The following is a 115343-nucleotide window of genomic DNA, read 5'->3' on the forward strand; positions in this document are numbered from 1 at the left end:
CAGATACCTTGACAGTTACCGGCGGCATGCTATTATCGATGCAGGCAAGCAACGTTCAATTCCATCACGGTTAGATTTGGAAGAATCATGTTAACCATTGGTAGGATTGTTTATTGTTCATTTTTTTCCCACGTCTATAGTGGAAAGTGTTCGTTTAAACATATATCTGTATCACTTGGAGTGGAAAATGACGACGGAAAAACAACCAACTGAAGCACAATTTGAAGTTATTAAAGCAGTCGCTAACTTTTCGGCAAAACCAATGCGAACCCCTGTATTACGCAACCCAGATGAATATGGCATGGATTATGAGGACTTGTTCTTTCCATCTTTAGACGGCGTCCCTCTTGAGGCTTGGTACATCCCCGCAGCAAAAAAATCTGACCTTTTAATTATTGCAAACCACCCACTGCCAATGAATCGCTATGGTTTAGCAGGACACCTTGATCCTTGGACAGTCATGGATCCAACAGAAATTAATTTTTTATATGAAATAAAACACCTGCACGATGCCGGATACAATATCCTAACGTATGATTTACGTAACCTAGGCCGCAGTGGTACCGGCAACAATGGTGCTTGTGGTGTTGGTCGTTATGAATGGCGAGATTGTATAGGTGCAAAACAATACGTTGATAATCACCCCGAGCTATCAAAAATGAAAGTCGGATTACTAAGCCGTTGCACCGGTGGTAACGCTCAGTATGAAGCGATTTCACGCCATCCAGAATTGTTTGAAAATGTGTCTTGTATGGTGAGTCCACTAGTAGTCTCAATGGAAGCCTTTACTAAAAACTACGCGAACTCTGTTCTTGACGGGGCTGGTGACTTCCCAGAAATACTGGATTTTGAGCAAATCAAAGCTGGCGGTTTAAAAAATGCAGAAATGACACCACACTTATTTGCAAAAGATGTCAAAATGCCAACACTGGTTGTGCAAGTTCGTGGAGACAAGTGGACTGAAGATTCTGATGGTCAGAAAACCTATGAGCTATTGGGCTCTGAAGAGAAAGAATTGTTCTGGATTGAAGGCACAACGAGACGCTGGGTTGGCTACAATTACTTTGGTCAGAATCCAGAAAAATTACTTGGCTGGTTTGATAAGTACATGAAGTAATCTGCTAATTTATGACGTTAACCTGTCAAAGCATGGGTTTGATACTATCTATCAAACCCTTTTCTTTAAGGGAAAATCTATGTCAGTGGCAAGTCTCAATGAAAAGATTAATGATCTTGATGTTGTGGAAATTAAACCCTTAGATTTTGATTTTTTTTGAAAAGTAAGGGAGGTCAATGTCGATTATCGCCCGTTTGCTCGCTCACGCAGTAAAAGTTTTCAAAGTTAGTATTGGACGTTCAAGGACGCTGGCGACGCCATAATGTTCATTAATATAACGTACAAGCCAGATTACTTAGTCATGGTACGAATCTACATTTAGTCAAAAGTCACTCATAACAAAGACGGTATGGCTCGAGATAGGCTGCAATCATTGCGAAAGCGATGCAAGACCGTTCTCGCGAGCAGATGACCAATGATGGTCTGAACTAAGGCCGCCAAATATCAATAACAGAATAGCCTGAATCTTTAGCATCCGTTGGTGTTACGTTGTAGTATCGTTTAAACTCACGGGTGAATTGCGAAGCGTTGTTGTAACCAACCTCCAAAGCTGCTGTACTCACACTGGCACTTTCATGAACAATTAAAGCCCTCGCTTTTGATAGCTTAACTTTCTTGGCGTACTGCATCGGCGACTCCCCCGTTATCTGTTTGAAGCTTCTATGTAGAGATGTTGCACTCATATTAGCCAACTCAGAAAGCTGCTCAATAGTCATCTGCATGTGTGTATTTTTCTTGATAAACTCGATAACTCGGTAAATCCGAAATTGGGGTGAATGATCTTGCGTTAGGGAGAACAATGAGTAGCCATGCACACTTTGAAGCGCTCTAAACAGTAACTCTTTCTTCAACCCTTCGCCAAGAACATTGCACTCAGTTGGATTAAGTAGCACCTCGGCTAACCTACCAATAACTGACTTAATTTGAGGGGTTACTTCCGCTGGCTCTACGCCTGACAGATGAGAAGTTAACGGTCGCGAATGAAAGTCCATATTCTTTGACACCTCCTGTAAGAGGGATATTTCACTTTCAACAAAGAAACCAAATGCAGGCTCTTCCTTACTAGCCACAGTTTTACAAGTAAGTGGGGTTGAGACTGATACGATTAAGAACTGGTCGCGGTTGTAGTAAAATTGCCTGCCTCCAAACAGCCCCCGCTTTTCTCCTTGGCAGATTATAGCTAACCCAGCTCCATAGAGCATAGGATTCAGAGCAATAGATTTCTCAATGTAGAACAGTTTGATACCTGATATATGCGTATCAATAAATGACAACTCCTCGTTAATCGAATATATCTTTTTCAATTTTTCAATTGTGTTTATCTTAAGCATTTGGGGGCCTTAACAGGTAAATATGAAAAAATTATGTCATTTACTGCCCTAATTTTCTATTTTTTCATCAAGTGTTGGTAGCTTTATGTTATAGGCTAGGGGATGTGAACAATTTTTATCATTAGAAGCCTAACCTCTGAAGTTCTATTGTTTAGCAAGCCAGTCGTAAAAATGCGCCACGCCCGCTTCTAAAAACGGTTCTATGGGGCCGTGTTCTTCTTCGCCTGATAAATAAAGTGCACGTCGACCTTTCTCTAACAATAGGCAGGCTTCTTCATCTTCTACGGCTGTTTCCATATAGGCCGCTTTTTCCGCTGCAAAGTAGTCTGGCATATCTTTATAAAGCGCTTTTGGATAATAAAATTCAACGTGGTTTACACATTCGCCGGCACCCTTGGGATAAATCGTGCTGACGACAATAATATCTGGGTACCGAGTATAAGAAATATTAACGCTATGTACTACCCACTGTGTCAGCTGTATTTAAGGCCAGTTGCACGTGTGTCAAATGGGTACTTTTCAGGAATCAGTGAAGTAGTTGTCATCAAGATAGACGCAATATAACTGGTCTTGGGTACTGAAATCCGCAATGAGATATGTGAAAGCCCTTACCTCAACATGTTGCATGTTCAAGTGATGGTCTGTTTTTTGTGCTTCATGCGCCAAAATCGAAGTCGCGTTGAATGATGTAGTCACTGAATGAGGCTGTGGCTGGTGGAGCTCGAAGTGGCGGCATTAGAGAATCGTTTTTTGCTTCAAGAAGAGTCTGCTTGTCAAGGTGCGCCAAAATCTTATGGATAACAGCCGGATCCGTAATACAAGTAATAATTTTGACGTTGGTTTTTTCACAAGCCTCACAGACTGTGATGTCAATATTGAATACTCTTTTTAACCTTTGTGCCCACGACATGCTTCGCGCATGGTATGGTTTATCTGAATCTTTCAGATGCTCTGCTAAGCGAGGGCTATTCTTACCGCGTTGTGAAGCCGTTACCTCGGCACGCACCTTAGCATTGGGAGCAAACACGCCATAAAACCTCGTAAGGTTTAGCCTCGGCACTGGCACCAGTGCCGCGAGCTTGCCTATGAAATCCAAGGGAGTAAAAAAGACATGTGTGGTACCGTCTTGATAGGGAGTTTTCAGTTGATATCTTACTTTTCCTGAATCGGTTAGACTCAATCGTTGCTCGCTTAACGCTGGCCTTGAGATATATCTGCATAGCCTTTCCAGTTTGTCAGTTTGATGGCTGTCTGCAAACACCCCAGCGTGTAAGCTAAAACCGTTTATTTGAGCTAATTGACCGTAATGTTGTTCGTCTTTGGCAGGTAAGGTTTGCAAGGCAAAGACTTTTTTGCCTGTATCTGGTCCTACAGCAATGCGGTAATTGACAGAGGCTGCTTGCAAGGGCAGTAAACTATCTTCGTCATCCATGGGTAAATCGAGAAATGTGTTGTCCATATCCCGTTGAACGAGCCCGGCCTTCTCCAAGTAGGTCGCGATGCGATGGCTAATGACATTCACGAGGGTTTCCATATCATTGTGGTTTGGTGCTTTAACGCACTTGAATTTGGACTGTCCACACTCCTGAGTGATAACGCCTTCCAAAAAGAGCATGTGAAAGTGAATATTGAGATTCAGTGCACTACCAAATCGCTGAATGTAAGTCACCGCTCCTGTGTTTGCTTGCTTCTTAAGATACCCAGCCCGATGCACAATATCGCAAGAAATAGCACGATGAATGATTTGCATGATTTTACTTAAGTGTGAGTTATGGTGATTTCTGGTGTACGGGGAGATAGAAGGATGGCGTATCCTGTTGATTGATTCCGGCAAGAATCACAACCCACAGAGAATGATACGCCATGACCCAGTCTACCCTGAGAGCGCTTTCACAACCAGAAGAACAGGTAACAGATCCGCTGACCGAGTTGTTACGCAGCGGTGCCCGCGAGTTGATCGCACAAGCCGTTGAGGCCGAGCTCCAAGTGCTACTGGAGCAGCATGCTGAGCATCGGCTGCCGGATGGTCGCAAGGCCGTGGTGCGCAATGGCTATTTGCCCGAGCGTACCGTCCAGACCGGCATCGGCAATGTCGAGATCAAGGTCCCCAAGGTCAGGGATCGCAGCGGCTCCGGAGTCCGCTTCAACAGTGCTTTGTTGCCGCCATACCTGAAGCGAGCTCGAAGTGTCGAGGAGCTGCTGCCCTGGCTGTATCTGAAGGGTGTGAGTACCGGCGATTACCAGGATGCACTGGCTGCATTGCTGGGCGATCAGGCCAAGGGGCTGTCCGCCAACACCATCAGCCGGTTGAAGCAGCATTGGATTGACGATCACCGGGAGTGGTGTCAGCGAGATCTGAGCCAAAGCCGCTACGTGTACTGGTGGGCCGACGGCGTATACAGCAACGTGCGCATGGATGACCGCCTCTGCCTGCTGGTGATCATCGGCGTGACGGAGCATGGGCGCAAGGAGCTGGTTGCGGTTGAGGACGGCTACCGCGAGTCGGAGGCCAGTTGGTCAGAACTGCTGTCGGGACTGCGGGCCCGAGGCCTGACGACCAGCCCGAAGCTGGCCATCGGCGACGGCGCTTTGGGCTTCTGGAAAGCACTGGCCAAGTGCTATCCGGACACCCGCCATCAGCGCTGCTGGGTGCACAAGAGCGCGAACATCCTGTCCGCGCTGCCAAAGTCGGTGCAACCGAAAGTCAAGGCGGCGCTGCATGAGATCTGGATGGCGGAGACGCAGGACGAGGCGCACAAGGCATTTGACCGGGCGCTGGTACGCTTTGAGTCGAAGTATCCCGGCGCCATGGAACGGCTGCGCAAGGATCGTGAGGAGCTGCTGGCGTTCTACGACTTCCCGGCAGAACACTGGGTCCATATCCGGACGACCAATCCGATCGAATCGACGTTTTCGACGGTGCGCCTGAGAAGCAAGAGAGCGCGGAACTGCGGCTCCCGAGAGACCACGCTGGCGATGGTCTACAAGCTACTGGAAACCGCGCAGAAGCGCTGGAAACGGATCAAGGGATTTGATCTGCTGGCCCTCGTGGTCAACAACGTGAAATTCAAGGATGGGGAACAAGTACAGGATCAGTCAGGCAGGAACGCCGCCTGAGCCCGTACACCAGATTTGACAATAACTCGCCTATTTATGGTGACCGTTGTTAGGCGATATGCTAGAGATTAAGGCCAGGCAGTATGGCCTTAATGCAAAATGTCTAGACCCTGAATGGGTTTTCGATGTAGAGCTTTGTAAATCTTAATTCAAGGAGTTTCCTGGAATAATCTCTTAAGGTCTAATAAAGTTTTAGTGTGGCCAATTTTGTGTAGTCCGCTTTCAATGAGAGATCGTATAATGTCTTGGATGTCATTATTAAGTTCCTGTTCGGCGCAGAATTGTTTGAGTAAAGCTTCATAAGTTTTTTCATGGTTGCCGAAAAGGACATCTCTGTTAATGACGTGCGTTGATTCAGGTTTAGATGTGTTGATTGATGCCGTTTGGGTATCGCGTAGCGCGAGAACAATGGCGATTCGAGCGAGGACGTTCGGAGTGATCCGTGTTTTTGTTTGCAAGAACTGCAGCCTGTCCCAGGTCTTTTTACTCAACTGAATGCGGGTGGGAAACATTTCAGCTCGCCTCCTTTTGGTGCCAAAAATAACCTTCACGGACGCGAGTCGCTCCGGCTTTTGAATTATATTCGAGCTTATAGGCCCGGGATATGTCGGGTGCGAGATCAGCATAGAATGATTCATCCACCTCAGTGTCTGTAGAGAGCACAATCATCTGGTGGCTTGCGATAGGGAAATAGCCTTCTATCAGCTTGGTTCTGTGCTCGGAGTCTAGCCTCCCTAATGGAGTATCGACGATCATAGGCAGCTGACGTCCGGAGGTTTTTGCAAGCGCCTCAAGAACAGCAATTGCAAATATCTGTTTTTCACCAGCTGAAAGCTCGTCTTTCGCTATCGTCCGCCCGTTACCGGTCAATAGTTCTACGTGGAAGGTCTTTGGGTTGATCCGAATTTGTAGATCCATGTCCTCTTTCCGAGCAAGTTTGGCAAAGCACTCGGTGAACTGGACTTCAAGGTCTCGAACCTTGGCGGTCGCTGTCTGATCGACATAGTCCGTGAGCAAGCCATTGGCGTTGTTGACGTAGTCGATAACTCTCTTTTGGTCGCTCAGCTTCGCAGCAGTTTCGTACAGTCGGTCAAGCCGGCGGGCTATTTCGACGGCTTCATTAGCTGCGTCTTTTCCTTTCGCCCGCGCTGACTCGATTTCAGCATCTAACCTGCCAAGTTTTTGCTGTAGCTGCTGCAAGTTTTCGAAATCAGAGGCAATCAAAGAATCGTCCGGAGCGCGGGCCAGAGATGCGCCAATTTCATCGAGTTCCGCTTCGATGCACTCCAGAGCATCAAACAACTTAATCACGTCCTGCCGTTGTTTACTGGCGTCCTCGAATGCTGAGTATATTTTCCCTGCTTGAGAGGGCGTTAAGTCGTGAACCAAAGTCTGGGATTCGAGGTCTTGATGGGAGTTGCCCAGTTTATCCATCTCAGCGAGCACGATAGCCAAAGAATCGGGTGCCAGCTTTGAATCGAGAGCGTCTTCCAGGTGTGTTCGGTATTCGTTGTGGATTCTGTGTTCCTGCAAAAGCCCCTGAAGCTGGAGGTCTTGCTCAATCTGCTCTTTAGTTCTTCGGCAAAAGTCCTCTGCCAAGGCAATGGGTGCGGCGTCGGATATAAGGCCATTGATGTCGGATATTAAGTTATCTCGCTCGCTTTGGAGCTGACTCAACCTGGCTTCTAGCTGAGCCCGAGATGTGGAGAAATGTCCCCCCCGATCATCGATGTCTTTTTGGAGTCTGTTTGCGCGGTCTTGTAACTCAGCGCGCTGAGCGAGGATGGTTGAGATCTCTTGACGGACGATCTCAACTTGCTTCCGACAGTGCGTCAGTTTGGACTGTTCAGCATCGATTTGTGACTGCATTTCCTGAGCTGACGATCGTTTAGCCAGGTTTCGATTAAGAACAGTGAGATCGCCGGAGAGCCGTTCCACGACGTCAAGCCCGAGTAATTTCTTGATAGACTGTTCGAGGGCTATTCCTCCGGAATCATCAGCTAGTTGGGCGATTTTCTCACCATCAAAAAAGAATAAGTCGGATACACCTGCAGGTATCAGTTCATTCAGAAAATTCTGAGCTTGCTCGTAGCTCAGACCTTTAATAGGCGTATCATTCTCCAAGACAGTGAGTGTTTCCTTAACGCCTTTGCCCTTTCGTTCCCATTCACGCTTAACGTGGTACTGGCTTTCCGTTCCGAGCTTTGCGTAAGTGAATTTGAGCTCAACAGACGAAGAGTTGGCAGAGCGACCAGTCTCTCTTGAGTGATGGATGGCGTCGAGCAGAAACTCATCATAGCGCTTTTGGGAAACTGCACTGCCCAGACACAAACGTCCATAGAGCGCCAACCTTACGCCCAAAAGGATGCTTGTTTTACCCGCGCCATTTAAACCGCCAAAAAGAATGATGGGCCGTGTTTTGGCCGCACGCTTTTCGGGCGTGAGGTTGAAGGAGTTTTTCCCTTCGTAGACTCGAAAGTCGGTAAGCGTAAGCTCTTTAATCAGCATTAGTTCAAAAACTCTGAAAATTCGTCTTTCACTTCCTCAACGTACGATTTGCCACGCTTACGAAAGGAATGGTTGCGCTCATTGATTGCGTCGAGATCCTCCCAATCTCTTTGGAGGATACTCTCCAGGCTGTTCAGTATGCCCCTTCGATTGCCTAGACCCGATACTTGAAGTTCTGCTTCCAGCATCTTGCGAACAAGCGCTGATGGAACACCGTATTTTTCTGCGAGCCTCTCAAGTGTTTCGGAATCTGCTCGTGTAAATGCGCCAGCATCGTCCTCTACCCAGTCAAGGTCCTCTCCATAGACCTCGCGATAAATCCGCGGCAGGGAGTCTTCCCAGTCCGGTTCATTTGGGTCGCGTAGCCATTCTCTTCTTATCATGTGTAACTCGGGGCGAGTAATCAGTTCGATAGACTCACCACTCTCGTTAATCCCCTTCTCAATAGTGAGCAATTCACGGAGGAATTCTTGGCGCTTGGACAGCCAATAGGGGCCCGGAATATGGCGTACTTCTCGCACACTGTCATCACTGATGTCGCCCGAGTTGTAAGAGACCCTTCCTGTTCTTCGCCGAAAGTTGCGATACTCCTCAGAGTTTTCTGGTTGGCGGGACATGTATAGTTTGTTTCTGAACGCCAACAAAGGCTTCATCCAATTGGCACCCGACTCGATAAGGCCATGCAGCGCTTTATCGTCAGTCACAACGGTGCACGTCCAGCACCCGAAACGGCTGTTCCCACACGAGGGCGTACTTTTATCGATTACCAGCGGGCACTCGCCTTGGTTCGACCCTTTGTACAATTCGAGCAACTCTTGGTTTGATCCTCCCCATGGGCATGGGGCACTCATTAGGTACATCCACACTTCGTCTGCGGACCAGCTTTCGATGGGCATATACGTGTAGGCGTTTGGAAGAGAGCTGTGGCGGCTAAGGGCAGAACCATCGATTTTATGTTTCGCGATAACCTGGGCGCGAGACGCACTCTCTTGGCTGCGAGAGCCCAACACTACAACGGCCTCACCAAATTTGGCGACCTTATCGAGAATAAACTCACTCACAGGGTCTATTTTCATTCGCTCTGTACACCAGCGGAACGTCTGATTTGGCGCAGGATAACCACGACCGAGCAAATTCACCCAAAAGGTTTGATCTGTCTTTGGCACAACACTGTGTGCACTGATAGGTAGGCCCTCTTTCGGCGCTGCCTCATTAATCAGCTTTATTACTCTCTTGATCATGTCGACCACGACAGGGGTCTCAACCAAGGTGTCAGACGAGACCACATAAACATGTTTGGTTCGCTTTTCGGCAGGAAGCTGCAGTAGTGCCATGTAGATCAAGGAAAGAACGCAAGTAGAGTCTTTTCCTCCACTGAAGCCAATAATCCAGGGCCGGTCGTCAGAGCAATATATGTTCTGAATTTCGCGCACTAGGTCCACTAGAGGGCGATTGCCAAGAGAAAACTCCTGAATCATGGATAGATGATCCGGGAAAACGAACTGTTCCTGCGCAGTCATGTCTTAAGCGACTCCTCGTATTCCTGCTCGGAAGGGGTGAGAGGAACACTTAATTGCTGTTTGATGTAGTTGCCCGTGAGGACGACGCTACTGCGAGCCTTGCTAATGCGACCGTGATGCATTGCTCGACCTTCCCACTCATTGTTAGCTCGTGCCCAATCAATGTCTTGAAGACCTTGCAGTATCCGGCTCCACTGAGATTTTGGCTTGAACAAAAGGTCGGCGCCTATTTGGCCCATGGCCTGCAGCATGACGCCATGGGCATGAACGTATTGCTCACGGAGCTCGCAGGTCGCTACTTTCTTTTCCAGAGCGAGTTGCCAGTCTCTCATGTTAGCCGCGACTTCATTCCAGTATTCAATTGCCAACTGCTGCTCGTCCTCGCTAACCAGGTCACTCTTCCCTTTCATCAGCAGAGCCTTTGAGGCGTTCTTGATAGCCGACAACGTAAAAAGTTTGCTGCTTCGGTTGGATATGCTGGACCTCTCCATTTCCGTCAGCCGGGAGAATACCTTCACCTCACGAGCAACAACTCGGGCTAGTTCGGATAAGTGATCCCGGTGGTCATAGAGCGTGCTGATAGAGTCGCTTGGCCGGACAGCGTGCTTGTTGAGATCCGCGAACATTTGCTGGCTGCGCTTCAGACCTTCGTCAATAAAGAACAACACAGGGACGTTGTCGTAACCGAGTTCTGGATTTTGTTCAATTGCCTGAACGATGGCCTCACGGCGGTGTTGGCCGTCGTTGATCAGGATTTTTGCATCCATGGGGATCGACAGTAGCCCCAGGTTTTGAGCGATACCTGTGTCGGTACTGGGTTCAAACGAGACCTGACCATCTACAGACGCTGTGATTCCCGAAAGCGTATAGTCCGTTGGGTTGTCGACCAAATAGCTGACAATGTCTGGTATTCGGGTTCGATTCAATACTCGTTGAGCTCTCAGTTCTGGAGGAACCTCCTGCCCATCGAAGATGAAAATTTTTGGTATTAGTCGTAACGGGCACATGGCCACGTAGCAAGGCCGTCCGGACTGAACGCCTCTCGCTGCCGGGAAGGTGTGGGAGAACTCGGCCATGAGGGTCTCCGGGAATGGAAGTTAAAAGTTGGAGTGGAAGTTAATTTACCTAAAACAAACTTCCGGGTCAACGTGGCCAGGGCGAGGTTTCAGATTGGAGAGTTGTCTAAGTTAATGAAATCGTTGAGAGAGTAAGATCTTGGGATTAGTCGTTCGTTAGCAGAGCTTCGCTTCATCACCGTTACCTGCTTGGCCGGTGTCTCGCTGAAACTTACGTGAATTGGCCGGTCTTGGCCATAGAAATACATCCTATCGAATTCGAGGTTTTCCGCGATCCATTGACTGACCTCGAACATGTCCTCATCTTCGACGATAAAGTCCACTGCGGCGCCCCCGCGCATGCAGATGGGGTTGCCTAACCTGTTCAGTTCATGGGATGCGTGCTGATCTAGTTTCGGAGCGATCCTACGCCGTATATTTTTGCTCAGTTCTGACGAGCAAAAGCCATAAGTGAGCTTGATCATGCCGAAATAGTCCACGATAGGATCGATAAGATTATTGGCTAGGTCGAGGAGGGCGGTGTAAGTCTCTGGTTGGAGCGGGTGATTCTCGATTTTAAGCGACTTCTGCGTCTCGCCGCATTCAATCAGGTCGCGATATTTGAAGTATTGGCCGCAGGGATGATCGAGGCTCGGAATTTCAGTACTCCTTGTCAGGCTGTGTCCTTCTATTGCCCATCTCTTGTCGCGCAGCGCGTTCTGGAAATCTCTGTCAGGAGGTCCGAAGCCGCTAAAATCGCCAACTCCCAGTTGTTCAAGCGCTTCATCAAAACGCAATTGTTCGGCATAGTTTTCCTGATCCTCATGCATATACCTGCTCTTCAGGTAGAGGTTGGGAGGGGCAAACTCATCACCGTATTGGTAAACATCGATCCGCTGATTTCTCAAATTAATCTTGGTGCGAACGAGCATTTTCGGAATGGCCTTTCCGAAGAAGTCGTCGTAACTCATGAGGGAAAGCTTCCCGGAACGGATGTGGATTTTGACTAGATCGGCAGAACTTGGGTCTCCGAATAGGCTAGATGCACATGTGATGTAAATTCGGAGGACTGGGGGCAATCTTGGTATTAACTCAGTGTGTAGTTGCAGTGAGTGATCGTCATGCAGCCACCCCAAGCCCTGTTCAGAGGCTTCGATACAAGCAGACAGGATCGCACTCTTATCTAATACTTGAACGAGATGATCTTCTCCGATTGTTTGGGCATTCGCTAGGGTCCCAAAAAAATGTCTGACATCTTCCTTGAGCTTGTCAGGCATAGGGCGTGGGGGAGCGCTCCGGAAGAATCGTAGTTCGGCAAACTGAACAATCAGATCGTGTTTGCGAGCCTGTTCAGCCCTCGCTAATGCTACCGCTCCCTCCTCATTCTTGACGGTCTCAAGAATTCTCAATGCGGCGGGATAGGAGTCCAGAAATCTCCGAATGTCATTGAGGTTTTCGATCTCGCTCGGCCTGGGTTTTCTGCCAAAATCTAGCCAGGTGCTCCACAACTTTTCGAAAATATCCTTGTTGTTTTCATACTTCCGTAGACTAGCCGGTGCCCGGGGCTCAGGTTTCTGGCTGTTTAGCGGTCTCTTCGCTCGAAGTAGTCGAGGGCGGCTTCGTTTAACGCTTTTTCTAGCCAGGAAGTCAGCCTTCGCTGCATCCGTCTTGAAAGCGTAAAAAATCCCCGGAGCTATTGGAACAGGCTCTGTTCTGAGCACTGATTCAATGTAAGTTGCCAGCTCGCCTTGTGAAAAATACTTTTGGAAGGTGTTTCGTGAGGTGCGCACACCATCCCTGAAAGGCAGGCCACCCCGAGCATTTGCGTTCTCTAGCATCGCAGATACGATTAAGATCTCTGACGCAAGTTCATAGGCACTGGTCAGGACGAGGTGACGTTCCTCCGGCACCTCGATGACATTAATTACGAACCCTAGATTGACGATGTCTGCTGTTTTCTTTTCTGCATTGGGAGAATAATAAGGATCCCATCCGGCTACGTTAATATTGCTATCTTTTAGGAGCTGAACATCGTTGCCCTTGCCGCACCCGTAGTCAAAGACTGACCTCGTCTGATCAAGGTACCCATATCGCGCAAGGCTTTGCATCGGTGCCGATAGTTGCGTTCGAGTGAGGGCAGTTAAATGTCGGTGAATTTCTGACCCGCTTTCGATGGCTGACAGGTTCTCTGTAGTTTCATTGGCTAGAGGCACCAGGGCGTGCTCGGAAACCTCATAGCCTTTTAGCTCCAAGAGGCGGTTCCAATCCTGTAGAAAACCTATTCTGGTTGTATCGTCGAATAAACCGATACTCTCAGCCTCTTTGGTCAGCTCCAAAAACCGTTGAGAATCTGGGTGAGAGGATGGCAGCAGAAGTTCTTTGCGGTGAAGGATGGGGGGATTATTTGACTCTGAATAAACTCTGTATCGGCACTGCCCTGTATTGAGGTTAACCTTCCATGATTGTTCGAGAATCGGGAAAGCTTCCTCAAAAAAAGTTGGATAGTTCAGGAAAGATATTTCGGGAGCACTTTCTCGGATCTTAATGACGTTGTACTGGGCTCCTGGAGTAATCCTGGCCTCGGCTTTGCGCACAGCTCTGCGGCTTTCGTCGTCAAGTTCAGAAAGCGCGGAGGTATGTAGATACCTGTAATCAGCGATCTTCTTGCCAATAAACCTGTTTGATTTTTCCACGGGGGCTGAACCGAATGTGCCGACACCTATTCTATTAATGGACTAGCGTACACCAGAGGGTGATGAATCTGGAGCCAAGTCGGTCGGAAGAATTGCTGGTATTGGTCCGGGTGATGAATTATGTCATTAGTACTCCATCGTCCGAGCCAGTGATATTAGAGGCTTGATTTTGTTCGAAAGAGCAAGCCCCACGATTTCCGGAGTTCCAACCTCCTCTTCGGTCAAGGTCAGGCCTTCGACGTATGGCTGTATAGTCTGTTCCCAGGACTTGTTGCTTCTATCTCGGTGCACCCTGAGAGCATTCACTTGCTGTTCAATGAATGGATCAATGAACTTATCTTTGGGCAGAAATCGCCTGGCTGCGAAACTTTTGAAGATTCGAAACTAAACAGAAGCGAACATTCGATGCATCCCCAATTACCGGTCTTCTCACTCCCCGAAACGGGCAAAAATCGCCTTTCAAGACCCCGGCAATGGAACGGGCGGACACACGGTTCTGGCACGTCGATCGCCAGTGTAATGGGTGCATGTCCGGTTGTTCGGGTGAGGCACCACAGGAATACACCAATCGCATGTCCAGATAATTCCTGATTTGATGCACAGACAGGGTGCAGCGACGGAACGCTTTGGAAATGACATGGCCTAGCTCCTGGGTGCTGACCTACGTTCAAGATTGGTATCGAACATTCAGGTATTAAAGGTCATGTTGGTAACGCCTTGCTCTGTCGAGCATAAGGTGCGCAATCCGCTGTCCCAGTTCGAAACCTTCCTGCACAGTCACCAGCTGCGCGCTTGGTTTATCTCGCCCCCAGGCCTCCCCGGCCTGTCGAGAGGCAAAGAAAAGGACATCGCAACAAAACGCACTTCGAATGTCTCCCGATGCGGCCACCGACACTAAAGAGACGACCGCGTCCTCCGGCTCAAGCGAAACCACTCTCTGTGGCGTAATCGTCATGTTGATCGGGTTGTTCGTCTGCGGGCAACGCGATTGCACCTGCGCCCGTTCGCCAATAACGGTTGGAAACATCAAGGCATCCAGTGCACACCAGGTGTAAAGGGGCCGATCGTTGATGACAAATGCATGCGGGGTTTCTCGCAGTGTGATGCCGGAGCCGATCAGCCGTCCCTGGCCGTCGTACTCGATGGTCCCGCAGGGCAGTTTTTCCAGCACCAACTCTGCCTCATCAGTCGTCCAGTTGAGCGACTTCGCGAGCCGCTCAACAGTGACCGGTTGTCCCAGGGCAAGCTCGCGCAACAGCGTCACATGAAGCGCGGCTTCCCTTTCGCCGGTCAGACCCAGCCGTTCCACGATCTCATCCATGTTATACATTGGCGGCACCGTCTTATCCCGCACAGCACGACAATTGCTTCACGTCCTTGGTGAAGGTTTGGGCACAGAGCTTGAGCCCCTCCACCATGGTCAGGTACGGGAACAGCTCATCGGCAATGTCGTTCACGGTCATACGCGCACGCAGCGCCATGACGGCCGTCTGGATCAGCTCACCGGCTTCGCCCGCGACGGACTGGACACCCAGCAATCGTCCGCTGCCACGCTCAGCGACCATCTTGATGAAGCCCCCGGTATCGAAGTTAACCAGGGCCCGGGGCACGTTATCGAGGGTCAGGGTGCGGCTGTCGGTGTCGTATCCCTGAGCCTGGGCCTCCGCCTCGGACAGACCGACGGTGGCCACTTGTGGATCGGTAAAGATCACCTCGGGCATGGCGCTGAGGTCGAGGCTGGCGTCACCGCCGGTCATGTTAATGGCGGCCCGACTACCACCGGCGGCAGCCACGTAGACGAACTGGGGTTGATCGGTGCAGTCCCCGGCTGCATAAATGCCGGACGCGGTCGTTTGCAGGTGGTTGTCGATCCGGATCGCGCCGCGCTCGGTAGCCACGCCGACGGCCTCCAGGTTCAGGTTCTCGGTATTGGGTGTGCGGCCACTGGCCACCAGCAGTTGCTCCGCCTCCAGGGTGCCGGCGTTGGTTTGGAGGGTGAACACCCGGCCATTGTGGGTAATCTCACTGGCCTGGGTCTGCTTGAGCACCTCGATGCCCTCGCGACGGAAGGCCGCTTCCACGGCTTCACCCACCGCCGGGTCTTCCTGAGACAGCACCCGGCTGCGGGCCAGAATGGTGACCCGACTGCCAAGGCGGGCAAAGGCCTGAGCCAGCTCGATGGCCACCACCGAGGCACCAATCACAACGAGGCGCTCGGGAATGTGATCCAGCTCCAGCGCACTGGTGGACGTGAGATAGGGCGTCTCGGATAGCCCCGGAACAGGCGGTTCGGCGGGCCGGGCACCGGTGCCGATAAAGGCCCGGTCGAAGTGCACCGTCTGCTCGCCGCCGTCGTTGAGCGTAACCGTCAGTGTGCGCTCGTCCACGAACCGCGCCTCGCCCTTGAGGACGGTAATCGCGGCATTGTCATTGAGAATGCTCTGGTACTTGGACTCGCGCAGCTCCTCCACCCGGGCCTGTTGCTGAGCCAGAAGGGCTGAACGATCCACCACCGGTGCCTGGGCACTCAGTCCGTCGTCAAACGGGCTTTCCCGGCGAAGGTGGGCGATATGCGCCGACCGGATCATGATTTTGGACGGTACGCAACCAATGTTGACGCAGGTTCCGCCGATGGTGCCGCGCTCAATCAGCGTCACCCGGGCACCGCGCTCCGTCGCTTTCAGGGCCGCAGCCATGGCACTGCCACCGCTGCCAATCACCGCAATGTGCAGGTTGTTGTCACTCATAAACGTTACTCCTTGGTTGAAGGGCTATCGCAGCAGGCGTCGTGTTTCTTTTTACGCCAGACGGCATAGCAGGTCAGGCCAATAAAAAAGACCAGTGCGGGCAAAAGCACGTAGTCGAGATAGCCGGTGAGGGCTGCCAGGCCTAAGGTTCCCAGCAAAACCACCAGTATTGGGGTAAAGCAGCACAGGGCGACCAGCACCGTGCCGATGACGCTCACCCGCAACAGGGTTTTGGGGTTTGCCATGGTTACTCCTGTTTTGCCTGAGATTGTTTCAGCGTGGACGGATAGCCGGCGTTGGTGGTGGCTTGCGTCAGTGCCTCAACGGTCGTTTTCTCGTCGTCGAAGGTGACCGTCGCATCGCGTTCTTCATAACGAACATCCACAGAGGTCACGCCCTCCACCCGGTTGAGAGCGGCCTTGACGGTGATCGGGCAGGCCGAACAGGTCATGCCAGGGACTGACAGGGTGACGGTTTGTGGTGCTGCCAGGGCCGGCAGGCTAACGAACAGGAATAACGCTGTGGCGATCAGTGATTTTTTCATGGTGCTATGCCTCTCAGTAAAATAGGGGTAAAACATAAGGGAACGCCAGCGCAGTCAGAATGAGCAGCGCGACAATCCAGAAAACAACCTTGTAGGTTGTGCGTACTTGCGGCACCGCGCAAACATCGCCCGGCTGGCAATCCTGTGCAGGCCGGTATATCCGGCGCCAGGCAAACACCATGGCCACCAGTGCCGCACCGATGAACCAGGGCCGATAGGGTTCCAGGGCGGCCAGATTGCCGATCCAGGCGCCTGAAACTCCTAACGCGATTAAAACCAGGGGACCAAGACAGCAGGCGGATGCCAGGACGGCGGCAACGCCCCCTGCGATCAGCGAACCGCGACCGGATTTGGGCTCAGACATTACGTTGGCTCCTTTCATGAGATGGATGACTGAGATAAGGTTACTCCCGTAGTCAGCTACGGAATCAACCCCCTATGTCCAAGAAACCACGTTCAATGACCATTGGCGCCCTGGCCAAGGCCGCCAATATCGGAGTGGAAACCATCCGCTATTACCAGCGCCGGGGACTGGTGGCAGAGCCTGACAAACCCTATGGAAGCATCCGCCATTACGACGATCAGGCGTTGGCGCGTCTTCAGTTCATTCGAACGGCCCAATGGTTGGGCTTCAGCCTGGATGAAATCGGAGGACTGCTAACACTGCAAGACGGCACCCATTGCGATGAAGCACGGGTACTGGGCGGACAGAAGCTCGCCAAGGTGCGTGAGAAAATTTCAAGTCTGCGGCGTATCGAGCGAACGCTGGAGGGGCTGGTGCAGGCATGTTGCACTGAGCAGGGTGACGTGAAGTGCCCGCTCATTACGTCTCTTTATAAGGGCGTAGAGGAAAACACGTCGTGAGCTTATCTACGAGAGCCAACTTCTCTGCCGGGGTCGGTTATGGCAACCAGCAAGGGGGCCGATCCGGTCGGCATCATACGTCGCCGCTTATCCCCGAGCCTACGCCAAATCTAAACGTTCGCTTTGCGACCAAGGCATCCTCTGAACTCTGCTAAACAAAAGCGAACATTTGCCTCTAGTAAGTCATCCGTGGAAACGGGGTAGAACCCGGGTGTAACGAAGAGCCAGGAGTAGACACTGAAATCCTTAACTTCTCTATGAAACATGTCACCGCGACAGGCTACCTCACTCCAAATGGGATGGTCGTTGTTGCTGGATCTGAAGCAGTATTGAAAAAGCGAGTGTCGACGAGGCAACGGCGATCATTGCGGATCTGAACGAACGCTTTCAGAGTATCGAAAAAATGGTCGGCACCATCGCCGGCGTGGCTGACCAGACCAATCTTATGTCGTTGAATGCAGCCGTAGAAGCAGCCCGGGCTGGTGAGCATGGGCGAGGATTGGACGTGGTTGCTGATAAAGTTCGCACGCTGGCGTCAAATACAGGCGTCTCTATCAAAGAAATTGCGGACGTAATTCATGCCATTCTGGAGCTTTCAAGGGGCGTCGAGCGTCAGGTACGTGAGTTGCTTGGCAAGGCCGTTGAAGGCAGAAAGCAGGTAACAGATGCTGAGTCGATCGTTGCTGAAATCCAGGGTGGCGCCAGCGATGTGCAGAATGCGATCGATGAAATTGGCCGGTGATACTGTCGTGACGCCGCCCCAGGAGGGCGACGTCACGACGAACTCGACTTTTACAGTTCTTGGGCGGTGGGCCGCAAGATAATCTCGTTAATATCGACATCGGCCGGTTGCTCGATGGCATAAACGATGGCCCGCGCCACGGCATCGGCATCAATCGCAACGCTGTACAGATCTTCTGCCGCTTTCTTGGCATTTGGATCGGTAATGGTGCTGGTGAGTTCGGTCGCTACGGCACCCGGTGAGATGTTGGTGCTGCGAATCTCATCACCGGCTTCCATCCGCAAGCCTTCCGAGAGGGCTTTGACTGCGAATTTCGTTGCGCAGTAAACAGCGGCACCGGGGAAGAGCTTGTGACCGGCGACAGAGGACAGGTTTATCACGTGGCCGCTGTGCTGTTCCCGCATGGTGGGCAACACCGCCGCAATGCCGTACATCACACCTTTGATGTTTACATCCACCATCTGGTCCCACTCGTCTACCTTGAGCGCATCCAGCGGTGCCAATGGCATCAAGCCGGCATTATTGACCAGCACATCGATCCTGCCAAAAGCTTCTTTTGCCGAGGCGGCCAGGGCTTCCACCTGTTTGCGGTCGGTTACATCGGTGACCTGCCAGATGACTTCGGCGCCCTTGGCACTCAGGTCCTCAGACAGGGCTTTCAGGCGGTCTTCTCGGCGTGCTGCTAGCACCAGTTTTGCGCCGCGGTCGGCCAGGCGGCGGGCCGTAGCTTCACCGAGGCCACTGCTGGCGCCGGTGATAATCACAACTTTGCTATTGATCAGATCGTTGGTGTTGCTCATGGTTTGTTTCCTTTTGGTGATAAAAGTTTTCTTCAGGCGCTGACTTCGAGTTCTTCCAGCGTTGGGTAATCGGTATAGCCGCGCTCATCGCCGCCATAAAATGTGCTGTCGTCCCACTTGTTCAACTCGGCGTGCTCGCGGAAACGCGCCGGCAGGTCGGGATTGGCAATAAACGGACGGCCAAAGGTGACCAGGTCACAACGGCCAGCGCTGATGCGCTTGCGCGCTTCCTCTGCGGTATAGGCACCGTTGGCAATATAAGTGCCCTTGAATCCGGCCTTGATAACGTCGATCACTTCTTCCGGGCGGCCATTGGCATGGTTGCCCTGGAAGGAATCTTCAACCACTTCCAGATAGGCAATGCCCAGATCATTGAGGCGACTGGCAAAAGCACCGAAGGTTTCCACTGGATCTTCGTCATACATGGCATTGAAGCTGCCGGTCGGGCTGATACGCACACCGACGTTTTCTTTACCCCAGACGTCGATGACCGCTTTCACCACCATCAGCGGCAGGCGCATGCGGTTTTCCACCGCACCGCCAAATTCGTCGGTGCGCTGATTGCTGCCGCTTTTGAGGAACTGGTCCAGCAGGTAGCCATTGGCAGCGTGTACCTGAACACCGTCGAACCCTGCGGACTTGGCGTTGATGGCGCCCTGACGAAACTGCTCTACGATAGCCGACATCTCACCTGCGTCCAGAGCTTTTGGTTCCGGCACATCCACCATTCCTGAATCGGCACTGATGAAGGTTTTCGCACCCTCAGGCTGGATGGCAGACGGAGCCACTGGCTTATTGCCATCTGGCTGCAGGGCGGTGTGGGAAATCCGGCCTACGTGCCATAGCTGAGCGTGTATGCGTCCACCGGCCATGTGCACGGCAGTTGTTACCTTCTTCCAGCCCACAACCTGTTCCGGGGAATGAATGCCTGGGGTAAACGCATAGCCTTTGCCCTGGGGCGATACCTGAGTGGCCTCGCTCAAAATCAGGCCCGCATCGGCGCGCTGCTGGTAGTACCGGGCATTCATCTCATTCGGGATATCGCCGGGCTGAGTGGAACGGGCCCGGGTGAGGGGCGACATCAGTACCCGGTTGGGAAGGGCAAGATCGCCCAGAAGATATGGCTGAAACAGTGGATCGTTTGGATTGCTCATTAAGTATCCTTCCTGAGGATGAAATGATTTTAATTAGACCAGTCTACTAGTCGAATGGCGAAAAAAAAGGAAGTGTCAGGCAATGCCAAGACACTGACGGAAAAAGACGGAAACAAAACGCTCCATCGGCTCGGTGCTCTTCAGGACTTTGGCTCTCAGGATGGCGCCCTCCCAGCCTGAAAGCAGAAAGCTGGCTACATCGGCGGGAACGATGGATTCATCCACTTCTCCAGCCAGTCTGGCTTCTTCAATGCAGCGCTCGAAACGCTTTTCCCAGCCTTGAAATACAGTATCCAGACGTTTGCGGAAAACTTCATCTTGGCCGGCCAGTTCCTGGCCAAGATTGCCAATGAGGCAACCGCGGGTGAACTCGCAACTGGTCATGGTTTCCTGGCCGGTGTCGAAGTAGGCGCGAAGACAATCAAGGCAGGAACGACTGGTGTCGTTGAAAATCCGATCCAACTTTGCGTCATATTCCTCGGCGAAGAAATCAATGATGGCGAGTCCGAAATCGTTTTTACTCTTGAAATAATGGTAGAACGACCCTTTGGGCACGCCGGCCGATGTTAGTACGCCGTTGATGCCTGTCGCGCCAAACCCTTTCTGGCCGATCAGGTCGGCGCCGGTCTGGATGATGTGGTAACGCGTGTCAGTGGATGTCATGGTTGCTATATATAGACCGGTCGTCTACAATGAGTCAAATTCGTATAACCCGAGACATGTTGTCCGGAATAGCCGAATTACCCCTGAACTGTATTGAAGGAGTCTGCCAGTGATCAAATCCCGTGCCGCCGTGGCATTCGCGCCTAACAAGCCGCTGGAAATCGTAGAAGTTGACGTTGAAGCGCCAAAAAAAGGCGAAGTCCTGGTTCGCATCGTTGCGACCGGTGTTTGCCACACCGATGCCTATACCTTGTCCGGCGCCGATTCGGAGGGCATTTTCCCAGCCATTCTGGGCCATGAGGGCGGCGGTATTGTCGAAGCGGTTGGCGAGGGCGTGACGTCTGTAGAAGTCGGTGATCATGTTATTCCGCTGTATACGGCCGAGTGTGGGCAGTGCAAGTTCTGCACGTCCGGGAAAACCAACCTCTGTGGCTCCGTGCGTGAGACCCAGGGTAAAGGTGTGATGCCCGACGGCACCTCCCGCTTCAGCTACAAGGGTGAGCCGGTATATCACTATATGGGCTGCTCCACCTTCTCCGAGTATACGGTGCTGCCGGAAGTCTCGCTGGCAAAAATTCCCAAGGAAGCGCCGCTGGAAAAAGTCTGCTTGCTGGGCTGTGGCGTCACCACCGGTATCGGTGCCGTGCTCAATACTGCCAAGGTGGAAGAAGGCGCCACTGTAGCCATCTTCGGCCTGGGCGGTATCGGCCTGGCGGCGATTATTGGCGCCAAAATGGCCAAGGCCAGCCGCATCATCGCCATTGACATCAACCCGGGTAAATTCGACATCGCCAAGGACCTGGGCGCCACCGATGTGGTCAACCCCAAGGATTACGACAAGCCGATCCAGGAAGTCATTGTGGAAATGACCGACGGCGGGGTGGATTATTCCTTCGAGTGCGTCGGCAACGTCCAGCTGATGCGCTCGGCCCTGGAGTGCTGTCACAAGGGCTGGGGCGAATCCATCATTATCGGGGTGGCCGGTGCCGGTGAGGAAATCAGCACCCGTCCGTTCCAGCTGGTCACGGGCCGAGTCTGGAAAGGCTCTGCGTTCGGCGGGGTGAAAGGCCGCACCGAGCTGCCGGGCTACGTGGAAAAGGCCAAGACCGGAGAGATTCCGCTGGATGTCTTTATCACTCATGACATGAAGCTTGAACAGATCAATGACGCCTTTGACCTGATGCACGAAGGCAAAAGCATCCGTTCGGTGATTCACTTCTGATGTTCCGCTTTCGCTTCCGTATGCGTTATGGTGAATGCGACGCCCAGAGCGTCGTGTTCAACGCCCGGTATGCGACCCTAGCGGGCACCGGTCATAAGTTATCTGGTGCTAAGTTCCCGCAAAGAAACGAAGAAGATCCCTGGCGACGACCGGCCACTCCCGCTCCGCCTGAAATGTGTGACTCATCCCTTCGTAGGATTTGAAATGACCACCCTCGCGTTTCGATTGGGCTCCTCCAGTCGCAAACAAAAGTAAACATTTGAAACCGATTACACCTTTATCTTTTTCGCAACGGCGTCAGTCAATGTTTCCGCCAGAGCGCGCACGCGCCGAGACTGTGATCGCCCCGGAGGAAACATCATCTGAAGAGGGGTCGGCAGCGGGCTGTACTCCTGCAACAGAGGCACCAGCCTCCCGGATTCAATGTCGGGCCCAACTTCCAGTTCTGACTTGAGGGCAATGCCAAGGCCATCAAGCGCCCATCGTCGCACTAAAGAGCCATCATTAACTGTCTTATTGCCGCGCACCGTCACACTCATTGGGCTTTTCTCGGTACCAAAGCGCCACACATTGTCAGGGATCGCTCCGAACCGCATGACCAAGCAGTTATGTCGAATCAGGTCGGCAGGCTCTTGCGGTGCGCCATGTGCAGCAATGTATGCAGGAGATGCGCAGACAATCCGGCGATGGTGTCCAAGGTTTCGGGCCCTCAAGGTGCTGTCTGTCAACGTGCCAAAGCGCAACGCAAGATCGAAACCTTGGCCAACGATGTCCACATATCCGTCGGACAGGTGCAAGTCGACTGAGATCGCGGGATGCTCAGTTGTGAAGGTCGAGATCACATCCGAAACGAAACTGCGGCCCAGACCGATCGGTGCACTGATGCGGATCGGCCCCGACAGTGTCTCGGCCCCGTGGCGGATTCGAGTGTCGAGGTCATCGATCTCGGCCAGCACCTCTTTGGCACCACTCAGCAACGTCCGGCCTTCTTCGGTCAGGCTTAGCGACCGTGTGGTGCGGTTGAAAAGAACAACGCCGTAATGTGCTTCCAGAGCGGCAAGCCGCTCGGAAACCGTGCTTGCAGAAAGGCCCACCTCACGGCCGGCAGCGACAAGACTGCCTTTCTCGGCGATGGTTAGAAAAAGGCGGATGTTATCAATCAACATTAAAAGGAAGTTCCGAATTATCTCTTTTGATCTTATCGATTTATCCGACCATGGCAAACAGTTAAATGACTCGGCCTCTGTCAGGAAATTCCGAAAACCGAAGGCGATCGGGTTACTGGAACAGGGTATCTCCGTAAAAAATAATGTCCGGATTTTCCGGATTATTATTTCGTGTTTCGATCGTTTATCCGGCAATGGAAGGCTTGTACATTTGGTCCATCGAAACCGTCGTCACAAACAGTGGCGTGCCGTGCATCCCAAGCCACTTCTGGAGAACGAAAATGAAAGCTATCGGCTATACCATTAATGGCGCAATTGACCGCGCCAACGCCTTGATCGACCTTGAGATCGAAAAACCCACCGCGACCGGCCATGACATCCTCGTCAAGGTCGAGGCCGTGTCGGTTAACCCGATCGACACGAAAATCCGCCAAAGCCGCGCTGCCGAGGGCGGTACGCCAGTGATCCTCGGTTGGGACGCCGTGGGCGAGGTTGTAGAAATTGGCGACAAGGTTAGCCAGTTCAAAACCGGCGACAAGGTCTGGTATGCGGGTGCGATCAACCGCCCCGGCACCAATGCCGAATACCACCTCGTTGATGCCCGCATCGTCGGCCACGCGCCGAAAAGCATCGAAACGTCCGCAGCTGCCGCCTTGCCCCTGACGACACTGACAGCCCAGGAGATGATCTTTGACCGCCTGAAGGTCACCGATTCCGTGCCGGGTGCCGCGAATGCCATCGTGATCATTGGCGGCGCGGGCGGCGTTGGCTCTATTGCGATACAGCTTCTGCGCGAGCAGACCGATCTGACCATCATTGCAACGGCCTCGCGCCCCGAAACGCAAGAATGGGTCAAGGAGCTGGGCGCGCATTATGTCGTGGACCATTCCAAATCCTTGTCGGAACAGATTGCAGCCCTGAACATCGGCGCGCCAGGGTTCGTATTTTCGACCAACTATTCCGAAACCTACGTGCCGCAGATCGTCGAATTCATTGCGCCTCAGGGTCGGTTTGGCCTGATTGACGATCCTGAAGTGTTTGACATCATGCCATTCAAGGCTAAGGCCGTGTCGATTCATTGGGAGCTGATGTTCACGCGTTCGCTGTTCACCACCGACGACATCGCGCGTCAGGGTGAAATCCTGGATGCCGTCGCTGCTTTGATCGACGCCGCGAAGATTCGTTCGACCGCGACCGAGAGTTTCGGGACGATCAATGCCGAAAACCTCAAGCGCGCCCATGCCCTGATTGAAAGCGGAAAAGCGAAGGGCAAGATCGTTTTAGAGGGTTTCTGAAAGGCAGGTGAGCAGGCTTGATCAGGTCATAAAATTACCTGTGAAAAGCTCAACGGATAACTTGCTGACCAAAGTGGTGAGAGATCAAGGCGCTTGGAGCGTTTGCGTTTTTGGGGTTGGCGGTGACTGCATTGATACTTGCCGCCACGGCAATGCAAAACAGGATGAGCGTATGGCACTGAACGATCTTCTCTGGCGGCGACCGCGCCATTACATGGATGTGGATGATGCACACGACCATGTTCACTGGGTCGAACTGTTCTTCGATCTGATCCATGTTGTCACGATCTTCATTCTGGGGAACTAACTTTCCCACCATCTGGACTGGCCGGGCTTCTGGATTTTCACCGGTCTGTTCCTGGCGATTTTCTACGCCTGGGCAGACAGTTCGGTCTACAACTCGCTGTATATCTCCACGGACATGCCGCATCGCGTGGCGATGGCACTGCAGATCGTGACGATGATGGTGATTGCGGCGGCGATTACAGACGTGGGCGGTAAAGGCTGGGTGTATTTCGCGCTGGGCTACGCGCTGAATCGGGCACTGACGGCCTATTTGTATTGGCGTGCGCGTTGTGTCGACAGCGCGGGTAACGAGTTGGCGCAGGAGCAGGGGCGGAATTTCTTCGTATTGGCCGGGTTGTTCGCGGTGTCGGCTTTTCTACCAAAACCACATGCTTACTGGGTTTTCGGTGCCGGCGTGGTAGCCATTCAGCTGCAGTACATGCTGCCGCGCGTCGGTACTCTGCGTTTCGAGCGCTTCGTGCCGAGTCTTGGCCATATCTCGAAGCGTTTCGGCCTGCTGATGTTGATTCTGCTGGGAGAGGGCTTCTTCAAGCTGGTGCTAACGCTGGCGGATAAGGGCATCTATAAGGTTGGCGCGGGGACGCTTTTCAATGTGACCATGGGCGGTTTGTCTCTCTTCGCGCTGGCCTGGATCTATTTCGACAGCGTCGGCAATGCGAAGCCGAAGAGCCGCCATGTCGATGTACTGGTGGGATACTGGCTGGGACACATCGCGATCCTTTGGAGCGCGGTGGCGATTAGCGTCGCGCTAGCCGGTGAAGTTTATGTCGGTCTGCAGGAGCCTTATCCTGAAGGCTATGGTGCGCTCGGTTCGGTCGGCCTCGCCGTTTTTCTTGCGGCGCTCTGGACGCTGCAGCGGATGGTGGCCAATGACGATGCCAACTGCCACTACCACAGCACTGGTTTGAGGGTGTTCGGTATTTTCATGGCCTTGGTCCTATTGGCCGTTCACCCTTTCGTGCCGTCGATTTTCGGCAACGCTCTTTGGGGGCTGGCGCTGTTCTCACAGATTGTCGTGCCGATTTATCGAGCTGTTAGGTCGATAGGTACTGCTGATGGCCACTAGCTGGCTGTCAATAAATCGAGCGGTGTCATTTACTGAGCACTGTCCAAGCTCCGCTTCTCGGCTCGGGCTTGTAGTGAACAGTACTTATGAACGTTCGCTTTGCGACCAGGGCTGACTCCGGGCCCAGCTAAACAAAAGCGGACGCTTGCGTACCCAAGATTCACCTGAAGACCTTGACCCTCAAAAAATCTGGCGAAAAAGCAAAGAACGAAAAACTCTACTCGCCTGTAGGACTAGAACGAGGATGGTGATAACGGGGGCAGAATGACACGCACGTCTATTTAGCTCCATCAATGGATGCCCCTCGGGTTGCTTACAAATAATCCGACCAGGTTTTCCCCTTGATTGCCAGAACAGCGAGCGGTAGGCGAAAAAAACTCTAAGTTGGACCAGAATGCCCCCCGAATCAGACGAAGGGCATTCCTGACAACGCGTACCCAAAATTAATTGGGATGCCAATCTTTCCTGCCCAGAATTCGGGCCGACCTCAGAAACTGCAGGAAGTTTTTTAGGCTCCGCCGGTCGCTTGGAGAAATCGGTACGGTTAGTGTTCGGGACCACTCCGGATGGGTTAAGCGGCCGTGCTTGCCACCGCGCCTGTAGGTCCAACCGTGTCTGACCAGGCGTCTAATCAGGACATTCCAGTCCTTGTCCGAACTGTACCTTTTCACCGCTGAATCCCTCCAGCTGCTCCGACCGTGTAGCGAGACTGAAATCTGTCTGCATCGAATGGCAGGTCGGAGAACGCAGACCCAGCGCCCGCCAGCAAAACGGGCTGGCTGTAAATATACCCCTGTGCTAGCGAAGTGTGATTCTGGAAGAACCGGCCATAGGGGTCGACCATGAGATACGACTCACACATGTCCTCGTTATCCTCGACACACTGGATCGGTTCGAACCTGCGATGTCTCTCAACGAATGTGTAAAACTCTTCATCACTGACGGCCAAGGAGCGGTCGGTGATTGGGAGCATGCGAAGGATTTTCCAGCGATCCGGTCGAAGTTCGTCAGCCAGGTGACTCAGATCCTCGCGAACATTACGCCGGTTCACCACCGTATTGAGTTTCAAGGCCAGCTCAGGATTGAGCTGGCGCGCCAGCCGTAAATTTTCGACCAGCTGACTTAGATGGAGGAGTCTACCTTTTCCGTCAAAACGGCCGATCTCTCGATTGGTGGCGGCTACAGCCGAATCGAGGCTGATACCCAGACAGGTCAGATCCGGCGCGAGCTGTCGTATCATCAGAGGGGTCAGACGCGAGGCATTGCTGATGAGCGACACCCGAAAACCGACCTCTCTCGCCGCCTGCACGATTTCGACCAGACGTTCGCCGAGAATGGACGGTTCGCCGCCGGCTAAGTTCAGGCGCAGCGCTTTCCAGGAAAGCTTTTTTCGCAAGGGATTGCTGTGGTTCCCAGGGCGAAAGAAGCGGAAAAGCTCGGTCAGCAAGCTCCGGATCATGAAATAGCTCACGCGGGTCCGGCCCGTCTGTCCACTTGGCGTAGCAATACCGGCACCGGTAGTTACACGCTTCGGTGATGTGCCAGTTAAGTGTCAGTTCCTCTAACACAGGAACGTTGGCAGACAACGCCGCAGTTGGGTTCGCGGGATTAAGAGAGGTCTTCGATTTCGTGTACATGCGTATACTCCTTGACGGTAACCGTCTGCACGGCCCGTAAAGTGGCTACATGGCGGACGCACGGCGTCAGAGTAGGAGCATCGGGCTCCAGTACACCATTTTGTTCAGGATTGGCCTTTCGGCCGGTTATCATGGGTTGCGCAGGAGGGCGCGGCGATGCCTGAGTGCCTTCTCATAGTTGACGTCGGAACCGAGATCGAGCCGCTGTGTCATGAGCAGCCACCATTCGGCCGCGATCAGGCCGCGCTTCAGATCCCTCAGGCCAGGGTTCTTTTTCGAGTCCCTGCGAACCGCCCGGTAACACTCTCTGGCGACCTCCCGCACACTCTCATCCGGATCGGACTGTCTGGTGAAGAAAACGGCCTTATGCACCTTTCCTGACGGATCAAAGCCAAGCTCCATAAGTGCTTTCAGATACCCCTGGCGCCAGATGGGGGATTGTTCGGTCACCTGGCCCGCCTCGTAGGTATCGCCAATGAGCTTTTCCCCCTTCCGGAGCCTAAGGCGGCTGAGGCAGAAATCCATCAGGTCGCGCGAAAACGCTTCGTAGCATGCGATTTCAGCGTCTTCGTATTCCTCGGAGCGAACGCCCGGTTTTGAATTCACAATATTCGCCCAACGGACCCTGGCCTGATGTTCCATCGATCCATACCAGTCAGTGGCATTGTCATCGTTCTTCAGACTGAACCGGCAAACCGATTCGTCTGCAAGCGGTCGGGGCGAGGAGCGCATGAGCATCAGGCGGTGGCGAAGCGCTTTGGATGAATTTAAAAACTCCAGGCGGCTCAACAACTGCTTCAGCTGCTTCTGGTGCTCTGGCTGGCCATTCTCGGCAAGCGTGCGTCGAAGCAATCCGAGGCTTTTGTCGATGTGTGGGGCCAAAAATTCATCATCCAGCCGGTCGATCGCAGCGACGGTCCACTCCGGGATCAGCTGGGTTGGGAATTCGTGTTCTTGGATCAGGTCCTGGAGCAGCGCCTTCCACCAATCCTGGAGCTCTTGGAAAGCTGCTTCAGTTTCTAGACGCAACCGACCCGACAGGGCCGCCACCTTGCTCTTGGGGTCCAGACGGCTAAGCTCGTCCAGCCAGCACGACTTCCAGGCGTCAAATAAACCCGCCGCCCACCATTTTCCACTCTCACCACCGATAGAGAAGCCGCCGTACCCTGTTCGCTTATAACTTTGCAGGGTGACAGAAAGGTCTCGCCGGACCGACCACCGGAGCCAGGCTTCGATATGCCCGGCTGTAAGCCGGTCGCAGAGTTGTTTGAGATATTCTCCTTCAGCAGCGACTCGCTCCTCCGCAGATTGCGAAAAAATGTCGGGGGGGCTGGTGCGCCGTGTAAAGATGGCGTTCAGTTGCTTCGCCCAAAGCTCCTTTTCCTCGTCCGACGCAGAGGACAGGTTCATATGAATATACAAGGTCTCGTGCAACTGAGTCCGGTGGATGTTCAACCATTCTTGGGCCGCGGCCAGCACCTTGTGGTGGTTGGCCGAGGCGATTTCCCGTTCCAGAGCTCTGCTGAGCGCTGCCCACTCGTCCTCCACTGCCCGGAACACTCCCTCGAACTCATTGGCGAGGAGGCCGGATTCTGCATCACGCGCAACCCACGTTCTGAGGAACTTCATGCCCTTCAGGAATTCATGGTTGCTGCGGGTCGGCGGGCCCTGAAGGTCGTCCAAGGGCTGAAGCTCCAGCGAAGCCACCGCAATCAGGTTTTTCATCCGGTATTCAAACTCATCCGCGATGGCCCCGTCTGGCTGGTGATCCACCTGGGAAGCCATCACACGGAAAAAGTTCCAGAGCCGGTCGCTCCTTTCGTCCGGCCCCATTGCTTGGAGCACTTCGTCACCGAAGAGAGCGGGGGAATAGCAGAAGTCCCGGCCGTAGAGCCCAAAGACAAACTGCCAGAAAGAGACCGGGGCGAAGGCACCTGACTGCGATTCGAAAACGGAGTGGTAGAACGCGTAGGGCGATGCCGGAAAGCAACTCAGCGCAACGTCCTCAGCGAAACGAAAAAGCACAGACTTCTGGCGAGGCGCCACGTGCCGGGTCTGCAGTTCGAAGCTAAGCTTATCCATCAACCGGGGGGCTGACAGAAACGCTGCGCATTTCTCCGAATCCATGGTATGCGGCAGAGTCCGCTTCAGGGCATCTTCGAGATCACATGCCGTCCAGAAGACGCGCTTCCAGTTTTCGGAAAAATGTTCGGTGAGCAGTGTGCGGAACGGGCCATCGATGCCAGATTCATCGAGCGCTTGAATGAAACGTTCGGTCAGTTCGGTTTTTTCATTAATAGAGAGGTCGCCTAAAGGCGCATCAATTTTGAGCACGGGTGTCTCCTGCTGATTAAGACTAGGACTAGGTCTCACTAATTAGGTCACGCGCCAGAAAAAGATCTGGTTTGCAGCTGAAACCTCCCGTGCATCAGACAGGAGCGGAGGGTGAGCATCAGGCTCGTTAGCCGACTGCAAATTAACGCCAGCCAAATCTTAGGGCGTCGATTTATCTACGTCAACTAGATGTTTTTATGCAACGCAACGCTTTCGGCTACTCCGACTGGCATTGGCTGTTCGGGAGAGCCACTGCCGTCAGTAAAAAATATCGACTATCTCGTGGTGGGCGGATAAGAGGCCGAGGTCCCGGAGCTGGCCGCAAAGGGAAACCGCTCACTTCCCCTCCGCAAGGGGAAAATACAATCGCCAAAGGCACCGTCGTACGCATCCCCAAGGAAGTTAACGCGTCAGCCCAAGAATCAAACATTCAAACTGGACTTGCTCCGCAACACGGGAAATCTCTTGGCCTCAAACGGAGGCCATTTCATCGGCATTTATCGATCAACCTGGGTGTCCGCTTTGCGACCAATGCTACTCACGGATCCGAGCTAAATTAAACCGAGCACTGGGGCGCTGGAGTCACCGACATGTTAATGGGCCTTGTATTGAGGCGTTTACATGAATAATCAAAAGGCTGAGACCTCCATGCGAGCTCTTTAGTTCTGTTTAGTAGTGAAGTTTACTAATTTAGTAGGAAAGATTATTAAAGTGTACTAAGTCAGAACGAAACACCAGGAACCGCAAGCTTTCTCCGAGAAAAACAACGAGCACTGTATTCGGGTTTGAATATTCTGGGTGGAGTAAATGCTGGGTCAGGTCAGCGGCTCCAAACCGGCGCGTGAACCGGGCGTTACTGTCCAACCCGAATGTCCGCCTAGGGACCAAAAGCTGAAAATGTCTGCTTGGATGGCGCAGCGTGGCTGTGCCATGAAGATAGTTAGGTGCAAACTGTGCAAAGGTCACACTAGTAGGTCGTGATGCATTCGCCCGAATTAACTGGGCACTGCCAAGGCACCATTTGGGCACAGGCGCAACAATCGAGAAAAATTCCCGCTTTTAATCTTACCGTGCAAAGGTCACTGATCGAATCGGAGGTGTTTGGCCTGCTCAGGTGCGAGCGAGACAGGTGAGGGTGTTGCCTTGGTGATAACTCATTGATTTGCCAAATTAATGGCCCGCCCGTCAGGATTCGAACCTGAGACCTTCGCCTCCGGAGGGCGACGCTCTATCCAGCTGAGCTACGGGCGGATTTCAACAAATTTGGCATGTTTGACCGTTGCCTTCGGTTCCGGATTTTTTCTCTGACCCTTGCCTCCGGAGGGCAACGCTCTATCCAGCTGAGCTACGGGCGCATTCGAAACAACGAGTGCTCGTCAATTTCGAGTGCGCAATCTTACGTGTGCCGGCGGCTTCTGTCCAGCCCCGGCCATTAACCGTTTCGTTCAGATTCGGGGTAGCCGCTGGTCTGGCGTCAGGTTGACCAGGTTATGCTCGTTGCTGATGGTCACTTCGCCATCCTGAATGCTTACCTGCAAGGTCATAGACCGTTCTGCCAAGGCGGCCAATGCCGCTGTTTCCTCTGCCGGAAGGTCGACAATAGTAAGGTTGCTAAATCTTTCCAGCTTGTTATGGTGCTTGTCCCACCACACCGGCACCGCACGCCCGCCGTAGGTATAGAGAATGACCTGGTTGGCCTTGTTGCAGGCCTTGCGCAGGCGGTCTTCCTCGGGCAGGCCCAGTTCCACCCAGAGTTCGATGTCTCCGGTCAGGGATTTTTGCCAGAGTTCCGGCTCGTCGTCTGTGCTCAGGCCTTTGGTAAATTCCAGGTTATCGTTGGCGTTGAGGGCGAAGGCCAGCAGCCGGATCATCATCCGCTCGTCGGTTTCAGAGGGATGGCGGGCAACGGTCAGATGGTGGTCGGCGTAGTAGTGCCGGTCCATATCGGCGATATGGAGGGTGGCTTTGAAGATGGTGGCTTTCAGTGCCATTGAATGAATAGTCCTGTGGTCTTTGGGCGGGTCAGGGCGTTAGTGTAGAGCATATTGAGCGTGGCGGGGCATAGCAGCATGGTGTTGTTGCGGGGTTTTCTGGTTCTGGTGGTGTTTTTTCTGCTGGGTGAGGCATTGCGGGTACTGGTCGGCCTGCCCATCAGTGGTGGCGTGCTGGGGATGGTGATGGTCACGGCCACTCTGATGTTGAGGGGGCGGGTCAGTGATCAGTTGGCGGAAGCCAGTCGCGGGCTGATCTCGGTGCTGGTGCTGCTGATTTCACCGGGTGTTGTCGGGGTGTTCTTTATTGCCGATCGCTTTGCGGGCCACTGGTCTTCCGTTGCAGTGGCTTTGGTTGCGGGTACCTTGCTGAGTTCCGTGACCACGCTGTGGCTGATGAAGAAAACAGCGGGAGATCGCACCCGGGGGCACAGTCATGACTGAGTTCAACGGACGAATGCAGGAATTGCTGCTGGTCTGGACCACAGGCCCGATGCTTTCCATTGCCCTGACGCTGGCGGCGTTTATGGCGGCAAACTGGTTGTTCGCGAAGGTGGGACGCCCCCTGTGGATGCCGCCGGTATTGATGGCGGCGGTGATTCTGGCGGCGGCGGTGGCGGCCAGTGGTATTGGCTATGAAACCTATCAGCAGGGGGCGCGCTGGTTAACGGTATTGTTGGGCCCGGCGACGGTGGCCCTGGGTGTGCCTTTGTATCAGCAGATGCACCATATTCGCGCGCTCTGGCGGCCAATTCTGTGCACCTTGCCACTGGCGGCCAGTCTGGCAGCCGTCTATGCGGTGGGTATTGCCTGGCTGATGGACGCTCCGCTTTCCATACTGGCGTCGCTGGCGCCGAAGTCGGTTACCGCGCCCATTGCCATGGGTATTGCCGAACAGCTGGGTGGCTCGGTCGCACTCACCCTCGGCGGCCTGCTGATTACCGGCGTACTGGCCTCGGTATTTGTGGACTGGGGAGCCAAATGGATGAAGATTTCCGATGACCGGATGGTGGGTTTTGCCCTGGGGCTCAACGGTCATGCCATTGGCACTGCCCGGGCGTTTGAGATCAGCCCCACGGCGGGCGCTTTTGCTTCCCTGGGGATGGGATTGACGGGCGTGTTTACGGCGCTGTTTTTGCCTTTTGTTTTTCCGTTCTGAGGTTGCTGCTTTTTGGGTCATTCACCATACGAATAGGCCCATGTCGCAATTTCGATTGCCGTAAGGGTTTTCCGAGACTAGCTTGTTTGCCAGGCAATCGGTGCCGTCCTGCACCGATGTTCCGTGAAAATTCCTAAAACAGCGACGGAAAACGCGATGAAAAAGATACTGGCAGCTTTTGTTGGCTCCATGGCCCTGGCGTCTGCGCCTCTGGCCCTGGCAGCCGATGCGACCAAAGAACTGAAAATGGCGTACGACGCCGATCCCGTAACCCTCGATATTCATGAGCAGTTGTCTGGCGGCATTCTGCAGTTGTCCCACATGAGCTTTGATCCGCTGTTGCGCTGGACCAAAGATCTGGGTTTCGAGCCGCGCCTGGCAGAAAGCTGGGAGCGTGTGGACGACAAGACCATGCGCTTCAAGCTGCGCGAGGGTGTGAAGTTCCATTCCGGTAACGAACTGACCACGGCCGATGTGAAGTTCACCTTTGAGCGACTGAAGGAAAGCCAGGACTTCAAGGCGATTTTCAAACCCTTCAGCGCCATCAATGTGATCGACGATTACACCTTCGAGCTGGTCACCAGCGAGCCTTACCCTCTGCTGCTGAACACCGCCACCTACATTTTCCCGCTGGACAGTGAGTTCTATTCCGGCCAGACCGAAGATGGCAAAGACAAGGACGCCATCCTCAAGCACGGCAACTCCTTTGCTTCCGAGAACCTGTCCGGCACCGGTCCTTACACGGTAACCGAGCGTAAACAGGGCGTGCGTGTCGAGTTCGAGCGTTTCGATGATTACTGGGATACTGAGTCTCCGGGCAACGTGGGCAAGATCGTGCTGACTCCGATCAAGGAAAACGCTACCCGGGTATCCGCTCTGCTCTCCGGTGGTGTCGATTTCATCGCTCCGGTTCCGCCCAATGATCTGGACCGCATCAAGCGCGACCGCAACAGCGAACTGGTGACCATGAGCGGCACCCGTATCATCCTGTTCCATATGAATCAGGAGCGGGTTGAAGCCTTCAAGAATCCGAAAGTTCGCCAGGCGATCGCCTACGCCATCAACCAGGAAGGCATTGCTGCCAAGATCATGAAAGGCTTTGCCACGCCGGCAGCACAGATGTCGCCAGCGGGTTACCAGGGCCATAACGAAAACCTGAAGCCTCGCTTCGATGTTGAGAAAGCCAAGCAGCTGATGAAAGAAGCCCGCTATGAGGACGGCTTTACCATCACCATGATGGCCCCCAACAACCGCTACGTGAACGACGACAAGATCGCACAGGCAGCGGCGGCCATGCTGGCGCGCATCAACATCAAGGTGGATCTGAAAACCCTGCCGAAAGCCCAGTACTGGCCGGAGTATGACAACCGTGCCGCCGATATGATGCTGATTGGCTGGCACGCAGACACCGAGGATTCGGCCAACTTCTACGAATTCCTCACCTTCTGCCCGGATGCTGACAGCGGTGATGGCCAGTACAACGCCGGCAACTACTGCAACCCGGAAATCGATGCCCTGGTGGAAAAAGCCAACGTGGAGACCGACCTGGACAAGCGTGCGGCCATGCTGCAGGAAGTGGAACAGCGTCTGTACGACGACGCAGCCTTCGTACCGCTGCACTGGCAGGACCTGGCCTGGGCCTCTCGCAAGGGCGTGAACATCGAGCCGGTGCTCAATGTCATGAACTTCCCCTACCTGGGCGATCTGGTTATCGAATAAGGGGAGCGTGCTCCCTGAGACCCAACCTCTCTCCCGGTGCGGGAGAGAGGCTTTCACGTATTCATCAACGGTAAATCCTTCATGCTAGCGTTTTTGGTTCAGCGGATATCCCAGGCGCTGCTGGTCATGTTTGTGATCAGCATCATCGCCTTTGCCATTCAGGATGGCCTAGGGGACCCGCTTCAGGAAATGGTGGGCATGTCCGTCTCTGCCGAAGAGCGGGAAGCCATTCGCGAGGAGCTGGGGCTGAACGACCCCTTCCTGGTCCAGTACCTGCGGTTTGCGGGTAATGCCATACAGGGCGACCTGGGCAATTCCTATTTTTACAGCAAGCCGGCGCTGGAAGTGATTGCCGAACATCTGCCAGCGACCCTGGAGCTGGTGATCGGCGCGAGCCTGATCATCATCTTCCTGTCGGTACCCATTGGCGTGTATGCCGCCATCCGACCCCAGGCCTGGCTGTCCAAATTCTTCATGGGCGTGAGTACGGTCGGTATTTCCATACCGGTGTTTCTCACGGCCATTGTTCTGATTCAGTTGTTCTCCATTGGTGTAACGGTCAACTGGTTTCCGGCCGATACCGGTTGGGGCCAGTGGCTCAACGATTTCTTTACCACCGAAGGTGGGCTGCCGTCCTATGGCCGTGGTGATGACCTGGTGCACCTGTTCGGCACCTGGGAATCCGGCCTGTTTACCAGCGAAGGCCTGGCCCATCTGGTGCTGCCCTGCGTGTCGCTGGCGTCCATTATGCTGCCGCTGTTTATCCGCCTGATCCGGGCGGAGATGATGGAAGTTCTGCAAAGCGATTACATCCGCTATGCCCGGGCCAAGGGTTTGAGTGCGGGCCGTATCAATTTCCTGCATGCCCTGAAGAACACCATGCTGCCGGTGATTACTGTGGGTGGCGTACAGATCGGCATTATGGTGGCCTACACCATCCTGACCGAGACGGTGTTTCAGTGGCCGGGGCTGGGTCTGATGTTCCTGGAGGCCATCACTCGCAGCGATATTCCCCTGATTGTGGCTTACCTGATGGTGGTTGGCCTGATCTTTGTGGTGACCAACACCCTGGTGGACCTGATCTACGGACTGGTCAATCCCACCGTCAAACTGACAGGTAAGAAAGCATGACAACGGCAACGGTTTCCCGCTGGGACCGCTTCCGCGAGTCCTTTTTCTGGTACAGCTTCAAACGCGACAAGGTAGCGATTGCGAGCTTTCTGGTGCTGCTGGCCATGGTGCTGGCGGCGGTGTTTGCGCCTTGGCTGGCGCCCGCCGATCCATATGATCTGGCGCAGATCAACATCATGAACTCCGAGCTTCCACCGGTGGGCCTGGACGGGGCTGATCCTGCCTTCCCGCTGGGCACCGATGCCCAGGGGCGGGATCTGCTCTCCACCATTCTGTACGGCACCCGGGTGTCGCTGATGATCGGCTTTGGGGCCGTGGTGCTGCAGGCGGCGTTGGGTATCTTGTTTGGTCTTCTGGCCGGCTATCTGGGCGGTAAGGTCGATGCCATCCTGATGCGCATTGCCGACGTGCAGCTGTCGTTCTCCACCCTGATGGTCGCCATTATTGTGGGTGCTGTGTTCAAGGCCAGTTTTGGCAACCTGATGTTCGGCGAGATTGCCATCTACATGCTGATCTTCATCATCGGTGTGGCGGAATGGCCGCAGATCGCCCGTACTGTCCGGGCCTCAGTGCTGGCGGAGAAGAAAAAGGAGTATGTGGATGCCGCCAAGGTGATGGGTTTCGGTACGCCGCGCATCATGTTCCGGCACATCCTGCCCAATACCCTGTCGCCGATTTTTGTGATTGCCACGGTACAGATTGCCAATGCCATTATCTCCGAAGCGGCGCTGTCGTTCCTCGGCCTTGGCATGCCGGAAACCCAGCCGTCACTGGGTTCGTTGATCAAATCCGGTTTTGACTACATTCAGAGCGGTTCCTGGTGGATCACCCTGATCCCGGGCCTGGTGCTGGTGGTGCTCGTGCTGGTCATCAACCTGTTGGGTGACTGGTTGCGGGATGTAATGAACCCACGGCTGTACAAGGGGTAACACCATGGCACTGTTGGAAGTAAAAGATCTGGATGTGCGCTTCGCGGTGCGTGGCGGAGACCTGACGGCCCTGCGCGGTATCAGCTTCAGCCTGGACAAAGGCGAGCGGCTGGGCCTGGTGGGCGAATCCGGCGCCGGCAAGTCGGTGGCGGCTTTCTCCATCCTCAACCTGATCGCCCGGCCGGGCTACATTGCCGGCGGGCAGATCCTGTTTGAAGGGAAAGACCTGGCAGCCATGAGCGAGCGCGAGTTGCGGAAGATTCGTGGCAACCGCATCGCCATGATCTTCCAGGACCCGATGATGACCCTGAATCCGGTGCTCACCATCGGTACCCAGATGGTGGAGGCTATCCTGGCGCACCGGAAGATCAGCAAGAAAGAGGCGAGGGCCATTGCCCTGGATCGTCTGCAGAAGGTGCAGATTCCGTCGCCGGAAAAACGACTGGATCAGTATCCCCATGAACTGTCCGGCGGTATGCGCCAGCGGGTGATCATTGCCATTGCCCTGCTGCTGGACCCGGAAATCATCATTGCGGATGAACCCACCACCGCCCTGGATGTGACCATTCAGGCGGAGATCATGGATTTGCTGCTGAACCTGTGCGAGCAGGAGAACGTGGCGCTGATGCTGATTACCCACGATCTCGGTGTGGTCTCGCAGGTGACCCAGCGCATGCTGGTGATGTACTCCGGCCGGATCATCGAGCAGGGCCCGACCCGGGAAATCATCAACGACGCCCAGCATCCCTACACCCAGGGGCTGATCAACGCGCTGCCCCAGATGGGGGAGCCGGGTGCGCGGCTGTTCCAGATTCCCGGCTCCATGCCGTCCCTGAAAAATGTGCCGTCCGGTTGCCCGTTCCACCCCCGTTGCAACTTCGCCACCGAGCAGTGCAAGCGCGCCATGCCGGAGTATGTGCGCTCGGGCAATGTCGATGTCGCCTGTTACGAAGTTGCCAACCTGATTGAGCAGGAGAAACGCATGCAGGAGGCGGAATCATGACCTCCCCGTTGGTTAGTATCCGGAACCTGGAAAAGCGTTTTGACCTTTCCGGCGGCTTTCTGGAACAGATTCAGTTTGAAGGCGGTCGCTTTCGCCGCAAGCAGGAAGCCGTGCATGCCATCAACGGCGTGAACCTGGATGTGAACAAGGGCGAGGCCCTGTGCGTGGTGGGGGAGTCCGGCTGCGGAAAATCCACCGTGGCCCGCACGGTGATGGGGCTGATTTCCCCCAGTGCCGGCGAGATTCACTACGACGGTCAACGCATCGACAACCTGGGCGGCAAGGCGGCATTGCCATACCGGCGCAAGATGCAGATGATTTTCCAGAACCCCTATGCGTCCCTGAACCCGCGGATGACGATTCAGCAGACCCTGGAAGAACCGATCCGTTTTCACCATCAGGACTGGTCTCCAACCCAGGTGCGGGACAAGATCCACGAGGTGATGCACTCGGTGGGCATCGATCCGGACTGGGGCAGTCGCTTCGGCCACGAGTTCTCCGGCGGCCAGCGCCAGCGGATTGCCATTGCCCGCGCCCTGGCGGTGGACCCGGAATTTATCGTTGCCGATGAGCCCATCTCGGCCCTGGATGTGTCTATCCAGGCCCAGGTGCTGAATCTGTTGATGGATGCCCAGGAAAGCCGTGGTCTGACCTACCTGTTCATTACCCACGATCTCGCGGTGGTAGAACACTTCGGTACCCGGGTGGCCGTCATGTACCTGGGCCGGGTGTGTGAGCTGGCAGACACCAAAACCCTGTTCGCCATGCCCCGGCATCCCTATACCCAGGCGTTGCTGTCGGCCATCCCGAAACTCGAGGATGACCGGCCCAATCACATTCGCCTTCAGGGCGAGGTGCCCACGCCGGTGAATCTGCCCTCGGGGTGCGTGTTCCACGGCCGCTGCCCCTACGCCAATGAGCGTTGCCGGCAGGAAGTTCCACAGCTGATCGCCACCGACGGCGGGGCGCAGGTGGCCTGTCACGCCGTTGAGGAAGGGCGTTTGTAACGGCCGGGCGCGCATAGGCTATCATGCCTGCAGCAACGTACCGGTTGTGATCATTGCCAAACCTCAGGGGTTCCCATGGAAATACGCTGGCTGGAAGACTTTCTGGCGCTTGCCCGCACGCGCCACTTCTCACGGGCTGCCGAACAGCAGCACGTGAGCCAGCCTACGTTCAGCCGGCGCATCAAGCTGCTGGAGGAATCCATGGGCACCACCCTGATCAATCGGCAGACTCTGCCATTGTCCCTGACCCCGGCCGGAGAAGTGTTTCAGGAACTGTGTGAACGCATCACCCGGGACCGGATAGCCGCTCTGGATGCGGAAGCGTCTGCCCGCATCAGCGTTGGTTCTACCCAGGGGCTGTTTTCGCATTTCTATCAGGGTTGGGCGACGGAGATGGGCATTGCCGAGCGCCTTCAACTGAACCTGACCGCCACCAACTGGGTGGGGGAGCAGTTTCTGGATGCCCTGGAAAGCGGCGAATGTGACCTGGTGTTGTGTTACTGGCACCCGGATTTGCCCTGGGGGGATCGCCTGGCCAGTGACAAGTTTCAGTGGCAGACCATCGGCAGGGAAGCACTGGTGCCGGTCAGTATCGCCAATGAGCAGGGCGAGCCCCGTTACCGGTTGCCGGGCACCAATGAACAGCCTGTGCCTCTGATTGCCTACCACAGCCGTGGTTTTTTGCAGTCGGCTATCGACGGGCATCTGCAACGCGGCAAGCTGCCGGCGAATCTTTTACCACTGAACGAGAATACCCAGTCCGCGAGCATCAAGGCCCTGGTCAAACAGGGCTTCGGCATGGGCTGGTTGCCCAAGCGGATAACGGAAAAAAGCGAACAGTTTGGGCGCCTGGTACGGGCTGGTGATGAGCGCTGGGACGTACCGCTGGAAATACGTTTGATCCGCCTGAGTGACGCCCGCTCAGACGACATACTGAATCTCTGGAAACAACTGGAAACCTGATATGCCAAATCAAGACATCCTCGACCTGCAGCCTGCCCACATCCGTGAGCTGCAGAACCGGTACGAACGGGCCATGGCTGATCACGGTTATGACAGCCTGCTGATTGCCTCGGGCGCGGCGCCCTACCGGTATCGGGATGATCAGGCCTATGTATTTCAGGGCTTCGGCCCGTTTTTGCACTGGACCGGGCTGGCTGGCCAGGAGCACAGCTGGCTGTTGGTTCGGCCCGGCCAGAAACCGGTGCTCTGGCTATACCAGCCGGTGGACTTCTGGCACGCCAACCCGGTGATGGCTGAAGAACCCTGGCTAGAGGTTGTAGACGTGCGCAGCCGGCAGCAATCTGGCGCCCCGGAGCTCGATAGCCCGGGGCGGCTGGTGGTAATCGGTGATCCGCTGGTGCTGGATGGCGTGCCGGGAGATCATAACCCGGCGGCACTGGTGGCAGCCGTGGAAGAAGCCCGCGTGCGCAAAACTCCTTACGAAATTGAATGCCTGGCACACGCTAACCGGATCGCCCTGGCTGGTCACAGGGCGGCCAGAGAGGCGTTTCTGGCCGGCGACAGCGAATTCGGTATCAATCTCGCCTACCAGCAGGCCACCGGCCAGCGGGAAGTGGAGGCGCCTTATCACAGCATCATCGGATTGAACGAACATGCCGGCACACTGCACTACCAGTACTACGACCTGAAGCCTCCCCGCCGGCCCCGCAGTCTGCTGATTGATGCCGGGGTGCGCTACCGTGGCTACTGTTCAGATATAACCCGCACCACCGCCGGGCCGGATGAGCCGAGATTCACCGCGCTGGTTCACGGGCTGGAGAAACTGCAGCTGCGGCTATGCGAGATGGTGTCGCCCGGCGTGGACTACGTGGACATTCACCGCAAGGCTCACCTGGGCATTGCGACCCTGCTATCAGCTTCGGGGCTGGTGTCCGGTTTAGCGGATGAAGCCATGGTGGAGCAGGGCATTACCCGGGCGTTCTTTCCCCATGGCATAGGGCATTTTCTGGGCATTCAGGTGCACGATGTCGCCGGCAAACCGACGCCGTCCCCGGAAGATGCGCCGTTCCTGCGCCTGACCCGCACCCTGGAAGCCGGCATGGTGGTCACCATCGAGCCGGGGCTCTATTTTATTCCATCGCTGCTGGAGCCTTTGCTGAACGGGCCTGAAGCCCAGTATCTGAACCGGGCGCTGATTGATGAACTGAAGAGCTGTGGTGGAATCCGGATTGAAGATAATGTGGTGGTCACAGCGGCCGGGGCCCGGAACTTAACGCGAGAATGCGAATAGTCACTTTTTACTACAAAAACTGACTGCAAAAGGGTTGCAATCCTGTTTGTTAATAACAATAATTATCACTAACTTTATTGCTGTTAGTGAGAGCGCCCTATGTACGTTTGCCTGTGTTACGGGGTAACAGACAGAGAAATCCGCGAAGCCGCTGAAAGCGGTGTCAGTTCCATGCGCCAGCTCGGCAAGGAACTTGGCGTCGGTCGCCAGTGCGGTCGTTGCGCCTGCACTGCCCGGGAAATTCTGAAAGAGTCCCGGTCACCGGATTATATGGCGCTCGCCAATATGCTGGCGCAACCCGCCTGAGCGGGCGGGCCTGTCCACATATTGCAATTGCACCTCTTTCCCATCCGTGATTTTTTATTGCCGTTAAACCGACTATCCTTGTGAATTAACGCTTTCGCGACACAAGGAATCCGGTTATGAAAGGCGACAAAAAAGTCATCCAGCATCTGAACAAGGTCCTCGCCAACGAGCTGACGGCCATCAACCAGTACTTCCTGCATTCGAGAATGTACAAAGACTGGGGTATCACCAAGCTCGCGGCGAAAGAATACGAAGAATCCATCGATGAAATGAAACACGCCGATCAGCTGATCGAGCGAATTCTCTTCCTTGAGGGCCTGCCAAATCTGCAGGATCTGAACAAATTGCTGATTGGCGAGAATGTTCAGGAAATGATCGAGTGCGATCTCAAGCTTGAGCACACCGCGCACACAGACCTGAAAGAAGCCATCATCTACTGCGAGCAGGTTCAGGACTTTGCCAGCCGTGAACTGTTCCGGAGCATCCTCGACAGCGAGGAAGAGCACATCGACTGGCTCGAAACCCAGCTCGAAATGATTTCCCAGATGGGCATCCAGAACTATATCCAGCTGCAGTCGGCAGCTGCTGAGTAAACTCCCCGGCGTTCCGGACACCGGCTCACTCTGCGGGCCGGTGGCGCTTTCTCTCCACTCTGTTCCCCCTGCCTTTTTCCGGGTGCTTCCCCGATTGTCTGTCGAAACAGGTAGAATGGTCGCCCAGATTGGCCAGATATGCTGGCCCAACGCGGTTAATAAACCACTCCGGAGACTGAAATGGACCTGTCCTGCTTCAAAGCCTACGACCTGCGTGGCCGAGTACCTGACCAGCTAAACCCAATCCTGGCTGAGAAAATCGGCCGTGCCTACGTTGAAATCACCGGCGCCAAAAAAGTCATCGTCGGTTACGACATCCGGCTGTCCAGCCCCGAAATCGCCGACGCGTTGAGCTCCGGCCTGATGGCGGCCGGCGCCGATGTGTTTGATATTGGCCTGTGCGGCACCGAACAGGTGTACTTTGCCACCAGTCACTACCAGATGGACGGCGGCATCATGGTCACCGCCAGCCACAACCCCAAAGACCACAACGGCATGAAAATGGTGGGCCCGGAATCCCGGCCGATCAGTTCGGACAACGGCCTGAACGACATCCGGGACCGGGTGCTGGAACCGTTCTTTGACGCCGCAGAGCAGGGCAAATACGAAACCCTGGAAGTAATGAGCGCGTACGTCGACCATCTGCTGGGCTATATTGATGCTGGCTCACTGAAACCCATGACCATCGTCTGTAATGCCGGCAACGGTGGTGCTGGCCTGGTGATCGACGAACTGGAACAGCATCTGCCGTTCGACTTCATCAAGGTTCATCACGAAGCCGATGGTCACTTCCCGAATGGTGTGCCCAACCCGATCCTGCCGGAAAACCGCTCCGCGACTGCCGATGCCGTACTCCAGAATGGCGCCGCCATGGGCATTGCCTGGGACGGCGACTACGACCGCTGCTTCTTCTTCGACGAAACCGGCCGCTTCATCGAAGGCTACTACATCGTCGGCCTGCTGGCGGACCAGTTCCTGCGCAAGACCGGTGGCGGCAAAGTCATTCACGATCCCCGCCTGACCTGGAACACTCTGGATCTGGTTGAAGCTGCTGGCGGCGAAGCCATCGAAAGCAAGACTGGCCACGCCTTCATCAAACAGAGAATGCGCGACGAAGACGCCGTTTATGGTGGCGAAATGAGCGCCCACCACTACTTCCGCGACTTCGCCTACTGCGACAGCGGCATGATTCCCTGGCTGCTCGTGGCCGAACGCCTGTGCCAGAGCGGCCAGACCCTGTCATCCCTGATCGACGCCCGCATCGAAGCCTACCCGGCCAGCGGTGAAATCAACCGCACCATCAGCGACCCCCCGAAAGTTATCGCCGCCATCGAAGCCAGGTACGGCGTGGGCGCGAAATCCGTCAGCCATGTAGACGGCCTGAGCGTGGAATTCGACAACTGGCGCTTCAACCTGCGCATGTCCAACACTGAACCGGTGGTTCGCCTGAATGTTGAGGCCCGTGGAGATAAAGCGTTGATGGAAGCGAAAACTGAAGAACTGCTGGAAGAAATGAAAAGGCTGAACGTTTAAAAGGCTGGCAGTGTTAGAAGGCCCCTGAAGTTTGTGGGGCCAGGGTGGCGGTACCCCCTTATGGAACTGTGCGGAGCCAGGGATGGCGGAGCTCAAGCGTCACAAGGATGTGCCGAAGGAGCGTGTTTCAGAAGGGGGTACCGCCATCCTGGTCTTGCACCAGCGCCTAGAGCCAGTCATTCAGCATAATGCCAAACCCGACCCGCTCAATCCGCTCGTTATAGTCAATCAGGCTCTCCCCATAACCGTTGTAATACTGGAAGAACCCCTTCAGCGTATCCCCCATGGGAAAGCTGTACCCGAACTCCACCGACGTCCGGTTATCCGACCTCAGATTATTCAGCAGCTTCAAAGAAAACGTCCGATCTTCCGTCAGCTTGTAAACCGCGTGATAACTGGCGTGGCCCAGATAGCTCTCTATGTCTTCGTTGTCGTCGCTGCTGCTGTTTTCCGGCAAGCGATACCAGGGCTGAACCATAAACAGCCAGCGATCCACACTATAGGCAACGGAACCCATAATCCGGTTCCAGCTCCGGGACCGGGGGTCAGGCTGTCCGTTTGACTGGTGATTAAAGCCCACCGACACCGCACTGAGCGTACCGGGACCGAGATCCCAGTTCAGGGCGTGCCTGAAAAACAGCTCCGGCTCATAGTTGGTCTCCCGGAAAGGCGCCGATTCATCCTGGTTGTAGACCTGCCAGAAGGATTTCTGGGTGTAGCCAAACCAGAAGGTTGTGCGGTCGTCGAAAATGCCCGTCAGCAACGGAACCTTGAAGCTGATCTGGTACTTGGCTTCCTCGTTTTCCAGGTTGTAGTCATAATCGATAGCTCCCAGTCGCGGGCTTGCGGGCAAGGCATTGGGGTCGTCCACCCAGGTGATCGGCAGAATGTAATTGGGCTGATGAGTCACGAAACTGCCGGTAAACGAGAAGATCGCCCGCTCGGCAGAAAGATAGTTGTCCACCAGCGCGGCCATCACCCCGTCATCAGGATCGTCTTCCAGGGCATTACCCACGATCTTCTCCCGGGTTTTCTTGTCGGCCACCAGTTCCTCTGCATCCGCCTCGGCTTCTTCCAGCTGTTCCTCGCTGGCCTGGTCACGCTCGGCCTGAGGGTTGTACTTGGCGTCATAGCAGGCCAGCCGTTGCACACCTTCCTTGATCAGCGCGCAGTTAACATCGGGTTCCTCTGGCCGATCCTGGGCAACAACCAGATTGGCCGTGCCCAACAGAATCAGGGGTAGCAGCTTGAGGCTGGGGGTCATGGGGGCTCCTTATTGGGCGGTACTCAGGCTTATCCAGGTGTTGGCAATGCCGTAAATCCAGACCCCAAGCAGGGTGAGGGTCAGCAGGGCGAAGATCGCGCGATGGCGGGGGCGGCGCTGGTCGTTCGCCGAGGCGACCCAGCGTAGATACATCAACCCGATAAAACTCAGAAAAACGCCCAGGCTGGCAAACGCCGGAATCAGCAGCCAGCCGGCAGAAAGCGGGGTGCCATCGCTTGACTGGTTGCTGAACCAGGCCATCGAGATCAGCAGTACCGCCAGGCTGGAAAACTCCAGGATCAGTAAGGTTTTTCGGCGCTTGTCCGGGGTCGTCTGTTGCTGTTGGTTCATGCGGCGACTCTGGGTTTGAGTGAATGAACGCTATGGTAACCGGAATCCATGGCAAAGGAGCTACAACCTACGAAACTGTCATTAAAATGGTTGAAATCAAATTCTGATTTTGCTCTCTGGTTTTTTTGCGGAGGCTCAATCGCTATAATGCGGCGACCGAAAGATTATAACGCTCAAATGCGAGGTGCATTGTGAAGATGAAGAGAGTCCTGGCTGTTGTTCTGCTTGGTTTTGGCCTGGCCGCCGGCGCCGCAGTGGCAAGTGTTGAAGACGAAATCCGCGAGCGCATCAAGCCGGTGGGCGAAGTGTGTCTGCAGGGTGAAGAGTGTGGCGAGGCTGCTGCACCTGCTGAGACAGCCAGCTCCGGCCCGCGTTCTGGCAGTGAAGTCTACGACGCCGTGTGCATGGCGTGTCATACCACCGGCGCAGCCGGCGCTCCCAAGATCGGTGATACCGCTGCCTGGGCTCCGCGCATTGAGAAAGGTATCGATACCCTGATTGATCACGCCATCAATGGCTTCAACGCCATGCCGGCCAAAGGTGGCTGTGCCAACTGCCCGGATGAGGAAATCACCGCTGCCGTTGAGCATATGGTTGAGCAGAGCAAGTAAGCAATCTGTAACGACCGGACAAACCCCGCCCCGAGCGGGGTTTGTTGTTTCTACAGGCCCAGATCGCCAATCAGGGCGCTGAGAGTCGCCTTGCCCTTTTTCTGGTTCGCTTCTTTGTCCTGGTCGCCCAGTCCCTCCCATTTCACATCCTCTTCCGGCAACTCATCCAGAAAGCGGCTGGGAATGGTCTCCAGTTTTTCCCCGTACTGTTTTCGGGAGGCCGCGTAAGTCAGCGCCAGGGTTTCCCTGGCCCGGGTAATGCCCACGTACATCAGGCGGCGCTCTTCCTCAATGTTGCCTTCCTCGATGCTGCTGCGGTGCGGCAGAATCTCCTCCTCCAGGCCCATAATGAACACATGGGGAAACTCCAGCCCCTTGGAAGCGTGCAGGGTCAGCAACTGAACCTTGTCGCTGTCGTCTTCCTCTTCCCGCTGCTCCATCATGTCCCGCAGTACCAGCTTGGCGATGGCGTCCTCAATGCCGATTTCATCGGCCGTGCCCTTGCCGTCGTCCAGCATGCGCTGGATCGACTCCACCAGGTACCAGATGTTCTCCATCCGGCGTTCGGCCTGTTTCGGGCTACCGGAATGCTGGTGCAGCCACTCTTCGTACTCGATGTCAGTGAACAACTGTTTGATGACCGGGATCGGGTCTTCCGAGAACAGGCGCTCGCAGGTTTTGTCGACCCAGTGGGCGAACCGTCTTAGTCGGTCCAGCCCCTTCTCGGTGACGTGGGTTTCCGCCCCCATATCCCCCAGGGCCTTGAACAGGCTGACATTGCGTGACCGGGCATAGTGACTTAACTGTTCCAGGGTGCGCGGGCCAATCTCCCGGCGCGGCACGTTCACCACCCGCAGGAAGGCCGCATCGTCGTCCGGGTTGATCATCAGCCGCAGGTACGACATCGCATCCTTGATCTCGTTCTTGGAGAAAAACGACTGGCCGCCGGAGATGCGGTAGGGAATCTGGTAGGCCTGCAGTTTCATTTCCAGCAGCCGTGCCTGATGGTTGCCCCGGTAAAGGACTGCGAAATCCCTGAAGTCGAGGCCGTTTTTCAGCTTCTGATCGAGGATCTCGGTGGCCACCCGCTCGGTTTCGGCATCTTCGTTGCGGCAGCGGATGATGCGGATTTCCTCGCCAATGGTGTGGTCACTCCACAGCGCCTTCTCGAACACGTGGGGGTTGTTGGCGATCACCGTGTTGGCGCAGCGCAGGATCCGGCTGGTGGAGCGGTAGTTCTGCTCCAGTTTGACGATCTTCAGGCTCGGGAAGTCATCTTTCAACTGGGCCAGGTTCTCCGGCCGGGCGCCGCGCCAGGCGTAGATGGACTGGTCGTCATCGCCCACCACGGTAAACGCCGCCCGCTCGGCCACCAGCTGTTTTACGAGCTCGTACTGGCACACGTTGGTGTCCTGGTACTCATCCACCAGCATGTAGCGGATTTTCCGGCGCCACTTGGCAAGCACTTCCGGGTTGTCCCGGAACAGCTGCACCGGCAGCAGAATCAGGTCGTCGAAATCCACCGCGTTGTAGGCTTTCAGGTATTCGTTGTAGTGCTTGTAAACGATGGCAATGCGCTGCTCACGCTCGTCTGCCGCTTTGCTGTAGGCCTCCGCAGGGCTGCGCATGGCGTTCTTCCAGGACGAGATGGTCATCTGCACATCGTTCAGCTCGTCGCCGGCCTCGGCGCTGGCTTCGCGCATCATCAGATCCTGCAGCAGCGCCTTGGCATCTTCGGCGTCGAAAATGGAGAAGCCTGGGTGGTAGCCCAGGTGGGTGTGCTCCTCCCGGATCATGTTCAGGCCAAGATTGTGAAATGTTGATACGATCAGGCCCCGGGTTTTGCCCCGGTCAACAATGCGGCCCACACGCTCTTTCATCTCCCGGGCGGCTTTGTTGGTAAAGGTGACGGCGGCAATGTGGCGCCCCGGAATGCCCAGTTCCTCAATCAGATAGGCAATCTTGCGGGTAATCACGCTGGTTTTGCCGCTACCGGCACCGGCCAGCACCAGCAGGGGGCCGTCAGCGTAGCGTACCGCTTCATGTTGTCTGGGATTGAGCTTGTTCACAGTGTTGATGCCAAAGGGGAACGGGGCATGGATTTTTAGCGTCTGGCTATTCTACACCAGGCCGGCATGCTGTACCTTGCCGATCTATCAGCTATTCTTTATGTAATGGACTACGCTGTTCTGTACCGACATATGGATCTCGCCAGATGACACTGCCCACCGACACCAGGCCTGATTGTTTGCGCCTTCTGGTGCTGACACCGGAATACGCCGACTATCTCTGGTTCAGCGCCATGCTCGCGGATGATTCCGAAATCTGCAGCGACGCCACCTGGTGTCCGGATCTGGTGGACTGTGATGATCTGATTTCCAACGCCAGCTTTGATGTGATCGTGTGGGACTGCGTGTTCCATGGCGGCTCGGAAGCGTCGTTTCTGCAATACCTGTCGGTATCCAGTGAGGACAAGCCCATTCTGGCCATGAGCGCCGAATCCTGCGGAGAAAAAGCCCGGTACCTGGTTGAAAACGGTGCATCGGACTATCTGAGCCGCCGTGAGTTAGATCCCTGGAATTTCCGACGCTCCATCAAATGCCTGTGGTACCGCTCCCAGCTCACGCAGTCGACAAATGGCCAGCTTGGCCGTGAAGTGGCCACCGGCTTCATCAATCGGGACCTGTTCTTCGATCGGCTACAGCAGGCGGTGCTGAGGGCCGAGCGGGCGAATCATCGCCTGGCTCTGTTGCACCTGAATATCGATGATTTCCGTAACATCAACGAATCCTTTGGTTACCAGAAGAGTGATCAGCTCATGCTTCGGCTGGCGGAGCGGCTCCGGCAGACGTTGCGACGGGTGGACTCGTTGATGCGCATCGGTGGTGACGAACTGGCCATCATTGTCGAGAAGGTGGAAGACTCGCTGGATATCACCCAGATCATTCGCAAGGTGGTTTCGGCGCTGGATGAGCCGGTGATGGTGGATGGCCAGAATGTGGTGGTCAGCGCCAGCCTGGGCGTGGCCACCTATCCGGAGGCCGGTGACAGCCCGGAAGAACTGCTCCGGCGGGCTAACCGTGCGATGTTCGAAGCCAAACGCGATCCGGGTACCAGTTACCGGTTTTACGACCGGCAGCTGCACATTTCCGCAGGCTATCAGCTCCGGCTCGAAGCCGACCTTCGCAATGCCCTGCGGGGCAAGGAACTGGAGCTGTATTATCAGCCACGGATTGACCTCGCGACCGAGGAGGTGCGAGGGGTCGAGTGCCTGTTGCGCTGGAATCACCCGGAGCGCGGCCTGGTGGGTCCCGATGAGTTTATCCCGGTGGCCGAGCGCAGTGGTCTGATTGTGCCCATCGGCTACTGGGTTATCGAGCAGGCCTGCAAGCGCTTGCAGGAATCCACCGAGCTGGGCTTTCCCGGACTGGTGTTTGCGGTCAACCTGTCGTTCCGGCAGTTCCACGATCGCAAGATGACCGAAACCATCTTTCGTATCATCTTCAATGCCAACGTCGATACCAGCCTGCTGGAACTGGAGCTGACCGAAAGCGCCATGATGCACGACCCGGAATACGCCCAGCGCTGCCTGCGGGAGCTCAATCAGTTGGGCATCAGTTTTGCGCTGGACGATTTCGGTACTGGCTTTTCCTCCCTGAGCAATCTGCAGCACCTGCCAATCTCGCTGGTGAAGATCGACAAGTCCTTTGTCCAGGAACTGGGCCAGTCTGCCGATGCCGAGCATATTATCCGGGCCATTATCAGTCTGGCTCACAGCCTGCAGATCAGCGTGGTGGCCGAAGGGGTGGAAACCGAAGGCCAGCTGGAATTCCTGCGCCAGCAACACTGCGACGAAATCCAGGGCTACTATTACGCCCGCCCGATGCCCTGGAACGATCTGGTGCAATTCATGAACCGCCAGAACCAGTCCGCTTGCCTGCAGAAGTAAGCCGCTGTACCTTTGCGCATTAATTCCGAATGCGATACCAGATCGAGGCAGCATGAACAGTATTTCCCGGCGCATTGCCGAAGAGCTCGGCGTACGTGAACAGCAGGTTAATGCCACCGTTACCCTTCTTGATGAAGGCGCTACCGTTCCCTTTATTGCACGCTACCGAAAAGAAGTAACGGGTTCCCTGGACGACAGCCAGCTGCGGACTCTGGAAGAGCGGTTGCGCTATCTGCGTGAGCTGGAAGACCGCCGGGGCACCATCCTCAACAGCATTGAGGAACAGGGCAAGCTGACCGACGAGCTGCGGGCCTCCATCGAAGCTGCCGACACCAAGAACCGCCTGGAAGACCTTTACCTGCCCTACAAACCCAAGCGCCGCACCAAGGCGCAGATTGCCCGGGAAGCAGGCCTGGAGCCGCTGGCCGATACCCTCTACGACGATCCCACCCAGGATCCGGAAACCGTCGCTGCCGGTTACCTCAATCCGGAAGCCGGCGTTGAGGATGTCAAAGCCGCTCTGGACGGTGCCCGCTACATTCTGATGGAGCGTTTTGCCGAAGATGCCGAGCTGCTTGGCGCCCTGCGCGATTTCGTCTGGCAGGAGGGCCAGCTGAAAGTCACTGTGGTGGAAGGCAAGGAAAACGAAGGCGCCAAGTTCCGGGATTACTTCGACCACGTTGAACCGCTGAGAAAAGTTCCGTCGCACCGGGCGCTGGCCATTCTTCGGGGCCGCAATGAGGGCATTCTGGCCTATTCGATTGTTATGGGCGATGCTGAGGAGGATCGCCGTCAGCCCCATCCCGCCGAGCAGCGAATTGCCGCCCACTGGCGCATTCGGGATAACGGCCGGGCCGCCGACAAATGGTTGTCGGATGTGGTGCGCTGGACCTGGCGCGTGAAGTTGTCGACACAGATTGAAACCGATCTGATCGCCCAGGTGCGTGAAGCGGCTGAAACCGAAGCCATCAACGTTTTTGCTGCCAACCTGAAAGATCTGCTCCTGCTCGCTCCGGCAGGTCCGCGGCCAACGCTGGGGCTTGATCCCGGCCTGCGTACCGGGGTCAAGGTGGCGGTAATCGACGGTACCGGCCAGGTAGTGGATCACGGCGCCATTTTTCCCCATGCGCCCCAGAACAAATGGGATCAGTCCATTGCCCAGATGGCAGCCTGGTGTCAGAAGTACAAAATTGAACTGGTGGCTATCGGCAACGGTACCGCCTCCCGGGAAACCGAGAAACTGGTGGGCGACCTCTGCAAACGTTACCCCGAACTGAAGCTGGCCCGCATTGTGGTGAATGAGTCCGGGGCATCAATCTATTCCGCCTCGGAATTTGCCTCCCGGGAACTGCCGGATCTGGATGTCACCATCCGTGGTGCGGTGTCCATTGCCCGCCGTTTGCAGGATCCGCTGGCCGAGCTGGTGAAAATCGAGCCCAAGTCTATCGGCGTGGGGCAGTACCAGCACGATGTGTCCCAGGTACAGCTGTCCCGTAGCCTGGATGCGGTCGTTGAGGACTGTGTAAACGGCGTGGGCGTGGATCTGAATACCGCGTCGGTACCGCTGCTCACCCGGGTGTCTGGCCTGAATCCGAGCATTGCCCAGAACATCGTGGATTTCCGGAACCAGAACGGCAAGTTCACCAGTCGCAAACAGCTGCTGAAGGTGTCTCGATTGGGTGATCGCACCTTTGAACAGGCTGCGGGCTTCCTGCGTATCGCCGGGGGCGAAAACCCTCTGGACCGGTCATCCGTGCATCCGGAAGCCTACGGTGTGGTTGAGGCCATTGCTGAGCGAAATGGCAAGAGGGTGGAGGATATCCTTGGCGATTCCGCGTTCCTGCGCAGTCTTAACCCACAGGACTACGTAACCGAGCAGTTCGGCCTGCCGACCATCAAGGACATTATCTCCGAGCTGGAAAAACCGGGCCGGGACCCGCGACCGGAATTCCGCTTTGCCCATTTCGAGGAAGGGGTGGAAACCCTCAACGACCTCAAACCCGGTATGGTGCTGGAGGGCTCGGTAACCAACGTCACCAACTTCGGTGCCTTTGTGGATATCGGCGTTCACCAGGATGGCCTGGTGCACATCTCGGCCTTGTCCCATACTTTCGTGAAAGATCCGAGAGAAGTGGTCAAGGCCGGTGACATCGTCAAGGTCAAAGTGATGGAAGTGGACATTCCCCGTAAGCGGATTGGCCTGTCCATGCGTATGGATGACCAGCCGGGGGCGGACAACAAGCCAGCCCGGGGCGCAGACCGGAACTCTGGCCGCAGTGCAGGGCGCAAACCTCAGGCCGGCCAGGGCGCACCTCAAGGTGCCATGGCTGGCGCTCTGGCCCAGGCTATGGCCTCTGCCCGTAAGAACGGCCGTTAACCCCTTCCACTGATTCACAGCCGTTACGTCTCACAAGGGCGTAACGGCTGCAACAGGAGCTCAACATGGCACAATCCCGCCACTCCCTGTTCCAACAGTTTGCCGCCAGTGACTGGGACGGTTTCCTCAAAGGGGTCGAAAAGGAAGGCCTGCGCGTCGATGCCAATGGCTTCATTGCCCAGACACCACATCCGGAAGCCCTGGGCTCCGCACTGACCCACCCCCGTATCACGACCGACTACTCGGAAGCCCTGCTGGAACTGATCACGCCGGTCTTCGACAATACTGAAGCTATGCTGGCCTCGTTGCGGGATATACATCGGTTCGTCCAGCAGAACCTGGATAACGAAGTGTTCTGGGCCGCGAGCATGCCCTGCGAGATTGACGGCGATGCCAGCATTCCCATTGCCGAGTACGGCAGCTCCAACACTGGCCGGCTCAAGCATGTGTATCGTCAGGGTCTGGCGGTGCGTTATGGCCGGATTATGCAGAGTATTGCCGGCGCCCATTACAATCTTTCCCTGCCGGACAGTTTCTGGCGCAAATGGCAGGAACTGGTGGGCAACAAGGATAGCCTCAGGGATTTCAAATCAGACCAGTACTTCTGGCTGATCCGGAATTTCCGCCGCCGCAGCTGGTTGCTGATGCTGCTGTTTGGCGCCTCGCCGGCACTGGATGCCAGTTTTGTGGCCGGCGTCCGGCACGACCTGGCACGGTTCGATGATCGCACCTGGTTTGGCCAGCACGCCACGTCTTTGCGCATGGGGGATCTGGGTTACCACAACAATGCCCAGGCCTCGCTGAATATCTGCTTCAATGAGCTGAGCACTTATACCCGGACACTGGATCGCGCCATCCACACCAACTGGCCAGCGTATGAAGCCATTGGCACCCGGCGCAATGGCGAGTTTGTCCAGATCAATACCAATGTGCTTCAGATTGAGAACGAGTACTACAGCGCGGTACGTCCCAAGCGCACCACCGAGCGGGGTGAAAAGCCGATCCAGGCTCTGGATGCCCGGGGTGTGGAATACATTGAGGTGCGTTGTCTGGACCTGGATCCGTTCTCGCCGGTGGGCGTGAACCGCGAGCAGATCGATTTCCTCGACCTGTTCCTGCTGGATTGCCTGCTCACCGATTCTCCCCGTATTGAAGACGATGAGTGCGAACGGCTTGATGACAATTACAAGGACGTCGTCGCCAGCGGTCGCCTGCATTCACTCAGTCTGTGCCGGGGTGGACAGCGTGTGCCTGTGGGCGAGGCCGCCGTTGAATGGCTGGAGCGCTTGCAGCCCCTGGCAGAGCTGCTGGATGGCTGGAATCATAGCGATACCTACAGGTCGGCGCTGGCGGCTCAACGGTCGAAACTCGAGGGCAATGATTGGGCGGTGCCTTCCGCTCGAGTGCTTGAGGCCATGGGGCAGTCAGGCCTGGGCCATCGCGACTGGGTGCAGGCGATATCCCGTGAACACCAGCAAACCCTGAATTCGGAGCCACTGGCACCGGAGGTGCTGGCGGACTTCCGTGCCATGAGTGCGCAGTCCCTGGTCGAGCAGAAAGAGCAGGAAGCTGCGGACAGTCAGCCATTTCCGGAGTTTCTGGAGGCCTACCTGAAATCCTGACGCCGCTTGCGTCACGTCCGGAAAGGGACGTGACGCACAGAACCGGCTGTCCGGTTTGCTGGATCTGTTACCTGCTGTTACTTTCTATTACATCAGGTAAGGAGGTGGCCCATGGCAACGGATATCAAGCTCGGCTGGGATGTAGAAGCATTGAACAAGGCCTACCGGCAGGGATACATGGCCGGAGAGATGGGCATGGACAAAACCCGCTGTCCATACCGTGGTGAGGTCATTATTGCCGCCTGGGAAGCCGGTTGGGATGATGCCGGTCAGGCCCGGAAACAGCGCCCGCAACAGGATGATGATCTGTTCTCACGCATCGCCTGATCCGGTGCCACCGCCCGGTGGATGCCGCAACTAGCGCTGAACCACAAACTCGGTAAACAGCACTCCGGTAATGGTCTCACCGGTTTGCTGCTCCTCCAGCACTCCGTTTATCCGTTTGGTTGCTTCTTCCCGCAGCGCCTGCTGGCCGTCCATGGAAGACAATTGGTCAAGATCCGTCTGCTCACCAAACAGCATCACCAGTTCGTGCCGTAACCTGGGCATGTGCGCTTCTACCGCCGGCCGGGTGGTTTCGCGGGAGGCCCGAATGGTTACGGAGGCTTTGAGATAGGCCACTTTCGCATCCGGTTTGCCGACATGGGTGACGAATGCCGGTTCCATGGCGATATAGTCGGTTACCCCCTTCACTTCGGTTTCTTCATCAGCTTCCTCGGCCATGGCGGGCAGGGGTGGCATCAGTGCGCACAGGGTCAGTAACAGGGCCGGCGTCAGTTTTCTGAGAATGGTCATAGGCTTGGCGTTAGTCATGGGTTAGGATTGGTTCAGTGTTTCATGGCACGCTGGTTTTTCTCTGAGAATATCAGGCCATGGAAGCTTGTGCAGTCCACATCATGATTCCGGGGTAGCGTTTTGACAAGCAGATGGATATTCGGGTTGGTATTTCTGGTGTGCGCCGGGTTGCTGGCGGTGGCCTTTTACATGGAGCACGTGATGGGTCTGGAGCCATGCCCGTTGTGCTGGTTGCAGCGTTTCGGATTTATGGGTGCAGGGCTGGTGAGTCTGTTGGCGTTTCTGCACGGACCCCGCGGGTTCGGCAACCGGGTCTACGGGCTGTTACTGATTGTTGCCGCCGGCGCTGGTCTGGCGGTGGCGGGGCGTCAGCTATGGTTACAGAGTCTGCCTGCGGACCAGGTGCCTGCCTGTGGTCCCTCGGTTGATTACATGCTCGAGGTACTACCCTGGTTTGAAGTGCTGCAAACCGCTTTGAAAGGCACGGGTGATTGCGCCGAAGTGGTCTGGCGTTTTCTCGGTTTGAGTATCCCCGGATGGACCGCGGTCTTTTTTAGCCTGCTGATTGTACTGGGGCTGTTTGTGATGCTGCGACGCTATTCTCCCCGGGACTGGTTGCAGAGCTGAAACAGTTGCGGCTGACCATGACCATGGGGTAACTTGAATGCCACATAATAATTATCAAGACTAGATCCAGAGAACGGGCGGATTGACCGAGGGGAGACAGGCGTCATGTTGGAGAATTGCCGGAATGCCAGGGAGCGTTGGGGTGGTGTCAGCGAGCTGATTGATCGCTGGCTGAAGGAGCGCCAGGAGCTTCTGGTTCAGTATTGCGAGTTGTCTGGAGAAAGTGATTTTTCCCAGACCGATGCCCTCCGCGAAAAATTCGTCCGCCTGTGCGAAGTGCTGGTGGATTATGTTTCGGCCGGCCACTTTGAAGTCTACGAACAGCTGATTCAGGAGGCCCGTGAGTTCAACGATGGCGGTCTCGAACTGGCAGCAAAGCTCTATCCCCGGATCGAGCAGACCACGGAAGTGGCATTGAACTTCAATGATCGTCTGGATGGCCGGGAGCTGTCCGAGGTCGACGTCAAGGAATTGTTCAACGAGTTGTCACGGCTTGGAGAAGTGCTGGAGTCACGCTTCGAGATGGAAGATTTCCTGATTGAGAATCTGCATAACGCCCATGCGGGCAAGGTGGCTTCGGCCTGATTGCCTCTACCCGGAACCGCATTACCCGCAATAAAAAACCGGCCCCAGAAATGGTGCCGGTTTTTTATTGCCTGCCGGAGTGCTGGCCAGAGCTTATTCGTCTGAACCGGCGTCGTCCTGCCCCGGATTCACGGCGATCAGCTCGACATCGAATACCAGGGTCTCGTTAGGGCCAATAGCCTGGTTTCCGCCCGGGCCGTAGGCCAGGTCAGACGGGATATAAAGCTTGTACCGAGCACCTTCGCTCATCAGCTGCAGACCTTCTGTCCACCCAGGAATCACCTGGTTCAGGCCAAAGGTCACGGTTTGCCCGCGCTCACGGGAGCTGTCGAACACCTCACCGTTGATCAGTTCGCCGGTGTAGTGGACTTCCACCTGATCCTCGGCGGTTGGGCGCTCACCGTTACCTTCTTCAATCACTTCGTACTGGAGACCGGACTCTGTGGTCTCAACGCCTTCACGCTCGGCGTTTTCAGCCAGGAAAGCCTCGCCGGCATCCTTGTTCTTCTGAGCCAGTTCTTCCAGTTGCTGCTCCTGCTTTTGCTGGAGCTCCTGCTGGTAGGCCATCAGCGCTTCCTGGATCTGCTCGCGGGTCAGTCGCTTGCTGTCTTCATCACCGGCATGGCCATGCTGGATGCCCTGAAGGAACTGGTCCATCTGGAGATCCGGCAAGTCGTTGCTCATGCGCTCACCCAGCACCAATCCCATGCCATAGCTGACTTTCTCGGGCGTGGTTTCAAGGGCCGGGTCGTTTGCCGGCTCCTGGGCTGTTGAGCAACCGGCAATCAGGCCGGTAACGGCGATAGCCAAAAGCGTTTTCTTCATCATTTCATCCTTTTCACGTGTTTCTGGGCTCTCTGACCCTGGATTCTGAAAGTGAACAAGGTAACGGGTTCAGCAGCCGGATGCCACTGAACATGTGTTAATCAGAGACTCATTTCGCGGCAATGCGCAACCCGCGTCAGGAACCGCTGGCGGGTGAGCCATTGAGCGAATAGGGGGCCTGGTAGGGGGACTTCCAGTCATCTTCCGGGCTGATGGTCTGCGGCTTCCGGGGCACGGGGTCTGGGCGCTCAATGGCCAAGGCATTCCAGGGGCCCTGGGCCGGGGGCTGATCGGCATAGTGCCAGTTGCCATCGGTGTCCTGCCACTTGAAAACGATATCCGGGCCTTCGGTGGGAATCGGCGATGGCAGCAACCCCTCAAAGGAGGGAATCGTCGTCGCCTGCTCGGTTTTCACCGGTTCCGAGACCTGGTCGGGATCGCCGAGGCCGAAGAAAATCAGCAGCAGCAGAAGGCCGAGCGCCGGAAACGAAAGCCGGATCAGCCATTTCATGAACATGATGGGCCGCCTCTGGTGGTCTGGCCTGCAAGCCGGCTGGCCAGAAGTTCAAGATGAGGTTTTACCCGCGTGGGTATGTTGTCGGACGGCGCGGCAGCGACAAGATTCTGCCCGATGATGGTGCCTGATTCCTGCATGATTCCGCGCTCCGCTTCGGATTCTTTCAACGTTTGCCAGGCCAGAGCCAGCTCCAGCTGTTCGGCCAGCAGTTCTGCCCTCGCCAGAGTATCCCGCAACTCCACGCCATGATCATTGGCTCGGGGAACAGACTTGCGGGCGGAGCGAAGGCAACCGGTTACACGGCTTCGCCACTCTGTTACCTTAGCGTCCTCAACGCCAGAGAACGACTGACCCTGCGTGGCCAGCCAGCCGGCACAGAGGATGCGGCTTACGCTCCATCCCTCGGATTGCAGCTCAAGACAGGCCTCAGCCACCTGTGGATCCTGCCATTGGGCTAGGGCATAACGCCATAACGGATTGTCTGGTTCCATGTGTTCTGGAAGTTCCAGCGGCTCCGCTTGTTGAACGGTCATGTTGGCGCTTCCCTGGCAGTAATCCATGGATAGATTAAATCTATGTTAACGATAACCGATCTCAGTTTACAACGGGGCGGCGTCTGGTTGCTAGAAAACGTGAACCTGACCGTGCAACCGGGGCAGCGCGTTGCCATTGTTGGTGCCAATGGTGCCGGCAAATCCAGTCTTTTCCAGCTCTTGCTGGGGCAGCTTGCACCCGAGCAAGGCAGCGTGGCGTTGCCCGGTGGCTGCCGGATTGCCCATATGGCTCAGGAAGTCGCGGCTTCGTCCAGATCCGCCCGGGATTTTGTGCTGGATGGCGACACCGAGTTGCGGCGAATGGAGCGGGCGCTGGCCGAGGCGGAAGCGGGTGGTGATGACCATGCCATTGCCCGTCTGCACGGGGAGCTGGATATTCACGAAGCCTGGTCCGCACCGCGCCGGGCAGAGACACTGCTCAGGGGCCTGGGCTTCGCCGACAGCGATGCCGGGCGCCCGGTTTCCGCATTTTCCGGTGGCTGGCGTATTCGACTGAACCTGGCCCAGGCACTGATGCGTCCATCCGATCTGCTGTTGCTGGATGAGCCCACCAACCACCTGGACCTGGATGCTTGTCTGTGGCTGGAGAACTGGCTCAGAAAGTATCCGGGTACCTTGCTGTTTATTTCTCACGACCGGGACTTCATGGACCGGGTGGCTACTCATCTGGTGCATTTCGATCAGAAGCAATTGGTGCTGTATACGGGAAATTACTCAGCCTTCGAGCGTCAGCGCGCCGAGCGACTGGCCCAGCAGCAGGCCAGTTTCGAACGCCAGCAAGCCAGAATTGCCGAAATCCAGCGCTTTATTGATCGCTTCAAGGCCAAAGCCACCAAAGCCCGGCAGGCCCAGAGCCGCGTCAAGGCACTGGAACGGATGGAAAAGATTGCGCCGGCGCACGTGGACTCACCCTTCAGTTTCGAGTTCCCGGTCGCGGACAAGGTCTCCAATCCATTGCTGTCCATTCGCCACGGGGTCGCGGGCCATGGGGATGTGCCCATTCTGAAGAACATCAATGTCACCCTGTTGCCCGGCACCCGGGTTGGTTTGCTGGGGCCGAACGGGGCCGGTAAGTCCACCTTTATGGATGCCCTTCGCGGCACCGGAACCCTGCTCAGTGGTGAGCGCACCTGTGGCGAACATCTGGCCATCGGCTATTTCGCCCAGCATCAGCTGGAGTCCCTGGATCTCGACGCCAGCCCGTTCCTGCATCTGCAGCGTCTGGCGCCAACCGCATCGGAGCAGAAAGTCCGGGACTTCCTGGGCGGCTTCGATTTTCACGGCGACGAAGCACTTGCGCCCATTCGCTCGTTTTCGGGCGGTGAGAAGGCCCGGGTTGCGCTTGCCGTTATCGCCTGGCAGAAACCCAATCTGCTGCTGCTGGATGAGCCCACGAACCATCTGGACCTGGAAATGCGACAGGCCCTGACCATGGCGCTCCAGAACTTCGATGGCGCCATCGTGGTGGTATCCCACGACCGCCACTTGCTGCGCAACACGGTGGATGAATTCTGGTTGGTATGCGACGGCGCTGTTGGCGAGTACGAGGGCGACCTGGAGGATTACGAACGCTGGCTGGCGGAACGTCGGAAAGATGAGGAATCGCCACCCCGGCGTGAAGTGGTCGGGGGGCAGGAAAAGTCGGTTAATACCGCCGGACCCGCGACCCTGACGGCGGACGAACGCAAGGCCCGCAAGCGCCAGGAAGCCGAGTTGCGCCAGAAACTCAGCCCGTGGCGGAAAAAACAGGGAGCGCTTGAGGCCCGTATGGAGCAGCTTCAGCAAAAGCTCGCCACGGTGGAGCATAACCTGGCCGATCCCGGACTTTACGATGACCAGCAAAAGCTTCGACTCAAGGAACTGTTGGCCGAACAGACAGAGCTGAAGCGCGAGCTGGACGACGTTGAAGCCGAGTGGCTGGAAGTCAGCGAAACGGTGGAGAACCTGGAGGCGGAATTGGCCGGCTGACCCAAGCCGGTGTTACCGGCTCGAGATCTCCAGGGTAAAGTCCTGGCGGGCCAGGTAATCCCGTTCGTTCTCCAGATCCGCCAGAGTGAGCGGGCGGTTGTCCAGCCAGCCCTCGGGAAATTCAATCACCAGCCGGTTGTCGTGGCCGTGAAGGGTGAAGGCCGGGGGTTCTTCCAGGTTGCGCGGGTGTTGGATCAATACCGCCAGTCGCACCAGTACGCACAGATAGGTCAGGCGAGGTTTGTCCTCGGGCTCGATACCCTCGAAAACCGCCGCCGAGAACTTCCGGCGATGGCCCCGGACCAGTGTAGCCAGGTCCTTCTGGAACGGCTGACTGAAGCCGGGCAAATCGGAATAGCGCAACAGGTAGGCGCCGTGCTTGTGGTACTGGCTGTGGGAAATGGTCAGGCCGATCTCGTGCAGCCGGCAGGCCCAGCGCAGCACGTCTTCGTCGGCGGCGGTGCGCAGGCCCCATTGCCCTGCCACCTGTTCCCAGGCGGCAATCGCGGTGTTCTCGACAGCCGCGCCGTGAGCCTGGTCTACGTGGTAACGCTCCTGCAGCGCCGCAATGGTGCGTTCACGAACGTCCTCGTGCTGAATGCGCCCGACAATGTCGTACAACAGGCCTTCACGCAGGGCGCCGTCGGCAAAGGTCATGGTCTGGATGTCGAGTGATCGGAACGCCGCCATCAGGATGGCAAAGCCGGCCGGGAAAATGCTCTGGCGATCCTCCCTTACCCCCAGTTCGGCCAGTTTCTCCACCTTGCCCATGCTCACCAGGCGCTTGCGCAGTTCCTCCATGCCCTCGCGATTAATGGAACCGTCGGTAATCTTCAGGGTTGCCAGTACGTTGGCAATCGCTTTGATGGAGCCGGAAGAGCCCACCGCGCTCTGCCAGCCCACCGAGCGATAATGCTGGCGGATATTCAGCAGTTCCTGCTCGGCATGGGTAATGGCCTTGTCCATCTGGCGCCGGGTAATCTTGCCATCCGGAAAGTAGCGGTTGCGGAACGAAACGCACCCCATGTGCAGGCTTTCAAGTTCCTGGGGTTCGAAACGCTGTCCGATGATGAACTCGGTGCTGCCACCGCCAATATCAATCACCAGCCGGCGGCCGGAATCGTCTGACAGGGTGTGGGAAACACCGAGATAGATCAGTCGCGCTTCCTCCCGCCCGGCGATGATCTCTACCGGATAGCCCAGTACCTCCTCGGCTCGGGCAATGAAATCGTGGGCATTGCGGGCGACCCGGAGCGCGTTGGTGCCGACGATCTGGACTGCTTCCGGGGGCATGCCCTGAAGGCGCTGGGCAAACCGGCTCAGGCATTCGAGGGCCCGCTGCTGGGTTTCCTCAGTCAGCCGATTGCACTGATCCAGCCCGGCGCCGAGCTGGACTTTCTCGCCCATCTTCTCAACCGTGCGGATTTCGCCGTGCACCAGGCGGGCGACGACCATATGAAAACTGTTGGAGCCCATATCGATGGCTGCCAGCATGTCCGGGGAGGTTTCAGGCTTCTCGGCAGTGGATGCGGCCGTCACGTTGATAGGCGTCCTGTGTGGTATGAACTTGGCCGTACTATAAGTGAAACTTCCCTGGTGTGTCAGTAATTGGCTGCGGACATTACTGACACGGATCAACCCGGGGGTGGATACAACCGGCTTCACATCGGGGCCGGCAATCGCGTAAAGTAATGGTCTGTCTTAATCCGGGTGGGCGGCCGGTCCGTAAAGAGAACACCGTCCACTACAGTCAATAGCGACTCCAGCAGGGCCGGAAACCAAGCCCCGGAGCGCCTGAATCAGGAAAAGGTAATGAGCGGAAATATCGTTAATGTCACCGACGCTTCCTTCGAGCAGGATGTACTGAAGTCTGACGTTCCGGTACTGGTAGACTACTGGGCCGAGTGGTGTGGCCCGTGCAAAATGATTGCTCCGGTTCTGGAAGAAATCGCTGACGAATACGACGGCAAGCTGAAGGTCTGCAAACTCAACATCGACGAAAACGAGCAGACCCCGCCCAAGTTCAACATCCGTGGTATCCCGACCCTGATGCTGTTCAAGAACGGCAACGTGGATGCCACCAAAGTAGGCGCGCTGTCCAAATCGCAGCTGGCTGCCTTCCTCGACAGCAACCTCTGATCCGCTGTTGAAGGAAACCGCCCCTGAACAACGCTTCACGGGCGGTTTTTTTATGCCATGACCCGACCCGACAGAATCATCGGCCTGCTCCTGGCAGGCGGCAAAGGCACCCGCATGGGCGGCCAGGACAAAGGCCTCGTATCCTGGCAAGGCAGAGCCATGGCCGAATGGGTGCTGAAGGCCCTTAGGACCATCACCCCGGCCGTCTTCGTCAGCGCCAACCGCTCGCTGCCGGACTACGAACGCCTGGCTCCCGGCCGTATCCTTGAGGATCCTCCTGAACTACGCGACCAGGGCCCTCTGGCGGGCCTGCTCACGGGCCTGAAAGCCGCGGAAACTCAGGGTGCCGAAGCTGTGCTGGTCTGCCCCTGTGATACCCCGGGAATCACCCCGGGAACCCTTAGCGCCCTGGTCACCGCCTGGCAAACCCAACCCGACCGCCCGGCTATTGCCGAACATAACGGCCGCCTGCACCCGTTGCACGGTGTGTATCCGGTAAATGTAATGGTGGAACTGGATCGCTGGCTGGCCTCGGACAACCGCCGGGTGATGGGATTTGCCGAATCGGTGGGGGCGGTTGCGGTTAATTGTCCTGAAACCGACGAAGTGTTCAGGAATCGCAATGATTTTAGGGGGTTGGAACGCTAATATGATCTCGGCTGGATCAGCTGACTGCATATGTAGGGTGCTGGTCTGGTGGGATCTCCGAAAATGCTCGGAGCCATGGATGGCGGAGAGCAAGCGTACAGGGACGTATTCACAGCGGTTTTCGGAGGTCCCACTAGGCCAGCGGCCGGGCGGCAAACTCCAATAAGCGTCTCACTCCCAGTTCCGACTCCGGGCAACATCAGCCTCTTTCTGCTCCACCCAATGTTCACCCTCGCGGGTAATCTCCTTCTTCCAGAACGGCGCCGACGTCTTCAAAGCATCCATAATGAACTCGCAGGCCGCAAACGCATCGCCCCGGTGGGCACTGCACACCCCCACAAACACAATCTGGTCCGCCAGCGCCAACTGCCCGACCCGGTGAATCACCCGGGCCCGCTGCACATCCCAGCGCCGGCCCGCCTCATCAATCAGCCCCTGAATCACCTGCTCGGTCATCCCCGGATAATGCTCCAGAAACAGTCCCGTTACCCCGGACAGATCCCCGGAATCCCTCACCAGACCTGAGAAGGTCACAATGGCCCCGGTGCCCGGCCCGGTCCCGCGAAGCGCCTCATATTCTGCACCCGCATCGAAATCGTCGGTCTGGATTGAAATCATCTCAACCTCCGGTGACCGGTGGAAAAAAGGCTACCTCATCCCCTGGCTGTACCGGGCTGGACGGCTTTGCCATGGACTGATTGATGGCCACCATCACCGGTTGGCCACCGGTCAGCTGGGCCCAGGCACCGCCCCGGCTGGCCAGGTGGGTAAGCAGGTCCGCGACCGTCTGGTGCTCTGATGCCGGCAGGGTCAGGCTTTCGGTACCCAGCTCTTCTCTTAGTCGGGCGAAAAAACGCACGGTCAGTGTTGGTTCTGTCATCGTTAACTCAGTAATTCGGTGAACGGATAGTATGTAATCAAATCGCCGGCGCGGATGGCCGTGTGTTCCGGCACCACAGCCAGGCCGTCGCCCCAGCAGGCGGAACTCAGGACGCCGGAGCTCTGGTTGGGGTAGGCGACAACCTCCAGACCCGCTGCTGAACCCTGCTTCCGGGCCCGTACAAACTCGCGGCGGACAGATGTGGAGGTTACGTCAAACCCAGCGGGCAGAGATTCGCCCACGGGAAGGAGGTCCTGCCGGCCCTGGCGTTTGCGAATGTAAGGCATCGCCACCACCAGAAAAGTGACCAGGACCGCTGCCGGATTGCCCGGCAAACCGAGTACCGGTATGCCTGCCACTTCGCCAAACGCCAGTGGTTTGCCGGGCTTGATTGCCATGCGCCAAAGTGACAGCTTGCCGGATTTCTCCAGTACCGCGCGAACGTGGTCCTCCTCACCGACCGATACGCCGCCGCTGGTGATGATCAGGTCGGCCTTGGCAGCAGCAGACTCGAGCGTGCTGCGGGTGGCTTCCCGGGTATCTTCAAGGGTTTCGCACAGAACCAGCTCGCAGCCAGCCTCGGCCAACAGGCCCATGAGGGTAAATCGGTTGGTGTTGTATATCTGGCCAGAATCAAGTGGCTGGCCCGGCTCCACCAGTTCATCACCGGTGGTCAATACCGCGACTCTTAGCCGGCCCATGACCGGAACCTGGCTGATTCCCATGGAGGCCAGCAGGCCCATTTCCTGGGGGCGAATGCGCTTGCCCTTCGCCAGCGCCAGATCGCCCCGGGCAAGATCCTGGCCCTGCCTGCGAATGTTCTGGCCCTCTGAAACCTCGGCCTGGATCAGAATCATGTCGTCGGTGCGTTCCACCCGTTCCTGCATCACGACCGCATCGGCCCCTTCGGGAATCTCGGAGCCGGTAAAAATCCGTGCCGCTGTGCCGGGTGCCAGTGTTCCGGGGGCAACGCCGGCCGGGATTCTGGCGGATACGGACATCGGTTTGCCGGCGGCGACATCGGCCAGACATACCGCATAGCCGTCCACGGCGCTGTTATCCGCTGGCGGCACATCCGCGGGAACATACTGGTTCTCCGCCAGAACCCGGCCGAGGCTGTCCGTTAAGGCAACGGCTTCGGTTCGGGTGATGGCCGGCGCCCGGTCAAGAATATGTTGCAGTGCATCGTCAACCGATGTCAGATCGTTAGCCACCATGTGTCCTCCTGTTTATCGCTCGGCACGCTGGCCAATCACTTCCTGAACCCGCTGGTAGGGGCGGTCCGGCTTGCGCAGGGCCAGAGCAGAGAAATTACAGGGGCCATGGCGACTGTCCAGCTGGGTTGCCAGAATGCCGTTCCAGCCGGTTCGGCAAGCCCCGGTTGAGCCGGGCAGGCAGAAAATAACCGTATGGTTGGCCAGGCCGCCAAAGGCCCGGGACTGGATGGTGGAGGTGCCGATTTCAGACGCGGACAGTCGCCGGAACTCCTCACCAAATCCGTCGATGGTTTTATCCAGCAGGGGCGCTACCGCCTCCGGCGTACTGTCACGTTCGTGGAAGCCGGTGCCGCCGGTAATGATGACGGCGTGAATCTCCGGATCGGCAATCCATTGTGACATCAGGGCCCGGACCAGGTAGATGTCATCCGGCAGGATGCGGCGGGCCACAAGCCGGTGACCGGCCTCGACAACGCTGTCCTCGAGAAACTGGCCAGACGTGTCTTCATCCGGGCCTCGGGTGTCCGAGACGGTCAGAAGGGCGATGTTCAGGGGCTTCAGTTCGCTGGTGCGATCACTGCTCATGGGGTAGGCTCCGGAAGTCTGTCATCAATCATAGGCTCAGTATCCTGATCTGCTGCGTGGTTGGGAAGGGAGTAACCCATCAGAGGGAGCTCCAGAACCAGTGAACCCCATGCCAAAAACTGGCTTAATTTTATTCAGGGGCTTGACATTCGCGCTAAAGGTGGCCGATGATGCCGTTGCCCGGCGAACAGTTGTTCCCACTCTCTGGCTTCGGCATTTAATATCCGGCTTCCATCTACACCGGTTGCTCCATCTGCCAGCACCTTTGTTTCATTTTTGATTCGATCAACACGTTCAGGGGCGCCCCTGTCATTCCAACAGTCGTTTACTTCCATTCCTGAAAATCCAACAAACTATGAATCTTACTGAACTCAAGCAGAAATCCGTGCCCGAATTGCTCGATATCGCGCAAGAAATGGGCCTCGACAACCTGGCTCGTTCGCGCAAACAGGATGTGATCTTCACCATCCTGAAAAAACACGCCAAAAGCGGCGAAGACATTTACGGTGACGGTGTACTGGAGATTCTGCAGGATGGTTTCGGCTTCCTCCGCTCCGCCGATGCCTCATACCTGGCCGGGCCGGACGATATTTACGTTTCCCCCAGCCAGATTCGTCGGTTCAACCTGCGTACCGGCGACACCATCGCGGGCAAGATCCGTCCTCCGAAAGACGGCGAACGTTATTTTGCCCTGCTGAAAGTCAACGAGATCAACTTTGACAAGCCGGACAACGCCCGCAACAAGATTCTGTTCGAGAACCTGACACCGCTGTTCCCTCAGGAACGGTTGATGCTGGAAGCCGGTAACGGCAGCACCGAGGATCTCTCATCCCGGGTTCTGGATCTGGTAGCGCCGATAGGTAAAGGCCAGCGGGGGCTGATCGTATCCCCGCCCAAGGCTGGTAAAACGCTGCTGATGCAGGGTATCGCCCAGTCGATTACCCGCAATAACCCGGAATGCCACCTGATGGTGCTGCTGATTGATGAGCGCCCGGAAGAAGTGACTGAAATGCAGCGTACCGTGCGCGGCGAAGTGGTGGCCTCCACCTTTGATGAGCCGCCGGCCCGTCACGTGCAGGTGGCCGAGATGGTGATCGAAAAGGCCAAGCGCCTGGTCGAGCACAAGAAAGATGTGGTCATTCTGCTGGACTCCATCACCCGTCTGGCCCGGGCCTACAACACGGTGATTCCGTCCTCCGGCAAGGTACTGACCGGCGGTGTTGATGCCCACGCGCTGGAAAAGCCCAAGCGTTTCTTTGGTGCTGCCCGTAACGTGGAAGAAGGCGGAAGTCTGACCATTCTCGCCACGGCGCTTGTGAACACCGGTTCCAAAATGGACGAAGTGATCTACGAGGAGTTCAAGGGCACCGGTAACATGGAGGTGCATCTGGACCGACGGATTGCGGAGAAACGGGTGTACCCGGCCATCAACATTCGTAGCTCCGGCACTCGCCGCGAAGACCTGTTGATGTCCGAAGCCGACATCCAGCGTGTGTGGATCCTGCGCAAATTGCTGCACTCCATGGACGACGATACCGCCGCCATCGAGTTCCTGCTGGACAAGCTCAAGGACACCAAGACTAACGACGAGTTCTTCCAGTCCATGAAGCGTCGGTGATACTGACTCCGATTCCCGACCGGCGGGCGTTCTTATGGAATGTCCGGGTGGTCGGGGCGGATTCCCTCCCCAGCATTCAAGCTGCTCAGGCCAATACCTGAACTCAGGTCTGAATCCAGACCAGAAAAAACTCCGTAGTACCGTAGACCAGAAACGGAGCACACCATGAAATACAACGACCTTCGGGACTTTGTCAGCCAGCTGGAAAAGCTGGGTGAGCTCAAGCGCATTACTGCCGAAGTTGACCCCCACCTGGAAATGACCGAAATCTGCGACCGCACCCTGCGTGCCGGTGGTCCGGCGTTGTTGTTCGAGAATCCGAAAGGCTACGATATGCCGGTGTTGGCCAACCTGTTCGGAACACCGAAACGGGTGGCACTGGGCATGGGGCAGGACGATGTGGCAGCGTTGCGGGAGATTGGCAAGCTGCTGGCGTTTCTGAAAGAGCCGGACCCCCCCAAGGGCTTCAAGGACGCCATTGAAAAACTGCCATTATTCCGGCAGGTCATGCGCATGAGCCCCAAGGTGTTGCGCTCGGCACCCTGCCAGGATGTAGTGATTGAAAAAGACAAGGTGGATCTGTACCAGATACCGGTCCAGCACTGCTGGCCGGGTGACGCCGGTCCTCTGGTGACCTGGCCGCTGGTGATTACCCGTGGCCCCAACAAGGAACGTCAGAACCTGGGTATCTACCGGCAGCAGGTGATTGGTCGTAACCGTCTGATTATGCGCTGGCTCAGCCATCGGGGGGGCGCCCTGGATTACCAGGAGTTTCGTAAGGCCAACCCGGACAAGCCCTATCCGGTTGCGGTCGCACTGGGTGCTGATCCGGCCACCATTCTGGGTGCCGTTACCCCGGTGCCGGATACGCTGTCTGAATATGCTTTTGCAGGATTGCTGCGAGGGAGTCGAACGGAACTGGTGAGTGCGGGCCTGAGCGATCTTCAGGTACCGGCCAGTGCCGAGATTGTACTGGAAGGCTTTATCTACCCGGACGATATGGCGCCGGAAGGGCCGTTTGGTGATCACACCGGGTATTACAACGAAGTGGATCAGTTCCCGGTGTTTACCGTGGAGCGCATTACCCACCGCCGGGATCCGATCTATCACAGCACCTACACTGGCCGGCCACCGGACGAGCCGGCTATTCTCGGAGTGGCGCTGAACGAGGTGTTCATTCCAATCCTGCAGAAGCAGTTTCCGGAAATTGTCGATTTCTATCTGCCTCCGGAAGGCTGTTCCTACCGGCTTGCCGTAGTCACCATGAAGAAGCAGTATCCCGGCCATGCCAAGCGGGTGATGATGGGGGTATGGTCATTCCTGCGGCAATTCATGTACACCAAGTTTGTGATTGTCACCGATGACGACGTCAATGCCCGTAACTGGGAAGACGTGATCTGGGCCATTACTACGCGGATGGATCCGGCCCGGGACACCACCCTGGTGGAAAACACCCCGATTGATTATCTGGACTTTGCCTCGCCGGTGTCTGGGCTCGGCTCAAAGATGGGGATGGATGCCACCAACAAGTGGCCCGGAGAGACCGACCGGGAGTGGGGCACTGCCATCGCCATGACCGACGAGGTTAAACAGCGGGTGGATGACATCTGGGACAGCCTGGGGATTGAAATTCCCGGTGCCCGCCCCGACTGACAGGGGGCAAAGAGTGTTTCGGATACGCCTGCAGCCATCGGGGCTTGGTTACGGTGCGGATCAGGCTGAAGACCTGTTGTCTGCAGCGGCCGCAGCCGGAATACGGGTGCCGGCAGCCTGCCGAAACGGCGTGTGCGAAATCTGTGAGGCCCGGTTGCTGAAAGGTCGGGCGCTGAATACCCGAAATCAACATTCTATCGCGGTTGACGAGCCACTGATGATGTGTCGGACACGGCCGCTCGCCGACCTTGAACTGGAGATACCCGCCGTTATGGCATCAGGAAATTACCAGCCCCGCCAGTACCAGGCGAAGGTAATCGACGTACGTTCCATCAGTCACGATGTGTACCGGGTGGCCTTGCAGCTACCCCGGCGGAGGGATGTGGCTTTCCATGCCGGGCAGTATCTGTCGGTGATTCTGCCCGGAGCTGACCCCTGCTATTTCTCGATTGCCAGCAGCCCCTCAGCAGAGCAGATCGAACTGCACATCCAGGCTTCGCCCGACTGGGTCTCGGCCCAGAAAGTCATCGATGCGCTGACTTCCGGTCAGGATGTGACGGTGGAACTGCCCCATGGCAAGGCCTGCCTGGCCAGTATGCCGGACAAACCTCTGCTGCTGGTGGCGGCAGGTACCGGTTTTGCCCAGATGAAAAGCCTGGTGGATTACCTGCGGGAAACCCGTTACCAGAAGCCAGTCAAACTGTTCTGGGGCGTGCGCAAGCACGAGGACATGTACCTGCGTTCTCTCGCGCAGCAGTGGCAGGAGGAGTGGGCGCCGTTCAGCTTTTTGCCGGTGGTGGGAGACGATGAAGACAATGACTGGGGCGGTCACCACGACCAACTGGTCAGAGCTGTGCTGGCTTCAGGGTTCGATTGGCAGGACGTGGAAGTTCATGCCAGTGGCTCGCCCACCATGGTGTATACCCTGATGGATGCGCTGGTGGAGGCTGGCCTTCCGGAGCAGGCCTTTTTCTCGGATGTTCTGGAGTATGCTCCCCGCAGCTGACAGTTTCAGTGGGCGCTATCAACAAGGGCCGGCAATTTGCCGGCCCTTGTTGTTTGTCTGAATCAAAGACTGCGAAGTCTCAGGCCCGGGGCATGGGCAGGTCGGGCAGGCCATGGTCGGTTTCCAGCCCCTGCATCAGCAGCTTGATGCTGGCTTCTTCCTCGCCCATATGGGCATTCAGCCGGCTCAGCTCCGCGAGGGTTTCACGATTACGGCGCAATTTCAGACTGGTTTCAAAGTACTCCCGTGCTTTTCCCCACAGCTCATTACGCAGGCTGAGCCGGCCCAGTGCCAGCAACAGCTCGGGGTTGTTGGTGCGATGTTTCAGCCACTGTTCGGCAATCAATAGCTGTTCCTCCGGATCCTGACCCTGAATCCGGCCATACAGGTTGATCAGCTCGTCGCTCCAGTGGTTACGCAGTACCTTTCTCAGCAGCGTTTCTGCCTGGGCCTCATCACCCAGTCCCGCCAGCAGTCGGGCGTAGTCGCGGATGGTGTACTCATCCCGGCGCACAAAGCCCGGCAGCTCGTCCCACAGGCGAGTCAGCGGTTCCAGGCTGGCTTCGGGGTTTTCCTTGCGGCTGCGTTGGCATTCCTCGGCGGCCTGTTCCAGCAGGTTTTGCCAGACCTGACGTTCCAGCTCGTTCAGTTCGCTCTCTGGCACCACGCTGCGCTTGCGCAGTTCCGGAATAAGACGGGACAGCTCGCGCCAGTCCTCCAGACGCAGATAGGCGTTCTTCAGCAGCTTGAGGACAAACGGGTGATGTGGAGATTCCTTGCGTAGGCGCAGCAGGGTCGCCAAAGCCTGCTCGGGCCGGTTGCCGGCCAGTTGCAGCTGGGCCTGGGTCAACCCCACCGCCATGCTGGAGCCAGGTGTGCTTTCAAAGGCCTTGCGCAGCAGTTCATCGACCGCTTCATGGTCGCCGGACTCGAACGCGGCCTGGGCCGCCGCGAGATAGTTGATCAGGGGGGTGTCGGCATGGCTGGCAGAGCTGGACAGTAGCTTACGGGCGCGGGGCCAGTTGCCTTCGGCCAGAGCCAGGAGGCCTCGTGTGGTCCGGCGCCGGGCCCGGCGCTCATTACCGCGGGCAATCCAACCCGCCATCACACCGGTGCCCTGGCGGAAGCGGCGCACCGTGTTGATGAGGGTGACGGTCAGCAGGATGATCACCAGAATCAGCCCCAACCCGACCCAGAAATTGGTTTCAATCAGGTAGTTGCCCAGGCTGATGCGGATATAGCCCAGGTCGTAGGTCAACCCCAGGGAAAGCCCGGTGCCCACCAGAAGGGCAAGCAGCAGGATCAGCAATACGCGGATCATGACTCATCGCCCCCGTTGGCCGCCTTGCTGTCGGCATCGTTGTCGCCTGTGGCCAGGCGCCCCGCCAGCCGCTCCTTCAGCAGGCTCAGGGACTGGCTGATATCCGGCAGTTCCGGGTCTACGTTGCGCTCGGCCAGTTCGTTCAGGGTCTCGTTGAGCCCGCGAATGGCCGGGTTGGTGCCGTCATACCAGTCGTTGATGGTGGTGATGGCCTTGTTCAGAGCGCGTTCATACAGTGGCTGATTGCCCCGCAAGACCGCCATTTCAGCTTCTTCCAGCATCAGTTGCAGGTTGAGACGGGCCCAGGCGCTCTGGTCCGGAGACAACAGGGGTTTTACCGGTTCGTCCATCCGGCGGATCACAACGACTTCCTTGAGGGTGCCCAGGAACCGGTTCCAGCCCCTGGTGAACATGTTGCTGCCGTCAGACGGCGCATTCTGGTCTTCGACCATGTCGAATCCCGGCGCCTGATCACTGATCAGGGCCTGGTCGGTGAGATCGTTGACGCTGGCGATGGTAGCCTCCAGTCTCAGGTATAGCCCGGTGCGGTCGACACCCTGAATGCCTCTCAAGGACTGGATTTCCCGTGCCAGTTGCTGGCGTACCGGATAAACCCCGATATCGTCGGATTCCCGCAACACCTCGTCGGCCGATTCCAAGGCGGACAGTGAACCGCGGATGTCTTTTTCAATCAGCAGGCGCTGGTTGGCAATACGCAGCAGATATTCGGCTTCCGCCAGCAGCCAGTCGGTGCGGGTGCGGTTGCCGGCTTCCAGCAATTCGCGGGCGGTGTGATCGATCTGGCGTTGCTGGGTGGCAATCAGCTCCCGCTGTTCCGCCACGCGGTTTTCCAGTGCCTGAAGCCGCTCGCTCTGTTCGCTGCCGCGGTTGCCGTAAAGGCTTTCCAACTGGTTGGTATCCTGCCGGAGGTCCTGAACCACCTGCAGGGTGGCCTGGTGCTTCTGCCACTGTTGCCAGTTCCAGAGCCCAAGGGCAATCGCCAGAATCAGCGCGAGAACCGCCACAATCCACACTGGCCACAAGCGTGGGCGTTCTGGCCTGGCGGGTTGTACGGGAGCGGGGAGTTGTTTTGTTGTTTCAGTCACGGGCATCCTTACTTGGTTATCCGTTGTCACCGGCCTCCTGCGACAGGCAGGAAGCAACACTGATGACCAGGTCGTCATCGTTCAGGCTACCGGGCACCAATGGCTTGCGGAAGCCCAGCGCGCGCGCCTGTTCCGCTACACGCTCCGCAGGTACTACGATTATGTCGGGCGTCAGAGCCAATTGGTATCTGTGGCCCAGCTCCACCAGATTGTTCAGGGTTTCGCCGGAAAGCGCAATCACCACCTCGGGGTGGAAGTCGGCAACCAGAGCCTTCACCTGTTTTGCAGAATAGTACGGCAGCACGCGCCGGTACAGGGGCAGGGTGGTAATCCGTGCGCCCCGTTGCGCCAGGGTCTCACGAATCAGTTCCCGGCCATGCTCGCCCCGAGCCAGCAGAACTTTCTCTCCGTCAACGCGCTGCAGTGATGGCAGCGCCAGCAACGCTTCGCTGGTCCAGCCTTCGGCGGGCATTCTCGGTTTCAGGCCATGTTCGCGAAAGACCGCGGCGGTGCCGGCGCCCACTCCGTACCATTGCAGGCCGGCGGGAAGTTGAGGCCACCAGTGGTCGATTTCCTCCATCAGCCGGCGGGCGGCATAGGGGCTGACCGCGATGATGTGGGAAAAGTTGTCCAGCTGCTGCAGGATGCCGCGCTGCTCCGGGGTTTCCGGTAAAGGCTCGCGCGCCATCATCGGCATCACCCGGGCATCGGCACCGGCCTTGCGAAAGGCCTCGGCGAGGCGGCTGGCTTCGGGCTCGGGCCGGCAGATCAATACACGCCGGCCCTGGAGTTCAGACGGTTGCTGAAACTCAGCGTGGGGTGTGGCCATAGATTTCAGCCAGCACCTTGTCGGCCCCCATGGACAGCAGCTGTTCTGCCAGTTCACGGCCCAGGCGTTCACCTTCGGCGCGCGGGGCACGGCCTTCCACCCGGAAAATCTGGGTACCATCGACTGCGCCAACCAGGCCCCGCAGCCACAGGGTGTTATCGTCTTCCAGCAGGGCATAGGCGGCAATGGGTACCTGGCAACCGCCTTCAAGGCGACGGTTCAGCGCCCGCTCAGCGCTGACGCGGTCCCAGGTGTCGGTGTGATTGAGCGGGGCAATCAGCTCCAGAAGTTCCGTGTCACCGACCCGGCATTCGATGCCCAAAGCACCCTGGCCAACGGCTGGCAGGGAAAACGTGTCTGGCAGACAGTAACGGATACGGTCGTGGAAGCCGAGACGCTTCAGGCCGGAGCTGGCCAGTACAATGGCGTCGTATTCACCGGCATCGAGTTTCGCCAACCGGGTATTCACGTTGCCACGCAGTACCTTGATCTGAAGATCCGGGCGGTTGGCCCGCAGCTGGGCTTCCCGACGCAGGCTGGCGGTGCCTACTACCGCGCCCTCAGGCAGCTGGTCGATGTGTTCATACTGATTGCTGACGAAGGCATCGGTGGGGTCTTCACGCTCGCAAATGGCGACCAGCCCCAGGCCTTCGGGGAATTCCATGGGCACGTCTTTCATGGAATGCACGGCCAGATCGGCACGGCCGTCCAGCATGGCTTCTTCGAGCTCCTTCACGAACAGGCCCTTGCCGCCGATCTTAGCCAGGGGGACGTCCAGGATCTTGTCGCCCTGGGTCTTGATCTTGATCAGTTCAACGTCAACGTTGTCATGCAGCCTTTCCAGCTCGGCCTTGATGAATTCCGCCTGCCACAGCGCCAGTGCGCTGCTGCGGGTTGCAATGCGAAGGGTACGTTTGGACATGTCACTCACTGTCGTTCGGGAAAATGTGCCCCAAGGTTACCTTGTGGCAGAAAAAAAGTCCCGCGGTGAACCCCCGCCTACCCCCTCAGGGGGAGGGTTGGTGTTCGTGTAACCATTGGCGGACCGTACTGGCATGGCGGCGGCTGACCGGCAGCAGGGTGGCATTGCCTTTCAGTGCCAGCTGATTCTGTCCATCGGACGACCGCCGCAGCCCCTGGATAAAGCGCACGCCAACCAGTGTGTGTCGGTGGACGCGCAGAAGGTGATCCGGGTAAGCCTGCTCCAGTTCTTTCAGGGTGTAGTCGCACACCGTCTCGCCGTGGCGGTGGTGCAGAGTCACGTACTTCTGGTCGGCCTCACAGTAGTACAGATCTGACAGGTCGATCAGTTCGGTGCCTCGGTGCGTGCGCACCGCCAGTTGGTCGTTACCGGCATCGGTACTTTGCGCCAGGGCTTGCCTCTGTACCCGGTTCAGCTTGCCGGCCCGGGCCAGAGCATCGGCCAGCGCCTCACGCCGGACCGGTTTGAGCAGATAGGCGACGGCGCGAACCTCGAACGCCTGGATGGCATAGTGGTCATAGGCGGTACAAAAAATCACTGCGGGCGGATTGTGGAGCTTGCTGAGCTGGTCGGCTGCTTCCATGCCATCCATGCCGGGCATACGGATGTCCAGCAGCAGGATATCCGGTTCCAGTTCGGCCACTTTGCGCAAGGTGTCGTTGCCATCCACCGCTTCGCCACAAACCCGGTAATCCGGCAGGGCTTCCAGCAGGCGCTGAATGCGCTGGCGGGCGAGGGGTTCGTCATCGGCAATCAGTACGCGTTTGCTGTCTTCGGTATTCATGGCCTGTTTCGTGACTGACGGTTGCTGGTGTTGATGCTGCGCCGGGGCAGGCGAAGGGTGACGGTGTAGGTATTGCCCTGGCGACTGTGTTTGAGCACGGCCGGTTCGCCAAACAGTGCCTGTAGTCTGGCCTGGGTGTTACTCAGGGCGACCCGGTTGCCCTGATGCTGGCGTTCCGTAGATTCCGGCGCGGGATTCTGCACCAGAAGGTAGACAAAGTGATCCTTGGCCGATACTTCGACCCGGACGACACCGCCTTCCGGCCGCGGCTGAATGCCGTGATAGATGGCATTTTCCACCAGCGGCTGCAGTGTCAGGGGTGGTATTACCTGTTGCCCGAGCCCGGGTTGAATATCCCACTCCAGTTGCAGGCGTTCCCCCAGTCTCAGAGACTCAATCGCCAGGTAGCGCTGGCACAGTTCCAGCTCACGGTTCAGGGGAATGAGCTGGTCGTCGGTGCGCAGGCTGGCCCGGAACAGTTCCGACAGATCCAGCACTGCTTCTTCCGCCTGCTCCGGATTGGTGGCAATCAGGCTGGCAATGGTGTTCATGCTGTTAAACAGAAAGTGTGGCTGGATCCGGGCCTGCAAGGAGGTCAGCCGGGCCTGCATTTCCGCCTCACGCTGTTGCTGCCACTGGTGCTGAAGGTAAAAATAACGCAGCACCATCAGGATAATCAGCAGTGCCAGTAACAGCTTCTTGGCAATGCCCTGCCAGAGCGCCACGCCCGGCTGCGGGTGCAATACGCTGTCGGCAAACAGGCTGAACGCCAGTACGTCCAGCAAGACAATGGCGGCGATGGTCATCGTGGCGCGGCTGTTGCTCATGCGGGCCAGGCGGGGGCGCAACAGACAGATCAGTGCGGCGCTGGTGAGGGTGGTCCATTGCACGAACAGGGACAGCAGACCGAAGTAGTTCCAGTCGATCCAGCTGTTCTGTGCCTGCACGATGGCCAGCACCAGAACCAGCAGTTCGCTGGTAATCAACAGCATGAACACGGCCCGCACACGACACAGATCGGGCACGTAGAAGCTGTCGGTGTCCTTGTGGTTCATGCCTTTGTCGGGTTTCAGGGGAGTCTCCTTAACCGGGGCCGGAATGCTATACTGCCGCAACTTTTAACTTATCCATTGCCGGCATGATGATGCCGGGCTGTCAGCAGGAAAGATAGACCATGACGGATCAGAAAAAGTCTGACCAGACCACATCCTCCGAAAAACCCTGGGGTGGCCGCTTCAGCGAGCCTACCGATGCCTTTGTTGAACGCTTCACCGCCTCGGTGGGCTTCGACCAGCGCCTGTATCATCATGATATTACCGGCTCCATCGCCCATGCCACCATGTTGGCGAAGGTGGGTGTGCTGACGGACGCCGAGCGCGACCAGATCATCGACGGCCTGAAGGGCGTGAAGGAAGACATCGAAGCCGGGCGCTTCGAATGGTCCGTCAGCCTGGAAGATGTGCACATGAACATCGAAGCCCGGCTCACCGATCGCATCGGCATCACCGGCAAGAAACTGCATACCGGCCGCAGCCGGAATGATCAGGTCGCCACCGATATCCGGCTGTACCTGCGCGATGAAATCGACGTGATTGCCGAGGAACTGGCGCGCCTGCAGGCTGGCTTGCTGGACCTGGCCGAGCGCGAGGCAGACACCATTATGCCCGGCTTTACCCACCTGCAGACCGCCCAGCCGGTTACCTTTGGCCACCATTTGCTGGCCTGGTACGAAATGCTGGTGCGCGATGCCGATCGTCTGCAGGATTGCCGCAAGCGGGTGAACGTGATGCCTCTGGGGGCCGCTGCCCTGGCCGGCACCACTTACCCGATTGACCGCAATCTGACCGCCGAACTGCTGGGCTTTGACCGGCCCACTGAAAACAGCCTGGATTCGGTCTCCGACCGGGACTTCGCCATTGAATTCTGCAGTTTCGCCGCGCTGCTGATGACCCACCTGTCCCGGTTCAGTGAAGAGCTTGTGCTCTGGACCTCCGCCCAGTTCGATTTCATCGACCTGCCGGACCGGTTCTGCACCGGTTCCTCGATCATGCCCCAGAAGAAAAACCCGGATGTACCCGAGCTGGTGCGTGGCAAGACCGGCCGGGTAAACGGCCATCTGATCAGCCTGCTGACCCTGATGAAGAGCCAGCCGCTGGCCTACAACAAGGACAATCAGGAAGACAAAGAGCCGCTGTTCGACACGGTCGATACCATCAAGGGCTGCCTGAAGGCCTACGCCGATATGATCCCGGCCATCAGGGCCAAGGCCGACAACATGCGGGTAGCCGCCAAGCGGGGCTTCTCCACCGCCACGGATCTGGCTGATTACCTGGTCAAGAAAGGCGTGCCGTTCCGTGATGCCCATGAGATTGTCGGCAAGTCAGTTGCTTTCGGTGTCGCCGAAGGTCGTGACCTGTCAGATATGACGCTGGAGGAACTTCAACAGTTCTCCGATGTGATCGGCGAGGATGTGTTCGACGTGCTGACCCTGGAAGGTTCCGTGCAGGCCCGTGATCATCTGGGTGGCACTGCGCCAAACCAGGTACGTGCAGCGGTGGCCCGCGCTCGGAAAAATCTGGCATAGTCGACTGGCTGTCATGGGCGTGGCAGTTTAGAAAAAAGTTTATGACAAAACCGTAAAGTGCGGTTTTGTCATAAATACACAATATCGGCTAGGATTGTCCGACTAACTTTACCTGCTTGCTACCGTCAACAAGGACGCTGACGATGAGCTTTGTGAAACTGGTCAGGCCTTCAGAATTGAAGGTCCTCGACATTCCCTTTGTTGAAACTCCTTTTTTTGCTGCCGATAGGGCTCGCCTCCTGGTTGAGCAGGACAACCATCTTCGTTCAAGCATGCAATCGCTGTTCAGGTATGGCTCTGGTGACCGACGGAACCTAGCGGAAACTGTCCATCGGGCGGTCAGAGACGGCGAGTTGATGTTGGTCTGTTCGGAGTGGAATAAGCCTTTCTCGCCGATGGTGACCTGGCGGCCAGACAACAGTCTGCCTGCCGGTGGCCAGTGGCGGATAGAGGGCAGTTGGCTGAACGTTCCATCTGAGCTTGAGTGTGCAGTAGCAGAGCTGAACAACTGCGGCATCACCTGCGAGCAGTTGCGCCAATCCGAATCCTGGGGTGTCGGGTCGCTGGAAGTGAACATGTTCTCAATGAACTACCGGCAGCGCCAGCGCCGGGAGCGGGCGGCTCAAGGTAACGTGGATGACCATCGGCTGAGCCTGCCCTTAGGGGCTTCCGCACTGGTGGCTCCCGTGTTGATGTCTGCAGCATCCGCAACCGAAGACGCTAAGGCAGACTCCTCTCAGGCACCCGCCCCAAAGATACACCTGGAAGTGGGCCTGTTTACCGATGGCACCATGAACAACGCCGCCAATACCCGGGCCTTCGTTGAGCAGCTGGAGCAGGAGTGCCTGATTCCCTACGAAAATAACACCATCGGCCGGGAAGAGTGTGAGCGGCGGATGGGTCTGATGTTGGGCGACAGTTACGCCAATGCGGCCAGCAATGTGGCGAAGCTGTGGGATTTGTACGTCGAAGACGAAAAAGAGGAGGAGGGTACCAGCACCTACCGGCGTAAAATTTATGCTCCTGGGGCTGGCACCAAGACTGGCGAGGATGATGTGATGTATAGCGCAGCCACCGGCATGGGGGAGGCCGGCGTTATCGCACAGGTGGACTATGCTTTCTCGCAACTGGCCTTGCGGGTGAAAGAAGTCTTGCAGAACCTGCCCGCCGACCGCCTGGACAAACCCATCGACAAACTTACGTTGGACCTGTTCGGCTTCAGCCGGGGCGCGGCGGCTGGCCGCCATACTGCACACGAGATAAATCAGGGGGAGAATGGTCTGCTGGCCCAGATGCTGGCTGACAGCGGTATCCTCTGGCCGAAGACGGTAGAAATTCGCTTCGTGGGGCTGTTCGACTCCGTGGCCGCCATCGTTAACCTCGCTGCTGGTGATGCGTTGGCCCATAACAACCGCAACCACCCGGTGGAGTTGTACCTGGATCCAGGCAAGGTGGGCCAGGCGGTGCACCTGACCGCGGCCCATGAGCACCGCAGGAACTTTGCCCTGAACAGTCTGCGAAGCCGCGACGGCAGCTTGCCGGCCAACTTCCGGGAAATTTCCCTGCCGGGCGTTCATTCCGATATTGGCGGTGGCTACGGCGACAGCCAGCGGGAGGACGTGCTGTTAAGCCTCAGGTTAAAGGTGCCTCGCGACCGGCTGAGCAGGCCGGACCAAACCCTCCAATGGGATAACCTGGAGGCCAAGCGGCAACAGATGGAGGCGGCAGGCTGGATTGGCCCATATAATCTGCCGGTAGGGCAATCCGAGCAATTGCAGGCATGGCCGAAAGACCAGGGCCCGGAAGGGCCAGCCCGGCTGGACATTGTCACCCTGCGCCACGAGCACCCGGCCCAGGATGGCCGGGTAGAACTGGTGTTGCGGATGCTGCGCCAGGTGCGGGGGGAGTATTCGCAGGTGGCCTTGAGGTTGATGCATTGGTTGGCCACCGATAGCGGTGTGCCGCTGCAAGATATCGATACCAAAAAAACCGACAATACCCTGCCAGAGGAACTGATCCCCATCCTGCAACAAATTCTAGAGCAAGTTGAACAAGGGAGCGATGCCCCCTCACTGGCTACTGAATATGAGCATCTGTTGCTCCAGCGCTATATCCATTACTCGGCGCACTACAACGCTATTGAGACCCTGGTGGCGGGCTTGCCTGCGAAGTTGCAGGGGATTCATCCCAATGCACCAGCACCTTCAGGCGAGCGCCTGGTGTATCCACAGACAGAGGGCGACTAATGATTCAGAAAATTCTGGCCATGGGAGTCATGGCCATCGCCCTGTTGGGCAGCGGCTGTTCGGCGTGGTCGAAGGCGGACGACACTCTTTGGATGGTCAGGATAGCGGCGCCACAGCACTACGAAGTTTGGGTGACTGATATGTTCCTGGAGAAGTCGGGTGAGCGGAGCTGGCGCCAGCCGATAGGCACGGTGGGGTGCTGCTGGAAGGGGGCCCGTGGCCCAACCGGGCCTGGGGGCAGAGCTGACCCCTTTCCGGAACTGATTCTGGTCAACTGGTTTTCCTACGCGGAGCAGAAATATTACACCAAGATCATTCAGGTGCCGGAAGACCTGCTGGACCGAATGCGGGAGCCGGCAACCTATGTTACGCAGGTTGATGTGCGCTCAGGCCCCCGGAACCTCCTGACCATTGGCCTGGCGCCCGGCGGTACCGTGGTGGTCTGGATTTCGAACCAGATTGGCAATGAGATCGAGGTGATGCGGATGCAGGCGACGGAAGTGCCGGGTGACCCGGATGATTTTGAGGTAGGCACCAGAAATTATCTCGAAAAACACGGTGACTACCTCAGGGAACACGGCGTCCCTATGGAGGGCTGGTAAGCGGCCGCGGAAGCGGTTCTAAAGTGACCCAGTGTGAGGTCGGGGTAGAACGAAGCCTGCCCTCAACATAACTTAGCCGCCGATCCAGCCCGTACTCAGCTCAACCCCCACCGGCTTCAGCTCCGCCAGCGGGCTGGGCTTGGATAACCGGTAACCCTGGCCAAAATGGATGCCCAGGGTACGGACCTTTCTCAGGGTCTCGTCGCTCTCTATAAAGGTGGCAACGGTCTCCTTGCCCGCGGCTTCTGCAATACGATGCAGGGCATCCACCATCACTTGCTGAACCGGATCGTCCTCCAGATGATCCATCACCCGTCTATCCAGTTTGATGATATCCACCGGCAGGTGGGCGGCCAGGCTGTAGCTTTCCACCGAGGCGCCAGCGCCCTCCAGGGCCACCCGGCAACCGATTCGATGCAGTGCATCGCAGAGCACGGCCACTTCGTCCGGATACTGGGTGGCATGGGCTTCCCGGATCTCCAGGCAGAAGCACTCCGCCCGGAACGGTGAGGGTGCCAGTAGCTGTTCCATGAAATCGGCAAAGGTGTCATCCAGTACCGAGGCCAGAGACAGGTTGAAGCCGCAGTATTTCAGCCTTGGTTCCAGCAGTCGGTGCTGCCCCAGCCAGTCCAGGGTCTGACGAATGACCTGACGGTCCAGCCGTTTGGCCAGGTCAAAGCGCTCGGCCAGGGGCAGGAACTGTCCGGGCAGGAGTGTGGTGTCGTCCGGTCCCTGACCGGGAATGCGACACAGTATTTCAATATGGTCGCCCCAGGTCACACTCGCCACCGGCTTCAGAGCCTGGAACTCAAGGATCAGTTGATGCTGGTCCAGGGCTTGGCGGAGCTGTTCCAGCTGCTTGTCTGTACCAGTATCGCCGGCGGCATCCGGCAGTGCATGGGCGGTGTGGATCCGGTTCCGGCCTGAAGTCTTGGCGGTATGGCACAGGTCCGCAGCCTGGGTGAGCAGCGTGTCGGCCCGCTCCGGCAACTCACTGTCCAGAATCAGCAGACCGCCGCTGGTAGTGGTCTGCAGGGTATGCCCCTGCCATTCAAACTGGAACTGGGCAATCTGTTCGCGGATTTCCTCGGCGATCTTTCGCGCTCTGGGTTCCGGGCAGTTCTCGATGAACAGCGCAAAGGTATCGCCGGCCAGTCGTGCCAGGGCATCACGCTGTCGTACGCGCAGCCCGAGCATGGCGGCCAGTTCCCGCAGGTAGCGGTCGCAGGTGCCGCTGCCAGCGTCCTCGTTGAACTGTTCGAAGTTGTCCAGATCCAGAAACAGCAGCCCGTCGGTGCTCTGGCGTTTGTGGCGATGGCCCATGGCCCGTTCCAGGTGTTCGATGAAAGAACGGCGATTCATCAGTCCGGTGACCGGATCGTGTCGCATGCGGTAATCGCTGTTGCTGGTGTGCTGGATCCGGTTGCTGATATCGCGTGCGACATGAACGGCCCCGGTGACCTCACCCCGGTCTCCGCGGATGCTCTGGAAGTGAAATTCGTAAATCGGCAGTCCCTCTCCCTGGCGGTTCAGGGGCATTTCTGCCACAAAATGCTCACGGTCGAAGGCCCGTTGCCATAGCCGTTCGATCAGTCTCCGCTCATTTGGGAAGTCCTTCAAAAGGCTGCGCAGGTTGTCTCCGGTCTTTGGCGTCAGGTCAAAGGCGTGTTGAAACTGCTGGCACCAGGGGGTGTTGAAATGCAACAGCCTGAACTCGGTGTCGATGGCTACCACCAGATCAGAGGATGCGGCGGTCGTGGCTTGAAGAATCTGCTGAGCCTGTTGTTTTTCCAGATCGTGGACCATGGCCTCGCTGTGGTTGACCATCACGCCGCCGAGTTTTTGCACCCGGCCGCCGTTCTTCAGAGCACGACCGGCCAGAGTAACCCGTTGTGGCCGTTGCCGGCTGGTGAGAATGGTCAGGTCCATGCTGAACGGCTGGCCGGTGCGCATACAGCGCCTGAACATCGCTCGTACCCGGTTCTGGCCTGTCTGGCAGTAAAACAGCGCCTGTTCCGGTGTCAGCTCGCTGCCGGCTTTGAGTTCCAGCAGGCGGTACATACCTTCGGACCAGCTGATCTCGTTGCTGGGCATGTCCAGTTCCCAGAGACCAAAGCCGGCATTCTGTTCCGCCAGTCGTTGAATCCGGCTATCCATGGCATCGCTGTCTCTGAGGGTAATCGAGGCGGTAGCGGCCTGGTCTGAATCCCGGACCTCCATTCGCAGCCCGAGCAGGGCAGTAAAGAAAAAGCCATCCTTGTGGCGAAACGTCACCAGCACTGTCTGGCCATTGTCGAGCCGGTGTCGGTGGGCGGGGGCGAAGGGATCGTCCTGGCGGGAAGCCAGAATATGCTGGACTTTCTGCCCGGTCAGATCGCTGATGTCGTAGCCAAACATGGTTTCTGCATGGCGATCAGCCTGGATGATCCGGCCATCGTCATCCACCCGAAGCAGGGTGGGCCGGATAACGGGGCCCGTCGGATCGGGCCGGTAGCGTTGAATCAGAAACTCTTTCACAGCTCGGGTGCCTCGCTCGGGCTGGCAGCGTGTTCACTGCCTGTGCTTTTATTTTTTTACAGGTTTTGCCACGATTCATTCATCATACTGACTATCTTGCCGAAAATAACCTCTTGCCGGAGCTCTCTTGACCGTTCACGCCGCGCCCATAGTTCTCGATTTCGAGGATGGAATCGACCGAAAGACGCTCAGGCGCCTGCGGGACCGGTTTCTGCTGGTTAACCAGCAGCGCTGGCAGCGGGCGTGCTCGGCACTGACCTACCGGCAGCAGATGGTGCTGGAGTTGTTGCCGCTGGTTTTTCACCGTAACCATCCGGCCTTGCCTGGCTATCTGGATGGTAACTGCCCGGACGGCTTCAGTGGTTACACGCCCGGCCAGGAAGTGCTGGACGCCGCCCGCCGTTACGCCCGTAGCTTTCACTATCGTGACAAGGGCACTCGAAAGCCTGATCTGGACAGTCTGTTCCTGATGGGAAGCCCTGGCACCCTCGGCCACTCGGTGGCCAGTGATCTGGATGTCTGGCTCTGCCACCGTCAGGATTTGCCGGCGTCGGGCATTCGGTGCCTGGAGCGAAAAGCCGAAAAACTGTCGGAATGGGCCGGTGGCCTGGGGGTGGAGCTGCACGTGTTTGTGTTCTCTGCCGCCGATTGGCGGGCCGGGCGACAGCGCGTGGAAGTCACCGGGGAAAACTGCGGCAGCGCCCAGCATTTTCTGTTGCTGGATGAGTTCTACCGCACCAGCATTCACCTCGCCGGCCAATATCCGTTGTGGTGGCTGATCCCGGTAGACCGGGAGGCCGATTACGACCACTGCCGGCGACAGCTGGTGGAGTGTCGGTTTATCCAGGCCAGGGATTACATCGACTTTGGCGCGGTGCCGGACATTCCTCCCGCAGAACTGCCTGGCGCTGGCATCTGGCAGCTCTACAAAGGAATCGATGCGCCCTGGAAAGCCATCCTCAAGCTGCTGTTGATTGAATGTTACGCCACCGACCGGGAGCGACCACTGCTCTCGGCCAGCTTCAAGCAGGCGGTTCACAATGGTGTGATTAGCGCCGATGCCCTGGACCCCTACGTGCTTTTGTACCAGAGACTGGAGCAGTGGTTGCTGGCCCGTGACGGCGCAGATCGGCTGGAGCTGGTGCGCCGAAGCCTGTACCTGAAATCCGGCTTGCCGCTCAGCCGGGCGGGTATGGTAGGTGACCCCTGGCGGGTCGAGTTGTTGCGCAGCCTGGTTGAAGGCTGGGGCTGGTCATCGGAGGATCTGGGCAGGCTGGACGATCGTCAGCGCTGGTGTGCCGAGGAAGTGATGGGGTTACGCCGGCGGGTGGTTGCCGAGCTTACCCACAGTTACCGCTTGCTGGCCAGATTGGCCCGGGAACAGGATGCACAGGCGTCGATCAGCGCCAATGACATCAACCTGCTGGGCCGCAAGCTCTATGCCGCCTTCCAGCGCAAGGCCGGTAAGGTCGAGCTGATCAATCCTGGGCTGGTGCCCTCGCTGGCAGAAGAGAATCTGTCGTTTCACCATCGCAGTGAACAGGGGGCAGCCGGAGACGGCTGGTTGTTGTACCGGGATCTTGAAGATCCGTCCGACGCCTTCTGGCAGCCGGTTATTCGCCGCGCCGGCAACCTGGCTGAGTTGCTTGTCTGGTGTTACTGCAACGGGCTGCTCAGTCGCAGTACACGGTTGAATGTGCGAGCGGGCCAGAGCGTGGCGTCGGTCAGCGAGTTGAAGGAAATACTGGATGTGCTGGCTGGTTTCCTGCCGGTGCCTATGCCCCCGGCGCCCCGGCAGGCCCTGTCCCGTGCAGTACGGCCGTTACGCAACCTGTTGTTGCTGAATGTGGCGGTGGACCCACAGGCTCATCTGACCGAGCGGGGGCTGCATAAACTCAGCGCCCGCAACGACTCGCTCGGGTTCAGTGGGGCCCGGGACAACCTGGTGGTGACCATCGACCAGATTACCCTGAACAGCTGGCACGAAGTCAGTCTGCAGCATTACGCGGCTGGGGATACCCTGATCCAGTGTTTGAAGAATGTGCTCGCTCAGGTGGCGATCAACCCTGCGGAATTGCCGGATATCCGAGTGATGGCGCCCAGCCGGGGGCACGGACAGGCCATTGCCCGGCGTGTGAGTGAGTTGTTTGCCGATGTGCTCCGACAGTTTTTTGCAGGCGGCACCGGCCCCCATCCCTTGCGTTATATCATCGAGATGGATCAGCGTTATTTTCTGCTCCAGTTCAATGGCCAGGAGCCGGGGTTTGTTGCCCTGGATAGCCGCGCGGCATTGATGGATGCCTTGTTCCAGCCCCAGGACAGTTTTCTGCCGGTGGTGCCGGATCGCTATGCTTTGCAGGATGCTCCCCTATTGAAAGCGGTATGTGAAGCCTCCGAAGCCGGTAACATCCAGGTATTCTGGCAGCTGCAGGGAGACCAGGGCCAGCTCTGGGTGGTGGATGAGTATGGCAGTCTGTGGCATCGCCAGCTGAAGGCCCAGCAACGCCGTCATCTACTGGCACCGTTATTGCGATTTCTGGACAGTGTTATTGAGCGCCGGCAGTTGCGCCAGGCAGATAATCTGGAGCCGGTCGCCGGTATCCGGTGTTACGAACTGGTACGCAGGGATGGCCGATGGCTGGCCGATCCGCGGCCAGAACTGGTCGCCGGAATGCCCTTGTCCGGCCTCGAAGTGCAGGCGGTGGGCGTGCAACAGGGTGACAGCATTCTGCGCTTTGATCTGTATTGCAACGATCAGGAGTTTACCGTGCAGGAATATGGCGACCGGTTGATTCCGGCGGTGGCCCATTACATCCGCTCCCTGCGGCAGAGTCCGGACCCCTATCCGGTGTATCTGACTGACCTGCATCTGCCCCACGATCTCGATCCACAGCTGTATCAGCGCGATATCCAGACCAGCCAGTACCTGTTCTACCGGGCGCAGTTGGAAGATGCCCTAAACCAGCACCTGTCCTGAACATGTGAATCCTCGCGGTGCGGCCCGGGTGTCGGGTATACTTCGGCCATTATTCACTCAGGGGATTGGGTATGCAGCTTGGGCTTGTGCGCCGCCTGGCCGTCGCGCTCTCGGTGTTTGTGGTTTTGATGGTATCCGGTTGTGGCCAGAAAGGGCCGCTGTACCGGAACGCGCCGGTGCCCGACGCCGTACCATCGCAGACTGGTGACACCGAGGCAGCTGCGGAGGCGGGCGAAAATGCCGATGAGGACAATGAACAGCCCTGAGCCAGACCACCCGACCTTAAGCTTTCAGGAACAGCATGGATCACTTCAATTACCGTAACGGCGAACTCTACGCCGAAGACGTTGCCGTTGCCGATATCGCCGAGCGCTTTGGTACGCCAGCCTACATCTATTCCCGGGCGACGCTGGAGCGCCATTACCGTGCTTACGATGAGGCCCTGAAGAATCGCCCTCATCTGGTGTGTTATGCGGTCAAGGCGAACAGCAATCTGGCCGTGCTCAATGTGCTGGCTCGTCTGGGGGCCGGTTTTGACATAGTCTCGGCCGGAGAGCTTGAACGTGTGCTTCGTGCCGGCGGGGATGCCGGTAAAGTGGTTTTTTCCGGCGTTGGCAAGCAGGAATGGGAAATGAAGCGGGCCCTGGAGGCCGGCGTTCGCTGTTTCAATGTCGAATCCGACACCGAGCTTGATCGCCTGAACAAGGTGGCTGGCGAACTGGGAGTGAAAGCGCCCATTTCCCTGCGAGTGAATCCGGACGTGGATGCGGGCACTCATCCTTATATCTCGACCGGCCTGAAGGAAAACAAGTTCGGCATTGATATCGCCGAGGCGCCGGCAGTCTATGCCCGGGCGGCCAGCCTGCCCAACCTGGATATCCACGGGGTGGACTGCCACATCGGCTCACAGCTGACGTCGGTTTCGCCGTTCCTGGATGCCCTGGGCCGGGTGCTTTCTCTGATCGACACCCTGGCAGAGCAGGGCATCCGTATCCGCCATCTGGATATGGGGGGCGGTCTGGGTGTGACCTACAACCAGGAAACCCCGCCGCAACCGGCAGATTATGTGAAAGCCCTTAATGAACGCATGGGTGATCGGGAGCTGGAACTGGTGCTCGAGCCGGGCCGCTCCATTGCCGCGAATGCGGGCATTCTGGTGACCCGGGTGGAATTCCTGAAGTGCACCGAACACCGGAATTTCGCCATCATCGATGCGGCCATGAATGATCTGATCCGGCCGGCACTCTACAGTGCCTGGCAGGCCATTATTCCGGTTCAGCCCCATCAGGACAGTGAGGAAAGGCCCTGGGACCTGGTGGGCCCGGTGTGCGAAACCGGCGATTTCCTCGGCAAGGATCGCGCTCTGCGCCTGAAAGCCGGCGATTTGCTGGCGGTGCGCTCGGCCGGGGCCTACGGATTTGTTATGGCCTCTAACTACAACACCCGCAACCGGCCCCCGGAGTTGATGGTGGACGGAGATCAGGTGCATGTGGTTCGGCGCCGGGAGACTCTGGACGACCAACTGGCGCCGGAAAGTTGCCTGCCGGAATGAGCGGGGGGAACGAGATGTCTCAGCAACGACGTGGCCAGGGTCCGGTCCTGCGCTTTACCAAGATGCACGGGCTGGGTAACGACTTCATGGTGGTCGACGCCATCAGCCAGCCATTCCGGCTGGCCCCGGACACCATCCGGGAACTGGCGGATCGCAATTTCGGGATCGGTTTTGATCAGCTGCTGGTGGTGGAGCCGCCGGGGCTGCCGGATGTGGATTTTCGCTACCGTATTTTCAATGCCGATGGCTCGGAGGTGGAACAGTGCGGCAACGGCGCCCGCTGCTTCGCCCGCTTTGTGCGCGATCAGCGCCTGACCAACAAGCGTGTTATCCGGGTCCAGACTGCCAAGGGTGTGATTGAGCTCAAAGTGGGTCGGGATGGCCTGGTAGCGGTCAACATGGGGGTGCCGGAGCTCAACCCCCCCGCGATCCCCTTTGCGGCAGATCAGCGCAAGGATGTGTATACCGTCGACGTGAATGGTCAGACGGTCGAGCTGTCAGCCATCTCCATGGGTAATCCCCACGGAGTGCTGGTGGTGGACAATGTCGATACGGCGCCGGTGGAAAGCCTTGGCCCGCAGTTGGAAAAGCATCCCCGGTTTCCGGCCAAGGCCAACATTGGTTTTCTGCAGGTGATTGATCGCCGCCATGCCCGGTTGCGTGTGTTTGAACGGGGCTCCGGCGAAACACTCGCCTGCGGCAGCGGTGCCTGTGCAGCGGTGGTGGCCGGTTGTCTCCGCGGCTTGCTGGACAGCCGGGTCGAAGTCGAGTTGCGTGGCGGCAGGCTGGTCATTGAATGGCAGGGGGAAGGTACCCCTGTTATGATGGAAGGTCCTGCAACCACGGTATTTGAAGGCCAGTTGCGGCTGCCTGGCGAACCCCAGCCCCGGCGCCGCAGGAGTGCCCGCCCGAACACCCGACCTCATAAAAACGGGGCCTGAACCGATCAGGAGAACACGATGACAGAACAAACGGCCCGCCAGAAGGCCGGCGAACTCACCAGGGAACAGGTCGCAGAATATCTGAGGGCCAATCCGGACTTTTTTATCGGCCAGGACGAGCTGCTGCGCAGTTTGACTCTGCCCCATGACAGCGGCCGGGCGATTTCCCTGGTGGAGCGTCAGGTGCACCTGTTCCGGGAACAGCGGGACACGTTACGCCGGGAGCTGGTGGAACTGGTGTCCATCGCCCGCCACAACGACCGGTTGTTCGAGAAAAGCAAACGCCTGCTGATGCAGGTGATTGAAGCCCGTAACCTGCAGGATATGGCGGCTGCCATTGATGACAGTATCCGGGGTGATTTTGGTCTGGATGCCGCGTCGGTACTTCTGTTCAGTGAAACCGGTCAGCTTCAGTCACAGGGTGCCCTGCATATGGTGGATGCGGCCGCGGCACGCGAACGGTTGGGAAGCCTGCTGGAAGGGGAGCGGGCCGTTTGTGGCCAGTTCCGCGAGAATGAGCGTGAATTCCTGTTCCCGGACCGTGACGAGCCCATCGCCTCCGTTGCCCTTGTGCCCCTGCGCCACGAAGGTCTGGTGGGTGTGTTTGCTGTCGGCAGTTGTGAACCCGGTTACTTTGATCAGAGCATGGGCTCGCTGTTCCTGAGCTACATCAGTGACACCCTGAGCCGGCTTTTGCCGCCCATGCTCAAGCGCCATGGTACCGGCGCTCCGGTGACGGATCTGACGGCGGAGACCGGCCAGGGGTGAGCGTGGCGGCGAGTGACCACAAAGGATCAGCGAGCCAATTGGCGGCGCTGACCGGCTTCATTCGTCATCTGCAATCCGAGAAACGGCATTCACCCCGTACCTGCGAACACTATCAGCGCGACCTTCAGCGGCTGGTCGCCTGGCTTGCGGATAACGGCCTCAATGACTGGTCAGAGCTGTCTGCCCACGATGTTCGGCGCTACGTAGCCCGGCTCAGCCGGGATGGGCTGAGCGGACGCAGCATTGCCCGGCACCTGTCGTCGATTCGGCGTTTCTACCAGTACCTGCTTCGCGAAGGGCTTGCCATCGATAATCCGGCTCTGGACATCAGGGCGCCGAAAAGTGGTCGGCGTTTGCCCCGCGTTGCGGATGTTGATCAGATTGGCCAGTTACTGGATGCCACCCCCGAAGACCCCCTCGAAATCCGTGATCTGGCCATGTTCGAACTGATGTATTCCTCCGGCCTTCGGCTGGCGGAGCTGGCCGGGGCCGATCTGTCGGCTCTGGATCTGAAGGGCCCAGAAATCCGCGTTCTCGGTAAAGGTAACAAGGAGCGCGTGCTGCCGGTCGGCCGCAAGGCCGTGGCGGCGTTGCAACAGTGGTTGTCCTGCCGGCGGGCACTGGTCACCGAGGGTGAGAAGGCACTGTTTGTCAGCCAGCGGGGTACCCGCCTGAGCCGGCGCAGTATCCAGAGTCGCCTGTCTCGCTGGGGTATTCTGCACGGCGCGGACCAGCGTTTGCACCCCCACCTGCTCAGGCATTCCTTTGCCAGTCACATGCTGGAATCCAGTGGCGACCTGCGCGCGGTTCAGGAATTGCTGGGTCATGCGGACATTGCCACAACCCAGGTCTATACTCATCTTGACTTTCAACATCTTGCCCGGGTTTATGATCAGAGCCATCCCCGGGCGCGCCGCCGAACGACCGATCGCACCGGGTGTGAAGAGGAAGACCATCGTGCTGGCCAGTAAGGGAGTAGTTCATGGCATCTGAAGATTCCTGGAAAGAGAAATATCTCAGGGAACTGGAAGAGGCAGAGCATCGGGAAAAACAGTGGGAATCCGAACGTAATCTGCTGGAACGAATGCTGGTACGAACCAGTCTGGCCTCTGAAGGACAGCGACCGGAGCTGGACGAATTGTTGGGTCGGTTGCGGGAGGATATCCGTAAGAAGCAGATCAACCTGCAGCACTGGCGGGAGCTGCAGGACCAGATTGACCGGCAGATTACCCTGCTGGACGAGCAGGCCGGGCCTCAGACTGCGTTGCCGACACCGGAACCGAAAGCCACTGACGACCATGTGGATCTGGCGGATACCACCCAGCGACTGCGAATTGCCCGCCGCATAGGTCAGTTGCTGGGACAACTTTTGCAACAGGCTTCGCTGGAACCGCCTGCCGAAGCGGAAGCCCGGGAATTGCAGCAGACCTTGCTGACCAGCAACGACTGGGAAGTGCTCCGGGAGGGGCTGAACCGGGTCGCCGACCTGGTGATCGCCGCCATTACCCGCAGCCAGCGCGAATTCGAAGCCTTTCTGAAACGCCTGGATGAGCGTTTGCAGGCGTTACGAGAGCATTTTGCCCAGCAGAGTGATGTCCAGACTTGCCGTCAGGACGCCACAGCAATGCTCGACCGGGAAATCCGTGCCGAGCTGGACAGGGTGGCGGATGACATCCGCGCCAGCCACGACATTCAGGCTTTGAAACAGTCAGTCAGCCAGCGCCTGGAATTTATTGGCAGTGCGCTTGAGCGGTTCCGGACGTCTGAAAGCGAGCGCGAAAAGCTCCTGGCAAACCAATTGGAAGCCATGCAGGAAAAAGTCGCGGCCATGGAGGCGCACTCAGAACAGATGCAGGCCCAGGTACGTGAAGAGCGTCAGCGGGCCCTGACCGATCTGCTCACCCAGCTGCCTAACCGTGAAGCCTGGCAGGAACGGCTGTCGTTTGAATACAACCGCTGGTTGCGCTACCGGCATCCTCTCACGGTGGCTGTGTTGGACGTGGATCTGTTCAAGCGTATCAACGATTCCTATGGCCATAAGGCGGGGGATCGCGTGCTGCAGTTGGTGGCCCGGGAGATGAGCACTCGCCTGCGGTCGACGGATTTTATCGCCCGGTTCGGTGGCGAGGAGTTTGTGGTGCTTCTGCCGGAAACGCCCACAGATGAAGCCCGCAAGGTATTGGATTCCCTGCGCGAACATGTATCCGGCCTGCCGTTCCATTTCAGCGGCGAGCCGGTAAGCATTACCTTTTCAGCGGGGCTGACCGGTTTTCAGGACGACGACACCGAAGAGTCGGTGTTTGACCGGGCTGATCGGGCCCTCTATCAGGCCAAGGATGAGGGCCGAAATCGGGTGTCGGTGCTCTGACCCAGCCAATCAGTGCCTTAGCAGGGCATCCAGTTCATCAATCACCTCCGCCCAGTCGCTGTCATCTTCCAGCCCTTCCTCCAGAAAATGGGATTGGCTCTCTGACCAGAAGGGCGCATCCTGGATAGCGACTTCACTGGGTAATGGTGAATGTCGGGCGATGAAATGCTCGACTTCCGATTGACCGGAGGGCAGACCCAGTTGTTCGAACAGGGTGCTCAGGCTGTGTTTGCTGGTGTCCATGGTTACGTACCTCCATCAGCTCATTGGCAAAATGCAATCCTGCCCGTTTGCAGGTATGGTTTTCCTGAAATGTAGTGGACCCGCCGAGGATATCCAGTGAAGTCTCGTTCACAGTTCATGTTTTGCCTCCTGTTGCTGCTTTTTCAAGGGGCCGTGTTGGCGGATCCACCCCAGAATTCGCCGGCGCCCGTACTGGGCGTTGAAGATCTGCGTTGGCTGGCAGAACAGGATGGCTTCAATGTGGGGGTCAGGCATACCCAGGTGCCGCTGGTGTTCGATACCGGGGAGGGGCGCATGGCGGGCATCTGGGTGGACTACCTCAACCGCCTGTCCTCCAAGCTGGGATTGCCCATTGAGCCCTTTCTGATGAACCAGATGCTGGGCACTGAGCGGCCAGAGCCGGACCTGATCCTGACCACCCGACTGCCCGGCGCCCCGGTTATTCCCGGCGTGCGACACACAGCGCCCTTGATGTCACTCACCTACGGGGTGTTTGTAAATGCCGGCGACCCGGCAATCCGGACTCTGTCTGATCTGGAGGCAGCGAAGGTTGTCATTGTCGGCGACGACCCCAATCAGTTTCCGCTGCTGGACCCGGTGGAAAGCTTTACGCCGGTACCGGTTTCCAGCCTGGGTGAGGCGGTCAGCCGGGTTATGTCGGGCGAGGCAGATGCTTTTCTCGGGCCGGTTCCGGTGGTGTCTGACTACCTCGAATCGGCGATGATCAATGGTGTCGGGCTGGCGGTGTTGCTGGATCGGCGACCTGTGGATGTGGTGCTGCAGGTTCCCATTGAGCAGGAGCGCATGTTTCGGGTGTTTGATCGCACGGTATCGTCACTGACCCATCAGGAACATCGCAATATTCGCCAGTCCTGGTTGGCGGGGGAGCTGCCCGAAGTCGAGACCCGAAACGTGGCCCTGACCGCCGGTGAACTGGAATGGCTGGCCAGTAACTCGGAGATTACCGTCGGACTGAGGCCGGACTGGCCGCCGTTCGAGTTTGAACAGGATGGCCGGCCCACGGGGCTGGTCGCCGACTTGCTCAGCCGGCTGGAGAAGGATCTGGGGATTCGCTTCCAGCGAGTGACGGTAGACAGTCGGGCCGGCGCCGAGGAAAAACTGAAATCCGGTGAGCTGGACGTGCTTCCCGGCATGTCCCGCACGCCTCGTACCGAGCAGGAATTCCTGTTCACCCGGGCCTATGTCAACGTGCCCATTGCGCTGGCGATCCGCGACACCGGTCGCTTTATCGGAGACCTGCGTGAACTTCGGGATGAACGGGTCGGCGTGGTAAACCGCCAGGCCAGTCATGACTATCTGCTGATTAATCATCCGAATCTCGACCTCTATCCCCAGCAGACCGTGGAAGACGGGCTGCTTGCGCTTTCCAACGGCGATCTGGATGTGATGGTGACGCATATCCCGGCGGTAAGCTACACGGTGGCACGGCTCGGTCTGTCGAACCTGAGGATCACCAGTATTACCCCTTACCAGTACGATCTGAGACTGGCGGTCAGCCCGGCCCAGCCTGAGCTCCACCGCATTCTGAACAAGGCGCTGGGCAGTCTGCCGACGTCCGAAACCGAAGCCATCTATAATCGCTGGATTCACCTGGATATCGAACAGGAAGCCGATTACACCGTGGTTCGGCGGATCATTCTGATAGCCATCGTGGTGGTGCTGATCTTCCTGTACTGGAACCGCAAACTTTCACTGGAAGTGGATGAGCGAATCCGGTCCGAGAACGCGCTGCGCCGGAGTGAGGATGAACTCCGTGCCGCCAAGCTTGAGGCGGAGCGGCTGGCCCGGGAAGCGGAGGCTGCGAGCCGTGCCAAGAGCGAATTCCTGGCCAACATGTCCCACGAAATCCGAACGCCTATGAACGCGGTGATTGGCTACAGCGATCTGCTCTACAATTCGGTCACAGATCCTCAGCAGCGCAATTACCTCAATGCCATCCGGGCGGGCAGTCGAAGCCTCCTGATGCTGATCAATGACATTCTGGACCTGTCGCGGATCGAGGCCGGCAAGATGCGCCTGGATTTCGGCCCTGTGTCCGTGCGCCGGCTGCTCAGTGATGTCCGCCACATCTTTGACCTGCGGGCAACGGAGCAGGGCATTACCCTGGAAGTGAGCGTGGGGTCGGGTATGCCCTCGGCGATGATGCTGGACGAAACCCGCTTGCGACAGGTGCTGTTTAATCTGGTGGGCAATGCCATCAAATTCACCCACGACGGCGGAGTTACCGTGCGAGCGGTGGCCAAGCCGCTGGGCGAGCCGGCGGATGCCGATTCCGAGGTTTGTTACTACCGGCTGGTGGTGACCGTAGCTGACACCGGTATAGGCATAGCCCCGGACCAGCAGGAGCGCATTTTTGAAGCCTTCGAGCAGCAGGAAGGCCAGAGTTCCCGGCGTTATGGCGGTACCGGGCTGGGGCTTGCGATCAGCCGTAAACTGGTGGAAATGATGGGCGGCAGACTGACCGTGAAAAGTGAGGCCAATGTGGGCTCGACGTTCAAGGTGGTACTGCCCAGGGTAGAAGCGACGGTGGAGCAGGCTGATGACGATGGCGCGCCGGAGGAATCCGAGCGCCTGCTGGCCCAGACCATGAGCATGCATGAGCGGGGCTGGCTGCGGGAAAAACTGGCTGAAGACTTCGGTAATGAATGGCAGGAAGTGCGCGAGAGCGGCGACCCGGAACAGATGAAGGATTTCGCCGTGCGCATTATCGAATGGGGGCAGCGGCACCGCTCATCGTCGGTCACGCGCTACGGTGAGAAGCTGCTGGCGGATGTGGAGGCCTTTAATCTGGATGCGGTGAATACCGCCCTGGATGCATTCCCCCGCCTACTGGGACAGGAATAGCCTGGGCTACAGGCTAGAGGCAGTCAAACTGGGACTGGCGGTCAAAGGCCACGGCCACCATGTCGTAGCCGGAATCCGACAGCGAGCGGATCAGTTCACGATCTTTCAGCAGGGTCATGCACACTTTGTGTACGCTGGCCTGGAGTTGTTCGGCGGCCGGCTGTTGGTTCGGAAAGCGGAAATCCACAATCAGGTATTTCCGGTCTACGCTGGCCCGGGCGGGAATGTCCTCGCGCTCGATGCTTTCATAGCCTATGTAGGTGGCTTCATTGGCCTGAAAAACCTGGCTCATCAATACATCCAGGTTTTCGGCGGATACCTGCGCCGATGACAAGCCGAGCACCAGACCAGAGAGAAGGGCGGTAATGTTGGTGCGCATGTGAGGCTCCCGGAACGTAATCTGCGATTCTTGTTAGTGTAACCAAGTGTAAAGTTTGGTTACAGTTGATTGTTGCAGAGTGTGGCTTACTTTTCCTCCTGTGGACGCTGGATTTTTCAATTGTTTGCAATGCTGAAATGATTTCCGGATGGTAAGGCCCGGCGTTGGTTAATGCCTGTTGTGGCCTGTGATTTCAGCTATCATTGACCAACAGTTGTTGTAAAAGCAGAGGGATAGCCATGTACCAGCTCGTGTTCAAAGGAGAGTGCACACCAGGCACCGATCTGGAAACCGCTCGCAACAATGCCCGGGCCCTGTTCAAGGCCAGCGTCGAGCAGCTGGACCGCATGTTCAGTGGGCAACCGGTCGTCATTCGTAACAAGCTTGAGCAGGTTCAGGCCGAGAAGTATCTGGCGGTGCTGAAAAAACACGGAATGGTGGCGTATGCACAGCCGATGCCCGGAGCCGAGCCGGCCAGACCAGCACCGGCGCCCTCTGCTCAGACTCTGGCCTCACAGCCGGTCCCGCCACAGTCTCCGGCACCAAAGTCGGCGCAACCGGAAGCGAAATCCGGTAACACTCCAGCCGTTGAACCGGGCGATCGCCTGCCAGTGGCCGGCGAAAAGGTGGATGATATTCTGGCCGGTTCCGGCCTGAGCCTGGACCCGGTCGGGGTGACTCTGGTTGAGCATCAGGAGGCTGAGGCACCGATGTTTGAGCATCTTGATGACTGGACACTGGCTCCGGCCGGCAGTGATCTGGGTATAAAACGGGATCTCCCCCCACCGGTTGTGCCGGATACCTCCCATCTGTCACTGGCCGACGATGACAATAAACAGAGCTCGTGACGGGATTGTGAGCACTCGTTGGCCGTCCTGGTTGCTGTGCATTCTGCTTGTCCTGCCCGTATTCCCTTCTGCTTTCGCCGATGCTGGCGCGAGTAGCGCTCGCCCAACCATTGGCCTGGTGCTCAGTGGCGGTGGCGCCAAAGGTATGGCCCATGTCGGTGTATTGCGGGTGCTGGAAGAAATGCAGGTGCCGGTTGATGTGGTGGTCGGTACCAGTGCCGGATCGGCCGTTGCCGCCCTCTACGCCACCGGGATGCCGGTGGAAGAAATTGAAAAGCGCTTTATCGGGCTGGACTGGCTGTCCAGCTTTCGCGATGACCCGGGCCGGGCCTACAAGCCGGTGCGCCGAAAGCAGGACGATTGGCGCCTGCCTCTGGTGCCGGGTATTGGCGTCGGTTCCGAGGGCGTTCGGTTTGGTGGCGGACTGGTTACCGGCCAGAATCTCGGGTTTATTCTCAATGAGCTGACCCGTAACGCCGCGCTGGTGGATGACTTTGATCAGCTACCCATCCCCTTTCGGGCTGTGGCCACTGATCTGGAAACCGGTGTTGAAGTGGTGATTGGCGACGGCAACCTGGCCGACGCCATTCGTGCCAGTATGAGCATTCCCGGCGTATACGCCCCGGTGGAAAGAGGCGGGCGATTACTGGTGGATGGTGGGGTGGCCAACAACCTACCGGTCAGCGTGGCCCGGGACATGGGGGCTGATGTGGTCATTGCCGTGGATATCACCGATCCGCTCATGACCACAGAGGACATGCGCGAAGCTTTTTCAGTGGTCGGGCAGCTCACCACGCTGATGACCCGGCGCAACACCGAATTACAGCTGGGCCTGTTAACCGATCGCGACATTCTGATCCAGCCAGATCTGCAAGGCCACACCTCTGCCGATTTCTACGACGCGCCGGTGCTGTTTGAGCTGGGGGCCAGTGGAGCCAGGGATCATGCTGTGGCCCTGAACCGGCTGGCGGTGTCTGACTCGGAGTGGCGGGATTACCGTGCACGGCTCCGGGCCGAGAAACTGGCACCGGGGCCGGTCGTCCGGATCGAATTCCGTAAAGGCGACCGCCTGGCCAGTGATTTTCTGCGCGAGCGGATCCGGCAGAAAGAGGGTGAGCCGCTCGATGTGGAGCAACTGGAAGCCGATCTCAAACGCATCTACGGGCTGGGGTACTACGAGACCGTGTCCTGGTCCATGCGTCCTTCCGAGGCCGGCCCCGTGCTGATTATCCAGGCCAGGGAGAAGAGCTGGGGGCCCAACTATCTGTCGTTTGGCCTGAATTATGAGGACAACTTCGACGGCGATACACGATTCAATCTGGCCACCGGGTTACGGATGACCGAACTCAATCGCCTTGGCGCGGAATGGCAGACCGGGCTCCAATTAGGCACCCAGCCCTGGGTGCGTAGCCAATGGTACCAGCCTCTGGATTACGGTTATGACCGGTTTGCGGTGGTTGGGGTTGAATATCGCCGTGATGATTACAGTGTCTACGACAACGGCGACCGTATTTCCGAGATAGATGTGACCTTTCGGGAAGTGGATCTGGCCCTTGGCATGGAACTGGGTGGCGATGGCGAGATCCGATTGGGTTATGTCCGTGGCTATGCCACCGTGGATGACGAAGTGGGCGTTCCGGTTGCACCTTCCGGTAAGGTGCATCAGGGCTACGGCAGCCTGCAACTGGTGCATGATTCCCTGAGTGATGCCTTCTATCCGAAATCCGGTGCTTTTGCCGGTATCCGGGCCAGAGTAGAGCGGGAAGAACTCGGCAGTGACCGGGAGTTCGATGCCCTCACCGGCATGTTGCTGGGAACCGGCACCTGGCAACGTTTCAATCTCACCGGCTTGCTGTATACCCGGCAGGTCATCAGCGGTGAACCGGGCGTTGAGAACGCAGCGCGCCTTGGCGGCTTTCGGCAGTTGTCAGCCTACGCCCCGGGCGAGATCACAGGAAATGATGCCGTTTTACTGGCGACCTGGGCCCGGCGTGAATTCGGCGGGCCGGTGCTGCCGTGGTTCACCGGCCTGGGATTTGAGACCGGCAATGCCTGGGAGACGATGGATGATGCCACCTGGTCCGGGCTGGTGCGATCCTGGAGTGTTTTCGCCGGGGTGGATACTTTCCTGGGGCCGGTACAGCTCTCGGCCGCCTATAACAACGAAGACGAATGGACCGCATACCTCAATATCGGCTTCTCATTCACCCAGCTGTTCTACTGAGTTTTCGCGGTATCAGTTGTTCAGAGCAGATAGCACCTGCTCACACTGCTGAACGGCATACCTGTGCAGGATATCTGCCAGTGCCTGTTCGTCCCGTTCCCGTATTATCCGGATGGATTCTTCCATGTGCACCAGGTTGTCTTCCAGAACCTGTTTGCCGCCATGGCGGAAGGCGACAAAGGCGCAACGCTTGGCAGAGGGCCAGAGATCCTCGATGGCCGAGACAATAAAGTAATTGTCGGCGTACACCAGTGAGGCTTTGGTGTATTCAATACCCAGCTCCAGAAACGCCATCAGATCGTTGTTCTGAAAACGGTCCCGCATCTGCTCGTACAGGGATTCCAGCCGCTGCATGTCATTCGGTTGCCACTGACGCACCAGCTTCCGTCCGGTGTGAGTCAGGTACAGTTCCAGAGTCTCATAGAGACTGCGGACAAAGTGTTCATCCAGCGGCGTGACGAACGCGCCTTTGCGGGGGACGTTACGCACCAGATGGCGCTTCTCCAGCAGCAGCAGGCCTTCCCGGATGGAGCCGTGGCTGACATCCATCTGCTTGGCCATGGCACTTTCATAGATGCGCTCGCCGGAACGGAGTTGCTCGAAGGCAATCAGGTTTTCAATGTGACGAGCGACCTGTTCGGTCAGGGTTTCTCTGGGTTTGAATGCGTTCATGAAATGGTCGTTTACAGCATCAGTCGAGCGCTCATGTTCGCACAAGCGCCCGCCCGGGGCCAGATCAAAGCAGGGGCGCCAATAGTCGTACCGCCCGGCAGCCCAGCCGGAACAGGATAGAGCGCTGGCGATAGTCGTTTTCGGTCATGGGCCGGCTGGCGCCCAGATCTTCCTCCAGCATGGTTTCGACCTGCTGGATGAACGCCGGGCTGGTGTGGACGGCGGTAATCTCGAAGTTAAGGCGCATGGACCGGTTGTCGAGGTTTGCGGTGCCGATGGCGGCGTAGCGGCTGTCCACCAGAACCACTTTCTGGTGCATGAAGCCGGGCTGGTAACGATAGATGCCGATGCCGGCCTGACTGGCCTGTACCAGATAGGAATAGGCGGCCAGCCGGACCAGTGGGCTGTCGGTTTTCTCCGGTATCAGGATGCGAACATCCACCCCCCTGAGCGCCGCCAACTGCAGGGCATTCATGATCTGGAAATCCGGCACAAAATAGGGCGAGGCAATCCAGATCCTGGTGCGCGCGTTGTTGATGCAGTTCAGGAAGAACAGGGTGCAGGTTTCCCAGGTGTCTGCCGGGCCGGTGGGCAATACCAGTACTTCCTGGTCGCCGGGAGGCTGAGACACGGACGCCCAGTTCAGTTCCGGCCGGGTATTGCTGGCCCAGTTCCAGTCCTCCAGCCAGGCCAGCTGGAGGCCGGTGACAGCCGGCCCTTCGATCCGGCAATGGGTGTCGCGCCAGGGTTCCTGGTCCATGGCGGTGCCCAGGTATTCGTCGCCCAGATTGATGCCACCGACAAATCCCACCTTGCCATCGCAGACCAGGAGCTTGCGATGATTACGGAAGTTCATCTGGAAGCGCCGACGTCGGATGTTGCCGTCACCAAACGAGGCAATGCGGGCGCCGGCGGCAGACAGCTCGTTCAGCCATTTGCGGGACAGAAACGCGCTGCCAATGTCGTCATACAGGAACCAGACCTCCACGCCCTGGGCCAGCTTGCGTTCAAGGATGGCCTTGATGCGCTGACCGACCCGGTCTGAGCGGACAATGTAGAACTCCAGCAGCAGATAATGGCGGGCGTCTTCCATGGCATCGAACAGGGCTTCAAAGGTGGCTTCGCCGTCTCGCAGCAGTGTGCAGTGGTTGCCAGCGGTGAATGGTTGCCGGCCGAGTTTGCACAAGACCTGCAATTCATCGCTGAAATGCTCCTGGCCCGGATTGGTGATGGAGGTGGTCTGGCTTTCAAAATTATCGAGCAGGCTGGTCAGGGATTTGTCACCCATGCGGCGGGCCTTGACGTAACCACCAAAGCGATAACGACCAAACAGCAGGAACATGGGCACGGCAATGTAGGGCAGGCCCACCAGCGCAAGAATCCAGGCTATGGCTCCCTGGGCCGTCCGATAGGTGAGCAGGATGCGGTAAACACAGGCCAGCGCCGCCAGGTACAGCGCTGCCAGCGGAATGGCCAGTAGCGAAAGGTTCTCTGTGATCATGACTCGTGTCCCTGATGACTGGCCCGGAACTGGGCCGGGGCAATACCGGTCCAGCGCTTGAACGCACGGCTGAAGGCACTCAGCTCGGAGAACCCCAGGAGAAAGGCGATTTCGCCAAGTGCGTACTGGTCGTCGGCGACATAGCGCAGGGCTTTGTCCTTGCGGACCTGCTCCACCAGGTCGTGGAAACTCATGCCTTCTTTCTTGAGTTTTCGGTACAGGGTCTGGCGGCTCATATGACACTGCCGGGCCAGGGTGTCGGCGTCAATCCGGTCGGTGGCCATCTGCCGCGAAATCAGGCGACGCACCTTTCGGCTGAACGAGCGGCGGGTCTGTAGCCGGGCCATGACCGCATTGACCTGTTTCAGCACCGCTGAGTAAACATAGGGATTCCGGTGCGGGATGGGGTGGCCCAGGTGTTTGCTGTCAAACGCCATGCGGGTAACGCCACAGCCGAAATGAACGGTGCCACCGAACAGTTTGCGGTATTCAGCGGCATATGCGGGCTCCGGATGGGCAATTTCCAGCCAGTCAGCCTCGATACTGCGATGGATAAAATGCCGGGTCCGGCACAGGGCGGCGGCCAGGGTGCGGTCCATGTCCTGGCGACAGTAATGATCCGGACGATCCGGCTGCCAGGTCAGGATGGCCTGGTCCGGGGTTTGCTCAAAACTCAGGGTGACTGATTCGTTGATCAGTCGGTGCAGCCGGACATACTGCACCACGGCTTCGCCCAGAGTGTCGCAGTTGAAGAACACATGGCCGACCAGTCCCATGCGCTCGGGGTCGATGACCTGGCCGGCATGCAGGCCGACGCCCGGATCGGCGGTCAACTGCTCGGCCAGTTCCCACAAACGGTAATGGGCAGAAGCGGGTACCCGCAGGTCCGGATCTTTCAGAGTCGCCAGTGTCAGCCCGGTAGCCTGTTCCACCCGGACACGATCCAGAAGACCCCGTGTTTCCAGATAGTGCACCAGCGCCAGTGTGCTGGATGCCGCCACCTGGGGCGATTCCGGATATTCGGTCTGGGGCTGCATGCCTGGGTTCTGCTCCCGTTTGTTATCTGGTGGACTGATACAAAATGTCAAATGATTGGGACAGCAAGTCAACGGGTTGCCACTGCTTCAACGATAGCATGTTGGCTATCAGGTTGAAGTAATGCGTTGCAAAGTGGAGATGTTGTATGGAACAGGAAATCTTTGTACCCCATAGCGAAATGGAGCGCAAAAACGTTCTGGCACTCGCTGAATACCTGGACAGCATTTTCTATTGCTGATCTTTCAGGCGTATGTCTGTGACCTTCCAGCCGGGCCATGCCCGGCTTTTTTCTGCCTGTCGGGTTGGCACCAAATTCCCCTTGCCCCGTAAACTGGCAGTGGTAGTGTATCCGGTTTGATCCGACAACCGGAGGCTGCCAGACCATGAGTGTTGCATTGAACCACCGAATTTCCGGCCAGGGCGAACCCTTGATCCTGCTGCACGGACTGTTTGGTTCCCTGGAAAATCTGGGCGGTATTGCCCGTAGGCTTGAAGACGGCTGGCAGATTCACGCTCTGGATGAACGCAATCACGGCAGCTCTCCCCATACTGACGACATGGACTACCCGGCTATGGCCGAGGATGTTGTGGCCTATCTGGATGCTCGGGGTATTGAAAAAGCCAGTCTGCTGGGCCACTCCATGGGCGGCAAAGTCGCCATGCAGGTTGCCCTGAAGCATCCTGAGCGGGTGCAGTCGCTGATTGTGGCGGATATCTCGCCGGTTACCTACAAGGCCCACCACGACGCCATCCTTGAAGGCATGCAGCAGATGGACCTTCGTGGCGTGAAATCCCGCACCGAGGCGGATGCCCGCCTGGCAGAGTTTGTTGAAATGGCGGGCGTGCGCCAGTTCCTTCTGAAAAACCTGGAGCGTATTCCGGCCCAGGAACAGGTCGATGATGAGGTGACATTTCGCTGGCGGCTGAACCTGCCTGTCATTGATGCCTGTTATGGCAAGCTGGCGGCGGCGCCGGAAGGGCAGGGACCGTTTGAGGGGCCGGTGCTTTTTATCAAGGGAGCGGATTCGGCCTACATCCAGGAGAAACACCGGGACACGATTCGTACCCTGTTTCCGGGCGCCGAACTGAAAATCATTGAAGGCACCGGGCACTGGCTGCACGCAGAAAAACCGGACGCTTTTGCCATGCTGTGCCGGCGTTTTCTGGAACAGGCCTGATCTTGTCAGAAACCCTGTGATGTCTGCTAAGGTTAGGCTCACGGGGTTATCCGCCGGGTCGCCTGCGGACAAAGAATCATAAAAGGGAACGGGCGCGCATGATGAAATGGTTGCTGGTTAGCTTGCTGGTTGTCTTTTTGTTGCTTGGCAGCTTTCTGCTGACCCCGTCCCCGATTGACAGCAAAGCCTGGCAGGCGCCTTCGCCACCGGCGATGACTGGCGTACTGGCACCCAATGAACGGTTGCGACTGGCCGATCTGCTCGCCCGTGGCGAGGTATACGGCCCGGAAGACACCACCATCGGCCCTGATGGTGTGCTCTACAGCGGTACCCAGGATGGGTGGATTGTTCGTGTTCACCCTGATGGTACGGTGGAACACTGGCTGGAAACCGGTGGCAGGCCGCTTGGACTTGTGTTTGACAGCAACGGCAATCTGATTGTCGCCGACGCCTGGAAAGGCCTGTTATCCATTACCCCTCAGGGTGACATTACGGTGCTTACCCGGGAGGCCGAGGGCACCCCCTTCCGGTTCACGGATGATGTGGTGATCGCCCCCGATGGCCGGATTTATTTCACCGACGCCAGTTCCCGCTTCCAGCAGCCTGATTACGTACTCGACTTGCTGGAGATGCGTCCTCACGGCCGGTTGTTGCGGTACAACCCGAAAACCCGGAAAACCGAGGTGTTGCTGGGTAACCTGCATTTTGCCAATGGCGTGGCAGTATCCCCTCAGGGCGATTATGTACTGGTGAACGAGACCTGGAAATACCGCATTCTCCGGTACTGGATCAGCGGTCCCAAGGCTGGCCGGGCTGAGGTATTTGCCGACAACCTGCCGGGCTTTCCGGACAACCTGGCGGTGGACGGTGGGGGCCGTTACTGGGTCGCCTTCCCGACCTTGCGTAATCCCCGGGTCGATGCCATGCACAAGTCCCCCTGGCTGAAGGATCTGGTTGCCAAGTTGCCGGACAGCCTGAAGCCCAAGCCCCAGAACTACGGTCTGGTCGTCGCCTTCGATAGCAAGGGCCAGATGCTGACCAGCCTGCACGACACTCGCGGTACTCATCTGCAGGAGATTACCTCAGTTAATCCGCACGACGGTGTTCTATACTTTGGTTCACTTCACAACGACCGTATTGGCCGGCTACCGTTGCAGGCCATCCCTGGCCTTGGAGAAGCAACCCCATGACTGATGCCCCCGCCCTGAGCTGGGATTTGCCCGGCCCGTTCACCCTGGAAATCACGGTTCAGGCCGAAGATACCGATCGACTTGGCCATGCCAATAACGTGGTGTACATCCGTTGGCTGGAGGAAGTGAGCTGGGCCCACATCGAGAGCCTGGGCATGACCTGGGCCCTGCACGAGGAAACCGGCAAGGCCATGGCCATTACCCACACCGACGTTGACTACCTGATGTCGGCTAATGCCGGCGACCAGCTGGTGCTGGGCACCTGGCTGACGGACTGGGATGGTCGTTTCCGCTCGGCCCGACAGTTCCAGCTCATTCGCCGGGCCGATGGCAAAACCCTGTTGCGGGGCATGTCCACTCACGCCTGCGTTGATATGAAATCCCAGCGCCCGGCTCGGGCTCCGAAAGCCTTTGTCGATATTCTGTCCGGCGCCCTGGTGCCCGGCGGCCGGGGCCTGCCGCGCTAGGGCCGTCGCCGGAAATATCTGCTAGTCTCATCCTTGATGCCCTTCGAGGGACATCTGACCCCATGCACTCCGGAGGCAACCATGGAACCTACCGACGTTAGTGAATCAATCCTCATGCAGCACGTGATCTACCGCGAGTTTGGTGAGCGGGAGGTGCTTCAGGTGGCGCAGGCTCCGGTGCCTGAGCCCCGGGAAGGTGAAGTGGTCATCCGAGTGCATGGCGCCGGTTTGAACCCGATTGACTGGAAGACCCGGAAGGGGCTGGGGTTCGCCGCCCGACAGATCGAAAACCGGCTGCCCTGGACGCCGGGGTACGACGTTGCCGGTGAGGTCGTCGCTGTTGCTGAGGGCGTGACCACCCTGGCCCCGGGCGACCGGGTGATGGGTATGGTGGGCTTTCCGGCCGGCGGTGGTGCTTATGCGGAGTACACACTGGCTCGTGCTGACGAGTTGGCCATCGTCCCTGATGAGCTTGATCTGGTGACTGCCGGCGCGGTGCCCCTGGCGGCATTAACGGCCTGGCAGGCCCTGTTTGAGGTGGCCAGGCTGGAATCCGGTCAGAAGATACTGATTCACGCCGGGGCTGGCGGTGTCGGCCATTTTGCGGTTCAGTTTGCGCTGGAGCGTGGCGCCCATGTGGTGGCGACAGCCTCACCGGCCAATCGGGATTTTCTGGCAGAGCTCGGCGTGCACGAAGTGATTGATTACCACACTACCGACGTGGCTGAGGAGTGCTATGGCCTGGATGTGGTGCTGGACTTGGTGGGAGGGGAAGCCGGCAAACGCTCCCTGCATACCCTGTCAGAAACCGGCGTGCTGGTGACCATTCCCACCGTGACCGCCGATGACATTGTCAGCGCCGCCGAGGCCATGGGGCTTCGGGCCCATGGTATGACCGTGAGGCCGGATGTGTTTCACCTGGACGAGATCGCCGAGCTGATTGAGGACGGCGATGTGCGGGTTCACATTGAACAGGCTTTCCCGCTGGATCAGGTGCAGGCCGCCCACGCATTGCTGGAGGGCGGCCACGTCCGTGGCAAGCTTGTGCTCGACTGCCGCTGACGGAGGCGAATAGCGTCAGGCTGGAGCGGCACCGCTTGCCGTTTTGTCGCCCTTCTCACCGGCAGGTTCTTCCCGGTCCCGACGTTCCTTCTGGGGTTGTGGGGGAACCAGGCTGATCAGTACCCAGTCGTCACCGGGCTCGAGGGTTTCCATGTCCTTGACCGGGTGAATATGGTCCCGACTGTCGCGTACGAACAACACCAGGGCCTGGTTCTGATACTGGTTCAGAAACTGCTGGTAGCTGAACTCTTCGCTTAGCTGCGTGGTTTTCACGGTGTAGCCCTGGCTGACCAGGCTCGCCAGCTTGGCATAGCTGACACCATCGAACAGTCCCCGGGTTCGCTGCACCTTGCCTGCAGTCTGAAGCCGCGCCCGCTGATCCTGGTCGCCTTCCACCAGACCAAATACCGAATCATCTCCGAACCAGTCCAGAAAATGGTAGGTGGCCAGACTGTTCATCTGCTTGTATGGAGACAGTATCAGGAGGTTGCCGATTCCGGTCAGGTCCATATGTGTGGCGGCATGTTCCGACACCGGATTGCCGAAATACACCGGCAGGTTTTCCATGCGCGCCTGACGCACGTTCTCCCAGTTGGTGTCGGTCAGCATGGTGGGAATGTCATGCTTTTTCAGGGCCTGGGCCACCAGCCGGGCCACCGGGTTGGCGCCCAGAATCAGGAAGCCGTGCGCGGGCGGTTCCTGAACCCCCAGCAGTTTTGCCACGGGTCGGGCAGTGAGGCTTTGCAGGGTAACGGTGGTGATGATGAGCATAAACACCAGTGGTACCAGTACGCCGGCACTCTCATAGCCGATTCGCTCAAGCTGGAATGCGAACAGCGCTGAGACCGCCGCAGCGACAATGCCACGTGGAGCAATCCAGCTCAGGTACAGCTTTTCGCGCCAGTTCAGTGTGGTGCCAATGGCCGAGAGGAAAATGCTCGCGGGGCGGGCGATCAGCATGAGGATGGCCAGCACAGCAACCAGGCCCCAGCCCAGTTCGGCGATGGCTGCAAACTCTACACGGGCGGCCAGAATGATAAACAGGGCCGAAATGAGCAAGACACTGAGGGATTCCTTGAATTCCAGAATGCTGTCGACCGGAACCTGCTTCATGTTGGCCATCCAGATGCCCATCACGGTCACGGTGAGCAGCCCCGATTCGTGGGCCAGTTCATTGGAAATGGCAAAGACACCGAGCATGAAGGTGAGTGTGCCGGCGTTATGCAGGTACTGGGGAATCCAGTGCTTTCTGAGGACCAGGCCGTTCAGGTAGCCGGCGGCGGCACCGATGGCAAAGCCAACCAGCAGAGTCTTGCCGAAAATGTAGAGGGAGTGGCTGAAAACATTGCCCTGGCCCCAGGAAACGATGCCCTCGAACACCAGAACGGCCAGCAGCGCGCCTACCGGGTCAATGATGATGCCTTCCCAGGTGAGGATGTTCGCCAGCTTGGAGGTGGGGCGCACTGCCCGGAGCAGGGGCGCAATCACGGTAGGCCCGGTGACGACGGAGATAGCACCGAACAACAGGGCGACTTCCCAGGATACCTGGAGAATCCAGCGGGCGGCCAGGGTGCCGATAATGCAGGTGACGATGGTGCCCACAGGAATAAGATTGCGCACCATCTTGCCGTGGCCTTTGATTTCCTCGTAGCGCAGGGTAAGGCTGCCCTCGAACAGGATGATGGCCACTGCCAGGGAGATAACAGGAAACAGCAGGTCGTCAAAAATGGCTTCCGGTTGCAGGAACCCGGTCACCGGGCCTGCGAGGATGCCACCGGCGAGCAGGAACAGAATAGCCGGCATGCGTACCCGCCATGCCAGCCACTGGCAAACCAGGGAAGAAACGCCGATGCCGGCCAGAATTAACGTGGTGCTTACGGCCATAAAAGGGCCCCGATGGTTGAATTAGGCGTTGGCCTTGCGGGCGATGCGATTCAGCAGCCGGGACGCTGCGAAAAAGCCGAAACTCGCGGTCACCGGACTGGCAGCACCAAAACCGGTGGCGCAGTCGAGCCGCACCGGGCCGTCGCTTGTCGGTTTCTGTTGACATACCTCGCCGTCCGGGGCGGGATAGGTCAGTTGTTCCAGAGAGTATACAGCTTCTACGCCGAAGCGCCGTTTCGGGTTTCGGGAAAAACCGTATTCCCGGCGCAACATATTACGGACCTTGGCCAATAATGGATCCTGTGTGGTTTTCGCCAGGTCTGCAACCTGGATCTGGGCCGGATCCATCTGGCCCCCGGCACCACCGGCACAGATGATCGGAATCTTGCGTCGCTGACAATGCGCAATCAACGCGGCTTTTGCCTTCACGCTGTCGATGGCATCCACCACGCCGGTCATGTCTTCTGTGATCAGCTCCCCGACGTTCTTCACCGTGAGAAAGCCGAAGTGCACCCGAATGTCCGCCTGGGGATTGATGGCCCGCAACCGCTCCGCCATGGCGTCGGTTTTGGTGCGACCATACTGGCCCTGCAGAGCATGCAGCTGCCGGTTGGTGTTGGAGATACAGATGTCGTCCATATCAATCAGGGTGATGGTGCCGATACCACTACGCGCCAGAGCTTCTGCCGCCCAGGAACCGACGCCGCCGAGACCGACAATGGCGATGTGGGCATGGCGGAAAGCATGCAGGGCCTTGCGGCCGTACAGACGCTCTATGCCGCCAAAGCGGAGATGGTAGTCATCGGTGGTCATGCGGTCTCTACTGGAGTATTAAAAATGCAGCGTGCATTGTACTTGTGTAGCAGGACTGGCGAAAAGCATTCATAAAAAAAGCCGCGCAAAGCGCGGCTTCAAGAAGGTACCAGCCTCGCAAGGAGGCGGGTTGGACTAGTTCAGAGACACTAATCAACGTGACTATTATCAATTTCTGATCTGTCTTGATGAAGGTCACAAATTGCCATTTGTCGGTCATTTCCGGCCAGAATTTTTGGCCTGACCGGAAACTCTGCCGCTTAGGCCATCCACTGCTCATCTTCCAGGGCCATCAGGCTGTCTTTGCCGGACTGGATATCCCGTAGCAGCCAGTCCGCCTCGGGCATCAGTTTCTCGAAATAGAAACGGGCGGATACCTGCTTGCTTTCCAGTAGTGGCTTGTTACCTGCGCCTGCTTCGAGCTGCTGGCCAGCCACCGCAGCCATGCGGGACCACAGATAGCCGATGACGGTCAGGGCTGTCAGACGCAGATATGGTGTTGCCGCAGCGCCAGCCTGCTCCGGATCTTTCGGGGCATTCTGGGCCAGCCACAGAGTGGCCTGCTCAAGACCCTTGATGGCGCCTTTCAGTTCTTCCCGGTAGGGCGCATCAGGATTGTCTTTCAGGTAACCAGTCAACTCGGCAAACAGGGCGCGTACCAGTTGCCCGCCTTTCAGCGAAAGTTTGCGGCCCACCAGATCCATCGCCTGGATGCCGTTGGTACCCTCGTAGATGCGGGCGATACGGCCGTCGCGCACCAGTTGTTCCAGTGGCCAGTCCTGGGTGAAGCCAGAGCCACCCAGTACCTGTTGGCCCCAGTTGGCGTTGTTGTAGCCTTCGTCGGTGAGGAAGGCTTTCACCACCGGCGTCAGCAGTTGCACCAGATCATCGGCGTTTTCACGCACCTTTTCGTCCGGGTGTGCCACGGAGAGATCCAGCTGGTGGCCGGTAAACAGTGCCAGTGCACGCATGCCTTCGTTCAGCACCTTCTGACGCATCAGCATACGGCGTACATCCGGGTGCACAATGATCGGGTCGGCCGGGCCGTCGGGATTCTTCGGGCCACTCAGGGAGCGGCTTTGCAGACGCTCTTTGGCGAAGGCCAGGCTCTCCTGGTAGGCCATTTCCGCCAGGCCCAGGCCCTGCATGCCCACCATCAGGCGGGCTTCGTTCATCATGGTGAACATGGCGCTCATGCCCTTGTTGGGCTCGCCCACCAGCCAGCCCTTGGCGCCTTCAAAGTTCATCACGCAGGTGGCGGAACCCTTGATGCCCATCTTGTGCTCCAGGCCACCACAGAATGCCGGGTTGCGCTCACCGGAGTCCGGCAGGAACTTGGGGACCACAAACAGGGAAATGCCTTTGGTGGTGTCTGGCGCGCCCGGCAACTTGGCCAGCACCAGATGGACAATGTTGTCCACCAGATCATGCTCACCGCCGGTAATCCAGATCTTGGTGCCCTCAATGGCGTAGCTGCCATCGTCGTTCGGCGTGGCTTTGGTGCGAATCAGGCCCAGATCGGTGCCACAATGGGGCTCGGTCAAGCACATGGTGCCGGTCCATTCGCCGGAAATCAGTTTTTCCAGATACGTCTGTTTCAGCTCATCCGAGCCGTGGGCATAGAGCGCGCTGATGGCGCCGTGTGTCAGGCCAGGATACATGCCCAGCGACAGGTTGGTGGAGCATACCATTTCGTCCACGACGAATTTCAGCGTGTGAGGCAGGCCCTGACCGCCAAACTCCAGTGGCGCGTCCAGCGCGGTCCAGCCACCTTCGACAAATTTCTGATAGGCCTCTTTGAAGCCGTCTGGCGTTTTAACCAGCTTGGTCTCAGGGTCGTAGTGGCAGCCCTGGCGATCACCAACCTGATTGGTGGGTTGAATCACTTCGGCCGCCAGTTTGCCGGCCTCATCAATGACCGCTGAGATCAGGTCTGGTGTGGCATCGGCGTACTTTTCCAGTTCGTGCAGCTTGTCTGCACCCAACACATCAAACAACAGAAAGCGAAGATCGTTCGCTGGTGCCTGGTATTGCATGGATACTCTCCTGTTTTGCTTTGGCGGTCTCAATGACCGCCGGATGTCGTCGTTTTGATCTGGAAGCCTCTCTTCATACGGGCGTTTGAAATTTTTGGTTTGCTTCTGGATGGCCTGAAAGCATTGATTTTTCGTATCAACGGCATGGTGTTGATTGATCATTGGGAGAGTGGCGAATGACAACCGTTATTGCGGGCGTATCCGGTTCCATCGGTGCGGCATTGGCCCGGCGTTATCTGGGGAGCTATCCGGACCAGAGCCTGGTTGGCTTGTGCCGTAAGCCGGAGACGGCGCCGGACGATCTGAAAAATCACTCCGGTGTAAGATTGCTGGCCTGGGATGCAGAGGACGAGCAGCGGCTTGATGTCGCCGAGTTAACGGCTGCGCTGGAAGCTTCTGGTCCGGTTCAAACCGTTATTTATGCCGCAGGCCTGCTGCACGATGGCCAGATGTTTCCGGAGAAACGGTTGGAGGATATCGATGGCCGAAGCATGATGCGGAGCTACCAGGTGAACTGCCTCGGTTTTTCCCTGCTGATGCAGAGGCTCGCTCCGGCGCTGAGGGGAAAGCACTTCAAGCGTATTGCCGCGGTGTCTGCGAAAGTCGGTTCCATTTCGGACAACCAGTTGGGGGGCTGGTACGCCTATCGTGCCTCCAAGGCGGCCTTGAATATGCTGGTCAGGAACCTTTCTGTTGAACTGTCGCGGCGTTATGCGCCACTGGCCTGCGTTTCTCTGCACCCGGGCACGACATTGTCGCCGCTGAGTCAACCGTTTCAGCAGTCGCTGGAGCGGTTAACGGTGCACGAGCCGGAGCAGACGGCAGGCAATCTTTTTTCGGTTCTGGAAAGTCTCGATGCCAGGGATAATGGACGTTTTATCAGTTGGGATGGCAGTGATCTGCCATGGTAGCGAAGTCATGCTGCGGCGGTGCCGCAGCATGCTGTTAACGCAGGAACGGGTTGAGCAGACGGGTGAAGGTACCGGTCAACTTCAGCGGGGCGCTGAGCACTGACAACGTAATGCAGTCCTCGCAACCGACGGCCACCGGACGATGTTCATCCTGTTCGTTCAGTACGACAAAGTCCCACTGATTGAACACGCCCTTCTGGTCTGCGAACGCGCCCTGCAGCACGATCGTGGTTTCATCGCCACGGTGGGTATGGGCCGGCGCCTTGCCGCCCGCTACCAGTTTTTGCAGGACGACCCGCTCGTTCTGGCCGGGAAACTTGTCGGTAATGTCGAGCACACTCACGTCCGCAAGCTGACGTTTCCAGGGCAGCGCATTGATGTCATCCCCGAGCAGTTTCTGCAGAGGGCTCACCTTTGGCTGGGTAACCACCGGGGATGATGCTTCTGGTGAGCTATCAATGCGCGCCATCAACTGATCAAAGCTCGAATCAGTCACCGTCACCTTTGGCTGGTGATCCATCATGACAGCGCCCAGACTGTTCAGAGTATCGACCCGGCTACGGCAGTGGGGGCACTGCTCCAGATGCAGGCGGATGCACAGTGCATGGGGCTCGCTCAGGTTGCCCGCACTGTACTCCATCAGACTCAGGCTGTCGGGATGGTGCCGTGTCATACGTTTTGATCCTGCAAAATCACTTTCAGTTTGTTCAGTGCCAGGCGAACCCGGCTTTTCACGGTGCCGAGAGGAATGTTGAGCTCATCTGCCACCATCTGGTGGGATTTGTGCTCCATATACACCTTCGCGATTACGGTAATCTGCTCTTCCGGGAGCTGGCTCAGCGACTCCCGGATGCGCCGCTCGGACATCAGGCGGTGCAGGGAGGTGACCGGCTCGTCTTCATTATCACCCGGGATCTGCCAGAGATCCTCGGTTTCCACCGCCATCTCAGCACTGGTGCGCTGCATTTTGCGCAGCATATCAATGCGCTGGTTCCGGGCAATGGTGAAAATCCAGGTGGATGCGGCCGCTTTGCGCCAGTCGTAAAGACAAGAGCGGCGCCAGATAGAGACGAAGACTTCCTGCACCAGCTCTTCCGCGTGGCTGGCCAGCCCGTTCGAGATTGCGTAGTACTTGATCTGCGGGGCAAAGTGCTCGAACAAAGCATGATAAGCCGCCCGATCCTGATGCTTGCCGACTTTTTCCAACAAAACACCCCAGGGGTCTTTGCGCCCTTCGGTTTTCGTTGGTTGCTGCTCCAGTGTTGTCACCGGGCGCTCCTTGACAGTTATCGTATTTGAGCTGGCTATGGTCATCATTCTATGCACTCGTCACAGATTTGTCAGTGAGAGTGTTTACGCAATGGATTACCGGGCGGATTCATGGATTCCGAAAAAATTGTCGGGATGGCCTGAAGGCCGGAAGAACTGCGTCACCGGGGTTATTGCCGGTTGCCCCGGCAGGGGCTAGTCTGATCGGTAAAACAACGATCAAAAATTCCAGACCATGAACGCAACGCTCTCCAGTGGCTCTTTGCCCGTTATGCGGGTGCATTACGCTGAAATTCTCTGCCAGTTGGCAGAGGAGCGTGGGGTGCGTCGTTCGGATCTCGTGTCAGTGGCTGGTATTCGAAACAGCCAGCTCAGTCATCCCGACAATTTCATTACACTTGATCAGTTCACGGCGTTATGCCAGCAGGCACTGACCCGCTGTGGTGATGAATGCCTGGGGCTGGAATACGGCAAACGCCTGAAGTTCACCGCGCACGGAGCCCTGTCCCAGGCTGCCATCAGTTGCGACACCCTGGAGCAGGCGCTGGCGGTGTTGATCAAATATTTCCGGATCCGGTTTGCCTACATGTCGCTGGCGTTCTTTGTCGAGGATGAGGATGCAGTGATTCAGCTGGAGATTCACCACGACACCGAGAAGCTTCATCGGTTTAATATCGAAGTGGTGATGGCCACCCTGATGGATGTGAATTACCTGTTATTCGGCACTCAGTTACTGGATGGCGGGCGGTGCCTGGTGGATTACCCTCGCCCCGAGGATGTTGAGCGCTACCAGTATCTGTTCGGCGGCAAGGTCACGTTCTCGGCGGGAGTAAACCAGTTGCGTTTTCGCAAGTCGTTTCTGGGATTACCGATGTCACTGTCCAATCCGGTTGCCCGCCGGGTGGCAGAAGCCCAGTGCGAGGAAGAAATGCGCCAGATGGAAGCTTCTGCCTCGGTGAGCGATCGGGTCTTGCGTTTGCTGGAGTCTGCCCGGGATGGTCGTTTGCCCGGCCTCGAGGATGTGGCGCAGCAAATGGGGGTGTCGCCACGAACGCTTCGGCGGCAGCTCTCCGCCGAGGGTGGAGGCTTTCATGGTCTTCAGGAGAGTGTGCGACATCAGCGTGCCCGGGAGCTGCTGTTGCGCCATTCGGCGATGAGCATTGACGAGATTGCCGAGCATCTGGGTTACAGCGACCCGTCCAATTTCGGCCGGGCCTTTCGCAAGTGGGAAGGAATGTCGCCCTCGGCCTGGCGCCGGGACAATCAGACCTGATCACGCCTTTTCGTCCGTCCTGACGATTTATCCTTCCTCCAGGTAGGTATAACCCTCAAGCCCGGAGGACAGCTCGGCCAGCAGCGTTTGCTGCAGCTCTTCAGACAGGCCGCTGTGCCGGAACTTCTGCCGGTAGGCCTCAAGCAGGTTGGCGGGCTCGAAATTCACATAACGCAGTACTTTCGCCACGGTGTCCCCGGTAATGGGTTCCCCCACCTGATATTGCCCCTGTTGGTCCAGTTTCACGTCCACCGAGTGGGTATCGCCAAACAGGTTGTGCATATCGCCAAGGATTTCCTGATAGGCGCCGGTCATGAAGAAGCCCATCAGCAAAGGGGACTCCGGGTCGTGTTCGGGCAGTGGCAAGGTGGTTTCGATGCCCTGGCCGTCCACGTACTGATCAATCCGGCCGTCCGAATCGCAGGTGATATCCTGGATCACGGCCCGCCGGTTCAGTGACCGGTTAAGCCCGTTGATCGGCATCACCGGAAAGATCTGATCGATGCCCCAGACATCGGGCAGGGACTGGAACAGGGAAAAGTTCACGAACAGTTTCTCAGCAAGCTTCTCGTTCAGCTCGTCGATGATTTCCCGGTGCGCCCGGTTGGCGCTGTCCAGCTCGGCCCGGAGCATCCGGCAGCAGCGCACGTACAGGGTTTCGGCCTGGGCCCGCTCCTGCAGGGACAGCAAACCGTGGGCAAACTGGGCGTGGACATCGGCCATGGCGTGCAGGATGTCGTGATAGATTTCCGCCAGTGAGCGGGGCGAGTCCTCATCCTGAAGACTTTCCAGGTCTCGCCAGAGATCCTGCAGCGGCGCGGGGGCCTCAGCAGCGGGTTCCGTAGGCTCGCGGTTGTCCGGGTATTCGCGGTCAATCACATTGGTGACCAGTACCGAATGATGGGCGGTGAGCGCCCGGCCGGATTCACTGATCAGGTCCGGGTGCGGGATACCCTGGCGGTCACACTCGGACTGCAGCACGTGCACCACGTTGTAGGCGTATTCGAATACGCTGTAGTTCATGGAGCAGCTACTGCGGGAACGGGTTCCTTCGTAGTCGACACCCAGGCCGCCGCCTATATCGACGGTACCGATGGGGGCGCCCATAGCGTGCAGTTCCGTGTAGAAGCGAGCGCACTCACGCAAGCCGGTCTGGATGTCCCGGATATTCGCAATCTGTGAGCCCAGATGGAAATGCAGCAGTTGCAGGGTGCCCAGGGCTCCGGCCTGTTTCAGGGTATCCACCACATCCAGTACCTGGCTGGCAGACAGACCGAACTTGGATTTCTCGCCCCCGGTATTCTGCCAGTTGCCCTTGCCAATAGTCGCCAGACGGGCTCGCACGCCAATCAGCGGGGAAATGCCCAGCTTCTTTGCTTCTTCCAGAATCAGTGGCAGTTCCGACTGCTTTTCCACCACGATAAACACCCGGTGACCCAGTTTCTGGCCGATCAGTGCCAGGCGGATGTACTCCCGGTCCTTGTAGCCGTTGCAGACAATCACCGAACCGGCCTGCTTTGCCAGCGCCAGTACGGCCATCAACTCTGGTTTGCTGCCGGCTTCAAGGCCCACCTGGTTGGCCGAGGCGGCCGGTTCGGCTGACAGCAGTTCCTCCACCACCCGGCGCTGCTGGTTTACCTTGATGGGGTAAACCGCCGTATAGCGGCCCCGGTAGCCCTGCTCCTGAGTGACTTTGTTGAAGGCATTGCAGAGCTTGTTGACCCGGTCGTGCAGGATATCGGTAAAGCGAATCAGAACCGGCAGGGGAACACCGGCTTCGGCCAGCGAACGAGTCAGCGCTGGCAGGTTGATGCGGGCGTCGCTTCTGCCCCGGTCCGGGCAGATTTCAACCTCGCCCTGACCGTTGACTGAAATGTATCCGTCACTCCAGTGAGCGATGTTGTAGACCTTGTGGGCTGGTGATGCAGCGGTTTCAGCCATTGTTGCTATCCTGTCAGGGAACCCGGGGCGGCCGGCGGGCCGGTAACAGGCTGCATTGTAGGAGCTGACCACTGCACCTACAATACGCCCCTTTCAGATGCCCCGGCACATTGCAGCGGCACACAGTGGGAGACAGACATGACCGCATTGAACGAAGGCTGGTTCACCGAGGTATTTCAGGACCAGGGCACCGCTTTTTCCCTGCAGGTAAAGCGCAAGCTCCATGAAGAGCAGACGCCATTTCAGAAACTCGAAATCTATGAAACCGAAACCTTCGGCAACCTGATGGTTCTGGACGGCTGTGTGATGCTGACCACCAGGGACAATTTCCTGTACCACGAAATGATGACCCATCCTGCGCTGTTCACCCACAAGGACCCGAAAAAAGTGGTCATCGTCGGTGGTGGCGACTGCGGCACCCTGAAAGAAGTTCTGAAACACCCAGGAGTGCAGGAAGCCTGGCAGGTGGAGATCGATGAGCGGGTAACCCGCATGTCTGAGAAGTATTTTCCAGAACTGTGCGAAGCTAATGGCGACCCCCGTGCCAACTTCTTTTTCGGTGATGGCATCCAGTGGATGCGTGATATCGAACCGAACAGCATTGATGTGCTGATTATCGACAGTACCGACCCGGTGGGTCCTGCGGAAGGCCTGTTCGCGCTGGATTTCTATCGC

At 57.5% G+C, this 115343-nt stretch carries 103 protein-coding genes and 1 tRNA gene (1 of these 104 running past the window's edge); 52 read left to right on the forward strand and 52 right to left on the reverse strand.

What is annotated here, in order from left to right:
- Positions 1-187 precede the first annotated feature (187 nt).
- Positions 188-1117, forward strand: a complete 930-nt coding sequence (locus Q669_RS09720; RefSeq protein WP_052000799.1) for an alpha/beta hydrolase family protein — start codon at positions 188-190, stop codon at positions 1115-1117.
- A gap of 428 nt (positions 1118-1545) precedes the next feature.
- On the opposite strand, the gene Q669_RS09725 is transcribed toward Q669_RS09720, so the two are convergent.
- The 3 genes from Q669_RS09725 to Q669_RS09730 all read right to left on the reverse strand — a co-directional run bounded on the left by Q669_RS09725 (position 1546) and on the right by Q669_RS09730 (position 4198).
- Positions 1546-2448 carry an AraC family transcriptional regulator gene (locus Q669_RS09725; RefSeq protein WP_022992086.1) on the reverse strand — a complete coding sequence of 301 codons (903 nt, stop codon included), beginning with the start codon at positions 2446-2448 and terminating at the stop codon, positions 1546-1548.
- Positions 2449-2592: 144 nt separating this feature from the next.
- A complete protein-coding gene (locus Q669_RS19305; RefSeq protein WP_319802657.1) occupies positions 2593-2931 on the reverse strand; it encodes an RHO alpha subunit C-terminal catalytic domain-containing protein in 339 nt (112 codons plus the stop codon).
- Between the two features lie 172 nt (positions 2932-3103).
- Entirely contained in the window at positions 3104-4198 is a 1095-nt protein-coding gene (locus Q669_RS09730; protein ID WP_022992087.1) for an IS91 family transposase, read from the reverse strand.
- A 113-nt stretch (positions 4199-4311) separates the two neighbouring features.
- Here Q669_RS09730 and Q669_RS09735 point away from each other — a divergent pair, with 113 nt between their 5' ends.
- A complete protein-coding gene (locus Q669_RS09735; protein ID WP_022992088.1) occupies positions 4312-5565 on the forward strand; it encodes an IS256 family transposase in 1254 nt (417 codons plus the stop codon).
- Positions 5566-5714: 149 nt separating this feature from the next.
- Here Q669_RS09735 and Q669_RS09740 read toward each other — a convergent pair whose 3' ends face one another.
- The 10 genes from Q669_RS09740 to merT all read right to left on the reverse strand — a co-directional run bounded on the left by Q669_RS09740 (position 5715) and on the right by merT (position 16996).
- Positions 5715-6077 (reverse strand): DndE family protein, encoded by a 363-nt coding sequence (locus Q669_RS09740; protein WP_022992089.1) that lies wholly within the window; start codon positions 6075-6077, stop codon positions 5715-5717.
- Position 6078: 1 nt separating this feature from the next.
- Positions 6079-8073: a DNA sulfur modification protein DndD gene (gene dndD, locus Q669_RS09745; RefSeq protein ID WP_022992090.1), complete on the reverse strand. Its 1995-nt coding sequence runs from the start codon at positions 8071-8073 to the stop codon at positions 6079-6081.
- A complete protein-coding gene (gene dndC / locus Q669_RS09750) occupies positions 8073-9593 on the reverse strand; it encodes a DNA phosphorothioation system sulfurtransferase DndC (protein WP_022992091.1) in 1521 nt (506 codons plus the stop codon). The genes dndD and dndC overlap by 1 nt, the downstream gene beginning before the upstream one ends.
- Positions 9590-10669 (reverse strand): DNA sulfur modification protein DndB, encoded by a 1080-nt coding sequence (gene dndB, locus Q669_RS09755; RefSeq protein ID WP_022992092.1) that lies wholly within the window; start codon positions 10667-10669, stop codon positions 9590-9592. Before dndB ends, dndC begins: the two co-directional genes overlap by 4 nt.
- An 89-nt stretch (positions 10670-10758) precedes the next feature.
- Positions 10759-13341, reverse strand: coding sequence for a DNA phosphorothioation-associated putative methyltransferase (locus tag Q669_RS09760; RefSeq protein ID WP_022992093.1), 2583 nt, complete (start codon positions 13339-13341; stop codon positions 10759-10761).
- 694 nt (positions 13342-14035) lie between these two features.
- The gene (merB, locus tag Q669_RS09765; RefSeq protein ID WP_008175605.1) at positions 14036-14671 is read right to left on the reverse strand and encodes an organomercurial lyase MerB; all 636 of its coding nucleotides are present in this window, start codon (positions 14669-14671) and stop codon (positions 14036-14038) included.
- Between the two features lie 13 nt (positions 14672-14684).
- Complete coding sequence (merA, locus tag Q669_RS09770) at positions 14685-16088, reverse strand: mercury(II) reductase (protein WP_008175602.1); 1404 nt, start codon at positions 16086-16088, stop codon at positions 14685-14687.
- A 5-nt stretch (positions 16089-16093) separates the two neighbouring features.
- Positions 16094-16333 (reverse strand): mercury resistance system transport protein MerF, encoded by a 240-nt coding sequence (gene merF / locus Q669_RS09775; RefSeq protein ID WP_008175600.1) that lies wholly within the window; start codon positions 16331-16333, stop codon positions 16094-16096.
- 2 nt (positions 16334-16335) lie between these two features.
- Positions 16336-16632, reverse strand: coding sequence for a mercury resistance system periplasmic binding protein MerP (merP, locus tag Q669_RS09780; RefSeq protein ID WP_008175598.1), 297 nt, complete (start codon positions 16630-16632; stop codon positions 16336-16338).
- A 13-nt stretch (positions 16633-16645) separates the two neighbouring features.
- The gene (gene merT, locus Q669_RS09785; RefSeq protein WP_008175596.1) at positions 16646-16996 is read right to left on the reverse strand and encodes a mercuric ion transporter MerT; all 351 of its coding nucleotides are present in this window, start codon (positions 16994-16996) and stop codon (positions 16646-16648) included.
- Positions 16997-17070: 74 nt separating this feature from the next.
- Here merT and Q669_RS09790 point away from each other — a divergent pair, with 74 nt between their 5' ends.
- A complete protein-coding gene (locus Q669_RS09790) occupies positions 17071-17496 on the forward strand; it encodes a MerR family transcriptional regulator (RefSeq protein WP_008175593.1) in 426 nt (141 codons plus the stop codon).
- 328 nt (positions 17497-17824) lie between these two features.
- Complete coding sequence (locus Q669_RS09795) at positions 17825-18238, forward strand: methyl-accepting chemotaxis protein (RefSeq protein WP_081699724.1); 414 nt, start codon at positions 17825-17827, stop codon at positions 18236-18238.
- 50 nt (positions 18239-18288) lie between these two features.
- Here the strand turns inward: Q669_RS09795 and Q669_RS09800 are convergent, their stop codons facing one another.
- From Q669_RS09800 to Q669_RS09810, 3 genes are all read right to left on the reverse strand, one after another.
- The gene (locus tag Q669_RS09800; protein WP_022992095.1) at positions 18289-19038 is read right to left on the reverse strand and encodes an SDR family oxidoreductase; all 750 of its coding nucleotides are present in this window, start codon (positions 19036-19038) and stop codon (positions 18289-18291) included.
- Positions 19039-19070: 32 nt separating this feature from the next.
- Complete coding sequence (locus Q669_RS09805; protein WP_022992096.1) at positions 19071-20192, reverse strand: alkene reductase; 1122 nt, start codon at positions 20190-20192, stop codon at positions 19071-19073.
- A 75-nt stretch (positions 20193-20267) separates the two neighbouring features.
- On the reverse strand, positions 20268-20855 hold the full coding sequence (locus Q669_RS09810; RefSeq protein ID WP_022992097.1) for a TetR/AcrR family transcriptional regulator: 588 nt from the start codon (positions 20853-20855) through the stop codon (positions 20268-20270).
- A gap of 109 nt (positions 20856-20964) precedes the next feature.
- On the opposite strand from Q669_RS09810, the gene Q669_RS09815 reads away from it, so the two are divergent.
- Entirely contained in the window at positions 20965-22077 is a 1113-nt protein-coding gene (locus Q669_RS09815) for an S-(hydroxymethyl)glutathione dehydrogenase/class III alcohol dehydrogenase (RefSeq protein WP_022992098.1), read from the forward strand.
- A 269-nt stretch (positions 22078-22346) separates the two neighbouring features.
- On the opposite strand, the gene Q669_RS09820 is transcribed toward Q669_RS09815, so the two are convergent.
- Entirely contained in the window at positions 22347-23243 is an 897-nt protein-coding gene (locus Q669_RS09820; RefSeq protein WP_022992099.1) for a LysR family transcriptional regulator, read from the reverse strand.
- A gap of 281 nt (positions 23244-23524) precedes the next feature.
- Here Q669_RS09820 and Q669_RS09825 point away from each other — a divergent pair, with 281 nt between their 5' ends.
- Entirely contained in the window at positions 23525-24538 is a 1014-nt protein-coding gene (locus tag Q669_RS09825; RefSeq protein WP_022992100.1) for a zinc-binding alcohol dehydrogenase family protein, read from the forward strand.
- Between the two features lie 49 nt (positions 24539-24587).
- Here Q669_RS09825 and Q669_RS19725 read toward each other — a convergent pair whose 3' ends face one another.
- Positions 24588-24815 carry a hypothetical protein gene (locus Q669_RS19725; protein ID WP_164732071.1) on the reverse strand — a complete coding sequence of 76 codons (228 nt, stop codon included), beginning with the start codon at positions 24813-24815 and terminating at the stop codon, positions 24588-24590.
- Between the two features lie 42 nt (positions 24816-24857).
- Here Q669_RS19725 and Q669_RS09830 point away from each other — a divergent pair, with 42 nt between their 5' ends.
- A complete protein-coding gene (locus Q669_RS09830) occupies positions 24858-25910 on the forward strand; it encodes a low temperature requirement protein A (protein WP_227501087.1) in 1053 nt (350 codons plus the stop codon).
- Between the two features lie 667 nt (positions 25911-26577).
- Here Q669_RS09830 and Q669_RS09835 read toward each other — a convergent pair.
- The 4 genes from Q669_RS09835 to Q669_RS09850 form a co-directional block, all read right to left on the reverse strand.
- Positions 26578-27381 carry a viperin family antiviral radical SAM protein gene (locus tag Q669_RS09835; RefSeq protein WP_227501081.1) on the reverse strand — a complete coding sequence of 268 codons (804 nt, stop codon included), beginning with the start codon at positions 27379-27381 and terminating at the stop codon, positions 26578-26580.
- Positions 27382-27676: 295 nt separating this feature from the next.
- A complete protein-coding gene (locus Q669_RS09840; RefSeq protein WP_022992104.1) occupies positions 27677-29881 on the reverse strand; it encodes a hypothetical protein in 2205 nt (734 codons plus the stop codon).
- 1174 nt (positions 29882-31055) lie between these two features.
- Positions 31056-31132 (reverse strand) — tRNA-Arg (locus tag Q669_RS09845).
- 194 nt (positions 31133-31326) lie between these two features.
- On the reverse strand, positions 31327-31872 hold the full coding sequence (locus Q669_RS09850) for a YaeQ family protein (protein ID WP_022992105.1): 546 nt from the start codon (positions 31870-31872) through the stop codon (positions 31327-31329).
- Positions 31873-31950: 78 nt separating this feature from the next.
- Between Q669_RS09850 and Q669_RS09855 the strand changes: the two genes are divergently transcribed.
- The 12 genes from Q669_RS09855 (at position 31951) to Q669_RS09910 (ending at position 43506) form a co-directional block, all read left to right on the forward strand.
- Entirely contained in the window at positions 31951-32316 is a 366-nt protein-coding gene (locus Q669_RS09855) for a CidA/LrgA family protein (protein ID WP_022992106.1), read from the forward strand.
- Complete coding sequence (locus tag Q669_RS09860; protein ID WP_014420317.1) at positions 32309-33031, forward strand: LrgB family protein; 723 nt, start codon at positions 32309-32311, stop codon at positions 33029-33031. The genes Q669_RS09855 and Q669_RS09860 overlap by 8 nt, the downstream gene beginning before the upstream one ends.
- 156 nt (positions 33032-33187) lie before the next feature.
- Positions 33188-34750: an ABC transporter substrate-binding protein gene (locus tag Q669_RS09865; protein ID WP_022992107.1), complete on the forward strand. Its 1563-nt coding sequence runs from the start codon at positions 33188-33190 to the stop codon at positions 34748-34750.
- A gap of 81 nt (positions 34751-34831) precedes the next feature.
- Entirely contained in the window at positions 34832-35881 is a 1050-nt protein-coding gene (locus Q669_RS09870; protein ID WP_011783995.1) for an ABC transporter permease, read from the forward strand.
- Positions 35878-36810, forward strand: a complete 933-nt coding sequence (locus Q669_RS09875) for an ABC transporter permease (protein WP_011783996.1) — start codon at positions 35878-35880, stop codon at positions 36808-36810. The genes Q669_RS09870 and Q669_RS09875 overlap by 4 nt, the downstream gene beginning before the upstream one ends.
- Positions 36811-36814: 4 nt before the next feature.
- Entirely contained in the window at positions 36815-37813 is a 999-nt protein-coding gene (locus Q669_RS09880) for an ABC transporter ATP-binding protein (protein WP_011783997.1), read from the forward strand.
- Positions 37810-38820: an ABC transporter ATP-binding protein gene (locus Q669_RS09885; protein WP_011783998.1), complete on the forward strand. Its 1011-nt coding sequence runs from the start codon at positions 37810-37812 to the stop codon at positions 38818-38820. The genes Q669_RS09880 and Q669_RS09885 overlap by 4 nt, the downstream gene beginning before the upstream one ends.
- A gap of 75 nt (positions 38821-38895) precedes the next feature.
- Positions 38896-39783, forward strand: a complete 888-nt coding sequence (locus Q669_RS09890; RefSeq protein WP_022992108.1) for a LysR family transcriptional regulator — start codon at positions 38896-38898, stop codon at positions 39781-39783.
- 1 nt (position 39784) lies between these two features.
- Entirely contained in the window at positions 39785-41074 is a 1290-nt protein-coding gene (gene pepQ, locus Q669_RS09895; protein ID WP_011784000.1) for a Xaa-Pro dipeptidase, read from the forward strand.
- Between the two features lie 99 nt (positions 41075-41173).
- Positions 41174-41380: a bacterioferritin-associated ferredoxin gene (locus Q669_RS09900; protein WP_011784001.1), complete on the forward strand. Its 207-nt coding sequence runs from the start codon at positions 41174-41176 to the stop codon at positions 41378-41380.
- Positions 41381-41496: 116 nt separating this feature from the next.
- Positions 41497-41973: a bacterioferritin gene (bfr, locus tag Q669_RS09905; RefSeq protein WP_011784002.1), complete on the forward strand. Its 477-nt coding sequence runs from the start codon at positions 41497-41499 to the stop codon at positions 41971-41973.
- Positions 41974-42153: 180 nt separating this feature from the next.
- Positions 42154-43506, forward strand: coding sequence for a phosphomannomutase/phosphoglucomutase (locus Q669_RS09910; RefSeq protein ID WP_011784003.1), 1353 nt, complete (start codon positions 42154-42156; stop codon positions 43504-43506).
- A 166-nt stretch (positions 43507-43672) separates the two neighbouring features.
- Here the strand turns inward: Q669_RS09910 and Q669_RS09915 are convergent, their stop codons facing one another.
- Positions 43673-44770, reverse strand: coding sequence for a phospholipase A (locus tag Q669_RS09915; protein ID WP_011784004.1), 1098 nt, complete (start codon positions 44768-44770; stop codon positions 43673-43675).
- Positions 44771-44779: 9 nt separating this feature from the next.
- A complete protein-coding gene (locus tag Q669_RS09920; RefSeq protein ID WP_011784005.1) occupies positions 44780-45121 on the reverse strand; it encodes a hypothetical protein in 342 nt (113 codons plus the stop codon).
- Between the two features lie 197 nt (positions 45122-45318).
- Between Q669_RS09920 and Q669_RS09925 the strand changes: the two genes are divergently transcribed.
- Positions 45319-45732 carry a c-type cytochrome gene (locus tag Q669_RS09925; RefSeq protein WP_011784006.1) on the forward strand — a complete coding sequence of 138 codons (414 nt, stop codon included), beginning with the start codon at positions 45319-45321 and terminating at the stop codon, positions 45730-45732.
- A 50-nt stretch (positions 45733-45782) separates the two neighbouring features.
- Here the strand turns inward: Q669_RS09925 and rep are convergent, their stop codons facing one another.
- Positions 45783-47801: a DNA helicase Rep gene (rep, locus tag Q669_RS09930; RefSeq protein ID WP_011784007.1), complete on the reverse strand. Its 2019-nt coding sequence runs from the start codon at positions 47799-47801 to the stop codon at positions 45783-45785.
- A 146-nt stretch (positions 47802-47947) separates the two neighbouring features.
- Between rep and Q669_RS09935 the strand changes: the two genes are divergently transcribed.
- The 4 genes from Q669_RS09935 to rmf all read left to right on the forward strand — a co-directional run bounded on the left by Q669_RS09935 (position 47948) and on the right by rmf (position 54007).
- Positions 47948-49681: an EAL domain-containing protein gene (locus tag Q669_RS09935; RefSeq protein ID WP_014420329.1), complete on the forward strand. Its 1734-nt coding sequence runs from the start codon at positions 47948-47950 to the stop codon at positions 49679-49681.
- A gap of 52 nt (positions 49682-49733) precedes the next feature.
- Positions 49734-52058 carry a Tex family protein gene (locus tag Q669_RS09940; protein ID WP_022992109.1) on the forward strand — a complete coding sequence of 775 codons (2325 nt, stop codon included), beginning with the start codon at positions 49734-49736 and terminating at the stop codon, positions 52056-52058.
- 65 nt (positions 52059-52123) lie between these two features.
- Positions 52124-53680 (forward strand): glutamate--cysteine ligase, encoded by a 1557-nt coding sequence (gene gshA / locus Q669_RS09945; protein ID WP_011784010.1) that lies wholly within the window; start codon positions 52124-52126, stop codon positions 53678-53680.
- 111 nt (positions 53681-53791) lie between these two features.
- Entirely contained in the window at positions 53792-54007 is a 216-nt protein-coding gene (rmf, locus tag Q669_RS09950; RefSeq protein WP_011784011.1) for a ribosome modulation factor, read from the forward strand.
- Positions 54008-54037: 30 nt separating this feature from the next.
- Here rmf and Q669_RS09955 read toward each other — a convergent pair whose 3' ends face one another.
- Positions 54038-54493, reverse strand: a complete 456-nt coding sequence (locus Q669_RS09955; protein ID WP_081699726.1) for a flagellar basal body-associated FliL family protein — start codon at positions 54491-54493, stop codon at positions 54038-54040.
- 102 nt (positions 54494-54595) lie between these two features.
- Between Q669_RS09955 and Q669_RS09960 the strand changes: the two genes are divergently transcribed.
- Entirely contained in the window at positions 54596-55102 is a 507-nt protein-coding gene (locus Q669_RS09960; RefSeq protein WP_011784013.1) for a disulfide bond formation protein B, read from the forward strand.
- Between the two features lie 105 nt (positions 55103-55207).
- Entirely contained in the window at positions 55208-55687 is a 480-nt protein-coding gene (locus tag Q669_RS09965; protein ID WP_011784014.1) for an Rsd/AlgQ family anti-sigma factor, read from the forward strand.
- 93 nt (positions 55688-55780) lie between these two features.
- On the opposite strand, the gene Q669_RS09970 is transcribed toward Q669_RS09965, so the two are convergent.
- From Q669_RS09970 to Q669_RS09980, 3 genes are all read right to left on the reverse strand, one after another.
- Positions 55781-56512 (reverse strand): FKBP-type peptidyl-prolyl cis-trans isomerase, encoded by a 732-nt coding sequence (locus Q669_RS09970; RefSeq protein WP_022992112.1) that lies wholly within the window; start codon positions 56510-56512, stop codon positions 55781-55783.
- Positions 56513-56648: 136 nt separating this feature from the next.
- Positions 56649-57029 carry a DUF4124 domain-containing protein gene (locus Q669_RS09975; protein WP_022992113.1) on the reverse strand — a complete coding sequence of 127 codons (381 nt, stop codon included), beginning with the start codon at positions 57027-57029 and terminating at the stop codon, positions 56649-56651.
- Positions 57020-57562 carry a DUF2390 domain-containing protein gene (locus tag Q669_RS09980; RefSeq protein WP_036149388.1) on the reverse strand — a complete coding sequence of 181 codons (543 nt, stop codon included), beginning with the start codon at positions 57560-57562 and terminating at the stop codon, positions 57020-57022. The genes Q669_RS09975 and Q669_RS09980 overlap by 10 nt, the downstream gene beginning before the upstream one ends.
- Before the next feature lie 42 nt (positions 57563-57604).
- On the opposite strand from Q669_RS09980, the gene Q669_RS09985 reads away from it, so the two are divergent.
- Positions 57605-59551, forward strand: a complete 1947-nt coding sequence (locus Q669_RS09985; protein WP_052000801.1) for an ATP-binding cassette domain-containing protein — start codon at positions 57605-57607, stop codon at positions 59549-59551.
- Positions 59552-59563: 12 nt separating this feature from the next.
- On the opposite strand, the gene ppx is transcribed toward Q669_RS09985, so the two are convergent.
- Positions 59564-61114, reverse strand: a complete 1551-nt coding sequence (ppx, locus tag Q669_RS09990; protein WP_412768680.1) for an exopolyphosphatase — start codon at positions 61112-61114, stop codon at positions 59564-59566.
- A gap of 249 nt (positions 61115-61363) precedes the next feature.
- Here ppx and trxA point away from each other — a divergent pair, with 249 nt between their 5' ends.
- Together trxA and mobA are read left to right on the forward strand one after the other, a co-directional pair.
- Positions 61364-61690 (forward strand): thioredoxin TrxA, encoded by a 327-nt coding sequence (gene trxA / locus Q669_RS09995; protein WP_011784020.1) that lies wholly within the window; start codon positions 61364-61366, stop codon positions 61688-61690.
- Between the two features lie 57 nt (positions 61691-61747).
- On the forward strand, positions 61748-62338 hold the full coding sequence (mobA, locus tag Q669_RS10000) for a molybdenum cofactor guanylyltransferase MobA (RefSeq protein WP_022992117.1): 591 nt from the start codon (positions 61748-61750) through the stop codon (positions 62336-62338).
- Between the two features lie 171 nt (positions 62339-62509).
- Here mobA and Q669_RS10005 read toward each other — a convergent pair whose 3' ends face one another.
- Genes Q669_RS10005 through moaB form a run of 4 tightly spaced genes read right to left on the reverse strand, consistent with a single transcriptional unit; the run spans position 62510 to position 65020 of the window.
- The gene (locus Q669_RS10005) at positions 62510-62956 is read right to left on the reverse strand and encodes a molybdenum cofactor biosynthesis protein MoaE (RefSeq protein WP_022992118.1); all 447 of its coding nucleotides are present in this window, start codon (positions 62954-62956) and stop codon (positions 62510-62512) included.
- A 1-nt stretch (position 62957) separates the two neighbouring features.
- Entirely contained in the window at positions 62958-63218 is a 261-nt protein-coding gene (moaD, locus tag Q669_RS10010) for a molybdopterin converting factor subunit 1 (RefSeq protein WP_022992119.1), read from the reverse strand.
- A gap of 2 nt (positions 63219-63220) precedes the next feature.
- On the reverse strand, positions 63221-64435 hold the full coding sequence (gene glp / locus Q669_RS10015) for a gephyrin-like molybdotransferase Glp (protein WP_022992120.1): 1215 nt from the start codon (positions 64433-64435) through the stop codon (positions 63221-63223).
- Between the two features lie 12 nt (positions 64436-64447).
- Positions 64448-65020, reverse strand: a complete 573-nt coding sequence (moaB, locus tag Q669_RS10020; protein ID WP_014420345.1) for a molybdenum cofactor biosynthesis protein B — start codon at positions 65018-65020, stop codon at positions 64448-64450.
- Between the two features lie 355 nt (positions 65021-65375).
- Here moaB and rho point away from each other — a divergent pair, with 355 nt between their 5' ends.
- The 3 genes from rho (at position 65376) to Q669_RS10035 (ending at position 69297) form a co-directional block, all read left to right on the forward strand.
- A complete protein-coding gene (gene rho / locus Q669_RS10025) occupies positions 65376-66638 on the forward strand; it encodes a transcription termination factor Rho (RefSeq protein WP_014420346.1) in 1263 nt (420 codons plus the stop codon).
- Positions 66639-66803: 165 nt separating this feature from the next.
- Entirely contained in the window at positions 66804-68291 is a 1488-nt protein-coding gene (gene ubiD / locus Q669_RS10030; protein WP_022992121.1) for a 4-hydroxy-3-polyprenylbenzoate decarboxylase, read from the forward strand.
- A gap of 13 nt (positions 68292-68304) precedes the next feature.
- On the forward strand, positions 68305-69297 hold the full coding sequence (locus Q669_RS10035; protein WP_022992122.1) for a CDP-6-deoxy-delta-3,4-glucoseen reductase: 993 nt from the start codon (positions 68305-68307) through the stop codon (positions 69295-69297).
- A gap of 79 nt (positions 69298-69376) precedes the next feature.
- Here the strand turns inward: Q669_RS10035 and Q669_RS10040 are convergent, their stop codons facing one another.
- The 6 genes from Q669_RS10040 to Q669_RS10065 form a co-directional block, all read right to left on the reverse strand.
- Positions 69377-70618: a heme biosynthesis HemY N-terminal domain-containing protein gene (locus Q669_RS10040; RefSeq protein WP_022992123.1), complete on the reverse strand. Its 1242-nt coding sequence runs from the start codon at positions 70616-70618 to the stop codon at positions 69377-69379.
- Positions 70615-71730 carry a uroporphyrinogen-III C-methyltransferase gene (locus tag Q669_RS10045; RefSeq protein ID WP_264673060.1) on the reverse strand — a complete coding sequence of 372 codons (1116 nt, stop codon included), beginning with the start codon at positions 71728-71730 and terminating at the stop codon, positions 70615-70617. Before Q669_RS10045 ends, Q669_RS10040 begins: the two co-directional genes overlap by 4 nt.
- 10 nt (positions 71731-71740) lie before the next feature.
- Positions 71741-72553 (reverse strand): uroporphyrinogen-III synthase, encoded by an 813-nt coding sequence (locus Q669_RS10050; RefSeq protein ID WP_011784031.1) that lies wholly within the window; start codon positions 72551-72553, stop codon positions 71741-71743.
- Entirely contained in the window at positions 72534-73475 is a 942-nt protein-coding gene (hemC, locus tag Q669_RS10055) for a hydroxymethylbilane synthase (protein ID WP_022992125.1), read from the reverse strand. Before hemC ends, Q669_RS10050 begins: the two co-directional genes overlap by 20 nt.
- Positions 73476-73560: 85 nt before the next feature.
- Positions 73561-74319 (reverse strand): LytR/AlgR family response regulator transcription factor, encoded by a 759-nt coding sequence (locus Q669_RS10060; protein ID WP_011784033.1) that lies wholly within the window; start codon positions 74317-74319, stop codon positions 73561-73563.
- Positions 74316-75374: a sensor histidine kinase gene (locus tag Q669_RS10065; protein ID WP_022992126.1), complete on the reverse strand. Its 1059-nt coding sequence runs from the start codon at positions 75372-75374 to the stop codon at positions 74316-74318. Before Q669_RS10065 ends, Q669_RS10060 begins: the two co-directional genes overlap by 4 nt.
- 119 nt (positions 75375-75493) lie before the next feature.
- Between Q669_RS10065 and argH the strand changes: the two genes are divergently transcribed.
- The 3 genes from argH to Q669_RS10080 all read left to right on the forward strand — a co-directional run bounded on the left by argH (position 75494) and on the right by Q669_RS10080 (position 79751).
- Positions 75494-76903 (forward strand): argininosuccinate lyase, encoded by a 1410-nt coding sequence (gene argH, locus Q669_RS10070; protein WP_014420355.1) that lies wholly within the window; start codon positions 75494-75496, stop codon positions 76901-76903.
- 143 nt (positions 76904-77046) lie between these two features.
- The gene (locus tag Q669_RS10075; protein ID WP_022992127.1) at positions 77047-79149 is read left to right on the forward strand and encodes a T6SS phospholipase effector Tle1-like catalytic domain-containing protein; all 2103 of its coding nucleotides are present in this window, start codon (positions 77047-77049) and stop codon (positions 79147-79149) included.
- Positions 79149-79751 (forward strand): DUF2931 family protein, encoded by a 603-nt coding sequence (locus Q669_RS10080; RefSeq protein ID WP_022992128.1) that lies wholly within the window; start codon positions 79149-79151, stop codon positions 79749-79751. The genes Q669_RS10075 and Q669_RS10080 overlap by 1 nt, the downstream gene beginning before the upstream one ends.
- 72 nt (positions 79752-79823) lie before the next feature.
- On the opposite strand, the gene Q669_RS10085 is transcribed toward Q669_RS10080, so the two are convergent.
- Entirely contained in the window at positions 79824-82268 is a 2445-nt protein-coding gene (locus tag Q669_RS10085) for an EAL domain-containing protein (protein ID WP_022992129.1), read from the reverse strand.
- A 127-nt stretch (positions 82269-82395) separates the two neighbouring features.
- On the opposite strand from Q669_RS10085, the gene Q669_RS10090 reads away from it, so the two are divergent.
- From Q669_RS10090 to Q669_RS10120, 7 genes are all read left to right on the forward strand, one after another.
- Positions 82396-85245, forward strand: a complete 2850-nt coding sequence (locus Q669_RS10090; RefSeq protein WP_011784037.1) for a class I adenylate cyclase — start codon at positions 82396-82398, stop codon at positions 85243-85245.
- Positions 85246-85316: 71 nt separating this feature from the next.
- Positions 85317-85511 carry an LPS translocon maturation chaperone LptM gene (gene lptM, locus Q669_RS10095; protein WP_022992130.1) on the forward strand — a complete coding sequence of 65 codons (195 nt, stop codon included), beginning with the start codon at positions 85317-85319 and terminating at the stop codon, positions 85509-85511.
- A gap of 35 nt (positions 85512-85546) precedes the next feature.
- The gene (gene lysA / locus Q669_RS10100; RefSeq protein WP_011784039.1) at positions 85547-86797 is read left to right on the forward strand and encodes a diaminopimelate decarboxylase; all 1251 of its coding nucleotides are present in this window, start codon (positions 85547-85549) and stop codon (positions 86795-86797) included.
- 14 nt (positions 86798-86811) lie between these two features.
- Positions 86812-87738, forward strand: a complete 927-nt coding sequence (gene dapF, locus Q669_RS10105; protein ID WP_031209911.1) for a diaminopimelate epimerase — start codon at positions 86812-86814, stop codon at positions 87736-87738.
- Between the two features lie 18 nt (positions 87739-87756).
- Positions 87757-88506, forward strand: coding sequence for a DUF484 family protein (locus Q669_RS10110; protein WP_011784041.1), 750 nt, complete (start codon positions 87757-87759; stop codon positions 88504-88506).
- The gene (gene xerC, locus Q669_RS10115; RefSeq protein ID WP_031209908.1) at positions 88503-89477 is read left to right on the forward strand and encodes a tyrosine recombinase XerC; all 975 of its coding nucleotides are present in this window, start codon (positions 88503-88505) and stop codon (positions 89475-89477) included. Before Q669_RS10110 ends, xerC begins: the two co-directional genes overlap by 4 nt.
- 11 nt (positions 89478-89488) lie before the next feature.
- Positions 89489-90874 carry a GGDEF domain-containing protein gene (locus Q669_RS10120; RefSeq protein WP_022992133.1) on the forward strand — a complete coding sequence of 462 codons (1386 nt, stop codon included), beginning with the start codon at positions 89489-89491 and terminating at the stop codon, positions 90872-90874.
- Positions 90875-90883: 9 nt separating this feature from the next.
- On the opposite strand, the gene Q669_RS10125 is transcribed toward Q669_RS10120, so the two are convergent.
- Positions 90884-91117 (reverse strand): DUF2789 domain-containing protein, encoded by a 234-nt coding sequence (locus Q669_RS10125; protein ID WP_011784044.1) that lies wholly within the window; start codon positions 91115-91117, stop codon positions 90884-90886.
- A 117-nt stretch (positions 91118-91234) separates the two neighbouring features.
- Here Q669_RS10125 and Q669_RS10130 point away from each other — a divergent pair, with 117 nt between their 5' ends.
- Positions 91235-93982 carry an ATP-binding protein gene (locus Q669_RS10130; protein WP_023008370.1) on the forward strand — a complete coding sequence of 916 codons (2748 nt, stop codon included), beginning with the start codon at positions 91235-91237 and terminating at the stop codon, positions 93980-93982.
- Between the two features lie 13 nt (positions 93983-93995).
- Here the strand turns inward: Q669_RS10130 and Q669_RS10135 are convergent, their stop codons facing one another.
- A complete protein-coding gene (locus Q669_RS10135) occupies positions 93996-94361 on the reverse strand; it encodes a hypothetical protein (protein ID WP_011784046.1) in 366 nt (121 codons plus the stop codon).
- A gap of 239 nt (positions 94362-94600) precedes the next feature.
- Here Q669_RS10135 and Q669_RS10140 point away from each other — a divergent pair, with 239 nt between their 5' ends.
- Both Q669_RS10140 and Q669_RS10145 read left to right on the forward strand, forming a co-directional pair.
- Positions 94601-95209, forward strand: coding sequence for a hypothetical protein (locus Q669_RS10140; protein WP_022992135.1), 609 nt, complete (start codon positions 94601-94603; stop codon positions 95207-95209).
- Positions 95187-97433 (forward strand): patatin-like phospholipase family protein, encoded by a 2247-nt coding sequence (locus tag Q669_RS10145; RefSeq protein ID WP_052000803.1) that lies wholly within the window; start codon positions 95187-95189, stop codon positions 97431-97433. Before Q669_RS10140 ends, Q669_RS10145 begins: the two co-directional genes overlap by 23 nt.
- A gap of 12 nt (positions 97434-97445) precedes the next feature.
- On the opposite strand, the gene Q669_RS10150 is transcribed toward Q669_RS10145, so the two are convergent.
- The 3 genes from Q669_RS10150 to Q669_RS10160 form a co-directional block, all read right to left on the reverse strand.
- Positions 97446-98105, reverse strand: coding sequence for a GntR family transcriptional regulator (locus Q669_RS10150; protein WP_022992137.1), 660 nt, complete (start codon positions 98103-98105; stop codon positions 97446-97448).
- 64 nt (positions 98106-98169) lie between these two features.
- Positions 98170-99606 (reverse strand): cardiolipin synthase, encoded by a 1437-nt coding sequence (cls, locus tag Q669_RS10155; protein WP_022992138.1) that lies wholly within the window; start codon positions 99604-99606, stop codon positions 98170-98172.
- Positions 99603-100643: an AraC family transcriptional regulator gene (locus Q669_RS10160; protein WP_022992139.1), complete on the reverse strand. Its 1041-nt coding sequence runs from the start codon at positions 100641-100643 to the stop codon at positions 99603-99605. Before Q669_RS10160 ends, cls begins: the two co-directional genes overlap by 4 nt.
- Before the next feature lie 384 nt (positions 100644-101027).
- Between Q669_RS10160 and Q669_RS10165 the strand changes: the two genes are divergently transcribed.
- The 4 genes from Q669_RS10165 (at position 101028) to Q669_RS10180 (ending at position 104541) form a co-directional block, all read left to right on the forward strand.
- Positions 101028-101822 (forward strand): alpha/beta fold hydrolase, encoded by a 795-nt coding sequence (locus tag Q669_RS10165; protein ID WP_011784052.1) that lies wholly within the window; start codon positions 101028-101030, stop codon positions 101820-101822.
- Positions 101823-101923: 101 nt separating this feature from the next.
- Complete coding sequence (locus tag Q669_RS10170; protein WP_031209904.1) at positions 101924-103012, forward strand: SMP-30/gluconolactonase/LRE family protein; 1089 nt, start codon at positions 101924-101926, stop codon at positions 103010-103012.
- Positions 103009-103479 (forward strand): acyl-CoA thioesterase, encoded by a 471-nt coding sequence (locus Q669_RS10175; RefSeq protein WP_022992141.1) that lies wholly within the window; start codon positions 103009-103011, stop codon positions 103477-103479. The genes Q669_RS10170 and Q669_RS10175 overlap by 4 nt, the downstream gene beginning before the upstream one ends.
- A gap of 81 nt (positions 103480-103560) precedes the next feature.
- A complete protein-coding gene (locus Q669_RS10180; RefSeq protein WP_022992142.1) occupies positions 103561-104541 on the forward strand; it encodes an NADP-dependent oxidoreductase in 981 nt (326 codons plus the stop codon).
- Between the two features lie 15 nt (positions 104542-104556).
- Here the strand turns inward: Q669_RS10180 and Q669_RS10185 are convergent, their stop codons facing one another.
- The 3 genes from Q669_RS10185 to Q669_RS10200 form a co-directional block, all read right to left on the reverse strand.
- Positions 104557-106425, reverse strand: coding sequence for a cation:proton antiporter (locus Q669_RS10185; protein WP_011784056.1), 1869 nt, complete (start codon positions 106423-106425; stop codon positions 104557-104559).
- Positions 106426-106446: 21 nt separating this feature from the next.
- Positions 106447-107238 carry a tRNA cyclic N6-threonylcarbamoyladenosine(37) synthase TcdA gene (gene tcdA / locus Q669_RS10190; protein WP_022992143.1) on the reverse strand — a complete coding sequence of 264 codons (792 nt, stop codon included), beginning with the start codon at positions 107236-107238 and terminating at the stop codon, positions 106447-106449.
- 260 nt (positions 107239-107498) lie between these two features.
- Complete coding sequence (locus Q669_RS10200) at positions 107499-109274, reverse strand: acyl-CoA dehydrogenase C-terminal domain-containing protein (RefSeq protein WP_022992145.1); 1776 nt, start codon at positions 109272-109274, stop codon at positions 107499-107501.
- Positions 109275-109450: 176 nt separating this feature from the next.
- Here Q669_RS10200 and Q669_RS10205 point away from each other — a divergent pair, with 176 nt between their 5' ends.
- Positions 109451-110185 (forward strand): SDR family oxidoreductase, encoded by a 735-nt coding sequence (locus tag Q669_RS10205; RefSeq protein WP_022992147.1) that lies wholly within the window; start codon positions 109451-109453, stop codon positions 110183-110185.
- Between the two features lie 34 nt (positions 110186-110219).
- On the opposite strand, the gene Q669_RS10210 is transcribed toward Q669_RS10205, so the two are convergent.
- Both Q669_RS10210 and Q669_RS10215 read right to left on the reverse strand, forming a co-directional pair.
- Entirely contained in the window at positions 110220-110858 is a 639-nt protein-coding gene (locus Q669_RS10210) for a ChrR family anti-sigma-E factor (protein ID WP_022992148.1), read from the reverse strand.
- Positions 110855-111454, reverse strand: coding sequence for a sigma-70 family RNA polymerase sigma factor (locus tag Q669_RS10215; protein ID WP_014420382.1), 600 nt, complete (start codon positions 111452-111454; stop codon positions 110855-110857). The genes Q669_RS10210 and Q669_RS10215 overlap by 4 nt, the downstream gene beginning before the upstream one ends.
- A 235-nt stretch (positions 111455-111689) precedes the next feature.
- On the opposite strand from Q669_RS10215, the gene Q669_RS10220 reads away from it, so the two are divergent.
- The gene (locus tag Q669_RS10220; protein ID WP_011784064.1) at positions 111690-112727 is read left to right on the forward strand and encodes an AraC family transcriptional regulator; all 1038 of its coding nucleotides are present in this window, start codon (positions 111690-111692) and stop codon (positions 112725-112727) included.
- A gap of 27 nt (positions 112728-112754) precedes the next feature.
- On the opposite strand, the gene speA is transcribed toward Q669_RS10220, so the two are convergent.
- A complete protein-coding gene (gene speA / locus Q669_RS10225) occupies positions 112755-114668 on the reverse strand; it encodes a biosynthetic arginine decarboxylase (RefSeq protein ID WP_011784065.1) in 1914 nt (637 codons plus the stop codon).
- A 138-nt stretch (positions 114669-114806) separates the two neighbouring features.
- On the opposite strand from speA, the gene speE reads away from it, so the two are divergent.
- Positions 114807-115343: the 5' portion of a polyamine aminopropyltransferase gene (speE, locus tag Q669_RS10230; protein WP_011784066.1), read on the forward strand. Its footprint extends 345 nt past the window's final position; 537 of the gene's 882 nt are visible here — the first part of the coding sequence; the start codon lies at positions 114807-114809; its stop codon lies off the right edge, out of view.

This window comes from Marinobacter sp. C1S70 (assembly GCF_000475355.1).
GTDB classification, from domain to species: Bacteria; Pseudomonadota; Gammaproteobacteria; order Pseudomonadales; family Oleiphilaceae; genus Marinobacter; species Marinobacter nauticus.

What these genes read in the sequence shown, in the direction of transcription:
- Q669_RS09720 (WP_052000799.1), top strand. Translation starts at nt 188, where the DNA reads ATGACGACGGAAAAACAACCAACTGAAGCACAATTTGAAGTTATTAAA.
- Q669_RS09725 (WP_022992086.1), bottom strand. Translation starts at nt 2,448, where the DNA reads ATGCTTAAGATAAACACAATTGAAAAATTGAAAAAGATATATTCGATT.
- Q669_RS09730 (WP_022992087.1), bottom strand. Translation starts at nt 4,198, where the DNA reads ATGCAAATCATTCATCGTGCTATTTCTTGCGATATTGTGCATCGGGCT.
- Q669_RS09735 (WP_022992088.1), top strand. Translation starts at nt 4,312, where the DNA reads ATGACCCAGTCTACCCTGAGAGCGCTTTCACAACCAGAAGAACAGGTA.
- Q669_RS09740 (WP_022992089.1), bottom strand. Translation starts at nt 6,077, where the DNA reads ATGTTTCCCACCCGCATTCAGTTGAGTAAAAAGACCTGGGACAGGCTG.
- dndD (WP_022992090.1), bottom strand. Translation starts at nt 8,073, where the DNA reads ATGCTGATTAAAGAGCTTACGCTTACCGACTTTCGAGTCTACGAAGGG.
- dndC (WP_022992091.1), bottom strand. Translation starts at nt 9,593, where the DNA reads ATGACTGCGCAGGAACAGTTCGTTTTCCCGGATCATCTATCCATGATT.
- dndB (WP_022992092.1), bottom strand. Translation starts at nt 10,669, where the DNA reads ATGGCCGAGTTCTCCCACACCTTCCCGGCAGCGAGAGGCGTTCAGTCC.
- merB (WP_008175605.1), bottom strand. Translation starts at nt 14,671, where the DNA reads ATGTATAACATGGATGAGATCGTGGAACGGCTGGGTCTGACCGGCGAA.
- merA (WP_008175602.1), bottom strand. Translation starts at nt 16,088, where the DNA reads ATGAGTGACAACAACCTGCACATTGCGGTGATTGGCAGCGGTGGCAGT.
- merF (WP_008175600.1), bottom strand. Translation starts at nt 16,333, where the DNA reads ATGGCAAACCCCAAAACCCTGTTGCGGGTGAGCGTCATCGGCACGGTG.
- merP (WP_008175598.1), bottom strand. Translation starts at nt 16,632, where the DNA reads ATGAAAAAATCACTGATCGCCACAGCGTTATTCCTGTTCGTTAGCCTG.
- merT (WP_008175596.1), bottom strand. Translation starts at nt 16,996, where the DNA reads ATGTCTGAGCCCAAATCCGGTCGCGGTTCGCTGATCGCAGGGGGCGTT.
- Q669_RS09790 (WP_008175593.1), top strand. Translation starts at nt 17,071, where the DNA reads ATGTCCAAGAAACCACGTTCAATGACCATTGGCGCCCTGGCCAAGGCC.
- Q669_RS09800 (WP_022992095.1), bottom strand. Translation starts at nt 19,038, where the DNA reads ATGAGCAACACCAACGATCTGATCAATAGCAAAGTTGTGATTATCACC.
- Q669_RS09805 (WP_022992096.1), bottom strand. Translation starts at nt 20,192, where the DNA reads ATGAGCAATCCAAACGATCCACTGTTTCAGCCATATCTTCTGGGCGAT.
- Q669_RS09810 (WP_022992097.1), bottom strand. Translation starts at nt 20,855, where the DNA reads ATGACATCCACTGACACGCGTTACCACATCATCCAGACCGGCGCCGAC.
- Q669_RS09820 (WP_022992099.1), bottom strand. Translation starts at nt 23,243, where the DNA reads ATGTTGATTGATAACATCCGCCTTTTTCTAACCATCGCCGAGAAAGGC.
- Q669_RS09825 (WP_022992100.1), top strand. Translation starts at nt 23,525, where the DNA reads ATGAAAGCTATCGGCTATACCATTAATGGCGCAATTGACCGCGCCAAC.
- Q669_RS19725 (WP_164732071.1), bottom strand. Translation starts at nt 24,815, where the DNA reads ATGGATCAGATCGAAGAACAGTTCGACCCAGTGAACATGGTCGTGTGC.
- Q669_RS09850 (WP_022992105.1), bottom strand. Translation starts at nt 31,872, where the DNA reads ATGGCACTGAAAGCCACCATCTTCAAAGCCACCCTCCATATCGCCGAT.
- Q669_RS09855 (WP_022992106.1), top strand. Translation starts at nt 31,951, where the DNA reads ATGGTGTTGTTGCGGGGTTTTCTGGTTCTGGTGGTGTTTTTTCTGCTG.
- Q669_RS09860 (WP_014420317.1), top strand. Translation starts at nt 32,309, where the DNA reads ATGACTGAGTTCAACGGACGAATGCAGGAATTGCTGCTGGTCTGGACC.
- Q669_RS09865 (WP_022992107.1), top strand. Translation starts at nt 33,188, where the DNA reads ATGAAAAAGATACTGGCAGCTTTTGTTGGCTCCATGGCCCTGGCGTCT.
- Q669_RS09870 (WP_011783995.1), top strand. Translation starts at nt 34,832, where the DNA reads ATGCTAGCGTTTTTGGTTCAGCGGATATCCCAGGCGCTGCTGGTCATG.
- Q669_RS09875 (WP_011783996.1), top strand. Translation starts at nt 35,878, where the DNA reads ATGACAACGGCAACGGTTTCCCGCTGGGACCGCTTCCGCGAGTCCTTT.
- Q669_RS09880 (WP_011783997.1), top strand. Translation starts at nt 36,815, where the DNA reads ATGGCACTGTTGGAAGTAAAAGATCTGGATGTGCGCTTCGCGGTGCGT.
- Q669_RS09885 (WP_011783998.1), top strand. Translation starts at nt 37,810, where the DNA reads ATGACCTCCCCGTTGGTTAGTATCCGGAACCTGGAAAAGCGTTTTGAC.
- Q669_RS09890 (WP_022992108.1), top strand. Translation starts at nt 38,896, where the DNA reads ATGGAAATACGCTGGCTGGAAGACTTTCTGGCGCTTGCCCGCACGCGC.
- pepQ (WP_011784000.1), top strand. Translation starts at nt 39,785, where the DNA reads ATGCCAAATCAAGACATCCTCGACCTGCAGCCTGCCCACATCCGTGAG.
- Q669_RS09900 (WP_011784001.1), top strand. Translation starts at nt 41,174, where the DNA reads ATGTACGTTTGCCTGTGTTACGGGGTAACAGACAGAGAAATCCGCGAA.
- bfr (WP_011784002.1), top strand. Translation starts at nt 41,497, where the DNA reads ATGAAAGGCGACAAAAAAGTCATCCAGCATCTGAACAAGGTCCTCGCC.
- Q669_RS09910 (WP_011784003.1), top strand. Translation starts at nt 42,154, where the DNA reads ATGGACCTGTCCTGCTTCAAAGCCTACGACCTGCGTGGCCGAGTACCT.
- Q669_RS09915 (WP_011784004.1), bottom strand. Translation starts at nt 44,770, where the DNA reads ATGACCCCCAGCCTCAAGCTGCTACCCCTGATTCTGTTGGGCACGGCC.
- Q669_RS09920 (WP_011784005.1), bottom strand. Translation starts at nt 45,121, where the DNA reads ATGAACCAACAGCAACAGACGACCCCGGACAAGCGCCGAAAAACCTTA.
- Q669_RS09925 (WP_011784006.1), top strand. Translation starts at nt 45,319, where the DNA reads ATGAAGAGAGTCCTGGCTGTTGTTCTGCTTGGTTTTGGCCTGGCCGCC.
- Q669_RS09935 (WP_014420329.1), top strand. Translation starts at nt 47,948, where the DNA reads ATGACACTGCCCACCGACACCAGGCCTGATTGTTTGCGCCTTCTGGTG.
- Q669_RS09940 (WP_022992109.1), top strand. Translation starts at nt 49,734, where the DNA reads ATGAACAGTATTTCCCGGCGCATTGCCGAAGAGCTCGGCGTACGTGAA.
- gshA (WP_011784010.1), top strand. Translation starts at nt 52,124, where the DNA reads ATGGCACAATCCCGCCACTCCCTGTTCCAACAGTTTGCCGCCAGTGAC.
- rmf (WP_011784011.1), top strand. Translation starts at nt 53,792, where the DNA reads ATGGCAACGGATATCAAGCTCGGCTGGGATGTAGAAGCATTGAACAAG.
- Q669_RS09955 (WP_081699726.1), bottom strand. Translation starts at nt 54,493, where the DNA reads ATGACTAACGCCAAGCCTATGACCATTCTCAGAAAACTGACGCCGGCC.
- Q669_RS09965 (WP_011784014.1), top strand. Translation starts at nt 55,208, where the DNA reads ATGTTGGAGAATTGCCGGAATGCCAGGGAGCGTTGGGGTGGTGTCAGC.
- Q669_RS09970 (WP_022992112.1), bottom strand. Translation starts at nt 56,512, where the DNA reads ATGAAGAAAACGCTTTTGGCTATCGCCGTTACCGGCCTGATTGCCGGT.
- Q669_RS09975 (WP_022992113.1), bottom strand. Translation starts at nt 57,029, where the DNA reads ATGTTCATGAAATGGCTGATCCGGCTTTCGTTTCCGGCGCTCGGCCTT.
- Q669_RS09980 (WP_036149388.1), bottom strand. Translation starts at nt 57,562, where the DNA reads ATGACCGTTCAACAAGCGGAGCCGCTGGAACTTCCAGAACACATGGAA.
- Q669_RS09985 (WP_052000801.1), top strand. Translation starts at nt 57,605, where the DNA reads ATGTTAACGATAACCGATCTCAGTTTACAACGGGGCGGCGTCTGGTTG.
- trxA (WP_011784020.1), top strand. Translation starts at nt 61,364, where the DNA reads ATGAGCGGAAATATCGTTAATGTCACCGACGCTTCCTTCGAGCAGGAT.
- mobA (WP_022992117.1), top strand. Translation starts at nt 61,748, where the DNA reads ATGACCCGACCCGACAGAATCATCGGCCTGCTCCTGGCAGGCGGCAAA.
- Q669_RS10005 (WP_022992118.1), bottom strand. Translation starts at nt 62,956, where the DNA reads ATGATTTCAATCCAGACCGACGATTTCGATGCGGGTGCAGAATATGAG.
- moaD (WP_022992119.1), bottom strand. Translation starts at nt 63,218, where the DNA reads ATGACAGAACCAACACTGACCGTGCGTTTTTTCGCCCGACTAAGAGAA.
- glp (WP_022992120.1), bottom strand. Translation starts at nt 64,435, where the DNA reads ATGGTGGCTAACGATCTGACATCGGTTGACGATGCACTGCAACATATT.
- moaB (WP_014420345.1), bottom strand. Translation starts at nt 65,020, where the DNA reads ATGAGCAGTGATCGCACCAGCGAACTGAAGCCCCTGAACATCGCCCTT.
- rho (WP_014420346.1), top strand. Translation starts at nt 65,376, where the DNA reads ATGAATCTTACTGAACTCAAGCAGAAATCCGTGCCCGAATTGCTCGAT.
- ubiD (WP_022992121.1), top strand. Translation starts at nt 66,804, where the DNA reads ATGAAATACAACGACCTTCGGGACTTTGTCAGCCAGCTGGAAAAGCTG.
- Q669_RS10040 (WP_022992123.1), bottom strand. Translation starts at nt 70,618, where the DNA reads ATGATCCGCGTATTGCTGATCCTGCTGCTTGCCCTTCTGGTGGGCACC.
- Q669_RS10045 (WP_264673060.1), bottom strand. Translation starts at nt 71,730, where the DNA reads ATGCCCGTGACTGAAACAACAAAACAACTCCCCGCTCCCGTACAACCC.
- Q669_RS10050 (WP_011784031.1), bottom strand. Translation starts at nt 72,553, where the DNA reads ATGGCCACACCCCACGCTGAGTTTCAGCAACCGTCTGAACTCCAGGGC.
- hemC (WP_022992125.1), bottom strand. Translation starts at nt 73,475, where the DNA reads ATGTCCAAACGTACCCTTCGCATTGCAACCCGCAGCAGCGCACTGGCG.
- Q669_RS10060 (WP_011784033.1), bottom strand. Translation starts at nt 74,319, where the DNA reads ATGAATACCGAAGACAGCAAACGCGTACTGATTGCCGATGACGAACCC.
- Q669_RS10065 (WP_022992126.1), bottom strand. Translation starts at nt 75,374, where the DNA reads ATGAACCACAAGGACACCGACAGCTTCTACGTGCCCGATCTGTGTCGT.
- argH (WP_014420355.1), top strand. Translation starts at nt 75,494, where the DNA reads ATGACGGATCAGAAAAAGTCTGACCAGACCACATCCTCCGAAAAACCC.
- Q669_RS10075 (WP_022992127.1), top strand. Translation starts at nt 77,047, where the DNA reads ATGAGCTTTGTGAAACTGGTCAGGCCTTCAGAATTGAAGGTCCTCGAC.
- Q669_RS10080 (WP_022992128.1), top strand. Translation starts at nt 79,149, where the DNA reads ATGATTCAGAAAATTCTGGCCATGGGAGTCATGGCCATCGCCCTGTTG.
- lptM (WP_022992130.1), top strand. Translation starts at nt 85,317, where the DNA reads ATGCAGCTTGGGCTTGTGCGCCGCCTGGCCGTCGCGCTCTCGGTGTTT.
- lysA (WP_011784039.1), top strand. Translation starts at nt 85,547, where the DNA reads ATGGATCACTTCAATTACCGTAACGGCGAACTCTACGCCGAAGACGTT.
- dapF (WP_031209911.1), top strand. Translation starts at nt 86,812, where the DNA reads ATGTCTCAGCAACGACGTGGCCAGGGTCCGGTCCTGCGCTTTACCAAG.
- Q669_RS10110 (WP_011784041.1), top strand. Translation starts at nt 87,757, where the DNA reads ATGACAGAACAAACGGCCCGCCAGAAGGCCGGCGAACTCACCAGGGAA.
- Q669_RS10120 (WP_022992133.1), top strand. Translation starts at nt 89,489, where the DNA reads ATGGCATCTGAAGATTCCTGGAAAGAGAAATATCTCAGGGAACTGGAA.
- Q669_RS10125 (WP_011784044.1), bottom strand. Translation starts at nt 91,117, where the DNA reads ATGGACACCAGCAAACACAGCCTGAGCACCCTGTTCGAACAACTGGGT.
- Q669_RS10130 (WP_023008370.1), top strand. Translation starts at nt 91,235, where the DNA reads ATGTTTTGCCTCCTGTTGCTGCTTTTTCAAGGGGCCGTGTTGGCGGAT.
- Q669_RS10135 (WP_011784046.1), bottom strand. Translation starts at nt 94,361, where the DNA reads ATGCGCACCAACATTACCGCCCTTCTCTCTGGTCTGGTGCTCGGCTTG.
- Q669_RS10140 (WP_022992135.1), top strand. Translation starts at nt 94,601, where the DNA reads ATGTACCAGCTCGTGTTCAAAGGAGAGTGCACACCAGGCACCGATCTG.
- Q669_RS10145 (WP_052000803.1), top strand. Translation starts at nt 95,187, where the DNA reads ATGACAATAAACAGAGCTCGTGACGGGATTGTGAGCACTCGTTGGCCG.
- Q669_RS10150 (WP_022992137.1), bottom strand. Translation starts at nt 98,105, where the DNA reads ATGAACGCATTCAAACCCAGAGAAACCCTGACCGAACAGGTCGCTCGT.
- cls (WP_022992138.1), bottom strand. Translation starts at nt 99,606, where the DNA reads ATGATCACAGAGAACCTTTCGCTACTGGCCATTCCGCTGGCAGCGCTG.
- Q669_RS10160 (WP_022992139.1), bottom strand. Translation starts at nt 100,643, where the DNA reads ATGCAGCCCCAGACCGAATATCCGGAATCGCCCCAGGTGGCGGCATCC.
- Q669_RS10165 (WP_011784052.1), top strand. Translation starts at nt 101,028, where the DNA reads ATGAGTGTTGCATTGAACCACCGAATTTCCGGCCAGGGCGAACCCTTG.
- Q669_RS10170 (WP_031209904.1), top strand. Translation starts at nt 101,924, where the DNA reads ATGAAATGGTTGCTGGTTAGCTTGCTGGTTGTCTTTTTGTTGCTTGGC.
- Q669_RS10175 (WP_022992141.1), top strand. Translation starts at nt 103,009, where the DNA reads ATGACTGATGCCCCCGCCCTGAGCTGGGATTTGCCCGGCCCGTTCACC.
- Q669_RS10180 (WP_022992142.1), top strand. Translation starts at nt 103,561, where the DNA reads ATGGAACCTACCGACGTTAGTGAATCAATCCTCATGCAGCACGTGATC.
- Q669_RS10185 (WP_011784056.1), bottom strand. Translation starts at nt 106,425, where the DNA reads ATGGCCGTAAGCACCACGTTAATTCTGGCCGGCATCGGCGTTTCTTCC.
- tcdA (WP_022992143.1), bottom strand. Translation starts at nt 107,238, where the DNA reads ATGACCACCGATGACTACCATCTCCGCTTTGGCGGCATAGAGCGTCTG.
- Q669_RS10200 (WP_022992145.1), bottom strand. Translation starts at nt 109,274, where the DNA reads ATGCAATACCAGGCACCAGCGAACGATCTTCGCTTTCTGTTGTTTGAT.
- Q669_RS10205 (WP_022992147.1), top strand. Translation starts at nt 109,451, where the DNA reads ATGACAACCGTTATTGCGGGCGTATCCGGTTCCATCGGTGCGGCATTG.
- Q669_RS10210 (WP_022992148.1), bottom strand. Translation starts at nt 110,858, where the DNA reads ATGACACGGCACCATCCCGACAGCCTGAGTCTGATGGAGTACAGTGCG.
- Q669_RS10220 (WP_011784064.1), top strand. Translation starts at nt 111,690, where the DNA reads ATGAACGCAACGCTCTCCAGTGGCTCTTTGCCCGTTATGCGGGTGCAT.
- speA (WP_011784065.1), bottom strand. Translation starts at nt 114,668, where the DNA reads ATGGCTGAAACCGCTGCATCACCAGCCCACAAGGTCTACAACATCGCT.